Source organism: Streptomyces sp. NPDC017202 (assembly GCF_044331705.1).
Classification (GTDB): domain Bacteria; phylum Actinomycetota; class Actinomycetes; order Streptomycetales; family Streptomycetaceae; genus Streptomyces.
Genome location: NZ_JBIRNP010000005.1, coordinates 170057 through 285399, shown reverse-complemented (window position 1 = coordinate 285399; position 115343 = coordinate 170057). Strand labels below are relative to the sequence as shown.

Sequence of the window (115343 nt, the reverse complement as noted above, 5' to 3'; positions counted from 1 at the left end):
GCCCTGGCCGGGGCCTGGGAGCGCGCCGGCCGTCTCGCCCTGGTCGGCATGGGCGTGGAACCGGGCCTGTCGGACGTCTTCGCCCGGTACGCGGCCGATCGGCTCTTCGACGAGATCGACGAGATCGGCGTCCGCGACGGCGCGAACCTCACCGTCGAGGGCTACGACTTCGCGCCCTCCTTCAGCATCTGGACCACCATCGAGGAGTGCCTCAACCCGCCCGTCGTCTACGAGAAGGACCGCGGCTGGTTCACCACGGCACCCTTCAGCGAGCCGGAGGTCTTCGACTTCCCCGCGGGCATCGGCCCCGTGGAGTGCGTGAACGTCGAGCACGAGGAGGTGCTCCTCGTGCCCCGCTGGGTGGACGCGCGCCGCGTGACCTTCAAGTACGGCCTCGGCGACGACTTCATCGCCAAGCTCAGGACCCTCCACGAGCTGGGGCTCGACTCGACCGGGAAGGTCACCGTCCCCGGCGCCGACGGGCCGGTCCAGGTCTCCCCGCGGGACGTGGTGGCCGCGTGCCTGCCCGACCCGGCCACGCTGGGCGACCGGATGAAGGGCAAGACCTGCGCGGGCACCTGGGTGAAGGGGACGAAGGACGGTGCCGCGCGCGAGGTGTACCTGTACCACGTCGTCGACAACGAATGGACGATGCGCGAGTACGGCTCCCAGGCCGTCGTCTGGCAGACCGCCGTCAACCCGGTGATCGCCCTCGAACTGATCGCCGACGGCAGGTGGAGGGCGAGCGGCGTCCTCGGCCCCGAGGCACTGCCGCCCGAGCCCTTCCTCGACCTGCTCGGTGAGTACGGGGCTCCGTGGGGACTGCGCGAGGAGAACTGAGCCGCCCGGCCCGGCACCGCCGCGGTGCGGCGCCCGGACGGGCACCGCCGGCCGGAGAACCGGAGCGGCACGTCCCGCTCCCGTTCTCCGGCCCCGGGTCCCCGGCCCGAGCGCACCGCCCGGACAGGGCTAGACGCGGTCCTGGAAGACGCAGTTCCACACGTGCGTGCCCGCGACGCCGCCGTCGGCGCGCACCGCTTCCAGCGTGTAGAAGTGCGTGGTCCCCCGCGCGGCCGTGGTGTCCGTGTAGGCACGGGTCTCGGCCGGCAGCAGCCCCGCGTGCAGCGGCTCGTACGCCTCCGTGGCCGCGTTCCACCGGCTGATCCGGTAGCCCACCACGTCGTCGCACTCGGCCGTCCGGTCGCACCGCCAGTTGATGGACGGCCCGTCCTCGGCGGGTCCACCGATCACGGTGCCGTAACCCATGCCGCCGAGGTCCCAGTCCCGGACGACCGTCACGGACGGCCGCAGGTCCAGTTCGGTGGCCTGGACGACCGTGGCCTTCGGGTCGCTCGGGAGCAGCGCGTTGCCCCAGAGGTCCTTGGCGACGACCGCGTACACGTACGTCTCGCCGTCCGGCAGGTCGCCGCAGAGGACGGCGAGCGGGTCGCTCGTGCCCTCCCGGCAGGAGGTGGGGCCGAGCCACTTGACCGTGCCGTCGGCCTGCCGGGCGCCGGTCCAGACCGCGTAGCGCTCGACGTCGTCCTCGTTCGAGGCCGCCCAGCTCACCAGCACGCCGTCGGCGCGCGGGGTGGCCCGCACGCCGGTGACCGGGCCGGGCGCGACGCGGTCCCCGGTGCGGACGACGAGGGGGGCGGACAGCGCCGACTCGTTCCCGGCCGGGTCCACCGCCGCGACCGCGTACGTCACGTACGTGCCCTCGGGCATGTCCAGGTCGTGGCAGGTGCCGCCGGTGCTGGTCTCGTCGCTCTCCTCGTCGGCGCAGGTCACGCGGGTGAGCACGGCCGGGTCGAGGGTCGTGCCGGGCGAGCGGTAGACGTGGTACGTCCCGCCGTTGTCGAAGTCCTCGTAGAAGCCGTCGGGCTGCTTCCAGTACACGTCGGTGTAGTCGGCGCGGACGACGGAGCCGAGGGAGACCGGAGAGGACTTCGGCGGCGTCCGGTCGACGCCGTCGCCGGTGACGGCGGCGTACGCCGACGGGTTGCCGAACGTGTCGAGGGCGCGGACCCGGTAGTACCGGGCGGTGTTCACGGGTGCGCCGGTGCGGTACGACGTCGTGGTCGTCGTGCCCAGCGACTCGAACGGACCGGTGGCCGCGGAGGCGGCGTACACCTCGTACGTCGCCGCGTCGGCGACCCCCTGCCAGGCGAGAGTGGCCCACCACGCGTCGCCCACGACCGAGAGGCCGGTCGGCGCCGCCGGGCCCGTGCGGTCCACGGTGACCGCGGTGACGTCGAGGCTCCCGGCCGACTCGCGGCCCGCCCTGTCGACGGCGCGGACCTCGTAGAGGAAGGTCTGACCCGTGGCGGGCGTCGCGTCCGTGAAGGACGGGGAGGTGAGCGGGGAGGTGCCGCTGACCTTCGCCCACTGGGTGGTGCCCAGCCGGCGGTAGACGCGGTAACCGGCGAGGTCCATCTCCTTGTTCGCGGTCCAGCGCAGGGTGATGCGCGCGGTGCCCTCCCGGTTGTAAACGGCGGTGAGGCCGGCCGGCGCGAGCGGCTTGACGGTGTCGACGGCTGCCTCGGTGCGCGGGGCGTAGGTGAACCCGGCGAGGGCGAGGCCGGTCCAGGCGACGTAGTCCACACGCAGGGTGTGCTTGCCGGCCGGGACGGTCAGGTCCACGGTCCTGCGGGCGGTGGTGGAGACGTTCTTCCACAGGTCGATCTTCCGCACGCCGTCGACGTAGACCCGCATGCCGTCCTGCGTGGCGGCGGAGAGCCGGAAGGGGCCGCCGGAGCCGAAGTCCCGGGTCAGGGACCAGCGGACGGAGAAGTTGTCCTTGGGCAGGGTGACGCCGGCCGGGTCGCCGTACCCGTAGTTCTCACTGACGGCCGCGTCGCAGGCGGTCAGCTTCGGCGTGCCGCTGAAGGTGGAGTTGCCGAAGTACTGCACCTTCCAGACGGCAGGGGCGCAGGTGACGGCCGCGAGGGCCGGCGTGGCGGTGATCAGGCCGCCGGTGGCGGCGAGGGCGGCTGTCGCGGCGAGCGCGGTCAGCCGGATACGAGTCGACACAGAGGGTGGGGCCCTTTCCGGACCGAGGAGGGACAGAGGAAACAGGTGACGCCCGTGTGACCCACGAGACGAGGGCAGGGTTGCCCTGCCCACCAGGGTTCGTACCCGCGGCCTTCGGCAGGCCTCGACGCGTACCGCGTCCGCGTGCTTTTCGAACCCGGCCTCAGCCGGGGAAGCCGTCGCGCAGGATCTGCCTGGCCACCCGGGTCCGGGCGTCGGCGAGTTCGGCGTCGATCCGCCGGGCACGGTCTTCACCGACCACGACGGCCGGAGCCACGCTCCCCATGGCGAGGAGGCAGGCGCGCCGCAGATGGGTCGGCGGATGCGTCGCGTCGACACGGTGCCCGCGCCGGGCGCCGACGCGGCGCAGACGTTCGTACTCCGACTCGGGTACGGACGCCATGCTCGTGACGAGCCGGTCCCACAAGCCGTGCGCGCGGTCGTCGGCCCCCTGGGTCCGGCGGCCGCCCCGTGCCTGCAGGCTGACTTCCCGGCGCAGGACGGTCGCCGCGGAATCGGATGTCAGGAGCCGGTCCATGAGTTGCACGGCCGCCTCGGTCGACGCGGCGCGGCCGGCCAGGCGGTCGGCGAGGTACTCGGCACGCTGCGTGGCGCGCGACGTGAGGCGGTCGAGCGTGAGCATCGCGCCCCGAACCAGCAGCCACGGTACGAAGCACACGACGCTGACGAGGAACTGCACGGGGCTGGGGCGGTGAGCGGGGGCGAGGTAATAGGCCCAGGCGGCAAGCGAGCGGTGTGCGCTCGCGACGAGCATTCCGTGCCGTACGTCCCCGTTGCCGAAGTGGCCCAGCTCGTGGCCGAGCAGTGCGATCCGCTGCGGAGGAGTGAGGACCTCCCACAGCGGCAGTCCCAGGGTCAGCAGCCGTCGACCGCGCGGCCCGTACGTCGTCACACCGGCGTTGATGTCCGCGTCGACCGCCACCGTGTCCACTCCGCGCGTGCCGACGACTTCCGCGACGTCGTCGATCAGGGAGAAGAGTTCGGGCGCGTCGGCGCGGTGCAGCACCGGTCCGTCCTGGGGCAGCTTGCCGAGCCGGGGCCGCAGGGACCAGGCGAGAGCCAGGAGGAGCAGCCCGCCCGCCATCGGGACTCCGCCCCACCCGGAAACGATCCACCGGATTCCCAGGGCGGTGACCAGCAGCGTCACACTGTGAACGAGGACGGCGCAGACACAGGCGAGGACGGCGGCGACGTCCCGTCGCGCACGCGGCTCACCACCTGACGCCATGTCGGCCGCCAGGCGCGCGCCGTACCGGTGGGCCGCTGCCTGCCGGGTCCGCGCCGGCGAACCGTGCTCGGCCTCCGGCTTCTGCGGGTCCACGTTCCAGTCACAGGCGGCGCACCACACGGTGAAGCGGGCGTCCCCCCGTATGTCGCTTCCGCACCGAGGACAGACCTGTACCGTCTCGTCCGCCGTGATCCCCACCCCTGTGGCCTTCCTTCGCCGAGGCCCTTCCCCAAAGGCCTCCTGTGCATGACACGGCGTAGTGGATCACGCCGCTGACCAGGTGTAAAGGCGCACCGGGCGCCGTCCGGCGCCGCGCCCGGCAGCGCCCGGCCTCCGGTCACCAGCGGGGGACCGGCGGCGTCTCCGGTGCGTGCTGCCGCCAGGCCCCGGCGAGGCGGACCGGGCGGGGGCGGCGACGGCGCGCACGGTGGCGATCCTGCCGTCGGCGACGTCGAACGTCACGGCGCCGACGACCTGGGTACCGGCCTACGTACGGCAGGTGCCGGTCGCGTCGGGACGGGGGGTCGCGGTGGGCGCGTAGTGCCGGGAGAAGATCGCTGCGACCAGGTCGCGGCGGCTGCGGACCCCGGTCTTGTCGAACACGGCCTTCAGGTGGTCCTGCACGGTGTGCGGCGACAGCCGCAGCCGCCGGCCGATCTCCTGGGTGGAGTAGCCGTGGAAGACGAGTTCGGCCACCGCGCACTCGCGTGGGGAGAGGCCGTAGGCGCGGACGAGGAAGGCCGCCCGTCCCAGCGGATCGGCGGGCTCCATCGCGACGGCGACGCACGCGCCGAGGTCCTCGTCCAGCGCCCAGGCGTGCAACTGGACGGTCTCCCGGCTGCGCGCTCGGGCCCATGAGGTCACGGACCGCGACGCCTCGCCCGCGCGGGCGGCGGCCCGGACGGAGGCGGCCACCGCGTAGACGGCGATGGGCAGACCGTGGCCGCCGTTCCCCGACTCAAGTTCGCCGAGCCAGTGGTCGGCGGTGGGCGAGGTGAAGACCGGCTCGTAGCCGGCGTCCAGCATGACCAGTCCCGGGGCGGTGGGGTGGGAGGCCGCCCGAGCGCTCTCCTGGACGAGCAGGTGCCGCAGCACCCGTCCCAGCGGTTCGGCGAGTGAGCCGGCCGCTTCGAGTTCCGCCTCGTCGAACGGGGGGAGGTCGGCGCTGCGCCCCAGCACGAGGGCGCCCCAGCTCCCGTGCCGGTCGCGCAGCACCACCCGTAACTCGTCCCGCTGCCCCAGGGGCTGGCAGATGTCGCGGTAGCGCGGACTGGTCCGCGGGTCGCCCTTCACCTCGCGGCTGAGCAGGCCGACCGGTGCGGGCCGGCGGGCGAGGTCCGGGATGTGGTTCACGTCCCCCTCGCGGTACTCGATGTCCAGCATCCGCGGCATCAGCGCGATCGGCACGCCCCGCCGGTAGTTCCCCCCGGTGCTGATCAGCGTCAGCGGGTCGAGCGTGACGCCCGCCCACACCTCGCAGGGGAAATCCGGGAGCATCGCCTCCGTCACCCGGTCGAAGAAAGCCCGCACGTCCCGCGCACCCGCGGCCGCTCGCAACGTGTTCCGGTGAATACGAGCGGACCGACCCCCGTCATGGCTCATGGGACGGAGCGTAACGCCGGACACCGGATCGGGGGCAGTCGCAGGAGAGGAACACAAGAGGAAGAGGAGCGCGCGCAGGCCCCCGGATTTCCGGGATCGGCCCGATCCGGCGGCGCTGCCGGCCTTGTCGGGCCGAACGCCGCTCATGGGGCACCGCCTCCGCCGCACACCGACCGCACAACAGTCCGGGAGGACGCATCACCCGCGACGGTCCCGCACAGATCGTCCGGGACATCACCTCCGCCTGTCCGCTGCGCTGCGCTGCGTGCACTGCCACTCCGAATCCGGACGGCGTCCGGCGCGACAGCGCGACCTCGACGGGATGCTGCGGGTCGCCGACGGGCCCATCGCGCCCGGACCCGACAGCATCGCCCTGGCGGGCGGTGAACCCCTCCTGGCCAAGGGGGTGTTCGAAGTGGCGGAACGGCTGGCGCGAGCCGGCATCGAGGTCATCCTCTGCACCGGCGGCTGGTCGCTGGAGCCGTGGATGACCGAGCCCGCCGCCCGCCTGTTCTTCCGGGGCAGCGTCAGCGTCGACGGCGGCACCCCCGAGGCCCACGACCGGCTCCGCGGCCGGGCCCGCCTGCGTCCACCACCGGCACGCCCTGCGGGGCGGACGGCGTCTCGCCCCGGACGAGACCGGAACGGCCGTGGTCCCCGACCACGCCACCGGACTCAGCGGCGTCCTCGCCTTCCACCTGCGCCTCCGCCACGGCGGACCACGCCTGTGGCAGCCCGGTGTGCTCACCGGTCACTCCCCGGCGGCCGCCCCCCCCTGACCGGTCGTCCCGGCCGGCACCCCTGACCCCGTGGCGCCGCGGGCCGGTCCGCCGCACCACGGTCGCCCCCCCCGCACCCGCGGTACGAAGGAGGGAGGTGAACACCATGGAGAACGAAACGCAGTTCCGTGTGGACGCCCTGCAGATGCTGGAGGAGGAAGCCGACCTCGGCCTGTTCCCGTGCACGGTGACGACGACGCGTGACCTCAACACCGTCCGAGATCCCCGATGACCCCGCTCCGCCCGCCGCACCCGGCGGGCGGACCGGAGCGCCGTCCCACCCCACGGCTGCGGGAGCCGGTCGGCGAAGGGCCCGGCGCCTGCCACGGAGGCCTGGAGCCACACCGCACAGGGGGAACCGCGGCGGAGAACAATGCTCCTGACGCACCGTCGGGACATTCGGTCGAGGCGCGCGTCGGGCCGTAGGATCGGGTGCCCTTGGGGGTGGGACTGTGGTCAGACGGAGTTCGGGCACGCCGACGCTGGAAGAGGTGGCCGCCCTGGCCGGAGTGGGCCGGGGCACGGTCTCCCGGGTCATCAACGACGCGGCGGGTGTCAAGGAGTCCACGCGCCGTGCCGTGCGGCGCGCCATCGACGAACTGGGCTACGTGCCCAACCTGGCGGCGCGTTCACTGGCCGGGCGGCGTACGGACGCCGTCGCGCTGGTGATGACGAACACGGACTGGCGGTTGTTCGGGGAGCCGTTCTTCTCCGAGGTCGTGCGGGCGGTCGGGGACGCCCTGTCCGATACGGCGGTGCAGCTGCTGCTCACCCTGGTCCGCACGGACGCCGACCGGAAGCGGTTCGTGGAGTACGCGCGCGGCGGCCGGGTCGACGGGGTGCTGCTGATGTCCGTGCCGGCCGAGGACCGGCTGCCGGACATGCTCGCCGACGCCGGGCTGCCCACGGTGCTGCTGGGCCGGCGCTCGGGCGACGAGCGGATGACGTACGTGGACGCGGACAACGTCGGCGGGGCGCGTACGGCGGTCCGTCACCTGGTGGCCGGCGGCCGGAGGGCCGTCGCGGCCATCACCGGCCCGCCCGACATGTACGTCGCCCGGTGCCGGCTGCGCGGCTACCAGGAGGCTCTGGCCGAGGCCGGGCTCGGCCACGGGCCGGCCCTGGTGGCCCAGGGCGACTTCACCGAGGCCAGCGGGCGCCGGGCGATGGCCCGGCTCATCGAGCGGCACCCGGAGGTCGACGCCGTCTTCGCCGCCTCGGACGCCATGGCGGCCGGGGCGCTGGACGCCCTGCGTGCGGCGGGGCGCCGGGTGCCGCAGGACGTGGCGGTGATCGGCTTCGACGACTTCGAGCTGGCCGAGCAGACGGATCCACCGCTGACGACCGTCCGCCAGCCGCTGGAGGAGATCGGGCGGACGATGGTGCGGCTGCTGCTGGAGGAGATCGAGCAGCCGGAAGTGGCCTGGCGTCATGTGATCCTGCGGACGCGGCTGGTGACGCGCGAGTCGGCGTGAGTTCGCCACGGGCACGCTGAAGCGACCGGCGACCGGCGACCGGCGATCAGCGACCGGCGATCAGCGGCTGGCGATCAGCGACCGGCGTGCACGGGCCGCGGGGGCACGGGTCCGCGCCCACGGGCCGAGGCCGCTCACCGGCCATGGCGGCGAAACTTTCGGGAGCGCTCCCAACTGCCGGGCATGTGACAGGCGTTGACCGCCCACCTCTTTGCCCGCCGCTGACCTGTGGCTTCGAAATCTGTTCGACGCATTCGGTTCCCGAGGGTTGTCAGGGAGGCGGGCGGCTCCTAATCTCCCACCCGAACCACTGGATGGGAGCGCTCCCAGTCATGGCGGGCCGGGCGCGCCCCCGATGTCCTGTGCGCTCCCTCCGGTTGTCCCTCCCAGAGAGGCCCCCACATGCGACCGTTACCGCACCGCTCCGGAACCGCGCGCGGCCTGCTCGGCGCGCTGCTCACCGCTCTCGCCACCGTCGCGGCCCTCCTGGCCGTCGCGCCGGCGGCGCAGGCGGACACCCTGGTCTGCGAGCAGTTCGGCTCGACCACGATCCAGGGCCGCTACGTGGTCCAGAACAACCGCTGGGGCACCAGCGCCCCCCAGTGCGTCACCGCCACCGACACCGGCTTCCGGCTGACCCAGGCCGACGGATCCGTGCCCACCAGCGGTGCCCCGAAGTCGTACCCGTCGCTCTTCAACGGCTGCCACTACACCAACTGTTCGCCTGGGACCAACCTCCCGGCGCAGCTCAGCGGCATCGCCGCCGCCCCCAGCAGCATCTCGTACGGCTATGTCGGCGACGCCGTGTACAACGCGTCGTACGACATCTGGCTGGACCCCACACCCAGGACCGACGGGGTGAACAAGACCGAGATCATGATCTGGCTCAACAAGGTCGGCCCGATCCAGCCGATCGGCGCCCAGGTGGGCACCACCACCGTGGCCGGGCGCACCTGGCAGGTGTGGACGGGCAGCAACGGGTCCAACGACGTGATCTCCTTCGTCGCCCCGTCGGCGATCGCCGGCTGGAGCTTCGACGTCATGGACTTCGTACGGGAGACCGTCCGCCGCGGAATGGCCCAGAACAACTGGTACCTGACGAGCGTTCAGGCCGGGTTCGAGCCGTGGCAGAACGGCGCCGGGCTCGCGGTGAACTCCTTCTCCTCCGCCGTGAACCTCGGTACCCCCGGCGACCCGGGAAACCCCGGTGACCCGGCGACGGCCTGCAAGGTGACGTACGCGACGAACGTCTGGACCGGTGGCTTCACCGCCGACGTCACCGTCACCAACACGGGTTCGGCTCCGGTCGACCCCTGGAAACTGGCCTTCACCCTGCCCTCCGGGCAGCGGATCACCAACGCCTGGAACGCCACCGTCACCCCGTCCACGGGGGCGGTGACGGCGACCGCCCTCGCCCACAACGCGCGGATCGCGCCCGGCGCCGGACAGACCTTCGGCTTCCAGGGCACCTACAGCGGCTCGTTCGCCCAGCCGGCCGGGTTCAGCCTCAACGGCACCGCCTGCGCGTGAACTGACCCCCGCCTGCCGCCCGCTGTCGCGATCCGACGCCGGCCGTGCCCGCCCGCGGAACCCGCCCCCCCACCTCCCCGTGCCGAGCCGGGGGCGGGCCCCGGGACGACCGTTGCCGCTCCTTCGCCGCTCCTTCGCTTTTCCGGCCTCACCCGGAAAGGCCCACGCCGAACGACGCGCTGTCACCCGGCGGCACCACCTCGTTCGGCTTCACCGCCGACAGCCCCACGGGCACGCCCGCCACCCCGTGCACCGGCTCATGACGCACGACCCCCGCGTACTTCCGAGGAGGGCACGATGAACCGTCCGACCGGATCCGGCGCCACCCGCCCCCGTCCGGCCCGCCGACGCCCCGGCCGTGCCCGCCCACGTCGGCACCGTGCCGGTCCGGGCACACCGCCCGCCTGATCCACGCACCCCCCCCAGATCCCCCCGCCCGTCCGGCGCTTTCCTCCCCGGACGGGCGGGGGCTCCACCACCGGACGGTGAACCGCGAAGGAGAGAAGCGCGACCGGAAGACGACCCCCACACAGGCACAGGAGACACCATGGCTCGACGCAACAACCGACTCGTCCCGCTGGCGGCCGCCGTACTGGCGACGCTGCTCGGCGGACTCGGTCTGGCCCTGCTGGGCCAGGGCGACGCGCAGGCGCACGGCGTCACGATGACCCCCGGATCGAGGACCTACCTCTGCTACCTGGACGCCAGGACCAGCACCGGTTCCCTGGACCCGACCAACCCGGCCTGCCGGGCCGCGTTCAACGAGAGCGGCGCGACCGCGCTGTACAACTGGTTCGCCGTGCTCGACTCCAACGCCGGTGGCCGCGGCCCCGGTTACGTCCCCGACGGCAAGCTGTGCAGCGCCGGCGACAAGTCGCCGTACAACTTCACCGGCTACAACGCCGCCCGCTCCGACTGGCCCCGCACGCACCTCACCTCCGGGAGGACGATCCAGGTCAAGCACAGCAACTGGGCCGCGCACCCGGGGTCCTTCCGGGTGTACCTGTCCAAGCCCGGCTACTCGCCCGCCACCGAACTGGGCTGGGACGACCTGGAGCTGATCCAGACGGTCACCGACCCGCCGCAGACGGGCTCGCCGGGCACCGACGGCGGCCACTACTACTGGGACCTGAACCTGCCCTCGGGCCGCTCCGGTGACGCGGTGATGTTCATCCAGTGGGTGCGCTCGGACAGCCAGGAGAACTTCTTCTCCTGCTCGGACATCGTCTTCGACGGCGGCAACGGCGAGGTGACCGGCATCCGGGGCTCGGGCAGCACCCCGACCCCGACTCCCACACCGACTCCGACTCCCACACCGACTTCCACCCCGACCACGACCCCGACCACGACCCCGACTCCCACCCCGACCCCGACGCCGTCCGACCCGCACGCCGGGTGCATGGCCGTGTACAGCGTCACCAACTCCTGGAGCGGCGGCTTCCAGGGCTCGGTCGAGGTCATGAACCACGGCACGGCGGCCCGCGACGGCTGGGCCGTGAAGTGGACGCCCGGCGCGGGCACCAGGATCAGCAGTGTCTGGAACGGCGCGCTGAGCAACGGACCCGACGGCACGGTCACGGTCGGAAACCTCGACTACAACCGGACCCTCCCGCCGGACGGCAGCGTCACCTTCGGGTTCACCGCGACATCGACCGGCAACAACTTCCCGGTCGGCTCGATCGGCTGCGTCAACCCGTAGGGCCGCTCGTCCGGATCGGGCCGCTCGTCCGGATCGGGCCGGGCTCGCGGGGTCTGCCCGGTCCGGCCCGATCCGGACGGGACACCCCGGCCGTCGGCCGGGGGGGGGGGGGGGGGGGGCCCCCCCGCGGGGGGGGGGGCCCCCCCCCGCCCCCGCCCGGGGGGGGGGGCCCCCCCCGCCCCCCCCCGGGGGGGGGCGCGCCCCGGGGGGGGGGGGGGGGGGACCCCCCTATCGGGAGGGCACCCCCCGGCCGGCGGCGGGGGGGGCGCGGGGCCCCCCCGCGGGGGGCCCCCCCCGCCGCCCTGCGTCCGGACGCGGTGCCGGTCCGCCCGCGAAGCCCCGTGCGGCGGGGCCCTCCGGGTACGGTCCGTGGGTCCTCGAACCCGGTGCGACGCGCGGGACGGCGGGAGAACGGGGATGCTGGTGGCGTGAGCACGAACCCGTGACCTGCTGGAACGGGATGGTGAGCGTCGTGGTGGTGAACGAGGAAACCCCGCGCGAAGCTGCTGTCGCGTGCGTCGATCCGTTAGGAGATCCGTTTCTGCGGACGCGTTTCGTCCCGCCCGCGAGACCCGGCACGTTCCTGCCCCGCGAGCGGCTGGCCAGGCACCTGGACCAGGCATCGGCGACACCGCTGACGATGGTCAACGGATCCGCCGGCGCCGGCAAGACCCTGCTGGTGGCGGAGTGGGCCGCACAGCTGTCGCAGCCGGTCGCCTGGCTCACCCTGGACCGGGTGGTCCAGGGGCCGGGGGTGTTCTGGGCACATCTGCTCCAGGCACTGCGCACCGCCGGTGTGCCGCTGCCCGTCGAGATCGGTTCCCCCGCCGACGCGAACCGGGTGAACCACACGTTGCCGACCCGGCTCGCCGCGGAGCTCGGCAGCCGCGACCGCCCCGTGGTCGTGGTGCTCGACGAGTACGACCGGGTGACCGCCCCGGAGATCTCGCAGCAGCTGGATTTCGTCCTGCACCACGCCGGGCCGGGACTGCGTCTGATCCTGGTCACCCGCACCGAGCCGCTGCTCCCGCTGCACCGCTACCGGACGGCCGGGGAGATGACCGAGATCCGCGGCGCCGAACTGGCCTTCACGCCCGAGGAGACGGTCGCGCTGCTGGAACTGCACGGGCTGGACCTGTCCGTCGAGGCGGCGGGGACGCTGGTGGACCGTACCGGGGGATGGGCGGCGGGCCTCCGGCTGTGCGCCCTGGCCGCGCAGCACAGCCCGGACCCGGAGCTCTACCTGAAGGAGTTCGAGGCGGGGCACAGCACGATCGCCGACTTCCTGCTGGCCGAGGTGCTCAAGCGGCAGACGTCCCAGACGCAGGACCTCCTGCTGCGCGTCAGCGTCCTGGACCGCTTCCGCGCCGACCTGGTGAACGCCCTGACCGAGCGCGGCGACGCCGAGCCCATCCTCGCCGGACTCCATCGCGAGAACGCGTTCGTCGAGCACCTCGGGCACGGCTGGTACCGCCTGCATCCGCTGTTCCGGGAGATCCTCCGGGCCCATCTGCGGGAGCGTTCTCCCGGCCTGGAGCCGGAACTGCACCGACGGGCCGCGCGGTGGCTGCGGCACTCGGGTTCTCTCGCGGAGATGCTCGCCCACGGCGCCGCCGCGGGGGACCGGGAGTTCACCTCCCGTGCCCTCGTCGACGATCTGGCGATCGGGCGGCTCTTCACCGGCCTGCGCGCCGACGACCTGGCCGAACTGTTCGCCGACGGGGAACCCGGGGCGGCGAGCCCCGCGACGGACCTCGTCCGCGCGGCCCGTGACCTGTCCCGGTACGACCTCGACCGGGGACTGGCCCACCTCCGGCACGCCGGGGAACAGCCGGCCGCCGACGCGTGCGAGCCGCCGGCCGCCCGGCTGAGCCGCGCCCTGCTGGAGGTGTTCGCGGCCCGGCTGGCGGGCTGCCCGGACCGGGCCGAGCAGGCCGCGGAAGAGGCCCGGGAACTGCTGCGGGAGATCCCCTCCCACCTGCTGGACCGGCACCCGGAACTCCCCGCACTGCTGCTGACCCACCTGGGCTCGACGCGGCTGTGGGCCGGGCGTTTCACGGAGGCACGGGCCGCCCTCACCACGGCGGCCCGCAGTCCCGGCGGCGCCGCCACGGCGCTCCCGCGCAAGGAGTCCCTGGAACACCTCGCGCTCATCGACCACCTCGACGGGTGGCCCGGCAGGGCGGAACGCAAGGTCGTCGCGGCGATGACCGAGTCGGAGCGGTTCGGCCTGCCCCAGCCGGCCGGCCCGGAACTCGGGCGGCTGGTCCTGGCCGCGGTGGCCGTCGACCGCGACGACCTGGGCCGGGCCCGCGCCCTGCTCGACCAGCCGTCCGACCCGGTGGCGCGGGACCCGGTGGCCGCCGCGGTCCGGTCCATCGCGGCGGCTCGTCTGTTCCTGGCCCGGGGCCGGACGCACGCCGCCCTGGCGGCCACGGACCCGGCCCTGGCCACCGATGCGGCCTCGCCCTGGGCGAGGAGCCACGCCGCCCTGATCGCGTCGGCCGTCCATCTGGCCGAGGGCCGCCCGGACGCGGCCGCCGAGGTGCTGGAGCCGTTGGCCGACGAGCAGCCGGCGTGCGCCGTGGGCGCCGCGCGGGCCCGCCTCGCCGCGGGTGACCGGCGCGCGGCCCTGCACCTCCTCGACGCCGTCCCGGCCCGCGGGTCCGCCGGCCCGGCGGTGACCGTCCGCGCCACTCTGGTGCGGGCACAGGCCGCGCACATGGCGGGCGATGTCGCCGCCGCCCGCCGGCTGGTCGCCCGGACGCTCGTGGAGGCCCGGCGCGAGAAGCTGCGAAGGCCGTTCCTGGAAGCCGGACCCTGGATCGGACCCCTCCTGGCCACGGCACCCCTGCGGGGACTGGCCGCGGGCTGGCTCGTGCCGGGACCCGCACCGGACGGCGATCCGAGCCCCTCCGCGACGGAGCCGGCACCGGTGCTGGTGGAGCAGCTGAGCGGACGTGAGCGTGACGTGCTGCGGCGGCTCGCCCAGATGATGTCGACCGAGGACATCGCCGCCGATCTGTTCGTGTCGGTGAACACGGTGAAGACCCACCTCAAGAGCGCCTACCGGAAGCTGTCGGTGAGCCGGCGCGGCGACGCCGTGCGGCGGGCGCGCGAGCTGCGGCTGCTGTGACCGCCCCGGTCCCCGGTGAGGTGGCCGCCCGGCGGTGCTCCGGGTTCCGAGGCCGGGCCCCGCGGCGGGCGGCGGCCGTGCCGGCCTCGCCCGTGGCGGCCTCGGGAGCCGCCGCGCCGGCCTCGGGAGCCGTGCCGGCCTCGCCCGTGGTGGGTGAGGCGCCCGTCGGGTATCCGTGGTGCGATGGCAGCGGCGGCGTGCTTGCCGGCCGCCGTCCGGGTGCCGGTTCCGGTGCCGGGCCGACTCGGTGAGGTGGACACCGTGAGACATCGGCGTGTTCCGACCGTCCTGTGGACGGCCCGGTTCCTGATGGTGCCGGACACCTCCGTGACGAACGTCTCCGTCGGCATCGGTTCCTGCGCCTCGGCCCGGCTCGCCGGCTCGGAGGCGGCCGTCCCGGCGACCGGGGGCGTCACCCCGGCGGACTTCCCGGTCACCCGGCACCCGTCCGTCGGCGACGGCGTCGTCCGGGACGGAGGCGGACCGGCACCGACGACGACGCGGCCGGGGCGGCGCTCGGGCCCGCGACGGAGGCCGTGATGTCCCGGACCGGGCACGCCGCGACCCGGGCGGCTGAACGCCGGGCGCACGCCGACTACACCGGCGGCGTCTACGGATCGATGCTCGCGGCCTCGGTCGTGATCGGTGCCGGCACCCTGGGCTCGTTCCCGCGCCTCGAACTGGTGCTGCTGTTGCTGCTCACGGGTCTGGTGTTCTGGGTCGCGCACGTGCACGCCCAGTTGTTCGGCGCGCGGCTGGCGCAGCAACGCCTTAACCGCCGGGTCGTGCTGCACGTGTGCCGGGACGAGTGGCCGATCGTCAAGGCCGCCGTCCCGCCCGCCGTCGCGGTGGCGGTCAGCCCGTTGCTGGGTCTGGACACGTCGGGCACCCTGTGGCTGGCGCTCGCCGTCGCCGTGGCCGGTCAGGTGGGCTGGTCGATGGCCGCCGCCCGCCGGGCCGGAGCGGCCTGGCGTCAGGTGGCGGGCACCGCCGCGGTCAACCTGGTGCTCGGCCTGCTGATCGTCTCCTTCAAACTGATCCTGACCCACTGACCCACTGACGCCGACCGCCGACCGCCGACCGCCGACCGCCGACCCCCGACCGCCGGCTCGTGGCGCGGCGGGTCACCTGCGCAGGGTGAGGCCGGCGGGCGCACGAGGGCGGAGCATCGGAACGGTGGATGCGGTCGGCCTGGTGGACGTCACCTGCGGGAGAGCACCCCATGCAGTACGAGATCCGCGTCGAAGGGCACATGTCCGAGACGCTGACCAGCGCTTTTCCCGAGCTGGAGCACGTGGTGATCTCCGGCCAGACGGTGCTGTACGGGCCCCTCGTGGACGAGGCCCACCTGTACGGCCTGCTGGCCCGCTTCCAGTCGCTGGGGCTGCACGTGGTGGAGCTGCGGCGACTGCCGGAGTGACCCGCCCGGGCCCGCCGGCGTCGCGATCCGCAAGAGGACCGCTCGGCGCCGCCGGAATCCTCCCGCGGTGGCCCGCACCGAGCGGGCCGCTGCCGCGGTCACCCGCCGGGGTGATCCGGCACCCCTCGGGTGCGCGGGACGCCGGCCCGGTGCGGCACCCCACACCGGGCCGGCCGGCGGTCCGGCCGACGGCGAGACGGTGTCACGAGGAGGAACCATGACCGAATCGCATGGCGCGGTGCCGCCGACCGGAGCGCGGTCTCCTGTCGGCGAGCCGGTTCCGGACCGCGCGGAGGACCCCGCCGACCTGCTGGCCCGGCTCGGCGGCTCGTGGACCTGGCTGCTGGGGTCGGCGCTGGCGACCCTCGTGCCGGGCGTGCTGGCGCTGGCCTGGCCGGACGCCACCCTGCACGTGCTGGCGGTGATCATCGGGTTGTACCTGCTGGTGACCGGCGTGTTCCGGTTCGTCTCCGTCTTCGCCCGGCGCGAGCCCGGCGAACGGCTGTCCGGGCTGCTCGTCGCGGTGCTGTACGTGCTGGCCGGGGTGCTGTGCCTGCGGCACCCCCTGCAGACGATCACCGCGCTCTCGCTGATCGTCGGGATCAGCTGGCTCGTCACCGGCATGCTGACCGTCTACACGGCCCTCGCCGTCAGAGGCCTGCCCCACCGCGCCTTCCTCCTGGGTGCGGGGGCCCTCGGCATCGTCGCCGGCATCGTCGTGCTGGCCCTGCCCACCGAGTCGGTCCTCGCCCTCACACGGCTCCTCGGGCTGTGGCTGCTCCTGCTCGGTCTGGTCGAGCTGGGCATCGCCTTCGCCTGGCGGGCCGCACTGCGCAGGGCATGAGTCGTGTCCCCGGCCGACCCCACACGCCCCGGCATGAGGTCCCTCGCCCGACGGCCCCGGTCCTCGGCCCGGTCCTGGTGCTCATGGCCGTCCTGGCGGTGCTCGCGGCCGCCGTCGAACCGGCCCCGGCCGCTCCGGCGGGCGGACCGGGCCGGGCAGGCCCGTGAGTGATGTCCAGGAAGGCCGACGCGGCACCACGCCGGAGACACACGGTGGAGCGGATCACGGCGGCCCTGCGCGCCGGGCCCGCGGCCCGGCTGCTGCCCATGCTGTCGGCGCTCAACCTCGTGGAGGGCGCCGTCAGACTGGCCGCGCAGGCCTTCCTCACGGCGCTGCCGCTGCTGATGACCGTGGCGGCCTTCGCACCGGACGGCGTGCAGGACCTGCTCGCCGACTCCCTCTCGGCCGTCCTGGGCGCACCCGGCGACACCCTCGACGAGGTGCGCCGCACCTTCCAGGCCCCCGAGAGCGCGACGCGTGACTCCGTCGGAGCCGCGGGCGTCGTGCTGACGCTCGTCTCCGCCACGGCCTTCAGCCGCGCGTTGCAGGCGGTGTGCGAACGCTGCTGGCACCTGCCCAGATCACCGATACGGGTCGCGGCCTGGCGCTGGCTGCTCTGGCTCGTCGTCTGGCTCGCCGTCCTCCTCGTCCAGGCACCCCTGCGCGACGGCTTCGGCACCGGGGTGGTGTCCGGGCTGGTGCTGTCGATGACGTCCGCGACGCTCATGTGGTGGTGGTCCCAGCATCTGCTGCTGAGCGGTCGGACCGGCTGGCTGAGCCTGCTGCCCGGCGCGGTGCTCGCCGCCGCGGGGACCGTGCTGCTGAGCCGGATCGCCGGACTGCTCATGCCCACGGTCATGCGGCGCAGCCTGCGCGAGTTCGGCCCCCTCGGCCCGGTCTTCACCTTCCTGTCCTGGCTGATCGCCGTCTTCCTGGTGGCCGTCGCGGGACTGGCCCTCGGACAGTGGATCGCGGCCTCCGCCCGGTACCGCACCGCCGTCGCCTCCCGCCGACCGGACGGCGACCGGTGAACACGCGGGCGGGGACGAGCTCACCCGTCCCGGGTGAGGCCCTTCGCCTCCGGTGCGCGCACGCTGAGGACAGCAGGAACCGGCAGTCGGGCGTCCCGCCCGGAACGGAGCACCGAAAATGGGCACACAGACCTACCTCGCCTACGACTATCCGCTGCTGAGCATGTTCTGGACCATGCTGTGGTTCTTCCTGTGGATCATGTGGTTCATCCTGCTCTTCCGGATCATCGGCGACATCTTCCGCGACGACACCCTGAGCGGATGGGGCAAGACCGGCTGGCTCGTGTTCGTCGTCGTCCTTCCCTTCCTCGGCGTGTTCGTCTACGTCATCGCCCGCGGCAAGAGCATGGGGCAGCGGGAGATCACGCACGCCCGCAAGCAACAGGAAGTCTTCGACGCCTATGTCCGTGAGACCGCGGGCGGCCCCAGCCGGGCCGACGAACTGAACCGGCTGTCGGAGATCCGTGCCCGTGGCGACATCTCCGACGAGGAGTTCCAGCGGGCCAAGGAACTCGTCCTGAGCGACCACGGCGCGTCGGCTTCCCGCGATCGCGGCACCGCGTCCCGTCACTGAGCACGGCCGACGAAACGAGGCAGAGATGACCGCCACACACACTCCCCGCGCACACACGGCGAAGTACGAGTGGGCCGCGGGGCTGATGGTCTTCGCCGCCGTCATGCTCGCACTCGTGGGCATCCTCGACGTCTTCCGCGGCATCATGGCGATCGCCGAGGACGACGTCTTCCTCACCACACGCAACTACGTCTTCGAGTTCGACCTCACCGGCTGGGGCTGGATCCATCTCGCCCTGGGAGCGGTCGCCGTCGTCGTCAGCGTCGGCCTGTTCCAGGCGGCGACATGGGCGCGAGTCGCCGGCGTCGTCATCGCCGGACTCGTCGTCATCGCCAACTTCCTGTCCCTGCCGTACTACCCGGTGTGGTCGATCGTCATGATCGCGATGTCGGGGTTCGTCATCTGGGCCCTGTGCGTCGCCCGGAAGGAGGACTTCACCGACCCCTTCGACACCATGCCGCCCGGCGACCGGTGAGCCGCCCGTCCGGTGCCGCCCGAGCAGGCAGTGACCAGCGTCGCCGTACGTCCCTCCTCGACGGGCGAACATTGCGCGGCACTAGAGGGTCTTTCGTTTGGATCATGCCGGGCTCGCGGGGCCTGGTGCCGCCCCTCGCCGCGTTGTCGTCGGTTGCCAGGGCTCCGCCATGGCGCCCTCCTCCGCCTTGCGATGCACGGCACCAGGCCCCGCTCCTTGATCCGACCTGATCCAAACGAAAGACCCTAGCTCCAGGGATCAAGGGCGTGCTTGCCCCGGGTCCGGCCCGCTTCGAGGTGCCGCAGCACCGCCGGCCCCTCGGCCAGGGGATGAACCCGGGGGTTCCCCGGCGGGTAGACGCCCCGGGCGATGAGCGCCGTGAGTTCGGCGAGCAACGATCGGTAGAGGGACGGGGCCGCGGCCGCGAGTGCGCCGATGTGCAGGCCCTTGAGCTGGACCTGGTGGGTGAGAACACCAGGTCGTGCGTGCTTCGGACGCCCTCGGTCAGTTGGGCCTGACTTCCGGCGGGGACGGAAGCGTCCGGCCCAGGCGTACGAGCGGGGACAGGGCCATCAGCACGGGAGACAGCAGCATGCCCGCCGCCGTCACCAGGAGACCGGTGCGCAGTCCCCACTCCTCCGCGAGGAATCCGCCGAGGAGGGAACCGAACGGCGTCAGCCCCATGCCGGCGAACGTGATCGTCGCCGCCGCACGGCCCTGCATCCCGTCCGGGGTGACGGCCTGCCGGACGGCCATCACCGTGACGTTCACCAACTGGCCCCCGGCCCCGAACACGAAGCCGACCGCGAGGAGCACGGCAACCGTCACCGCGAAGGAGCCGTGCAGCGCGGGCACGCACAGGAACGCGCCGTCGCCGAGGGCCGCCGCGGTCACGAGCACCGCACCATGGCCGAACCGGTCCGGCAGGCGGGCGGCCAGCAGCGAGCCCAGGAGCGCACCCGGCCCCGCCGCGGCGAGCGCGAGCCCCACGACGGTCCCCGACAGGTGCAGTTCCCTGGGCAGGAAGAGCAGGTAGACGGTCATCGTCGCCGCGAAGCAGAACTGGAAGGCGGCCGAGGCCAGGCACACGGTCCGCAGCGAGGGGTCGCCGACGACGAAACGCAGGCCCTCACGAATCCGCAGCCAGACCCGGGGAGGACGTTCCGGGCGTTCCGGAACCGACTCGGTCCGACGGACGCGTCGGACCGACAGGAACGACAGCGCGAAGAACAGCGTGCCGCAGGCCACGGCGACCGGCGCCGACAGGAGCACGCTTGCCTCATGCGGAGCGGCCTTCCTGCGTGCCGCGGGCGGCGCACGCGGTGGTCCGAGGCGGAGACCGTCACCGCGTTTCGCGCAGGCGCAGGAGGTAGGCCGCGGTCAGCGCGACGGCGTTGTCCCCGTCCTGCGACAGCTCCACGAGCGCCCGTGCCGCCGTGGCCCCCGGGATGTCCGCCAGCGCCTGGGTCAGCCGTACGCGCGCGTCGGTGGAGGTGCGGGCGAGGCGGTCGACGAGTCCGGTGGCGATCCGCTCCGTCGTCGCGGTGTCGCCCGCCGCCAGCACGCTCAGCGCGTCGGCCGCGTCGGTGTCGTTCCTTCCCCGCACGATCATGTCGATGAGCGTCGGAACCGCATCGGTCACGCCACGCGTCCCGAGGGCCAGGGCCGCGTGGCCGCGGACCACGACATCGGGGTGCGTGAGGGCGTCCCGCAGCCGGGCGGCGGCCTCACCACCGGTCATCTCGGCGAGGCACCGAACGGCGCGTTCCCGCACCGCGGCCACCGGTGAGCCGAGACCGTCCGCCAGCAGTGCGGTGGCGCCGTCGCCGTCGCCGTCGCCGTCGCCGTCGCCCGAGCGCGCCAGCGCCCAGCGGAGGGCTCCGGCGACGTTCGGCTCGGTCTCGCTCAGAGCCGCCTCGACCAGGGCCTCCACCGGCACCGGGACCCCGTCGACCGAGGAAAGGGCCGCGCGCTGACGTGTGTTGGCGCTCGATGACCCCAACGCCTGCAGAAAGGCGACGGCTTGGAGGACGTCCTCCCAGCCGACCGGTTCCGCGGCGTCGATCCGGCGGAGCCGCGTGAGCAACTCGGTCTCGGCCGCGATGCGTTCGCGCGTCCGGCGGATGAGGTCGCCGACGAGCGCCGAGGGCGTGAAGCCGGGGTCGTCGAGCGCGCGTCCGATCTCCCGCAGCGGCAGCCCCAGCGAACGCAGGCTCTCGATGTGGAAGATCCGCCGGATGTCCTCACCGGAGTACTCCCGGTAGCCCGAACCCGTACGGCCCGACGGCCGGATCAGGCCGAGCGACTCGTAATGCCTGAGCATGCGGGCGCTGACCCCGGACCGTCGCGCCACCTCACCGATCAACACCTCCTATCGTCCCTCCGGGCCCGACCCGCCGAGGGCCACGACACGCTTCGCCTCCTCGACCGCGTACGCGAATCCGGCGTCCGGGTCGCGCAGCAGCCGTTCGGTGGCGAGCGCGTGCGTGCGCACCCGCGGATCAGGGGCCGTCATCGCGGCGCGCAGAGCCGGCAGGACGACGTCACCCAGCTCCACCAGCGCCCGGCTCAGGCTCCGTTGCGTCTCCCGGTCGCCGCGCCCGAGCTGCGTCGCCAGCGACGCGGCCAATCCGGACTCCTCACCTGGCGGCACGAGGACGACCGCTGCCCGCCAGGCGCTCCGCGCCACCTCGTCGTCGGCGTCGGACAGGAGCGCACCGGTGATCGCCGGCCACGCCTGCCGGTCCCCGATCTTGGAGAGCGTGTGCAGCGCCTGGCTCCGTGCCTGCGCACGCTCCGAGCGGACCTCGCGGAGCAGCCCGGGAAGCGTCACCGACACCGGGTGGCGGGTGAGCGCCCAGGTCAGCATGTCGCGGACGAAGAACTCGGGCTCGATCGCGCACCGTTCCAGCAGCCTGCCGACGAAACGCGGATCCGGCGCCGTACCGACCGCCAGAGCCGCCCGCAGCCGTACGGACGAACGGCCGTCCGCCAGGCCCCGGAGTGCTCCTGCCTCATCCGCGTCCTGTCTCGTCGTGGTCATCGCAACCACCTCCTCGGCACGCAGTGAAGGCCTTGTCACCGTGTCAAGGTCAAGCAAGGTCGGGGCCGAAGGTGCCGACCGGACATGCGTGGGGGCCGGGTCGTGGCACGACCCGGCCCCCACGCGAGCGTTCACCTCAGTGGTGCGTGCAGTCCCAGTGCCCCTTCACCCAGTGGTGGTCCCAGTGGCCGGGGACGTAGACCCACTGGTAGGAGTAGTGGTGCTTCCAGTGGCCCTTGTGCCACGTGCCGTGCTTGTCGTAGTGGCCCTTCTGCCAGGTCTTGTGATCGACCTGCTTCTTCTCCCAGTGGCCCTTGACCCACGTCTTCTCCCAGTGGCCCTGCTTCCACTCGCACTTGTCGTGGTGGTCCGCGGTGACCGTGGTGACGGCGGACGTGGGCGCGGGGGCCGCGGCGGCGGTGCCGGATGTGCCGAGCGCGGCGCCTCCGGCCAGCAGTCCCGTCGCGGCGGCTCCGGCCAGCAGGCGGCGGACTCGCATGGATGCGGTCATCGACATATCTCCTTCGACAGGTCGCGGGACGAGCACGTCGAGGATCCGCCCCGCTCGGGCCGGCCGGTCACGCGGGTGGCGCGGCCGGGTCGTCGGGAGGGGCGCTGCCTTTCGCCTCGCCGTGCCGGACATGAGGGATTCGAAGCCGCCGGCGTGACGGATGAGGAGACGGGGCGGAAATTTCGAAGCCGCGGGGAACGATCATGTCCGCGACGGGGTGACGGCGCCGTCACGCCGCCCCCGCCGCCGGGGTGGCCGCGTCGTCACACAAGGTGAAGTGCCGTGCTCGGGGTCTTTGAACCGGTGCCCGACACCGTGCACGGCGTGATCGAGCCGGAACCGTGACCACGACACCCCTGGCCGGGCGCGCCGAGCCGGCTCCCGCACCCTCCCGCTTTTCCCTTCATGGTCTCACTCTCGTGCCACCGCCGCACTGCGGCGGGTGCCGACCGGTGCCAGAGTCGGACCGGGGGACGGCGGGACACGGCAGCCGAGAGCACGAAGCGCGAGGAGAACAGGGCTTGCTGCACGGAACCGACCCTTGACGCCATCGGCCGGATCGCCCAGGACCGGCCCCGCCGACCGCCGGAGGCCGGAGGCCGTACCGGGCACCTGGCCGGGCACCGTGCCGTGCGCTTCGCGCTGGCCGCGAGCATCGCCGCGGCCGCCCTGTTCGGCGGCGTCGCCGCATGGCAGTACTCCCGGGCCGACGACGCCCGCGACCGGGCCGCCCGCGCGGACACGGCCGGCCGAGCGCTCACCGAGGTCGTGACCGCGCCCGACGCCACCCTCCACTCCGGATCGCTGACCGGTGGGGGCGCGGCAGCCGTCGTCGTGTCCCGCTCCGAGGCGCGGGCGGTCTTCGCCGCCCAGGACCTTCCGGCGCTGACGGGAGACAAGGTCTACGAACTCTGGTACGCCGCCGAAGCGGGCGACCTGCGTCCCGCCGGCCTTCTGCCGGGCACCGCGGAGCAGGCCTCCCGCGTTCTGCGGGGCCCGCCGGCCGGTGTCGTGGCCGTCGGCATCACGATCGAACCCGCCGGCGGCTCCCGACAGCCCACCACCGACCCCCTCGCCGTCATCCCCATCACCACCTGAACGACGGCCCCCGCCGCTCGTCCCGGGGCGAGCCCCGTCCCGAGGAGGCGTCCACCGCGCCCGGGACGCCGCGCCCGGGAGCCGAGGTCCGCGCAGACCGTCGCTGTCTCCGGTGGGCTGCCCGCGAACCGGGCACGAAGTGCGGTGTGTTGGCGAAACCTTTGTGTAGCCTGCGGGAGCGTCGACCGGCTTCACGGTCGACCTACCAGGGGAGGGTCATGTACGGCGGAACACATGTCGGGCGAAGAAGGCGAAGAAGCGGCTGGGCGGCGGCGTGCGGGGCGGTGGCCCTCGTGTTGTCGACGGCGACGGGAGCCCATGCCGAGGGGCGCGGTGACGTCCGCGTGGTGTCGACCGTCGTCAACGGCGGGGCCGACGTCACGGTGGGTACGGCGCAGAGGGTGACTTTTCCGATCGCCATCACCGTCAGGGACAACTCGGGGGTGAAGGGACTCACCCGCGTCAGCACGTTCAACCGTTCGAACCTCTACGGTTTCTTCAGCTGGATGGGGACGACGTGCAAGAAGAAGTCCTCGACGACGTCGGTGTGCACGGCGACCATGATGGCGGATCCGGCCTGGATCGCGGCCAGTGACGACATCGACTCCAACAGGATCGCCGGGCTCTGGACGGTGAACGCCACCGTCAAGGCGAACGACGGGGACTACCGGATCTCCGATTCCATCGCCGCGTACAAGGTGAAGCGGGCCTCGAAGCTGACGACGGACGCGGCCCCCGAGCCGGTCGCCAAGGGCGCGAAGCTCACGATCACCGGCAAGCTGTCGCGGGCGAACTGGGAGACCCTGAAGTACCAGGGGTTCGCCGGACAGGACGTGAAGCTCCAGTACCGGAAGGCCGGCGCCGCCCACTACAGCACGGTCAAGACCGTGAGGACGGGTGGCTCCGGACAGCTCAGCACCAAGGTGACCGTCACCTCGGCGGGCAGCTGGCGCTGGTACTTCCCCGGCACGACCACGACCGCCCGGATCGTGTCGGCCGGCGATGCGGTGGCGCTCAGGTAGCCACCGCGTGAGGAACCCCGGTTCATTCCCGTGCGGTGGAACGCCGCACGCGATGCACCGGGGTTCCGACGATTCGGCCTACCTGGCCTTCAGGTGCGCGTCCAGGCGCGCCAGCAGCGGCACCGCGGCCGCGAGCGTTTCCCGCTCGTCGGAGCTGAGGACTTCGGTGATCGCGGCCCCGAGCCAGTCCGCGCGCCTTCGGCGCTCCTCGTTCAGACGGTCGCTTCCCGCCGGTGTGATGTGGAGCAGGAACTTGCGCTTGTCACTGGGGTGGGACTCGGCGTGCACGAGGCCCCGACCGAGGAGTTCCTTCACCGCCTTGGCGGCCGACTGGTGGCTGACGCCCCGCTGTTGTGCGACATCGGCCGTGGTCAGCGGGCCGTTGCGGTCCAGGTAGCCGAGGACGGCCGCCTCGCCGGGCGGCATCCTGTCGGCGGTGCGCACGGTGCGGACGAGTTGTCCGATGGTCAGGCGCAGTTCTTCGGCCAGCTGGTCGTCGTCCATGACGCCAGCCTACCCGCCCTTGCCAACCAAGTTGTACAACTTGGGTGTGCGGCTCGGTGGGGCGTGCGGGGATTTCTCGCAGTCGGGGTGTGCACGCGAGGTGCACGGTCGGCCACCTCGTCGACGACGGCGCCCTCCACCGCCCCGGCGACGCCTGCTGCGCGCCCGACGCCCCCGTACGCGCCCTGCTGCCGCCGACCGGCGGCCCCCGGACCCAGCTCGGCGAAGCCGCCGACCGCGTCATCCAGATCCGCGAACTCGTGCTCGGCGACCTCGGACAGCACTCCACCGCCACCATCGTGGGGGAGGAGGGCCTGACCGGGACCCCGATCGACCGTCTCGCGCTTGGTGCCACCGTCCGGCGGTGAACCCCGCGACCGGCGGTGAACCCCGCGAAGCGACGACCACCGCGCCGCGGCCGTATCGGCGGCACCGCCGACCGCACCGCCGGTCCGGGTGCGCGTGCCGTCGCCGACCTGCCGACCGCCGCGCGGTCTCACCCGCCCGCCCCCGGGCGACTGTCGTCGGAGTGCCCCCGTGCCGCCGCCCCCGCCGGTGCCTGGGGGCAGCGGACGTCGGCCAGGGTGGTGGCGAGGGACTGCCAGACGTGGGCTGCCAGGTCGAGGTTCTTCGACTCCGTCGCCTGCCGGCCGAGCCGTTGCAGGACCGCTATGCCCTCGTCGACGCGGCCCGCCAGGATCATCAGCCGGCCGTCGAGGACCGACAGCCGTACCCGGTCGCGGTAGGACAGGCGCAGGTCCTCCTCGGACAGCAGGGCGTGGCTGAGGGCGCGGGCGTCGTCCAGCCGGCCCTTGTGGAAGGCGAGATGGGCCTGAAGCGCCCGGAGTTCCTGTATCTGCAGGGGAGTGCCGATCAGGCCGAGGACACCCGCGGCCTCGCCCAGCCAGCGCTCGGCGGCGGCCACCCGGGGCGGTGACATCTGCAGGGCGGCGGCGGTGGCGGCGGCCCGCAGACGGGTCCACAGGATCAGGTCGTCCTTGCACGGGAGCAGGTCCAGGGCTGTTTCCAGCCTGGCCCGGGCGGCCGCGTGGTCGCCCTGGCGGTTGCTGACCATCGCGGCCGTCCACAGCGCCTCGGCCGCCAGGGCCGGCGTGGCCTCGGGCAGCAGGTCCCGCTCCAGCTCCTCGACGTGCCGTCCGGCCGCCTCGAGCCGGCCGAGTTCCGTCTCGATGCTGATCAGCACCATCACGGCGGCCATGGTGTCGGCCACTGACAGCCCCTCGGCGCGGGCGATGGACAGCGCCTCCACGGCCGCCGGTTCCGCTGCCCGCATGTCCCCCAGGGCACGGGTGCAGCGGGCGTACTGGACCAGTGACCGCGTCCGGAGGTCCGCGGCCTCCAACAGGTCGCTCAACTCGATGAGCTCCAGCAGCTGCACACGCTCCCGCTCGCAGTCCCCGTCCCGGCCGGCGGCGCGGCTCAGCAGCCACAGGGCCTGCCAGCGGGCGGCGGGATCGTCGCCGGTGTCCTCCTCGACCGCGCGGCTCAGGGCCGCGGTGTCGTCCATGCCGCGCGGCGCCGACGTCACGGCGGCCAGCACCGCGGTCAGGGACCTGCCGTCCGAAGGTCCGGTCAGCGCGGACGCGTCGACGCCGAGACGCTGGGCGAGATAGGTCACGGCGCGTTCGGTGGGGCGTCGTTCACCCGACTCCAGGCGTGAGAGGTAGCCCGTCGACAGGCCCTCGCCGACCAGGTTGGCCTGGCTCATGCCCCGTTCGAGCCGGAGTCTCCTCAGCCGACGGCCGAAATGCGGCTGTTCGAGCATCTCTCCCCTCTGGTCCGTTGGTGCGGCCGACGGGGCTTTCGTCCCGGACCGCCCGCTCGTGCGGATGGAGTTGTCAACACTCTAGGAAGCGCCCGGAGGGTGGGCAAGTCGTTTTGTGCATGTCAATCTCGCTGCTCAGCGCAGTCGCCGGCCCTCCGGCGCCCGACCCTTCGGTAGATGGTCACACGTGACCAAAACGCGCCATGTGCAAGGGAGTTGACAGGTTGTGCGGTTCGCTTGGCAAACCTTGTCAAGGCGGTTGCCACCCCCTTAATCTCGAACGTGCCGTCCTGATGCGATTCCCCTACTCGTCTCGTGGAGGTAATTCGTGCTGCGTCACGCCCGACCCGGCCCGTCGCGAAGGCCGGTCGCCCGGCTGGTCGTGGTCGCCGGTCCCGCGACTGCCGCGGGAACCGTGACCGACCCGGCGTACCAGGCGTCCGCGCCCCTGTCTGCCGGGGGCCCCGGCGCCGCGGGTCCGGCCCCGCCCCCTGTGCGCGACGGCCTTCCCGCAGGGCCGGGCGGCGAGATCGAATGGCCCTGACAACGTTATCCAGGTGTCGGCCCTCCCGGTGCCGGTGCCTCTGCTCCTGATCCGCCCCGGAAGTCCGGCGCCCGCCGCCGGCCGCTCCGGGGCGACGCGGAACACCCGGCTCACGGCCACCGACGCGGTGGCACGCGCCGTCACGGGGCGCCCGCCGACACCCAGGCACCGGCGCACCCGGTCAGTTCCGCGACAGCGACCCTTCCCAGCCCCCCCCACGCGCAGGAAGAAGGACGGTACGTCCGTGGCGACCACGAGTTTCCCCGACGCTTCGCCCCGCAACCAGAACCGAGCCGCCCGAACGGCTCCAGGCACCCACCGCGGCATCACCGGGAGCGGCAAACCGCGTGATGACGCGTCATCGGACTTCTGCACGGCCCACGCGTCCCCCGGTGACCTGGTCGTCAGGGCAGCGGATTCCGAATTCGCCCGCCAATTCGGACTGAACGCCGGCGAGATACGCGGATCGGGTCTTCTCGACCTTCTCCGCACGCCCGTTCCCGCGCGGCTGCGGGAACAGTTCGCCGCGCTTTCCTCGGGCCGGCGAAGGCGATTCACGGAAAGGGTCACCGGTCGCGACGGCGCCGGCCGCACCTTTTCCGCACAGGTCACCGTGACCGCCGTCAACAGGCCTTCAGGTGAAGTCGCCACTCTCCTCGTCCTTTTGCACCGTACGGGGGGCACGCGGCGGCCGGAGAAGGACCGTGAGCCGGTGCCCTCCGGCGGACCTGTGCTCAGCGCCCTCGACGCGCAGGTCCTCGAAGGAGTGGCCAGTGGTGAGTCCACGGCGCAGCTTGCCTCCCGTCTCTATCTGAGCCGTCAGGGAATCGAGTACCGCGTCGGGCAGATGCTGCGCAGGTTCGACGCACCCAACCGCCCGGCCCTGGTGGCGCGTGCGCACGCGCTCGGGATGTTCGCCGTCGGTCAATGGCCGCCGCGTGTCCTGCCGGAACGCGTGAAGTAGGCAGGAACTCCCGCCGCGCTCGCCGAGCGGCGGCCGGGGCGGTGCCCACCGCCCCGGCCGCCGTCGCCCGGGCACGGCCCCCGCCGTGCCGGACGCCGGTCCCGGCGGCCGCGCGTGTCCGCCTCATGCCGCCGAGGGCTGCCACGCCTCCTGGAAGCGCCGGCGGGCGCGGAAGAGGCGGGAGCGGACGGTGCCCACGGGCAGGGAGAGGACCTCGGCCATCTCCTCCTCGTTGAGTCCGTAGGCACGCAGGGTGAGGACCTGCCGGTGCGCCCGCGACAGGCGTTCCAGTACGTCGCTGATGTGCACCGCGTCCAGCGGGTTCGTCTCCTGCCGCGACTCCAGGTGCGAGCAGGTCCGTTCCTCGCCGCTGCGCTTGGCCACGCGGATCGCCTCGCGGATCGTCACCGAGCGCACCCAGCCGTAGAACGCCGCCGGCTCACGCAGGGTGCCCAGGCCGCGGTAGACGGCGAGCAGCGCCTCCTGCGCGGCGTCGGCGCCGTCGTCGTGGGTGATGGAACGGCAGATGCGCGCGACATAGGGCGTGATGGCGTTCAACAGGTGGTTCATGGCGTGCTCGTCGCCCGCCTGGGCGCGGGGGAGCAGGGTCAGGGGGGAGGGGAGTTCGCTCACGGCGGTCATGTCGGGGTGGGGCTCCTTACGGCGCCGGGTCGGCGGGTGGGTGAGCGCAGGGGACGGTGCTCAGCCCGTGGCCGGGCGGGCGGGCTCGGTCCGCGCCGCGTCCGCCCGGCCGATCAGGTCGAGGAGGCCGTTCCGTACGTCGTCGCGGAACGCCCGCATGAAGGACGGGCTGAAGCAGGCGGTGTGGTGCGGGAACTCGATGGCGAGCCGGCCCTCGAAGGAGACCACGCACGCCATGACGGGACTGCGTCCCGCCTGCGGGAAGTACTGCTCGCGGGCCGGCGCCAGGCGGACGTCGACGGCCTCCAGCCCACTCGGCAGCCGCGGGCCCGGGACCACGCCCATGTTGGTGACGATCACCGTGGCGAGTTGCAGCGTGGGGTTCCGGGGGATCTCCGGCGTGATGCGCATCTCGTGGAAGTGGTCACCGCGCGAGATGAAGTCGCCCAGCCGGGCGTGCACGGTACGTGCCAGGTCCAGGGGGTCCGGGGTCCCGGACACCTCGAGGGTCTGCAGGTGGGTGGTGACCGCGGGCACCATGTCGGACGCGGGCAGCGGCGGGGAGAGCCGGGAGCGCAGGTCGACGGGGGAGAGGCAGCCGAGCGTGCGGGCGCCGTCGCCGTCCAGCCGCCGCCTGGCCGTGGCCAGCAGTGTCGCGGCGATCAGCGCGTGCACCGAGACGCCGCCCGCGCGTGCCGTCCGGCGCAGGCGCGCGGTGAGTTCCGTGTCCAGGGTCAGCCGGCAGACCTCGATGTGCCCTTCCCCGGTCGTTCCTTCCCCGGTCGTGCCTTCACCGGCCGCCCGGCCGGTCGTGGACGGCCGCCGCACGTCGTACGGCACCAGTTCGACCGGGTGCCGCCTCGCCTCCTCGACACGGCCGTCGAGGTACTTGGCCGTGTCGGCGTCGTCGGCCGGGGGCAGCAGCCGGCTGACGGGCTGCGGCCACCGGGGCGTGGCGGACGCCGCGGCATCGCCGTCCCGTCCCCCTTCGACCAGCGTCCGGTAGCGGTCCCACAGCGCGTTGAGCAGCGCGATACCGCTGTGGCCGTCCGTGACGGTGTGGTCGACCACCAGGACGAACAGGTGGCTCCCGCCGTCCGGCGCGCTGACCAGGACGGCGCGGCTCAGCGGCCCCCCGACGGGCAGGGGGTCGTTCAGTTCCGCCGCGTAGGCCTCGTCCTCGGCGCCGGTACGGGTGACCAGGCGGGGCCGCTCGTCCTCGTCGAGCAGGCGCAGCACGTGGCCCGTGCCCTCCTCGACGATGCGGGAGCGCAGCGTCGGGTTCGCCTGCGTCATCGCGTCGAACGCGGCCGACAGCGCCCCGACGTCGACGGGTCCGCGCAGGGAGCAGGACAGCACGGCCCTGCTCCTCTGGCCCACGTAGAGCGACTCAACCGGACACAGCGCACGGTGCATGCCGTCAGCCTTCTTTCCGTCGTTCATCTCGTGTGTCCACATCGTTCGTTTCCCGTGTCCACGGCCCGGGAGCGGCCTGTCACCGCCGGCTGTCCGCGGGAATCGGGGTCCCCCTGTCCGAGGGAATCGGGGTCCTCCGAGAGTGCACCGGGAAGCGCGGTGGAATCCACACGGGAACGCGATGCACGGCGAAGTCGCGTGTTTTCCCTAAAAGTTGAGTCGGCCGGCGGACTCCCTCGCACCGCGGTCATTAGGGAAACACCTGAATCGAGGCCCGGGGACCGGTCTCGGCTTGACCCGGCCGGGCCCGGTATCCCACCGTGAGGTCCAGTGAAACCGGGGCCGGGCGACGCGACACCCGTTCCCCCGCCCTTGGTGTGCGACCTCCCTTTTCCGCCCCGTGAGCCCGCCCGGCGCGCATCCGCACGCGAGGGCGGCACGGAGCGGTGGCCGCACCCGTCCGATCCGGCCGGGCCCTCGTCCGTCCGGGACATTACGGCTTGTCACGTGAGGGTTGTGCTATGTCACTGCAGGAGGACGACCGCCGACCGCTGTCCGGGGCCCAGGAGGGCCTCTGGTACGCCGGGCGGCTCGCGCCGGACAGCGCCGCGTACAACACCGCGGAAGCGGTGGAGATCCACGGGCCCCTGGACACCGGCCTGTTCGAGGCCGCGCTGCGGCGCACCGTCGGCGAGGCCGACACCTTCGCCCTGCGTTTCGTGGACACCGACGACGGCCCGCGCTGCCGACGCGCCCCGGACGCGGCCGACTGGAGTCTGCACCGGATCGACGTCAGCGGCGCCGAGGACCCCGAGGACGCCGCCTGGTCCTGCATCCGCACCGACCTGGCCACCCCCGTGGACACGGAGAAGGGCCCGCTGTTCTCGCACACCCTGCTGACCCTGGCCCCCGACCGCTTCATCTGGCTGCTGAGGGCCCATCACCTCCTGCTCGACGGCTACAGCTACAAGCTCCTCGGGCGGCGCCTGGCCCAGACGTACAACGCCCTGGCCGAAGGGCGCGAGCCCGACCCCTCCGGGTTCGAGCCGGTGAGCCGGCTCCGGGCGGAGGAGGAGGCCTACCGGGCTTCCGAGCGGTACGTCCGCGACCGGACCCACTGGGCGGGGCGCCTGGCCGGGCTGCCGGAGCCCGCCCGGCTCACCTCCCGGACGGCCGCCCCCACCGCCCCCTTCCTGCGCCGCACCGCCGAGCTGGAGCCCGCCGAGGCCGCCGCCCTCGACACGGCGGCGGCCCGCCTGGGCGTCTCGCGCACCGACCTGCTGACCGCCGCCACCACCGTGTACCTGCACCGGATGACCGGCGCGGGGGACCTGGTGCTCGGTCTGGCGACGATGAGCCGGCTCGGCAGCGCCGCCCTGCGCACCCCCGGCACCGCCTCCGACGTCCTTCCGCTGCGGGTGGCGGCCGCCCCCGGCACGCCCGTCGCGGAGCTGGTGCGCGCGGTCGCGGACGAACTGAAGGCCCTGCGCCGGCACCAGCAGTACCGCGGCGAGTTCCTGCGCCGCGACCTGGGCCTGCTGGGCACCGGACGCCGCCTGTACGGACCGGTCCTGAACATCGTCCCGTTCGACGAGTCGCCGGTCTTCGGCGGCCGGCCCACCACCTGGCACCACCTGTCCGGCGGCGCCGTCGACGACCTCCAGATCTCCGTACGGCCCGGGGCGCGGACCGGCGGCATGTGGCTCGCCTTCGACGCCAACCCCGCCCTGTACGAGGAGGACGAACTCGCCCTGCACCGCGACCGGTTCCTCACGGTGCTGCGCCGGCTGGCCGAGGCCGCGCCGGCCACGCCGCTGCGGGACCTGGACGTCCTGCTGCCGGGCGAGCACCCCCGCGACACCCCCGTACGCACGTACCCCGTCGAGCGCACCCTGACGGAACTGTTCGAGGAGCAGGCGGCGCGCGTGCCCGGGCGGACCGCCGTCACCTGCGGGGACGAACACCTCACGTACGCCGAGCTGAACGCCGAGGCCAACCGCCTGGCCCGGCTGCTGGCCGAACGCGGCGCGGGCCCCGGCCGGGTGGTGGCGCTGGCCCTGGAGCGCGGCCCCCGGCTGCTGCCGGCGCTGCTGGCCGTCCTCAAGACGGGCGCGGCCCACCTCCCCCTGGACCCCGGCCATCCGGCCGAGCGGCTGCGACTGGTCGTCGAGGACACGGCGCCCGTCGCCCTCGTCACCGAGCACGCCCACGCCCACCTGGCCGGGGACACGGTGCCCGCCGTCCTCCTGGACGACCCGGAGATCGCGGCCGACCTCGCCCGCCGGTCCGCCACCGACCTCACCGACGCCGACCGGCACGGGCGGACGAGCCCGTCCGACATCGCCTACGTCATCCACACCTCCGGCTCCACCGGCCGCCCCAAGGGCGTGCCCGTGCCGCACGCCAACGTCGTGCGGCTGTTCGCCGCCGCGGCCGAGCACTTCGACTTCGGCGCGGACGACGTGTGGACGCTGTTCCACTCCTACGCCTTCGACTTCTCGGTCTGGGAGATGTGGGGCGCCCTGCTGCACGGCGGCCGGCTCGTCGTCGTCCCGTACGCCGTCAGCCGCTCGCCGAAGGACTTCCTGGAACTGCTGCACCGGGAGGGCGTGACCGTCCTCAACCAGACGCCGTCCGCGTTCGAGCAGCTGATCGACGCCGACCGCGAACGCGACGGTGACGCCGGGGCGTTGCGGTACGTCGTCTTCGGCGGCGAGGCCCTCCGCCCGGCGGCCCTGCGCCCCTGGGCCGACCGGCACGGCCTGGACCGCCCGGCGCTGGTGAACATGTACGGCATCACCGAGACCACCGTGCACGTCACCCACCACCGCCTCACCCGGGCCGACCTGGACGACCCGCGCCGCGCCCACGTCATCGGCACCCCGCTCGCCGATCTGCGCGTCCACCTGCTGGACCCCGAGGGCCGCCCGGTGCCGCCCGGCGCGACCGGCGAGATGTACGTCTCCGGCGCCGGCGTGGCCGCCGGGTACCTGAACCGGCCCGAGCTGACCGCCGAACGCTTCCTCGACGACCCCCACGGCCCGCCCGGTACCCGCATGTACCGCTCCGGCGACCTGGCGCGGCGCCGCCCCGACGGCACCCTCGACTACCTCGGCCGGGCCGACGCGCAGGTGCAGCTGAGGGGCTTCCGCGTCGAGCCGGGCGAGATCGAGGCGGTCCTCGCCGCCCACCCGCGCGTCGCCCGGGCCGCCGTCGTGGTCCGCCGCGCCGACAACGGCGCCCACCAGCTCGTCGCTTACACGGTGGCGGCGGGCGACGCACCGGCGAGCCCCGCCGAACTGCGCGCCCACGCCGCCGCCCGCCTGCCCGAGTACATGGTCCCGGCCGCCTGCGTCCCCCTGGACACCCTGCCGCTCACCGCCAACGGCAAACTCGACGTGCAGGCGCTGCCCGCCCCGGACTTCACCACCGAGGCGTCCGGCACCCGCCCCGGGACACCGCAGCAGAACGTCGTCTGCGCGCTGTTCGAGGACGTCCTCAAGCTGCCCCGGGGGACCGTGGGCATCGACGTGAACTTCTTCGACCTCGGCGGCGACTCCCTGCTCGCCACCCGCCTGCTGGCCCGCATACGGCACGAGACGGGCGCCGAGATCCCCATCACGGCCCTGTTCGAGACACCGACACCGGCCGCCCTCGCCCACCGGCTGGCCGCGCGGCCGGACGCTGTTCCGCCGCGGCCCGCCCTCGGCGGTGCCGCACGCCCGGAGCGGGTACCGCTGTCCTTCGCCCAGGAACGCATGTGGTTCCTCAACCGGCTCGACGACGGCGCGGCCACCTACAACATCCCGCTCCTCGTCCCGCTGGACGCCGACCTCGACACCGAGGCGCTCCAGGCGGCCCTCGGCGACCTGACCGACCGCCACGAGAGCCTGCGCACGGTGGTCGCCGAGCACGACGGAGTGCCGTACCAGCGGATCGTGCCGCCCGGCGAGCTGCGGCCGCCGCTGCACCGCGTCGACTGCCCCGCCGCCGAGACCGCCACCCACGTCACCGCCGCGCTGCGGCACCGCTTCGACCTGACCGCGCAGAGCCCGCTGGCCGCCTGGCTGCTGGGCACCGGCACCGACCGGACCCTGCTGCTCGTGCTGCACCACAGCGCGGCCGACGGCTGGTCGCTGCGGCCCTTCGCCGACGACCTCGGCACCGCGTACGCCGCCCGCCGCGCGGGCCGGGAGCCCCGGTGGACCCCGCTGCCGGTGCAGTACGCCGACTACGCGCTGTGGCAGCGTGCCCTGCTGGCGCCCGAACCGGACGGGACGGGCCGGCTGGAACGGCTCACCGCCCACTGGCGCACCGCGCTGGACGGGGCGCCCGAGGAGTGCACCCTCCCCGCCGACCGCCCGCGTCCCGCCGCACCGCGCGGCGGCGGCGCGCACGTCGGGACCGTCGTGGACGCCGCCGTGCACCGCGACCTGCTGAGCCTGGCCGACCGTGAGAACACCAGCCTGTTCATGGTGCTGCACGCCGCCGTCAGCGCCCTGCTCACGCGCTGCGGCGCCGGCGAGGACATCGTCCTCGGCACCCCGGTCGCCGGCCGCACCGAACCCGCCCTCGACCACCTCGTCGGCCTGATCACCAACACCCTGGTCCTGCGGGCCGACACCTCCGGCGACCCCGCCTTCCGCGACCTCCTCGCCCGGCTGCGCACGGCCGACCTGGCCGCCCTCGACCACCAGGACCTGCCCTTCGACCGGCTGGTCGACGAACTCAACCCGCCCCGCAGGGCCGGCCGGCACCCCCTCTTCCAGGTGATGCTGGCCCTGCAGAACAACGAACCCGCCGTACTCGAACTGGACGGCCGGCGGACCGAGTTGCGACCGACCGCCACCGGCACCGCGAAGTTCGACCTCTTCGTGGACGTCCTGGAACGCCGCACCTCCGACGGGGCCGCCGACGGCCTCGCCCTGCACGTCGAGTACGCCACGGAGCTCTACGACGCCGGTACGGCCGAGGCGTTCGCCCACGCCCTGCACGACGTCCTGCGCACGGTGTGCGCCGACCCCGGGGTCCGCGTCGGACGACTGCCGGCGATCCCCGACCGCACCCCCGCCCCGGCCGCGGCCGACACCGCGGAGCTGGAGGAGACGGCACGGGCCGTGCCCGGCATCCGCGACGCCCACGCCCTCACCGGCGCGGACGGTGAGCCGCCGTGCCTGTACGTGGTGCCCGGACGGGCGGACGCCGCGGACCGCGTCGAGGACGCCCTGGACCGCGCGGGCCACGGCACGGTCCGCGTCACGGCGGTCAACGCGCTGCCCCTCGACGCCGACGGCGCCGTCGACACCGGGGCGCTGCGTGCCCTGCCCGTCGTCGACCGCACCGCGGCCGAGGCCTGGCGGGAACGGCTGGCCCGCCTCCCCGCCGTCACCGCCGTCGAGGTGGCGGCCGAGAACATCCCCGAGGAGCTCGGACGCCGCCACGCCGGCCTGCCCGACCGCACGGCGGGACCCGCCCCGGCCGCGAGCACCGAGAGCACCGTCACGACCCCCCTCGTCCCGGCGCTCAGCGAGGGCCCCGCGCTGTCCGAGCCGTCCGTGTCCGGCTGGGCGCAGGCCCTGCGACGCGCCGCCGAGCTGGACCGGGGCGACATCGTCCACGTCCACCCCGACGGCAGCGAACACCGGCGCAGCTACGCCTCCCTGATCCCGGAAGCCTCACGGGTACTGGCCGGTCTGCGCCGGGCGGGCCTGCGCCCCGGCGACCGGGTCGTCCTCCAGTGCGACGTGAGCGAGGACTTCCTCGCCGCGCTGTGGGGCTGCGTCCTCGGCGGCTTCGTCGCCGTCCCGCTGACCGTCCCCGCCTCCTACGACACCCCCTCGGCGGCGCTCACGAAGCTGGAGGGCATCTGGCGGATGCTGGGCCGGCCCTGGATCGTGTGCTCCGCCGGCCGCGAGGCCGGGCTGCGTGACGTGGCCGCCCGGCAGGCGTGGTCCGGGCTGCGGCTGACCACCGCCGACGCCCTGCGCGAGGCACCGGAGGACCACGACTGGCACCCCGCCCGGCCCGACGACCTCATCCTGATGCTGATGACGTCCGGCAGCACCGGTCTGCCCAAGGCGGTGCGCCTCACCCACCGCAACGTGCTGACCCGCTCCGCGGCCACCGAGCAGATGAACGGGCTGGACGCCACCGACGTCTCGCTGAACTGGATCCCGCTGGACCACGTCACCGGCGTGGTGATGTTCCACCTGCGGGACGTCTACCTCGGCTGCCGCCAGATCCACGCCCCCACCTCCTGGATCCTCCAGGACCCGCTGCGCTGGATGGATCTGGCCGACCGGCACCGGGTCACCGTCACCTGGGCGCCCAACTTCGCCTTCGGACTCCTCGCCGAGGAGTCCCACCGCTTCACGGACCGCACCTGGGACCTGTCGCCGATGCGGCTGGTGATGAACGCCGGCGAGGTCGTCGTGGCCGCCGCCGCCCGCCGGTTCCTGCACGCGCTGAAACCCTTCGGCCTGCCGCAGGACGTGATGCACCCCGGCTGGGGCATGTCCGAGACCTGCTCGGTGGTCACCGACGCCGTCCTGCCCGGCGAACCCGCCGGGAACGAGGGCACGTTCGTCAGCTGCGGACGTCCCTACCCCGGCTTCGCCATGCGGATCGTCGACGAACAGGGCAGAGTCCTCGGCGAGGGCGAGGCGGGCCGGTTCCAGGTCCGCGGCACCTCGGTGACCGGCGGCTACCACGACAACCCGGCGGCCAACGCCGAGGCGTTCACCGAGGACGGCTGGTTCGACACCGGAGACCTGGCGTTCCTGCGCGAGGGCGAGCTGTACATCACCGGCCGCGCCAAGGACGTCATCATCGTCAACGGCGTCAACCACTACAGCCACGAGATCGAGGCCTGCGTCGAGGAACTGCCCCACGTGGAACGCAGTTTCACCGCCGCGGTCGCGGTGCGCTCCGATCCCTCCTCGCCCACCGACGAACTGGCCCTCTTCTTCCACCTCGCCTCCGGGACCCCCGACGCCCCCGACGCCTCCGACGCCGGCACGGCGGCGGCCCTGCGGGAGATCGCCGGCAAGGTCACCCGGGAGATCGGCGTCAGCCCCGCCTTCCTCGTCCCGGTCGAACCGCACGACATCCCCAAGACCGAGATCGGCAAGATCCAGCGCACCAGGCTGCGCAAGAGCTTCGAGGCGGGCGCCTTCGACGACGAGGTCCGCAGGGCGCAGCTGCTGCTGGGCACCGCCGCCACCGTGCCCGACTGGTTCCTGCGGCCGGTGTGGCAGCGGGCGGAACGCCCCGGCGCACGCGCGACCCCCGCCGGCCGGCACACCCTCGTGCTGACCGGCTCCGACCCCCGGACCCAGCGGCTCGCCGACCGGCTCGCCGACGCCCTGCGCTCCGGCGGCGGCCTGTGCACGGTGGTCGGCGACGGACCGGCCTACGCCCGGCTCGACACGGCCCGCCACCGCGTCCGGCCCACCGAGGAAGCCGACTACACCGAGCTGCTGCGGCAGCTGGAGCGCGACGGACGCCCGGTCGACGCCGTCCTGCACCTCGACGGCCTGCACCTCGACGACCCGCGCGGCGCCGGAGCGCCGGAGCAGGCGCCGTACGACACGACCGGTACGGAGCGGTTGCTCGCGCTCGCCCGCGCCCTCGCCGCCCGGCCCGGCCGGCCGCGCCCCGTCGACCTGGTCCACGTCTCGACAGGCGCCCAGGCCGTGCGTCCCGAGGACCACCCCTGCCCGACGCACGCCATGGCGGGCGCCCTGCTCCGCTCGCTGGGCGAGGAGTTCGGCTGGCTGCGCGGAGCCCACCTCGACCTCGCGCCGGACGCCGACCCGCTGCCCGTCCTGCTGGCCGAGTCGACGGTCGCCGCGGACGGCGCGGAGGTGGCGTACCGCGACGGCCGCCGGCACGTACGCCGCCTCGCCCCCTTGCCCGACACGCCGTCCCGCGACCGGGCGCCCGCGCCCGACGGCTTCACCCTGATCACCGGAGGGCTCGGCGGCGTCGGCGCCGAGGTCGCGGCCCACCTGCTGCGCACGCCCGGTACGCGGCTGCTGATCGTGGGCCGCACCCCGCAGTCCGAACTGGACCTCCAGGGGGCCGAACCGGCCCGCGGGGAGGTCCTGCGGCGGCTGCGCGAACTGGGCGAGGTCCGCTACGCCCGCGCCGACGTCACCGACGAGCACCAGGTGCGGGCCGCGCTGGACGCGGCCACCGAGGCCTGGGGCGTGCCGCTCGCATCGGTCCTGCACCTGGCCGGAACCCTGGTCGAACGTCCCGTGGACGACCTCGACGCGGCCACCTGGCGCCGGGCCCTGGCGGCGAAGGCGCGCGGCGCGTGGGTCCTGCACCGCCTCACCGCCGACCACCCGGCCGTCTCCCTCACCACGTTCTCCTCCGTCAACGGCTACTTCGGCGGTGCCATGAACGCCGCCTACGCCGCCGCCAACGCCTACCTGGACGCCCTCGCCCAGCACCGCCGCAGCCTCGGCCTGCCCGCCCGGTCCCTGGCCTGGAGCATGTGGCGCGAGCACGGCATGAGCCGCGGCTACCGGCTCACCGCGCTCACCGAGGCCCGCGGCTACCGGCTGCTCGACGCCCCCGCCGCGCTGCGCTCGTTCGATCTCGCCCGGACCCTGGACGAGCCGCACCTGCTGATCGGCGCCGACCGCACCGCTCCCTGGGTCCGCAGCCACGTGGCGGCCCCGGTCCGTCAGGTGCGGCGCCCGGCCGCGCGCGTCGGCCTGGAGGACGGCACCGACCTGGGCGCCCTGTACCGCGCGGCGGCGGGCAGCGCCCGCGCGGCCGGCCTGGGCGACGACTGGACGCTGCGCTCCGCGGGCACCACCGGACACCGCGACCAGGCGGACCCGGGAGAGGGGCTGCGGCGGCTGGAGAGCCGGCTCGCCGAGGTGTGGTGCGGCGTACTGGGCCGCGACCGGGTGGGGCGGGACGAGAACTTCTTCGACCTGGGCGGCAACTCCCTGCTCCTCGTCACCGCCCAGAGCGCCGTGAACAGCGCCTTCGACGCCGACCTCTCCGTCGTCGACCTGTTCGCGCACCCCACCGTGCGGGACCTGGCCCGCCACCTGTCGAAGCGCGCCGGCACCGGCACCGGGACGGCCGCGGAGCCGTCGCCACCGTCCGGCTCCGGCTCCGACTCCGGCTCCGACTTCGGCTCCGACTCCGCGTCCGCGTCCGAGACCGCGGGACAGCGGGCCGCCGCCCCCACCGCACCACGGTCCTCCGGGACCGCCCCCAGCGGCCTGGACCGCGCCAAGGAACAAGCACAGCGCCAACGTGCGGCCCGCGCGCGCCGCACCGCACGGCAAGGGAAGGACCGAGGCCATGCCTGAGACCACCGAACCGTACGAACAGCAGATCCCCGCCGTCGCCGTCATCGGCATGGCCGGCCGTTTCCCCGGCGCCGCCGACCTCGACACCTTCTGGGACAACCTCGCGGTGGGCCGGGAGTCGGTACGGCCCGTCCCCGACGAGGAGTTCCTCGCCGCGGGCGGCGACCCGCGCGACCTCGACGACCCCTCACTCGTGCGCATGGCCTCCGTCGTCGAGGACATGGACCGCTTCGACTCCGGCTTCTTCGGCTACAGCCCCGCCGAGGCCGCCGTGGTCGACCCGCAGCAACGACTGCTGCTGGAGACGGCCTACCACGCCCTGGAGGACGCCGGCTGCCTCGGCGGCGACCGCACGGGCGACGCGTTCGGCGTGTACGCGGGCGGCGGCGACAGCCGCTACTACCCCGCCCACGTGTACCCGCGCCACGCCGGGCAGCCCGGCTCGGTGGCGCTCGTGCACGCGGCCACCGCCAACTCCCTCGGCACCCTCGCCACCCGCGTCTCCTACGAACTGGGCCTCACCGGCCCGAGCGTGTCGCTCCAGACGGCCTGCTCCACCGCGCTGGTCGCCGTGCACACCGCCTGCCAGGACCTGCTCGACCACCGCTGCGACACCGCGCTGGCCGCCGCCGTCTCCCTCAACCCCTCGGCCGCGCTGGGCTACCGCCACGTGCCCGACGGCCCCTTCTCGCCCGACGGCCACTGCCGCGCCTTCGCCGCGGACGCCGCCGGCACCTCCTCCGGCGACGGCGTGGGAGCCGTCGTGCTCAAGCGCCTGGAGGACGCCCTCGCCGACGGCGACCGCATCCGCGCCGTCATCCGCGGCAGCGCCGTCAACAACGACGGCCGCCGCAAGGTCGGCTTCAGCGCGCCCAGTGCCGCCGGGCAGACCGAGGTCGTCCTCGCGGCGCAGGCCGACGCGGAGGTCGACGCCGGCACCATCGGCCTGGTCGAGGCGCACGGTACCGCCACCCGGCTCGGCGACCCGATCGAGGTGGCCGCGCTGACCGAGGCGTTCCGGCAGAGCACGGAGCGGACCGGGTTCTGCGCCCTGGGCTCGGTGAAGACCAACATCGGCCACCTGGGCGCCGCCGCCGGCATCGCCGGGCTCATCAAGGCGGTCCTGGCCCTGGAACACCGGCAGATCCCGCCGAGCCTGCACTTCGACCGGCCCAACCCGCTCATCGACTTCGCCTCCGGCCCCTTCCGCGTGCCCACCGCCCTGGAGGACTGGCCCGCGGGCGACCAGCCCCGCCGGGCCGCCGTCAGCGCCTTCGGGATCGGCGGCACCAACGCCCACGTCATCCTGGAGGAGGCCCCGCCCACCGCTCCGGCAGCACCGGACGGCGTCCGCCCGCCCGCGGACGGACACCGCCTGGTGCTGCCGCTGTCCGCGCGGACCGCCGGCGCCCTGCGCGGCCAGGCCGAAGCCCTCGCCCGGCACCTGGAGCTGCGGCCCGAACTGCGCCTGGACGACATCGCGCACTCCCTGCGCGCCGACCGGCCCGCACTGCGCCACCGCCTCACCGTCACGGCGGCCGGCCGCGAGGAGGCCCTCGACGCCCTGCGCACCGCCGCACCGGGCACCGTGCCGCCGTCCGACGAGCCCGCCCGCGTGGCGTTCCTGCTGCCGGGCGGCGGCACCCAGTACCCCGGTATGGGAGCGGAGCTGTACCGCGACCACGGCGTCTACCGCGACACCGTCGACGAGTGCGCCCGCATCCTGCGGCCCGCACTCGGCGCCGACCTGCGCACCACCCTGTTCGAGCAGCGGCAGCCCGACGACACCGCCGCGTTCCTCGGCCTCGTGGTGACCGAGTACGCCCTGGCCCGCACCCTCATGGAACAGGGCGTGCGCCCGGACGCCCTCATCGGCCACTCGCTCGGCGAGTACACGGCGGCCTGCCTGGCCGGGGTCGTCGACCTGGAGGACATGCTGCCCCTGGTCACCGAACGCATCCGGCTCATCGCCTCCGCGGGCGGCGCCACCGTCGGCGTGGCCGCCCCGGCCGAGGACGTCCGGCCCCTGCTCGACGACGAGCTGTCCCTGGCCGCGGCCAACGGCCCGGGCGCCTGCACCGTCGCCGGACACCTCGGCCCCATCGCCCGCTTCGAGGCCGAGCTCACCCGCCGGGGCATCCCGTTCCGCCGCCTGCGCATCCCCGTCGCCGCGCACTCCCACGTCCTGGACCCGGTCCTGCCGGCCTTCGAGGCCCACCTGCGCCAGGTCACGCTGCGCCCGCCGCGGATCCCGTACGTCACCAACGTCACCGGCACCTGGATCACCGACGCGCAGGCCACCTCCGTGCGGCACTGGCTCGACCACACCAGGAACACCGTGCGGTTCGCCGACGGCATCACCGCCCTGTGGGACCGCCTGCACCCCGTCCTGGTGGAGATCGGGCCGGGGGACACCCTGACCAAGCTGGCCACCGGCAGGCTCGCCGACGAGACGCCCGTGACGGTGACCACCATGCGGCACGCCAAGGCCGAGGCCTCCGACGGATTCGTCCTCGCCGAAGCCCTGGGCCGGCTCTGGAGCGCGGGCGTGGACACCGCGCTCCCGCCGGCGCCGGACACCGCCCGACGGGTCCCGCTGCCCCCGTACGCCTTCGAACGCCACCGCCACTGGATCGACGCCCCCGGCGCCCGCACGCACCCCGACGCGCCCGGCACCCCGGCCGCGGCGGAAGCGGCCCCGGCCCTCGCCCCCCGCCCCCGGCTGACCACCGAGCACGTGCCGCCGCGCTCCGACCGCGAACAGGCGGTGACCCGGCTGTGGGAGGAGGCCCTCGGCATCGGCGGCATCGGCGTGCACGACAACTTCTTCGACCTCGGCGGCGACTCGATGCGCGCCGTGCTGCTGGCGGGCCGCCTCCGCCAGGCCGGCGTCCTCGACGTACCGGCGGCCGAGCTGCTGGCCGCGCCCACGGTGGCCGGGATCCTCGCCGCGTCCGACGAGGCCGCGTCCGACGAGGGGGACCCGGACGCGCGGGGGACCGCCTCCACCGCGCTCGGCCCGCTGCTGCCGCTGCGCGCGGAGGGCACCGCCACCCCCCTGTTCTGCCTCCACCCCGGCGCGGGCGTGTCCTGGCGCTACACGGGCCTGCTGCCCCACCTCGGCGGCGACCAGCCCGTGTACGGCATCCAGGCGGTCGGCCTCGACGGCACCAGGCCGCCCGCACCGGACGCCACCGCCATGATCGACGCCTACCTGGACCTGGTACGGCAGGTGCAGCCGCACGGCCCGTACCGGCTGCTGGGCTGGTCCTACGGCGGTTTCGTCGCCCACGCCATGGCCTGCGCGCTCCAGGAGAGCGGCGAGCGGGTCGAACTCCTCGCCATGCTCGACGCACCGCAGCCGCACGGCACCACGTACGACCCCGGGGCGGCGGAACGCCAGGTGGCGGCGCTGCTGTCGCGGGTGACCGGACTGCCCGCCGGACCGGGGGCCGCGCCACCCGACGTCGACACCGTCCTGGACCGTATCGACGCGGGCCTCGCGGCCGACCCGTCCAGTTCGCCCGTCACCCGTGCCGAAGCGGCCGCCATCGCCGCCGTCATGCGCAACAACCTGCGCCTCGCCCCGCAGTTCGCGCCCGGTGTCTTCCACGGTGACGTGCTGTTCTTCAGCGCGGCCAGGGAGGAGCCCACCGACTTCCCGGCGGACCTGGCGGTGCTGCCCGGCAAGGCCGACAGCTGGCGGCCCCACGTCGACGGCACCCTCCACGACCACCGGGTGCCGTGCGGCCACTACGAGATGACCGAGCCCGAGCCGATCGCCCGCATCGGCGAGGCGGTCGCCAAGGCCCTGCGCGGACTCCAGGCGTGAGCCGCAGGACGGCGTCCACCCCCGTTCCCGACCCCCACCGAGTACGCCCCGACCGTTCAGGAGATGCCGCGTGACCGCGACCCAGGACCTCTACGAGCTCGGCGACGCGCCCGAGATCGGCACCGCCCCCGAGAAGATGTACGCCTCGCTCATCCGCCGCGAGCGCTACGGCCGGCCCGTCGACGCCTTCCGCACCGAGGTGGTCGACGTCCCGCCCGTCGGCCGCGGCCAGGTCCTGGTCAAGGTGATGGCGGCCGGCATCAACTACAACAACGTGTGGGCGGCGCTGGGCTCGCCGCTCGACGTGATCACCGCACGGCAGAAGGCGGGCGCCACCGAGGACTTCCACATCGGCGGCTCCGACCTGTCCGGGATCGTGTGGGCGGTCGGCGAGGACGTGCGCGGGGTGAAGCTCGGCGACGAGGTCGTCGTCCTCGCCAGCCGGTGGGACGAGAAGGCCGAGGACATCCGCCTCGGCGGCGATCCCGCCTTCTCCACCAGCCAGCGGGTGTGGGGCTACGAGGAGAACTACGGCTCCTTCGCCCAGTTCGCGGTCGTCGACGACTACATGTGCCACCCCAAGCCGGCCCGGCTGTCCTGGGCGGAAGCGGCCTGCTACATGGCCACCGCCGCCACCGCCTACCGCCAGCTCTTCGGCTGGGAACCGCACACGGTGCGCCCGGGCGACCCGGTGCTGATCTGGGGCGGCGCCGGCGGACTGGGCTGCATCGCCATCCAGCTGGTCCGGCACGTCGGCGGCATCCCGGTCGCCGTCGTCTCCAGCGAGGAACGCGGCGAGTTCTGCCTCAAGCTGGGCGCCAAGGGGTGGATCGACCGGCGGGAGTTCGACCACTGGGGCCGGCTGCCCGACACCTCCGACGAGGCCGCGACGGCCCGCTGGCTGACCGGCGCCCGCGCCTTCGGCCGGCGCTTCTGGGAGGTGCTCGGCGAGCGCCGCAGCCCGCGCATCGTGCTGGAGCACTCGGGCGCCGACACCATTCCCACGTCCATGTACCTGTGCGACAACGGCGGCATGGTCGTCATCTGCGGCGGCACCACCGGCTACAACGGTGACGTGGACCTGCGCTTCCTGTGGATGCGGCAGAAGCGGCTCCAGGGCTCGCACGTCGCCGGCGCCCGCGAGGCACGGGAGATCACCCGGCTGATCGACCAGGGAGTGGTCGACCCCTGCCTGTCACGGACCTTCGCCTTCGACGAGATCGGCCTGGCCCACCAGCTCATCCACGACAACCGCCACCCCGCGGGGAACATGGCGGTGCTGGTGAACGCCCGGGTGTGACGGGCCCGGCGGCCGGCCCGGCCGCCGCGGAGTGGAACCCGTCCCGCGGGCCCGGGGTGATTCGCCTCGGGCACGCGGGGTACTCGCGGCCGGGTACGACGCACGCGCTATCGCGGGAGGTACCCCATGGGCAAGCTGGGCGACATGGCGAAGAAGGCCAAGGAAATGGCCAAGGGCCACCCGGACCAGGCCGACAAGGGAGTGACGAGCGCCGAGCGGATGGCCGACGAGCGGACGGGGAACAAGTACGACGCCCAGACCGACAAGGCCGCCGACGCGGCACGTCGTACCTACCGGGACAGCGGTCCGACGGAGCGCTGACCCTCCTGTTCGGCTGTCGGCCCCCGGCGCACCACGCCGGGGGCCGGCAGCGTGCGGCCGTCCTGCGATCGCGTGCTCGGCCCGGGGCGCCGACCCTGTTCTCCCGAAGCTACGGCGAAGTGACAAGTGAAGTGACAAGTCCGGTGCGCACTGCTGTCGACGCTGTGCCCTGTGCGGGAGAGGGAGATCGCCGGTGAACCACCCGGCCGGGCCCTTGACGGTTTCGGGCTTCTCGAGGATCTCCGACACGGGTGTACCCCGAGGACGTGCGATGGGCACAACGGCTTGCGCGAGGCGCCGGAGGGTCAGTCCTGGGACGGGGTGTCGGTGTCGGTTTCGGCGAGGACGTCCTTCAGGAGGATGGCGGCGGTCATGGCGTTGGGCCGTCCGGCGTAGAAGGCCAGGTGCGTGACGGCCTCCACCAGCTCCTCCCCGGTGAGTCCGTTCTTCAGCGCGGTTCGCAGGTGGAAGCCGATCTGGTCGGTGCGGTACAGCGCCACCAGGGCGGTCACGGTGACCAGGCTGCGATCCCGCTTGGACAGGCCAGGACGCTCCCAGACGTCGCCGAAGAGAACGTCGTCGGTCAGCTCGGCCAGCTTCGGCGTGACGTCGCCGACGAGCTGCTGCGCTGCGGACTGCTGCGGTGTCATGCTCCTGCTCATGTGTGGTGCGGTGGGGATGAAGGGGGGAGTGCTCTGCGGGCCCGGGTCATTGGGCGGTGTAGCCGCCGTCGACGGGCAGGGCGATGCCGGTGACGTAGCTTGCGCCGGGGCTGCACAGCCACAGGACGGCCTGGGCGATCTCGTCGGCGGTGCCGAGCCGGTGGATGGCCTGGCCCGTTTCGGCCTGGTCGCGGTCGAGTTCTCCGCCGTCGACCATGGCGTCGACCATGGGGGTGCTGATGGTGCCGGGGCAGACGGCGTTGACGCGCACACCGCGCGGCCCGTATTCGAGGGCGGCGCTCTTGGTCAGGCCGATGACGCCGTGCTTGGAGGCGTGGTAGGCGGCGCGGCCGGGGTTGCCGACGAGGCCGCCGAGGGAGGAGCAGTTGACGACTGAACCGCTGCCCTGGGCGCGCATGTGGCGCAGTTCGTGTTTCATGCTCGCCCAGATGCCGCGCAGGTTGATGCCCTGGACGCGGTCGAACTGCTCGGCGCTCTCGTCGGCGGCGTCGGTGGGCGGAGGCATGATTCCGGCGTTGTTGTAGGCCATGTCGAGCCGTCCGAAGGTCTCCACCGTGCGGTCGACGGCGGCGGCGACCTGGTCCTCGTCGGTGACGTCGCAGACCAGGGCGAGGGCCTGGTGGCCCGCGTCGGTGAGCTCCTTCGCCGCATGGTTCACGGCTGTCTCGTCGATGTCGGCGAGGGTGACGGCGGCGCCCGCTTCGGCGAAGGCGCGGGCGGCGGCCAGGCCCATGCCGGAGGAAGCGCCGGTGACGAAGGCGACCTGGCCGGTGAAGTCGTAGGTGGGGTTCATGGGGGGACTCCTCACGTGGGATTTCGACGCCGGGGTGGGGTGGGGAGGCAGGTGGTTCAGGTGGTCCGGCCGCCGTCGACGACGAGGGCGGTGCCGGTGACGAAGGCGGTCTTGTCGTGGAAGTCGTGGGTGGTGGTCACGCTGTCCCCCCATCGAGAGGCGGGCCGTGGACGACGGGTCCGGAGGTGGGTCAGTGCCGTGAGGGCACCCGCGCGGTGGTGTCGTCGTGTGCGGGGGCCGGGGCGGTGCGCCGGGCCACGATCCGGGCTCGTCGGGTGCCGCTGAGGGCGAGGGCCATGAGCGGCAGGAGGGTGAGCGTGGCGAAGAAGGCACCGACCAGGGCCGGCCCGGTCAGGCCGAGCGAGGTGTTCAGGGCTCGGCCTGCGAGGGCGGATCCGGCGGCGATGCCGGTGTTGTAGGCGGAGGTGGTCAGCGCCGAGGTGAGGGTAGGGGCGTCGCCGGCGGCGCGGACGGCGAAAGAGGTGACGACGGGGTTGACCGTGAACCCGGCCAGGGCCATGAGGAAGACCAGGGCGACGGCCGTGACGGGGCCGGTCGACAGGGGGATCAGCAGGAGCAGGGCCAGGGCGGTGACCGCGGCGGCGGTGATGGCGGTTGCCATGGGGCGGTGGTCGCCGAGCCGGCCGCCGATGGCGGTGCCGCCGAGAGCACCGAGTCCGAAGACGATCAGGACCAGCGGGACGGCCCCGGCCGGGATGCCGGCGCGGCCGGTGAGCAGCGGGGTGATGTAGGTGTAGGTCGCCAGGACTCCGCCCATGATCAGCACCGCGGCGGCGAGCGCCGGCCACAGCCGGCCCTGCCGCAGCGCACCGATCTCGGCGCGTACGGAAATCTGGCCCCGCTGCTCCATCTGGGGGATGAAGCGTCCGACGGACGCGGCGGCCAGGGCTGCCAGGACGGCCAGGGCCCAGAAGGGGCCGCGCCAGCCGGTGTACTGGCCGACGTAGGAGCCGATCGGTACACCGATGACGTTCGCCAGGGTCAGGCCGCCCATCATGACGCCGACCGCGCGGGTGGAGTCACCAGGACCCGCGGCGGCGGTGGCGATGACGAATCCGACGGCCCAGAACGCGCCGGTGGCCAGGGCTGTGACGACGCGGGCAGTGAGGATGACGGTGAAGGAGCTGCTCAGCGCCGCGACGACGTGGCCGAGGGCGAAGACGGCCAGGGCGCCGGTCAGGGTGTGGCGCTGTGGCAGGCGCAGGGTGGCCAGAGCCATGGCCGGCCCACCGATGATCATGCCGATGGCGAAGGCCGTGATCAGCAGGCCGGCGTGGGAGACACCGACGCCGAGGTCGGAGGCGATCTCGGGAAGCAGTCCGGCGATGACGAATTCGGTGGTCCCCATCAGGAACGTGCCGGCGGCGAGCACCCACACGACAAAGGGCAGCTTGCCGGAAGTGGTCCTGGAGGCGGTGGGCATGCGGGTGGTCCTTGTTCGACGGGATGGGAGGCCGGGAGGGGCCTGCAGCAGTGCGGGGCCGGTCAGCGGGTGGCTTCGACGGTCGTCCTGGAGGCGGTGGCCAGCCGGTCGATGTCACGGTCGTCGGCGAGGTGGCCGAGGATGACGATGCCGTCGGCGTGGGGGACATCGCGGTAGTAGAGGACCAGCTGGCCCCAGGGTGCGTAGTAGCCGAGGTCGCCGGCCTTGGGGGCGGCTCCCTCGGGGGCACCGGAGGTGGACAGCCGTCGAGGAAGATCGACGGTCTTCTCGGCCTGGTGGAAGTCCTTCAGGTCCAGGGTGAGCGGGAGGAGGGCCGCGAAGTCGTTGGCGGCCGCGCTGTCGTTGAGGGTCGCGGCGACCGGGCTGCCGTCGATCGTGAGGCGAATGTCCATGGTCGTGGCCTTCCCGGACGTCGTGGTGGAGGTGGGGGCCGACGGCGTCCGCAGCCCTGCCGAGGCCGCCGAGCCGGTTGACGGCGCGGAGGACGAGGACGTCCCACCGGCGCAGGCCGTCACGGCCAGCAGCACGGCGGCGGCCGGGGCAGCGCGGAGCGGAGTCCGTCGGGGAGGGAGGATCTTCGGGTCGTCCAGGGTCTCGAAGCGGACGTCGCCGGGGGCGTGGATCACTGCTCCGCGCATCAGGGGGGTCCTCCTTGTGCTGAGGCCGGGGTACGGGTGTATCGCCGGCCGCCGAGTGCAGGGGCGGACCGGTCAGACGGTGAATGCCGCCCGGCACCGGACGTGGGCTGTCCGCCGGCCCGACTGCACGACCGGGCGGAAAGCACCACGTCATCCAGGTAACCCCCGTCCGGCGCGGTCAGCGAGGCACCAACAAGGGGTGTACCGGCAGTACATCGCTCCGCCGCCGGGCAGGCCGTACCGTCGAAGGCATGGACAACCGTGCGGAGGTCCGTGAGTTCCCCACCTCGCGGCGAGCCAAGATCACCCCCGAGCAGGCCGGACTGCCCGCAGGTCCCCGGCGACGCGTGCCCGGTCTGCGCAGGAGCGAGGTCGCCGCCCTGGCCGACATGAGCGTCGAGTACTACGCCAAACTCGAACGCGGCAACCTCACCGGCGTGTCCCCTGCCGTCCTCGAAGCCCTCGCCCGCACGCTCCGGCTCGACGACGCCGAACGCGCCCACCTGCTGAACCCACGTCGCCCACACAGCCACGCCGGAAGGGCTCGACACCGTGGCCCGCGAGGGCAAGCACGGCGGCCGGCTCCTCGGCGCCGGAATCGGGGAAAGGACCGGGCCGGCCGGAACCCTTTCGGTTCCGGCCGGCCCGGTCCTCGCGGTGCGCCCGGCGCCGAGGCGCCCGCGCGTCCTCACCCTCGCAGCAGCTTCTTGATGATCTTCCCCGCGGGATTGCGCGGCACCTGCTCGATGAACTCCACGCGTCGCGGCCGCTTGTACGGCGCGAGCAGCCCCTTCACGTGCGCCAGCAGCTCCGCCGGGCCCGCGTCCGCGCCCGGCTCCAGGACGACGTACGCCAGGGGCACCTCGCCGTAGTCCTCGTCCGGCATCCCGACGACCGCGGTGTCCCGCACCGCGGGGTGGGTCATCAGGGCACGCTCGATCTCCGAGGGGTAGACGTTCTGACCTGCGCGGATGATGACGTCCTTCGTGCGGTCCACGAGGCTGACGCGGCCCTGCCCGTCCACGAACCCCAGGTCGCCGGTCCTGATCCAGCCGTCGAGGGTGATCTCGCGGGTGGCCTCCGGATCGTTCCAGTAGCCCTGCATGAGGCCGGGCCCGCGCACGACGATCTCGCCGATCTCGCCGCACGGCAGATCCCGGCCGCCCTCGTCCACCGCGCGCGCCGACATGCCCGGCACGACCCGCCCGCACGGGATGCGGGCGGTCACGTCCCCGGGAGCGGGGTGCTCGTCGGGGCCGAGGGTCACGAACGGGCCGCCCACCTCGGTCATGCCGTACACCTGCCGGAAACCGCAGCCGAGCCGCTGGACGGCGTCGGCGTACACGTCGAGCGGCATCGGGGCGGCGCCGTACAGGATCTCCCGGACGGAGGACAGGTCGGTGCTGCGGGACGCCTTGGCCTGCAGCATGAAGCGCAGCATCTGCGGCACCATCCACAGGTGGGTGGCGCGGTGCCTCTCCACCGCGGAGAGCGCCCGCTGCGGGGTGAAACCGGGCATCAGCACGATCGTGGCGCCGGCCGCCATGTAGGTCAGGGACACCACCATGCTGCCGTGGTAGAGCGGACAGCAGTTGACCATGACGATGTCGTCGGTGGGCCGGGCCATGACCAGCCAGCCCAGGGCGATGGCCCGGAAGGACCCGCTGTCGACGGTGACGCCCTTGGCCTGCCCGGTGGTCGCCGAGGTGTGCAGTACGGCGATCGGGTCGGTGTCGGCCACGGCGGGCAGGGCCCGCTCGGCGGCCAGGGTGCCCAGCGCCGCGAAGGCGGGCTTGTCGAAGGCCATCCGTATCCGCACCGATCCCGGCAGCTCGGTGTGCCGGTCCAGCAGTTCGGACTCGCCGAGGACGGCCACCGCCCCGACGCGTTCGACGATGCCGGTGACCTCGGGCACGGCCAGGCTGTGGTTCAGCGGCACGAACAGCGCGCCGAGCCGGGCGAGCGCGAAGTACGTCTCCAGGACCTCGACGCGGTCCTTGGAGAGCACGGCGACCCGGTCACCGCGTTCGATGCCCAGTTCGGCCAGCCCGCGCGCCAGTTCGGCCGTCCGGTCGTGGAACTCGGCCCAGGTGACGCTCCGTTGCTCGTCCACCAGCGCCGTCCGGTCGGGAAAGCACTGGCGGTTGCGCTCCAGCAGCTGTGTCAGCCACATCACGCACCGCCGGTGGCACCGCCGGTGGCACCGGCGGCGGAGTGCTCGGAGACGAAGCGCTCGTAGTCGCCGATCGTGCGCAGCTTCTCCATGTCCTCCGCGGTGATCTCCACGCCGAGCCGCTGCTCGACGAGCAGGACGAGACGCACCAGGTCCCCGGAGTCGATGCCGCTGGCCGCGAGGTCGACGTCGTCGCCCACCGTGTCCGCGTACTCGGTCGTGCCGGTGAGTTCGACCAGCAACTCCCTGATGGTGCTCATGGTTTCCCCTTTCGCCCCGGCGTGCCGGCCGCCGTGCGGATCTCGACTGTCACCCCCTCAAGAGGCGGAATCGGCCGGTCCCACTCCCCGGACCCGCTCGTGAGCTTTGTCACGCGCCCGAACGGCGTGCGGCAGGGATAGCCGACGCCTGCGCCCGGCCTCTTACCGCAACGAAGAGACGTGTTCCGGCACGACGGAGACGGAGAGGGAGTGATGCGAGTGCCCAGGCAGCCGGTACCGGTCCGGGCCGCGGTGCCCGAGACCCCGGGAGCCTCGCCCGCGGGCCCGACAGCGGCGTCCGCGGGCCGGGGAGCCGCACCGGCGGACCAGGACGAGCTGCTCGCGCACTTCGACGCCCTCATCGCCGACGGCGAGACGATCGAACCGCGCGACTGGATGCCCGACGGGTACCGCCGCATGCTGATCCGCCAGATCGCCCAGCACGCCCACTCCGAGATCATCGGCATGCAGCCCGAAGGCGCCTGGCTCACCCGGGCCCCGTCCCTGCACCGCAAGTCGGTCCTCATCGCCAAGGTCCAGGACGAGGCCGGCCACGGCCTGTACCTGTACTCGGCCGCCGAGACGCTGGGCGTGGACCGCGCCGACCTGCTGGAGGCCCTGCACCGGGGACAGCAGCGGGCCTCCGCCACGTTCAACCACCCCGCGCTGACCTGGGCGGACACCGGGGCCATCGCCTGGCTGACGGACGGCGCCGCCGTCATCAACCAGGCGCCCCTGTGCCGCACGTCCTACGGGCCGTACGCCCGGGCGATGCGCCGCGTCTGCCAGGAGGAGGCCTTCCACGTGCGGCAGGGCTACGACCTGATGCGCGCGCTGTGCGAGGGGACGCCGGAGCAGAAGGAGATGGCGCAGGACGCGGTGAACCGCTGGTGGCTGCCGGCCGTCGCGCTGATGTTCGGTCCGCCCGACACCGAGGCCGGCGGTGCCGACGCGCGGACGGCCGCGCTGGGGGCCGCGGTCTCCCGCCGCGCGATGGCCTGGGGCATCAAGCGCCACACCAACGACGAACTGCGCCAGCGCTTCGTCGACACGTGCGTCCCGCAGGCCGAACGCCTCGGCCTGACGCTGCCCGACCCGGCGATCCGCTGGAACGACGAGCGCGGCCACTACGACTTCACCCCGATCGACTGGGACACCTACCGCGAGGCGCTGGGCGACGACACGCACTGGGCGCGGCAGCGGATCGCGCACCGGACCGCCGCGCACGACGACGGCGCCTGGGTGCGGGAGGCGGCCGCCGCGTACGCCGCCCGCACGGAGGCGGAGGCGGAAACAGAAGCAGAAGCGGAAGCGGGCACCGGCGCGTCGCCGGCCGGAGCGCCCGCCGGAGAGCGGACGGGGAGCGGCGGCACGGACGAGGCGCCGTCCGGCGCCGCCGCCCCGCAGCGGACGGAGGAGCACGCATGACCCGCGACCGGGAGGGCGCACCGGCGTCCTGGGAGGTCTTCCTGCGAACCCGCCGGGGCCTGGCGCACCAGCACGCGGGATCGGTGCGCGCGGCCGACCCGGACGCGGCGCTGGCGCTGGCCCGTGACCTCTACGCCCGCCGCGGCGACCCGCTGTCGCTGTGGGTGGTCCGCTCGGACGCCGTGCACACGGCCTCCCCGGACGAACGCGACCCCTACTTCGCCGCCGCCCGCCACAAGCCGTACCGGTACCCCGAGCACTTCGCACCGCTGACCGAGAAAGGGCCCGATGGTGACCACGCCGAGTGACACGCGCGCGGAACCGGCTGCGGAGACCGCCGCGGCCGGTGCCGCTCCGGCGGCGGCCGACGGCACCTCCTCCGCCCCTGAAGCCCCCACCGACGCAGATCTCGCCCTGCACCTGCTGCGCCTCGGCGACGACGCCCTCGTCCTCGGGCAACGCCTGTGCCAGTGGATCACGCGCGCACCGACCGTCGAGGAGGACCTGGCGCTGTCCAACATCGCCCTGGACCTGATCGGTCACGCCCGCACCCTGCTCACCCGCAGCGGACAGCTCGACGGGACCGGCCGCACCGAGGACGACCTCGCCTTCACCCGCTCGGAGCGCCAGTTCACCAACGCCCTGCTCACCGAGCTGCCCAACGACGACTTCGCGGTGACCGTGGCCCGGCAGCTGGCCTACACGCACTACGCGGTCCTCCACTACGAGGCGCTGGCGGGCTGCGCCGACGCCGAACTGGCCGCCTTCGGGGCCCGGGCCGCCAAGGAGGTCGCCTTCCACCGGCTGCACGCGGACCGCTGGACCCTGCGGCTGGGACGCGGCACCCCGCAGAGCACCCGCCGCATGCAACGGGGCCTCGAGCGGCTGTGGCCGTACACCGCTGAACTCTTCGACGAGGACGACGTGGTCCGACGCCTGGCCGCCGCCGGCACGGTGCCCTCACCGGCACGCCTGCGCGGCGCGTGGGAACGGCGCGTCACCGACGTCGTCACCGGCGCGGGACTCACCGTGCCCACGGCCCCCTGGTCGGCCAGGGGCGGCCGCTCCGGCCTGCACACCGAGCAGTTCGGCCCGCTCATCGCCGAACTCCAGTCGGTGCACCGGCAGTTCCCCGGAGGCACCTGGTGAACGGCCCGGCACCGACCACGACCCCCTCCCCGCTGCACGAGGTGCGCGAACGGGTGGAGGCCATCCCGGACCCGGAGCTGCCGGTGATCGGCCTGGGCGACCTCGGTGTGGTGGCCTCGGTCGCCCCGGGCGCCGACGGAGTCCTGGAGGTGGAGATCACGCCCACCTACCTGGGCTGCCCCGCACTTCCGGCGATCACCTCCGCGGTACGGGAGGTGTTGACCGCCTGCGGCCACCCCGACGGCCGCGTACGACAGGTCCTGTCCCCGCCCTGGACGACGGACCGCATCACCCCCGAGGGACGGCGCAGGCTCACCGCGAACGGCATCGCCCCGCCGGTGTCCCCGGCCCCCGCCGGACCGGTCCCGGTCGAGCTGGGCGCGGTGCCCTGCCCGCACTGCGGTTCGCGGGCCACCCGGCCGCACCTGCCCTTCGGACCGTCCCGGTGCCAGTCGGTGATGTGGTGCACGGCGTGCCGCGAACCCTTCCCCCACCTGACCGCGCTGTGAGGCCGACCGTGAACACCGCCACCCCGCCCACCGCCCACCGCGAGGCGCCCGACGGCCGTGACGAGGACCGGGACCAGGGCCAGGGCCAGGGTCAGAACCGGGACCGGGACCAGCACCGGGGCACCCGCCCGCGCACCGGCTGGCACCGCCTGGAGGTCACCGAGGTGCGCCGTCTCACCGCCGACGCCGTGGCCGTCGGCCTGGACGTACCGGCCGCGCTGCGCGAGGTGTTCGCCCACCGGCCCGGCCAGCACGTCGTCGTCCGCCATCATCGCGCCGACGGCGAACTGCGCCGCAGCTATTCGGTGTGCCCGCCGCCCCACGACCCCCGGGCGCTCCGCCTGGTCGTCAAACGGGGCGGACCCGACGGCTTCGGCGCCCACGCCACCAGCCGTCTCGCACCCGGTGACCGCCTCGAACTCTCCCCGCCCACCGGCGATTTCGCCCTGCCCGACCTGCCCGGCGCCCATCACGTCCTCCTCGCCGGCGGCTCGGGCATCACCCCGCTCGCCGCCATGGCCGCCCACGCGCTGCGCCACGACCCGGCCTGCCGCGTCTCCCTCGTCCACTCCGTCCCCACCTCCGCGGACGCCCTGCTGGCCGACGAACTCGCCGAACTCAAGGACGTGTTCCTCGACCGGTTCACCGTCCTGTACGTCCTCACCCGCGAGGACCGCGGCCACGGCGACGGCCCGTCCGGCGCACGGATCGACGCCGGGAGCCTCGCCCGTCTGCTCGCGGCGACGGACGCCCGGCCCGGCCCGGACACCGTGTTCGCCCTGTGCGGTCCGCCCGGTCTGGTCGGCACCGCGCGGCAGGTCCTGGCGGACCGGGGAGCCGACCCGGCCCTCGTCCGCTGGGAGCTGTTCACGGCGCCCGGCACGTCACGGCGAACACCGGACACGGCCGCACCCGTCCGCACGGCCGCACCCGTCCGCACGGCAGCGGCGGTCCCGGGCGCGGGGGAGACCCGCGTCACCGCCCTGCTCGACGGGCGCCGGCGCGTCACCACCGTCCTGCCGCAGGACACGGCGATCCTCGACGCGCTGCTGCGGGCGGACCCCGACGTGCCGTACGCCTGCCGCGAAGGCGTGTGCGGCAGCTGCCGCGCGAAGGTCCTGTCCGGCCGGGTGGCGGCGGAGGGCCAGTACGCCCTGGACCGGAACGACCGCGCCGCCGGCTACACGCTCGTCTGCCGGGCACGGCCGACCACCCCCGAGGTCACCCTCGACTTCGACGCATGAACCGCACCGGCGGGCAGGCCGCCGTGCCACCACGCCCCACCACGACGCCGTACGACCACCGAGCGAAGGAGAACCACGTTGACCACCACCGCCCGCCACGAGGGGAAGACCGCCCTGGTCACCGGAGGCAGCCGGGGCATCGGCAGAGCCGTCAGCCGCCGCCTCGCCCGCGAGGGCGCGCTGGTCGCGGTCCACTACGGTCACGACCCGGCCGCCGCCGAACGGACGGTCAAGGAGATCGAGGCCGACGGCGGCCGCGCCTTCCCCGTGCACGCCGAACTCGGGGTGCCCGGTGACGCCGACACCCTGTGGTCGGCCTTCGACCAGGCCCTGGCCGACCGGGCCCAGGCCGGGCAGGACGCGCCGACCGGGCTCGACATCCTCGTCAACAACGCGGGCATCACCGTCCCGCGTCCCCTCACCGACGTCACCGAGGCCGACTTCGACCGGGTCTTCGCGATCAACACCAAGGCGCCGTTCTTCATCATCCAGCGCGGCCTGGAGCGGCTGCGCGACGGCGGCAGGATCGTGAACATCTCCTCCGTGGCGACCCGCGTCGCCTTCCCCGCGATCGTCTCGTACACCATGACCAAGGCCGCCCTCGACTACCTCACCCTCTCCCTCGCCCAGGAGCTGGGCCCCCGCGGCATCACGGTCAACGCCGTGGCGCCCGGCTACACCGAGACCGAGATCAACCCCACGCTCGGCATCCCGGAGATCCGCCGCCGGTACTCCGAGGCCTCCGTGTTCGGCCGGCTCGGCGACCCGGCGGACATCGCCGACGTCGTCTCCTTCGTCACGAGCGACGACGCCCGCTGGGTGACCGGTCAGTGGATCGACGCCTCCGGCGGTGCCCACCTCGGCGTGTGACACCACGGCCCGGCACCCCCAGCCCGGTGTCCCCCTCGCCGACGGGTCCACCACCCCGGCCGTCCGTCGGCCGCCCCTCCAGGAGTTGCGATGAACGACAGCACGTCCGCGCTCGCCGAGCCGGTGACGGACGACTCCCCGACCCAGCCCTTCCCGGGCGCGAGCCCCTACGACACGTACGTCCACGCGTCCGTCCTCAACTCGCTGCAGCACCCGCTCACCGAAGCCCCGGACGAGATGGCCTTCCTCGTCACCACCCAGGTGATGGAGCTGTGGTTCACCCTGATCGTGCACGAGTGGCGCACCGCACGCGTGGCCCTCGCCAAGGACGACCTGCGCGCGGCCACGGACGCCCTGGTGCGCAGCCGCCGGGCGCTGACCGCCCTCAACGGCGCCTGGGCACCCATCGCCGCGCTGACCCCCGCCCAGTTCAACGGCTTCCGGGCCGCGTTCGGCCGGGCTTCCGGCTTCCAGTCGGCGATGTACCGGCACATGGAGTTCCTCCTCGGCGACAAGTCCGCCGGGATGCTGCGCGCCCACCAGGGCGACCCGGCCGTCCACGAGGCACTCGGGGACACCTACCGCGAACCGTCCCTGTACGACGAGGTGCTCGCCTTCCTGCACCGGCAGGGCCTGCCCGTGCCGCGGAGCGTCCGCGAGCGGGACGTCACCCGCCCGTACGCCTCCGACCCCGCGGTGACGCAGGTCTGGCGGCACGTCTACGCGGGACCGCAGCACCACCCCCACCTCGCGCTGGGCGAACTGCTCACCGACATCGCCGAACTGGTCACCCGCTGGCGGTTCGAGCACGTCCTGGTGGTGCGCCGCGCCATGGGCTCGAAGCCGGGCAGCGCGGGCTCCGCCGGCCTGGCCTGGCTGGAGAAGCGCGCGGCCCGCCCGGTCTTCCCCGAACTGTGGGAGGTGCGCGGTGACGTCTAGGATCATCTCCGCCTTCGCGGCCGAGGAGGAGGAACGGGTCCTCAGCCTGAAGCCGGTGCTGGCACCGGTGCACGGCCGCTACGGCGACCACCCGCACCAGTCCTACGACGCCTGGCCCGCCGACGATCCCGACGCGCCGCTGGTCGTCCTGCTGCACGGCGGCTACTGGCGCTACGACCGGATGCACCTCACCCCCTTCGCGGCCCACCTCGCCCAGCAGGGCTTCCACGTCCTGCTCCCCGGCTTCCGCCGCTCCGGCGGTGCGGGCGGCTGCCCCGAGACCTTCGACGACGTCGCCCGGATCGTGGACACCCTGCCCCAGGGACGGCCCTACGTCCTGGCCGGCCACTGCTCCGGCGGCCACCTGGCCCTGTGGTGCGCCGCCCGCGGGCTGCTGCCCGCCGGCTCCCGCTGGCACACGCGCACCCTGCCCACGAGCGTGCTCGCCCTCGCACCGATCACCGACCTCACCGCCACCCGGCGCGACGACCTCAGCAACGGAGCCGCCCTGCAACTCCTGGGCGGCGAGGAGACGTTCGACCGCTGGCTGCCCGAGGTCGACCCGCTGACCCTGCTGCGCGGGGCCGGCACGACCGGGGTGCCCACCGTGCTGCTGCACGGCGCCGTCGACGAGGAGGTCCCGCTCACGCAGTTCAGCGACTACGCGGCCGTCCACCGCGACCTGAGGACGGTCGTCCTGCCCGGCACCGGCCACTACACCCTCATCGAACCGGGGGCACCCGGCGCCCGCGCGGTCGCCGACACCCTGCGGGAGATGGCGGCCGCGTTCCCCCCGCGGCCCTCCGACCGGGCGGACGAGGAGGCCGCACCCCGATGACCACCGCACCCCCGGCCCCGACCGCCCTGCGCGAACTGGCCGCACAGCGCGACGCGGACGACCCTCTGGCCTCCCTCCGCACGCGGTTCCTGCTCCCGGCGGACGTCGTCTACCTCGACGGCAACTCCCTCGGCCCGCTGCCCGCCGCCGTCCCGCCGGTGCTCTCCGACGTGGTGACCCGCCAGTGGGGCACCGACCTGATCGGCTCCTGGAACGCCAACGGCTGGTGGGAGGCGCCCCTGCGGGTGGGCGACGCCGTCGGCGCGCTCATCGGGGCCGCGCCGGGGCAGACGGTCGCGGGCGACTCCACCAGCGTGCAGTTGTTCACCGCGCTCGAGGCCGCCGCCACGCTCCGCCCGGACCGGCCCCTGCTGGTCACCGACCCCGGACACTTCCCGACCGACCGCTACCTGGCCGACGCGGTCGCCCGCCGCCGGCACCTCGAGGTGTGCCGGGTCCCCCCGGCCGACCTGCCGGAGTTCCTCGGGACCGACGGCGCCCGGGTCGCCGTCGTCAGCTACTCGCCCGTCGACTTCCGCACCGGCGAACTGCACGACATGCGGGCGCTGACCCGGGCCGCCCACGAGGCCGGCGCCCTCGCGCTGTGGGACCTGTGCCACGCGGCCGGAGCCCTGCCCCTCGACGTCGACGCCCTCGGCGTGGACCTGGCCGTCGGCTGCGGCTACAAGTTCCTCTCCGGCGGCCCCGGCGCACCCGCCTTCCTGTACGTGGCACGCCGCCACCACGCGTCGCTCGAGACGCCGCTGCCCGGCTGGACCGGTCACGCCGACCCGTTCGGTCTGGGCAGGGACTACACCCCCGCCCCGGGCATCGCCCGCGCCCGCATCGGCACCCCGCCGATCCTGTCCCTGCTCGCCCTCGAAGCGGCCCTCACCGCCTTCGACGGCGTCGACATGACCGAGGTCCGCCGCAAGAGCCTGTCGCTGACGGGCTTCTTCCTGCGCTGCGCGGAGGAACTCCTCACGCCCGAGGGCTTCACCCCCGTCACCCCGGCCGAGCCCGGCCGCCGCGGCAGCCAGGTCACCCTGCGCCACCCCCACGCCCACGGGCTGACCCTCGCCCTCGCCCGCCGCGGGGTGATCGCCGACATGCGCGCGCCCGACCTTCTCCGCTTCGGCGTCAACGCCCTCTACACCACCCACCAGGACCTGCTCACGGCCGCGACATGCCTGCGCGACATCGCCCACGAGGCCGCCTACGACCCGACGCCGCCGGCCGCGGGGCCGGTCACCTGAGGACTCCGGCCGCACCGGGCGCGGTGCGGCACCGGGAGCCGCGACGGCGCGCCCACGGACGCACGTCTCGATCGACCGCTGCGGAAGCGGACCGACCAAGATATTTTGAGAATCCCCGACGTGGTAAGGAGCCGTTGGCGTTAGGATCCGAATAGCTGCGTTGACGCGGGGGATGCATGCGAACGAGCATGCGGCTAAACGCGGCCGGGGGAGGACTTCATGACGCCGCAGCAGATCATCGAGCGACTCAAGGGGATCAAGGACTGGCAGCTCACCCCACAGCAGTGGGACACCGTGGGCGATGTCCTGGACAGTCTCGAGGCCGTGCTCGCCGAAGAGGACGACATCAAGACCATCCACGTCCTCGCCCGGCTCGAACCGTTGGAGCGGGCAGGCGCGGCCCGCCGGGCGCAGGCCCGGTTGGGTGCGGGGCGGACCCCGATCCCGCCGCACCAGCGGGAACAGCGGAACCACCTGATCGAACGGCTGACCGTCGACGTGCGCAGTCCGGCGGACCGGTCCCGGGACGGCCGGGAGGATCGAGGAACGCCCGCATGAGGGACCGTTTCCGGCCGTCTGTGTGCGACACGGCCGAGTAGAGACGTTCCTCGGAAAAACCACTGTGCTGTCTTCACCCCTCCTTTCTTCCGGAATCCCGGGAAGTGGGCTACGCGGCGTGAGCGGAATCACCAAGTCGGCTTTGCTCGTGATGGCATTCGCGCCGACTGATTCGGAAATCGAAAACAATTCGCGAGAGTATCTCGCATCCCTGTGGCGGGCATGTCGTTCGCTGGGCATGACCGAGCCGATTCCAGGGGTCTCGGCTCCCGCGGATCGCATCGATTTCGGCTTGGCCCGCTCGGCCACCTCGGAATTGACCCTGCTGGCGGCCGCGGAGCGGACGGCGGGCGACTCCCTCTACTCCGCCTTCGCCTTCGCCGACCATGACGTCGTCGGTGTCGTCGCCCTGCTCGCGCCCAACGACACGACGAGGGACCTCACCCAGTGGAGCGACCTCGACGCCGAGTGGAACGCGGCGGTGGCGGCCGCGCACGGGCCGGCACCGTCGTGGGGGATGCTCGGCGAGTTCCGGGTGTTCGAGGCTCTCTACGACCGCGGGCTCGGCCTCGGGGACCGCGACATGTGCGACCTCGTACACCGGCACGCGCCCCGGCCGGGAAGTGAAGCCTGGTGGACCGGCTTCGACCGCACCGAGCAAGGGTTCGCCGTGTGGCGGTCCGACACCACCGGCGCACCGGAAGCCGTGACCGACCTCTACGTCCTCGCACCGGCCCGCCAGGAGGCCGCCCTCGACGAGTGGGCCTGGGCCGTCGAGGGCCGGCACGGACTGAGACCCCTCGCCCGCTATCTGCTCCAGCTCTCGAAGATCCGCTACCAGCACCTGAGGTACGAGGCTTCGGGCGCATCGAACACGCCGCTCGACGAGAGCGACGAGCGAACGACGCGACTCCTGCGGGAGCTGGAGTACACGACGCGGCATCCCGTGCCTCTGGAGCGCGTCCTGAAGGCGTCGGCTCTCGTGGACGAGGCGCAGTTCCGTCCCCAGGGGCTGCTGTGGACGATCACCCGGCAGCGCCAGCTGAGCCGCAGCCTCTCCCTCGCCGTCGCCAACATGCGCCTGCACACACCCGACACGCGACGGCGCGGCAAAGGAACCTCCTGGACCGTGACGGATCTCGCCGAGGGCGAATGGCTCATCAGGCAGGTGGAGGATGACCGCTTGCACCTGGAGGCCGTGCGTGAGCGGGCGGAAGGCGTCCGTACCGCGGTCTCGGCGCTCGTCGAGCGCGAACTGGCACGTCACCGAGGGTGGCTGACGCTCATTCAGACATCCGTCCTGGGTGCTGTCCTCACCGCGCTGACGGCGGTGCAGGCGATGCAGTACGAGGTGCCGATGCGCAAAGCGCTCCAGTCTCCGGTCATCGCCGCCGTGTCCGCGCTCGCCCTCGCCCTGCCCCTGGCCGTGCTGCGCCTGGCGGGCGCCTCGCCGGCGACACGGCGGTACAGGTGGCTCGACTCGGGCGCCGCGGGACTGTTCGGCGCCGCCCTGGGGTGGCTTGCCGCCACCGGCTGGGGGATCAGCGGGGGAGGGGAGCCGCCCACCGCCGCGTGGACGATCTCCGCCGCCCTCCTGACCGGTCTGACCACGTTCCTCGGGACGTACGTCCTGACCCGGCGGAGCTAGTGCCGCGGCAGGCGACGTCTGCCCGTCGAGGAGCGGCGTCCGGTACGTGTTCTCGGCGTGCCGGCCGGAAGTCCTCGTACGGGACGTACTCGGGCTTCCGTCCGGTGCGGCGAGTGGGGGTCCCCCCTCCGGGGGAGCGTGCCGGGCGTCGCGACGGGGCGAACGTCGCCTGCCGCGGCACTAGATCTCCCGCCTTCCCCATCCGCCCGCGGCACCGCCCGACCGGACACCGCGGTCCCGGAGCCCCGAACCCGACGGAACCACCGAGGAGCCTCCGTATGTCCCAGTCCAACGGACACCACCCGCAGGACCCCAGCTCCACGATCAGGGCCTTCGTCGAGGCACTGGACGTCGAGGATCTGATCATGAGGTTCGACGTCGACTTCGACGCCCCGATGCGTCAGGCGGACGCCACCGGCATGCTGCGACTGGCTCGAGCGCACGCCAAGAACCCGGCGGCGGGCACGCGGGGCATCGCCCGCCGGGTCGGTGCCCACTGGTGCGAGATCGTCCAGGCCGACGTCGACTACGAGTTGCTCTCGGCGCTGCAACTGATCGAGGAATCGCAGCCGGACGCGGAACGGCTGATGGCACGGCACACCGACGGCACCCTGGACCCCGCCGACGTCTTCCCCCACTACGCCCTCGCGCGTTGGTACGACGGAGTCGGCCGGATCCGCTACCGCCTGGGCAGCTACACCGCCTCCCGCCGTGTCTTCGAAACGGCGGTGCAGGTGGCCGAGAGGGCCCGGTTGTGGTGGGCCCTGCCCGACCTGCTCAGCAACTACACCCGCGCGGAGTTCGAGGAACGCGCCCAGGCCGCGCGGGAGAAGGACGGCGGCACAAAGGTCGACGAGTTCGTCCCGCCGATGCAGGAGATGCACGACCGGATCCTGGGGCAGGCGGACGAGCACGGTGTCGACACCGAAGCCGTTCCCGACGAGTCGACCCCCCTGAGGCACCGGGAGTTCCTGCGCGGCTACTCCAACGCCCTGCACAACCTCGCCACCGCACTGCGGCAGGCCGGTGACATCCAGCGGTCGCTGCGGGTCACCGCACGCTCCAAGGCCATCTCCGAGGGCCTGGACGACACCTACCGGGTGTCACAGTCGCTCATGAACCAGGCTTTCTGCGGCGACCGCCCCCGGGAGCGCTTCGAGGCCCTGCGGGACATCGGGCGCGGCACGGGGGAACGCGAACGGCCGGGGTGGGAGCGCGGCCGGCGGATCGCCCGCCAGAACCTCGCGAAGCTCGGCGGTGGCCGCCACGGTCTGGCCGAGCTGGGACGGCTTCTGGACGAGTTGGAGGACGACGCGGCCGGTAAGGGCCGCCGCGCCGGGCTCGACGTCGACTTCTACGCGTACACCGTGCGCGCCTACCGGGAAACGGCCGCCGCCCTTCCTGCGTCCGACCGTCCGGGCGATGTCCTGGACCGCCGGCTGGCGATGGCGGAGTCGGTGCGCGAAGCGATCGCCCTGCCCGTGTACAAACGCGCCTACGCCGAGCACGTGAGGCCCGCGTATCTGCGCGCCATCGGCAAGGAGGTGTCCCGGGACGTCCACCGGCAGGAGGACCTGGAGAGGATCGTGTCCCTGGTGGAGGAGTCCTCGGGCCGGGAGCTCCTGGACCTGCTCGCCTCGTCCCGCCCGCCGGTCCTGGACCGCCCCGCCCACCCGCTGCCCACCCGTGCCGAGACCGACCAGACAGCGGAAACCGGCGAGACCGAGAGGACCGGGGAGACCGAGAGGACCGGGGGGACCGAGGAGCGCACGTGGGGAAGCCGTCTGCCGGCCCTGCGGGCCCAGGCCCCCGACCCGGAGACGATGAGGGAGATGAGGGAGATGCTCGTCGAGCGGGCGCAGCAGTACGAGGACCACTTCCTCCACCACCCGCTGACGTCGGCGACGCACGACGAGGACATCGCTCACCAGTTGGTGCAGTACACCCTCAACCATCAGGGCTCCTGTGTCGTGCGGTACTTCCGGTTCGGCACGTCCGACGCGGTGCTGGACGGCGAGGAGACGCCCGCGCCCGACTCCCTCGGCATCATGGTCTGCCGGGACGGGGTGATGACGCTGCTGCCTCCCCTTCCCTACGCGGAAGTGACCGATCTCGCGCGACAGGTCTTCACAGACCTTCGCGATCCGGATTTCCCGGCGCCGAAGGAGGAGACCTGTCGGCGCATGTGGAACCTTCTCGTCGGTCCGGTCTGGGAGAGTGCCAACCGCGGCGGCCCGCTGACCCACCTCACCCTGATCCCGACCGACGACATTTTCGCGATCCCCCTGCACGTCGCCACCGAGCCGGACGACAACCGGCCGCTCGCCGCCCGGGTCCCGCTTTCGCACTCGGTGAGCGTCGCCGCCTTCGTCACCCGTGGTCGGCATCTGCTCAAGAAGCAGCTCATGGAGGACGACGACGACCTCGCGGCACTGCTGTCGACCGACGACCAGGCGACGGGCGAGGAGATCGTGGAAGCCGGCTGGCACCCCGCCCATGTCCATGTGGCCGGCAAGGTGGGTGAGGTCCGGGGCGCCTTCGACGCGGACTGGGACGGACTCGAGCAACTCGTCTCGGTCAAGCCGGAGTTCTTCGTGTACGCCGGCCACGGTCTGTACGTCGACGAGCCCGAGGTGTCGGGTCCGCTGATCTATCTGGGAAAGACGGACATGCTGTCCCAGTTCGACCTCGCTCTGCGCGTCAGCCTGCCGAGGAACAAGCTCACCGTGCTGGGCGCCTGCCTGGCCGGACAGGGCATGCGCTCCGACGGCGGTGACGTTCTGGGGTTCATGCGTTCTCTGATCATCAGCGGTGCCGGCGCCATCGGCGTGCCCTTGTGGTCGGTGCACAACTCGGCGATGGTCTCGACGGTGGGTGCGCTGCTGCGCGGGAGCCGGGAGGTTCTGGGGTCGTCGTCCACCGGGGTCTTCGACGTGGTCCAGGTGTTGCACGACCACTACCGGGAGAGCATGGAGACGTTCACGTCGGTGGAGGCACGAGTCGATCGTCTTCCTCTCGCTCTGTACCTATGACCAGCCTGCGTCGGGCGCCGCCTCAGCGGTCCGGACGGGGGCGCGCAGACACAGGAGAAACCATGAGTGCTCACGAGCGGGCCGCCAGGAGACAGGCGGCACTCGCGGATTACGAGGCGCTGCGTGAGCGTCGCCCGGAACTCTTCCTGAATCCGCCCGGCGCCGCCTTCACGATTCTCCTCGACCGTGCCGAGCAGGACCGGGCGTCCGACGAGGTGTCACGGGCGGCGGCAGCGGCCGGACTGCCCGACAGCGTCGGGGACATCGGCGTCGTCTACCGCGACGCCTATTTCTCCCTCGTACGTGACGCCGTGCGGTTCGCGGACGGCAGGCTGGGCACGTACGTCCGCATCCTGCCCGCGTCCGCGTCCGGGGGAGCCGCGGTGCTCCCCCTCCTCGCCGACGGACGCGTCGTCCTGCTGCGCCACTTCCGCCACGCGGACCGCGACTGGCACTGCGAGATCCCCCGCGGATTCGGGGATCCGGGCGAGGACGGCTCCGGTACGGCCGCCCGGGAACTCCAGGAGGAACTGGGCGTCCACATCGGGAATCTCACGTATCTCGGAGAGATGTCCTCCGACACCGGCCTCCGTGTGGGAACGGACCACCTGTACCTCGCGCACATCGACGCGGCGCAGCTGGCGGACGGTCCCGCCCGGGGGGCCAGGGCCGAGGGGATCGACGGCTACGAGGCCGTGTCGCAGGGCGAGTTCCGCTCCATGGTCGCCGGTCGTCGGATCTCCGACGCCTACACCCTGTCCGCGTACGCGCTGGCCATGGCCCAGGGACTGCTGAAGGCGGACGAGGACTGAAGCACGGCATCGGGGCTTCGGCGCGGTCGCGCGATGTCCGGTTCGTGATCACGTCGGCAAGGGGGCATGACCGGTCTGGCCGTGCCCCCTTTCCCGGGGGGAGCACCGATTCCTAGAATGTCATGTACATGACTCTCAGAGGAGGCGCCTTGTCAGGGCTGACACGCTCGGGAACGGCAATGATCATCGCCCTTGCCTCGCTCCACGGCGCTGTCCCCGCCGACGCGTCACCGGCTCCTCCCGCGGTGGCGTCGTTGTCCCCGCACACGGTCGACGCCTCCCTGCCGGGCGCGGCCTTCGCCGTCGCGGGGGACGTCGAAGGAGACGGCCGTCAGGAAATCGTGGCCACGGGGTTCGGCCGCTTCCAGGCCGTTCCGGGAGGCCCGCCGATCCCTCCGGCGGCCGGTGCCCTCGCCGTCTACCGGCAGAGCGGACGAGACCTCGGCACCTGGTCGAAGCGGCTGGTGTTCGACACCGACGCCGCGATCCCCTTCCCCAACGAACCGGCAGTGGCCGACGTCGACCGCGACGGAGACCGTGACATCGTGGTCCCGGGCGGGTTCATCGGCTGCACCACTCCGTGCGGATCCCTCACCTGGTGGGAACACCGTGCCGACGGAGTCTGGAAGCGCCACGACATCGTGACGCCGGGCAGCTCCCCCCTCTTCTACCACCGCGCCGTCCTCGTGGACTTCGACGAGGACGGCCGCAAGGATCTGGTGACCGTCGGCGAGTCCTTGCAGCCCGTCACCAGGATCGAGGGCCGGCCTCCGGCCAACGCCTGGATCCAGGTGTTCCGGGGCGTCGACGGGCCCGAACGCTTCAGCCGGGAGCCGGTCGACCTCGCGGCCGGCGGCGGTGCCCTCCCCGTCGTGGCGGACGTCGACTCCGACGGTGATCTCGACGTGGCCTCCGCGCAGTACTTCGAGCCGGGAGCCGCGTTCATGTGGCTGGAGCGCACCACGGCGCCGGACACGGACCGCCCGTTCGGCAGCTTCACGCCGCACGTCATCGACACCACGCAGGGCAGAGCGATCCAGCTGCGGCCCGTGCGGAACCTGTACGGCGACGGCCGTACCGTCTGGGTCGGCTCCAATCACACCAACACCGTCTTCCCGCCGGGCTCGACCGACCCGACCTCCCAGGTGGTCGCGTTCTCGGTGCCGGCCGACCCGCGTTCCCGGTGGGGCACGACCCCCCTGTCGACGGGCATCGTCTCGCGCGGCCGGGCAGGTCAAGCCGCGCCCGGCGTGTTCGGCAGCGGTGACCTGGACGGGGACCGTGACATCGACCTGCTGGTCTCCGGTGACGGTGACGACCGGCTGTTCTGGCTGGAGCAGAAGGACGACCACACCTTCGACACCCGTGTTCTCGCCACCGCCGCCGGTCAGGCGGGAGGCGCCGTGGTCACCGATCTCGACCGCAGCCGGCCCCCGCGCAACGAGGCCGTCTTCACCGTGTTCGAGTCCGACAGCGTCGTGGTCTGGTCCCGAAGCTGAGTTCCGTGCCCGCCGTCCCCACGGGCACGGCGGGCACGGAACCGCGGGCGGATCACCGTCGCCGGGCCGGTGACCGGGCGGGCGGCCACGAGGCTTTCCCCGGCCGCCCGCCCGGCGGCGTACTCATCCTGCCGGTGTGCTCCGAACCGTCACGGCCGCTCCGCGTTCAGCCGGCACGGTCGTCGCCGAACTGCCGCCGTCGTGCGCCGGAGCGTTCAGGGCTTCGCGGAGTACACGACACCGGCCAGGTTCTGGGCCGCGGAACCCCACACCTGGTCGTACAGGGAGGAGTCGACGCCGAGCGTGTGGAGCAGCCAGGCGGTCGTGACGCCGTAGGTCAGTTTCAGCTGGGCGGCGCGGGTGATGGTCCCGCTGTCACAGCCGATGCCGGAGCTGTCCTCGAATCCGCAGTGGAACCCACCGGTGATGACGCGCAGCTGAGTGGCGGACGGCTTGGCGTCGTACATCTTCTGCTGGTTGCCCGCCACGCCGGCGATGCTGTCGGCGCTGCCACCGACGTACTGGACGGGGATGCTCAGCGTGCCGGAGGCGCTGACGGCCGAGGGGTTGGTCTCCGCCGCAGCCAGGGTGGAGACGGACTTGACGGCCGCGTTCCGGCTCGCGGCGAGCAAGGCCGCGCCACCGCCCATGGAGTGCCCCGAGACGGCGAGCCGGCCGGTGCTGACCGCACCCGCGAACCGTGAGCCGGTGGTGCTGTTCTGGGTGGTGAGCCAGGTGAGCGCCGCGTTCAGATCGTCGGCGAACGCCGAGTGGCTGGGGAGGAGACCGCCCTGGGACTTGGGCGCGACGGTGATGACGCCCCAGGAGGCGTAGTGCTTGAGCAGGCTCTCGTACTGGGTGATGGCCTGGAAGAAGCCGTGTCCGAAGGCGAGGCCGGGGTGGGCGCCGGCGGCGACCGGCGCGTTCGCCCCGGCCGTCGTGCCGGGGTACCAGACACGTGCGCTGAACGAGCGGCCCGAGGCGGAGACGGTGAGATCGGTGTAGGCGACGGGGAACGACCCCGTGGTGGAGGGGTCCGCGGCCCGGACCGGGGCCGCCGCCTCCGACGCGTGGGCGGCCGGTGCGAGGGAGAGGGCGGCTGCCGCGCACAGCAGCAGCGCGGTCAAGGACCGCAGGAGTGTACGGAACACGAGATCACCTTTTCTGTGGGGAGGAAACAGTGATTTCCGGTGGTACGTCTCCGTGGTGTCCGGGGGTTCTGGGGTTCTGGAGCCTTGGGACCCTGGGGCTCCGGGGCCGGACCCACTCCACCGCGGGCACACCCGTGAGCCCGCGGTGTACGGGGGAAAGCTCACCGAGCTGAGAATCGCGCCGGACCCGGAGCGAACCCGGCCGGACCGGGACTGGTCCGTACCCGCCGACGGGGCGCGATGCGAACAGCTGGGCGGCTCTGGATCGGCTGGTCGCGAGGGGGCGCGAGGGGGCGCGGCGGGTCCCGCCCCCCGCGGCCACCGGTCGCCGGGACGCCCACGCCCGAAGCGCGGGGTGAAACCGCGCAGCGTGCGGCCGGCCGGAGGGCCACGGCGGCCGAGCGGGCCGGGCCGGCGGCCGGCCGGTACGCCGCGCCCGGCAGGGGGACGACGCTCTCGCGGCCGGTTTTCGTCATCGGTCGTCTCGCGCTTGGAACTCGGCGAGCAGCGGGATGACGAGACGTTCGAGATTCTCGCGCCGGACCTGAGGGTCGACTCCGGTGAGCTGCACGGGGCTGTTCGGTGTCGGGACGTGCGCGAGGAGCGCCAGGTGCGGCAGGAGCACCACAAGGAGCGACAGCAGCGCGTCCAGGTCGGCGTCCTTGCGCAGGTCCCCAGCGCTGACGGCGCGTTCCAGGAGAGGGCGGAGACCGGCCAGGTACATGGCGTTCACGGGTTGTCTGACCGCGTCGCGAACCGCCGGGTCCATCTCCATGTTGGTGGCGGCGGCCACCCCGCGCTCCAGCGGCTGCCCGGCGAAGTACTCGAGCCAGGCCTCCAGCGCGTCGACGAGATGCGTGGCGAAGGCACCGGTCCCGTCGTAGCCGTCGAGCCAGGGCCGCATGTGCGCGTAGACGCGCAGCGAGGTCTGCTCGGCCACATAGGAGAAAAGGTCCAGCTTTCCGGAGAAGTACTGGAACAGGGAACCCTTGGCGACCCCGGCTTCGCGGGCGATGACGTTCAGGCTGCCCGTGGAGTAGCCGTGGGTGCCGAACTCGTCCATCGCCGCGACCAGGACCCGCTCGCGGCGGGCGGGCGACAGCCGGGTCCAGGTGGGAGTGGGCATGGACACTCCTTCATCTGACCGGACGGTCATGCCTTCATGTGACCGGACGGTCATGTGACCGCCCGGTCATGGTGAAGGTGCCCCTCGCCCCAAGTCAACGGCCCTGACAGGTATGGCTGTTACTGACTTCGGCCCGTCCGGGTGACGTCGCACCGCCGAGGACCGGTCCCGCCCCCGCCGTGAAGCCGTCGCGGGGCGGGATCGGCCGGGACGGGTGCGGTCTTGCCGCACATGCGCTTTCGCGGAGACGGCCACCTGCGGCGATCGGCCTGGGATCACCGCTCCAGGGGCGGTGACCTGGACGCGAGTGCCCTGGCGGTCGACGTCTCGTTCCCTGTTCCCGACAGACCCGAACCGGCGGCTTCGGCCGCCGACGCCGCCACCCGGCTGCCTTCACCGGGCCGGTCGGCTGTTTGGCCACCGCTGCTCTTCACGGGTGGGGCGGGGCACGTGGACGGCGAGGACGGCGATGCCGTCGTCCACACCGGTGCCGAAGGTGTCGAGCAGGTCGCGGACCGCGCCGATGGTGTCCGAGGCGGTGGTGGGGGCGAGTGCGCGGCCGAAGTCGTCGTGGAGGACGCCGTCGGGTGGGCCGCCGTCAGGGCCGAGGCCGCGGCCGGCGCCGCGGCCTCGTGATCCACTTTGCACACCGTCGCGCCCCCTGTCCGCCCTCTGGCGCCGTACCGGCGAACCTCGACCGCATGGGCGCCACGAGTCCACGCACGCCCCGCCTTCAGGGGCGTCGCGCACGGACCTCCCCGTGCAGGAGGCGTCACAGCAGCCGTCGGATGTCGCCGCGGACCCGGTAGAAGCCGCCTGCCGCCGTGTGCAGGGCGTCCACGACGTAGCGCGCTCCGGGCTCCCGTATCGCGCGCGGGAACTGGACGTTCAGTGCCGGGTCGTACCCCTCGGACACCACGTGCACCCGGACGCGCCCCGCCTCGCTGACGCACTCCACGACGACCGCCCCCGCCGGGGCCCGGGTGACGGTGGCCACCGCGCCCGCGGCCGTGGCCGGCTCGTAGGTCGGCAGGGCCGCGGCGAGCTTGACGTCCCGCGCCACCGGCACCGTGCCCTGCTGCGCCGCGGAGACGGCCGCCTCGCTCGCGTCCACGCACACCAGCGAACCGTCCGTGGTCACCAGGTACAGCCGCTCGTCGCGGTACTGCATCGACAGCGCGGAACCGCCGCCGGTGCCGAGCTTCCACAGGCGTGTGCCGTCCTGGTCGAAGCAGTAGACGGACGAGGCCGCGTCGCCCGCGAAGACGAACTGCCCGCCGGGTGAGGTGGCGCACGAGTACACCGCGCTGTCGCACGCGTACGTGGCCTCGATCGCGCCGGTCCGCTTCGACAGCCGCTGGACCACCTTGTGGGCGGTGCCCGCGTACACGACGTCGTCCTCCTGCCAGCCGAACAGGACACCGCCCCGCGTGGACGTGTGCCACAGTTCCCGGCCGCCGTCCGGCGCGTAGGCCGTGACGCCCCGGTGGTGGCCGTGGTAGACGGCCTGGTCGTCGGCGCGGACCATCCAGGCGTGCTCGCCCTGGCTGCGGCGGGACCACTGGTGCTCGTCCTCGTGGTCGATGACGGTGAGCCGGCCCTCGCGGTCGGAGACGTCCAGGACGCCCTCGTGGATGTCGAGCCAGAAGATGTCGACGTCCGCCGCGATGTCGTAGGCGGCGAAGGGCAGTTTGGAGGACAGGTCGTACACCTTGCCGTCGTCACAGCCGGCATAGATCCAGAAGTCGTCGGCCACCAGGCACTTCACGCCGTCCGGCAGGCTGAAACGGGCCAGCGTGTTGCCGTCGTGGTCCAGGGTGTACACGTCGCCCGCCTGGTTGCCGACCCAGCAGCTCTCGCCGTCGATGTGGATGCCGAACGCCGAGGAGCCGGTGGCGAACCGCCACAGCACGGGGGCGACGGCGCGCGCGGTGGACGGGGCCGAGACCACCTGACGCCGGGTCACCGCGCGCGGGGCACGCTGCCCCGGAACGGCCGGGGCGTACCCCCTGCGGACCTTCTCGCCGACCTTCTTCGCGGCCGCGGCGCGCGCTTTCTCCGCCGTGGGGAACGTCGTCGTCTGAGTCTGTCCGCCGGCGCCGATCCGCCCGTAGCGCACCGTCACCACCTGCCCGTCGACGGTCACTTCGTAGAACTTGTGCGCACCGTCACCCTCCTGCGACAACTCCAGATACGTCGTCGACCCCGCGGACCCGGCAGACATGGCACACCCCTCCCCACAGCGGACCCCTGGCCTTTCCAGCGGGTCCCACTGCTCACACCGTAGGAGGAGCCACTGACAATCGCCCCGCCCACTGACAATCGCCCCGCGTCGACGCCCCGGCAGGCGCTCCCCATGTGCTTGACGCGCGCCGTTCCGCCGTGGGTCACTCTCCACACCGGGGACTCCACCGCGGACAGGCAGCGACTTCGGCTCGGGGCCCCGGGAAGCACCGGCTGACACGCCGGCTTTCGACCCTGCACACGTCCCTACCCATGAAACGGCAGCCCTGTGGACATCGTTGACCTCGCCGCACTGGGTGAGTCCTTCACCCGCGATCCCTATCCCGTGTACGCCGACTTACGGGCCCGGGGCGCGGTGCACCGCATCCGGATGCCGGAAGGGGGCGCGGAGGCCTGGCTCGTCGTCGGGTACGAGGCCGGGCGTGCCGCACTCGCGGACCCCCGGCTCTCGAAGGACTGGAGCAGGGCGTCCCCCTCCTTGCCGCTGGGAGCCATCTCTGCCGGCCCGCACATGCTCAGGGCCGACCCGCCGGACCACACGCGGCTGCGCAAGCTGGTCGCCCGGCAGTTCACCGCGCGCCGGGTGGAGGAACTCGCCCCGAGCATCCGGAAGACCACCGACGCGCTGCTGGACCGGATGCTCGCCGCCCCCGACGGACGCGCCGACCTCGTCGAGGCGCTGTCCTTCCCGTTGCCGATGTCCGTGATCTGCGAACTCCTCGGCGTACCGGACCTGGACCGCGAATCCTTCAGGACCTGGTCGAACGACGCCCTCAGCGCCACCGATCCCGAAGAACGCAGGGCAGCGGCAACCGCGATGGCGCGATACATGGCGGAGCTGGTGGAGGACAAGCGGAAACAGCCCGGCGACGACCTCATGAGCGCGCTGATCCACGGCTCCGACGAGGACGGGGACCGGCTGTCCCGCGAGGAACTCCAGGGCATGGCCTGGCTCCTGCTCGTGGCCGGCCACGAGACCACGGTGAACCTCATCTCCAACGGCGTCCTCGCCCTGCTGACCCACCCGCGGCAACTGGCCGCCCTGCGCGCGGACCTCTCCTCCGTCGACGCCGCCGTCGAGGAGATGCTCCGCTACGAGGGTCCTGTGGAGACTCCCACGTTCCGCTTCACCACCGAGCCGGTGACGATCGGCGGCACGGTCGTCCCGGGCGGCGGCGAACTCGTCCTGATCGCCATGGCCGACGCCAACCGCGACCCCGCCCGCTTCCCCTCACCCGACCGCTTCGACATCTCCCGCGACGCCCGCGGCCACCTGGCGTTCGGCCACGGCATCCACTACTGCCTGGGAGCTCCGCTGGCCCGCCTGGAAGCGCGGATCGCGGTCAGGTCGCTGCTGGAACGCTGCCCCGACCTGACCCTGGACATCCACCCGGCGGCGATCATCTGGCGACCGGGAATGTTGATCCGCGGCCCGCGAAGCCTGCCGGTACGCGTCACCGGGTGACCGGTGAGCGGCAACGCCGCTGACGGGGAAGGCGAACACGCTCCACGACGACGGAAGGACGCGCCACTCCTGGCCGCCCGGGCCCTCCCGCGTCCGCTCCGCCCGGGGACGTCGTGCCGCGGGGTCCCCCCCCCGGCACGGCCGTACCGTCTTCGGCGTGTCCGAGGCCCGGTGTCCATCGTGTCCAGCCGCCGCGAGGGCGCGGGGGTGTGGTCGTTCCCCGGTGGTGCGGGACGCGTCGCGGCAGTCCGGTGCCGGGTGGTACGACGCCTGGCCGGTCCACCGGCCGCCCCGGCATCGCGGCCTCCGGCGGCGCCGATTTCGTGCCGGTGATCCGGGGTGCCGCGAGCGACACCCCGCAGGGCAGGGTTTCCGCACGGCACCGTGACCAAGTGAACCTTCAACCATTGGGTTCGCTGGGTGATTTTGCACATGTTTCCCACGTCTGGAAGCATCGGTAGCAGCAGAACCATATGGAAAGCTGCGCGACCACCCCGCAGCGCATCACACCCTTCACGGCAGCGCCGACGCCTTTCCCGGACGCCGTTCCGCCTGTCCCTCGGAGACCCCGCGTCTCAGACACCACTGCCACCATCCGAACGGCCAGGAGGCGGATCATGGCCACGGCGGAACTCGTTTCCGAACGAGAATCGGACTATCTGTCGCAACTGACGATGGCCGCGGCACGCTACGAGAACCGGAACGAACAACGGCAGCGCAACCAGAACGTTCTCGAAACCCGCGGCGTGCTCTACGCCGACGCCCCCGAGCGGGTCGAGAAGCGGCTGGCACGGCTCGGCGCCGACTGGGCGATGGCCCGGGCGATCGAACAGACACCGACCGAGCCCGCCAGCAGCGCGGGAAGCACCCTGCGACTGCCCCCGGAGGCCTTCACCAGCGAGCTGCTGGGGCTCGAGCGCCTGATCGGGCGCAACAACCTCGCCCCGGTGGCGTTCCTGGAAGAGGGCTTCCAGGCGTCCCGCCCGGTCGGCCGGGTCACCATCACCGGACCGGGCGGCGGACACGGCACCGGCTTCATGGTGTCCCCCTCCCTGCTGCTCACCAACAACCACGTGCTGCGCGACGTGGCGGACGCGGACCGCAGCAAGGTCGCGTTCTCCCTGCAGGACGACATCGACGGCAACCCGCTGACACCGGCGGTCTTCGAACTGGAGCCGCAACGCTTCTTCGTGACCGACCGCGCGCTGGACTACAGCCTGGTCGCGGTGGCCCCGCGCGGCACCAGGGGCGAGGAACTGTCCTCGTTCGGCCGGCTGATGCTCAGCGAGGCGCAGGGCAAGGCGGTGATCGGGGAGTTCGTCAACATCATCCAGCACCCGCGGGGCGAGCCGAAGCAGATCGCGCTGCGGGAGAACCAGATCGTCGACGTGCTGGAGCGGTTCCTGCACTACGAGTCCGACACCCGGGAGGGCTCGTCGGGGTCTCCCGTCTTCAACGACCAGTGGGAGGTCGTCGCCCTGCACCACTCGGCCGTTCCGAAGACCGACGACCAGGGCCGGCCCCTGAGTGTCGACGGCTCGGTGTGGCGCCCGGACATGGGTGACCAGCAACTGGCGTGGCGGGCCAACGAGGGCGTGCGGATCAGCCGGGTGCTGAGCGCGCTGCACGAGGTCACCCTGACCGGTGAGGCGGCCCGGCTGCGGGACGAGGTGTTCACCGCCGGACTCACGCCGTCCCCCGTGGAGAGCGCGCCTCCGGTGCCCCTGCCCCTGCCCACGGCGGACGGTGGCGCCTCCCCGGTGGGCACCGACGGGTCACGGGCCCAGGCGCACACGACGGCGCAGGAACAGACGCAGGGCCTGCCGTCGCCGGTGGCCGACGGGGCCGTGCGGTTCACCGTCCCCCTGCGGATCACCGTCGACTTCGGCACCATGCCGGCCTCGTCGGCGTCATCTGCCACGTCGGCGGGCCTTCTCGCCGCCCTGCCGATGCCGACGCCGACGCCGACGACAGCGCCGCAGCCCCCGGCCGGGCGGACGGACGCCGTGTCGGCGGTCGAGAAGGACGTCGACGCCGCGCTGTTCAACCACCGGCTCGCGCGGGAGCGTCCGTACTACGACCGGACCGCCGACGCGGCGGCACGCGAGGCGTACTACGCGAGCGTGGACACCGGCGACGGCGACGCGCTGCGCCGTGCGCTCACCGCGCTGCTGGAGGAGACCCACACCCCGCGGCCCCGCTACAAGCCGATGCGACTGGTCTACCCCTGGGTCGACCTGCACAAGGACGGCCGGCTGCGCAGCATCTACTCGGGCAAGGACTTCTCCCCCGAGGAGCTGATACGGGCCGACGCGGCCGTCGCCGAGGCACGGCTGGCCAGGGTGCGGGAACTGCTGCTCCAGGAGAGCACGGCGGGTCCGGCCGAGTTCGAGGCGGAGTTCGACGCACTGGAGGCGTCGATGCCGTTCAACTGCGAGCACGTGGTGCCGCAGTCGTGGTTCGCCAAGCAGGAGCCCATGCGGGGCGACCTGCACCACCTGTTCGCGTGCGAGGTCGGCTGCAACAGCTTCCGCGGCAACTTCCCGTACTTCGACTTCCCCGACTTCGAGGAGGCGGTCCGGGACGACTGCGGGATGCGCGAGGGCGTGGGATTCGAGCCGGAGAACGGCAAAGGAGCGGTCTCCCGGGCAACCATGTACTTCCTGCTCCGGTATCCGGGACAGGTCGGCGACGTTGCGCGCGAGTTCCCCGAGGACCGGCTGCCCGTACTGCTGAAGTGGCACGAGAGGGAACCGGTCACCGAGTACGAACTGCACCGCAACGCGGCCGTCGCGGAACTCCAGGGCAACCGGAATCCGCTGATAGACCATCCGGAGTGGGCCCGCGAGATCGACTTCTCCGGCGTCTGGCCCTGAGGGATCCGGCGCCGTGGCGGACAAAACCTGAACAGCCGAGAGGGCCGAGAGGGCCGAGAGGGCTGTGAAGGCCGTGAAGGCGCCGAGACGGGCGTACGCGTCGCACGAAGCACGGAGGCGAAGGGCCGGACCGAGGTGCCCGGCAGAGAGTCGACAGCACTGCCTCGCGCAGCACGTGGACGATCCCCCGCAGGGCAGCTCGGTCGTCCACCGGCAGCCGTCCCGGAGACCTGCGGCGACGCGGCGGACGAGGAGGCAGCGGCGGGGCTACCGGCCCCGCCGGTCATCAGGCAGGTTCCAACGGCCATCAGGCACAAGACCGTCCGACGCCCGCGGAAGTCTGCCGCCGGCCCAGGTCGCGGCCAAGCCCCTCACCAAGCTCATCCTGGAACGATCAGTCAGGGGGTGGTGCGGCCGGCGATGTCTCCGCCGGGGTCGTCGGCCAGCGCGATCACGGCTGTGACGCGTTTGCCGACCGGTTCCCGGCGTACTTCGTAGGCCTGGCTGACGGCGAGGGTGATCTCCAGGCCGTGGCGGCCCACGCGCCGGGGGTCGGTGGCGGCGACGTCCGGCAGGGCCGGGTCGCTGTCCCACACCGACACCCGCACCGCGCCGTCGCTGATCTGCAGATCGAGCATGACGGGACCGGGCGCGTACTTCACCGCGTTGGTGACCAGCTCGCTGACGACCAACTGCGTCATGCCCATCGCCCGCTCGGAGACCGGCAGCCCGTGCACGGCCTGCACCTCGGTCAGGAAGGCGGTCGCCAGACGCCGGGCCGCCCCGATACAGGAAGGGGCGCCGTCGTAGGCGGCAGACGCGGACAGCGAATGGTTGTCCCCCGTTTTCTGTCCCTCGTCTCCTGTGGCCTGCTCCATACGCCCGCCCCGTCTCGCGTGATCGTCACACGAACTTCACGTTGTGTCCGCGAAGCATCGCACGGCCCCCCTCCCGGCGGCCCCGCCGCAGGCGCTTTCGGCCTGACCTGACACGATTGACACCGTGCTGGGACATTCGGTTGCGTGGACAGCGGCCTTGCAGTGGTGAGTGCCTGTCACGGACCGGACCGGACCGGACCGGACCGGACCTGACCTGACCGGGCAGGGCGGCTTTGCCCCGCACACGGTCGTCGACTTCCGCGATGTCATCTTCATGGACCGGACTCCGGCGGCATCAACGTTCTCGTCACCGCGAACAACACCGCCCGGCCCCGCAGCGAATGGCCGCGCCTGGCCCACGCCCCCACCTCTGCCCTGCTCGACGCCTCCGACGCGCCGGCGCGGCACGGGAGCCACGGCCTCCGGCCGACGCACAGCGCAGCCGGCTGAGCGCGTCCCGATCCCCGTGGCCAAGGAATTACCAGGATCGGCCCGGCTCTTGGGTGCCTGCGCTCCCTTCGTGTCCTTCCGGGTCCGGCACGCGGGCTCGGCGGCTGCCCCAAGGCGTGCCCTCGGGCGGAACGACCCCGCGCGTTGCTGTGCCGATGGCCCGGCGGTACCAGTCGTCGCCGTCGGTGGTGTCAGGAAGGTGCGGACACAGACCGGTGTCGCTGCTGATGCCGAGTGGAGGTGCGACCGCGTACTCCTCGTCGGCAATCGCGATCATCAACGCAACTTCGCCCTTGCGTACTTCGGCATGCACGATGTCGCCGTCGGGCCCTCCCTGTCCGGCTGTACCTCGATCTCGGTGACCATGCTTCCCCGGCTGCGCGAGCACGGTCCGGCGGGAGCCGCGTCCTGCGCCGGCCGCGTTCGGCCTCTGCCGGAGTGAGCGGCAGCCCGATCATGATCCCGATTCCCGTACCGGTATAGTAATGACGGTATAGTTATTGGTTGCGGAGAGAGGTGCCCCATGATCGAGATCTTGAACCCCACCCTGCTGGCCCGGGCAAGAGACACAGGCGCCCTCGTCGCCGACATCCTGCACACGCTGAAGAGCCGCGCCGTGATCGGCACGAACCTGCTGGACATCGACCGGTGGGCCAAGGCTATGATCGTCGAGGCGGAGGCCACGTCCTGTTACGTCGACTACGAGCCGTCCTTCGGACGCGGACCGTTCGGCCATTACATCTGCACGGCTGTCAACGACGCCGTGCTCCACGGACGGCCGCACGACTACACACTCGCCGACGGCGATCTGCTGACACTCGATCTCGCCGTCTCCCGGGGTGGAGTCGCAGCGGACGCCGCCGTCAGCTTCATCGTGGGCGACGCGAAGCACCCGGAGAGCGTCGCGATGATCAGCGCGACCGAACGCGCGCTGGCCGCGGGGATCGCCGCCGCCGGGCCCGGGGCTCGCATCGGCGACATCTCCCACGCCATCGGTACGGTGCTCAGCGAGGCGGGTTATCCGATCAACACCGAGTTCGGAGGCCACGGCATCGGATCGACGATGCACCAAGACCCGCACGTTTCGAACACCGGGCGGCCTGGCCGTGGGTACAGACTGCGCCCGGGGCTGCTGCTGGCACTGGAGCCGTGGGTCATGGCGGACACCGCTCGACTCGTCACCGATACCGACGGGTGGACGCTCCGAAGTGCGACAGGCTGCCGGACAGCACACAGCGAGCACACGATCGCCATCACCGACGACGGAGCCGAAATCCTCACTCTGCCCGGACAAGCCCATCCGTGAGGCCGGATTGTTCCGCAGGTGCCGTACCGGGCCGACGTCCTGGGAGGCCTGCTCGCCGGGCCGGTGACGCCCGGACCGGACCGTGCCGGGCCCGGCACGACGGGCTCGGTCAGGATCGCGTGAAGATCCACTCGTGGTTGTTCTGGCCTTCCGGGGCGCAGGGCCAGATGATCAGGTCGCGCGTCTGGTCGTCGGGTCCGTAGGAGTCCAGGCACTGGTTGTTGCTGGCGGCGTTGCGTATCCAGAACGTTCCGTCGGACTGCTTGTCCAGCCACCACAGCTGGTTGTCGTTCGTCGTGCCGTCGCAGGGGAACTCCGTGACCTTGGTGGCCCCTCCGACGCCTTGGTAGCCGGGCAGGTCCAAGCACATGCTGTCCATGACGTTGCGTATCTGGAAGAGCGGTACCCCGCCGGGGCCGGCCTTGTCGTAGCGCTTCTCGACGTTCCACAGCTGGTTGTCGTCCGTGTTGCTGTTGCAGGTGGCATGCGTCACCGGCCCGTCCGGTCGGCCGCTGGTGAAGCCGGGGACATCGACGCAGGTGCGGTTGGTGTGGTTCTTGATCAGCACTTTGGTCAGGACGTTCGGCAGATTGCTCGGCGCCTTCCTCACGACGGCCGTCGTTCCCCGGCTCGGCGAAGGGCTGGGCTTCGCGGCGGGCGTGGCGGGTGCGGCGGGCGCCGCGGGCCTGTCCGCAGTCGGCGTCGCGGACGCCTTCTCCTTCGCGTCCTTCTCCTCCCTCTCGGTCCGGGCGGGGGAGGGGGACTGGATGGCGAAGACGCCGACCGGGTCTTTGGCCGTGTCCAGGACGGTGTCGTAGCCCGCGGTGTCGGCTGCCTTCTTCTCCTCGTCCTTGTCGTTCGCCGTGATCAGCAGCGGCACGGCGATCAGAAGCGCTCCCACTACGGCGGCACCGGCGAGCACGGGCTTACGGGGGCGGCCGGCCCCGCTCTGGCTGGAGCCGGTCGCGCCACCGTCATCCACGGCGGTCGCGACGGTCCTGCGCTGCCCCTTGGCCGCCGCGGCGGACAGGCCCTGCGCGCCGTTCACCTTGTCGGCGCCTGCGCCCTCGCCACCGGCGGCAGCGCCCTTCTCGTCCTCGTCGGCCTTCACGTCGCCGCTCGCGGTCTTGGCGGCCGTCGCCTCGGCGCTGGCGGTGCCCCGAGGCTTTTCTCCGGTGGATGCCTCCCCGGTGTCCCCTGCGGTACCCGTCCGCCCCACGGCTGCGGCACCGGCGTTCGGTCCGCCCGTGAAACCGGTGGGCGGGGCCCCTTCGTCAGGGTCGGCCCCCTTCTCCGCTTCGGTCGCCGCGGTCCTTCCCGCAGCGGCGCTTTCCGGCGCTGAGGCAGTCGAGGGCTTCCCTGCGCCGCTGAGGAGTACCTCGACGGCGTCGGGCGACGCAGCTGCCCGCTCGGAGGCAGTGGGCTCGCTGGACGCCTGCTGCTGGTCGGACATGTGCTCTCCCTACCTTTCTTCTCGGGCTCGGCCGGAAAGCGCGTGTGGATCGCCGGACGGCGCCGGGTGTCGACGGCACCTGTGAAGAGGGAGAAGACGCCCTTCTTGACGCCGGCGATCGAGCGACGTGCTGACCGGGACGGCGCTTCCCAGGCGGGGCGGGCTCGACCGGCCTGTGTGAAGAGGAATCACGGCTGGGAAAAGCTTAGTTGATGGTGCATGGAGTGATGTCGCCGCCGTCACGCGCCAGGAGGCGGCTCACCGGACGGAGCCGCTCAGCCCGACGGGCCCTACTCGGCCAGGACTGCCTCACTCCGGGAGGAGACCGGACGCGGGCAAGGCTCAGTTCCTGTGGACCGGCTCGGGAGGGCGTATCTTCCCGGGTGATCGATCGACTGGTACCGCGTGGGCCCGAGTTGCCGCACTGGTCGGGAGGCGCGCCCGTGCTCGGCGTGGTGGACATCGCCATGAGCGACGGCTGCCGCGCATCAGCCGACTCCTGGGGCGACTTGCCGCGCGATCGCCGGCGCCGCAGGATGCGCACTCCCGTCCCGGCCGTAGGTGACGGAGCGCCCGGTTCGCGGAAGGCCCCGCAGGGGATCGGCAACGCCGAGGACCGCGACCACGCACTCCGGGCGGGCGCCGCGTTCGAGAAGACCTACGGCGCGAAATTTCCCGAGGCCGTCGAGAAGATCACCGACGACGTGAACGAACTGCCGGCGTTCTACGACTTCCCCGCCGAGCACTGGATCCGTCCGCGCACCACGAATCCCATCGAGTTCACCTTCGCCGCTGTCCGCCTGCACACGAACGTCAGGTGACGGTGCCGGTCGCAGCGCTCGACGAGGGGCTGTGGCCAAGGGGGGGGCGGCATGTTGACGTCCACCTGAACGCCCTGTCCCACGGCCCGACACGAGGTACAGTCCGGATGTGCGTTGATCTCCCGGGCGGCGGCCCTGTGCAGCCGCAGACGGTGCAGGGCGCCTCTCGGACAAGGGATGCCCAGCAGGCACACCTGTCGTCACCTCAGCGGAGATCCCCACCATGACTGCTCAGCAGCCCCTCACCTACGACGTGCTCGTCGAACTCGCCACCGCCGATCCAGCCGTCGTCGGCCTCGTCCTCAAAGGCTCCCGAGCCCACGACGGCATGATCACCCAGCACTCCGACCACGATCTGTACGTGGTCATCGCCGATGACGTCACGACCGGTCTCACCCGGTTGGCGGGCCACCGCACCGCGAGCTCGACCTCGTCATCGTCTCTCTCACCGAGTTCCGTGCAGCCGGGACGCCCGGTTCCGAACGCTACGCCCTCGCCCGGGCCCAGGTCGTGCTCGACCGGCTCGACGGGGGCATCGCCCGGATCCTCGCCGACAAGGCACGCCTGGATGCCGATGAGGCGTTCCGGGACGCCGGCGGCTGGCTCGACGCCTACGCCAACTCGCTCTACCGCTCCGTCAAGAACCACCGGGACGGCCAGGCTCTCGCCGCTCGCCTGGACGCCACCGACAGCATCCGGCCCCTGCTCGAACTGCTCTTCGCTCTCGACCGTCGCCCCCGCCCCTGCAACAAGTACCTGGAGTGGGAGCTTGACCGGCATCCGCTTCCGGGCTGGGACACCGACGTGTTGCTCCGTGCCGTGGACCGCATCTCGGCAACAGGCGACGTATCCCTGCAGCGGCACCTCTTCACCCTTGTCGAGACGGCGGCCCGAGAGGCCGGACACGGCGGGGTACTGGACGCATGGGGCGAGGACCTGGACCTCATGCGGCCGCAGTGAGGAGACACCTGCACCTCGTCGCGTGGAAACGCCGACGTCCGGGATGCCGAGCGGCCGAGCCGGGAACAGCCGGTCAGGCCGGGACAGTTGCACCAACCGGGGGGCCGGCGCCGCACGCGCGGGGAACACGGAGATCGCAAGATCGTCCGCCCCGCCAGGATCCGGGCCCCGGGATCGCGGTACGTCCGCCGCGCACTCGGACCACGACGTATTTCTGCAGGAGGACTGTTTCATGACCGACCGACCCTTGACCCTCATGGCAGTACACGCCCACCCCGACGACGAGGCCACCGGGACCGGAGGGGTCCTCGCGCGGTACGCGGCGGAGGGCATCCGCACGGTTCTCGTGACGTGTACCGACGGTGGTTGCGGTGACGGACCGGGGGGTGTCAAGCCGGGCGATCCCGGGCACGATCCGGCGGGAGTCGCCTTGACGCGCCGTCGAGAACTCGAGGCGAGCTGTGAGGTCCTGAAGGTCAGCGAGCTGGAGACGCTGGACTACGCCGACTCCGGGATGATGGGCTGGCCGAGCAACGACACCCCCGGATCCTTCTGGCAGACCCCCGTGCGGGAAGGCGCGGCCCGACTCGCGGAACTCATGGAGCACTACCGACCTGATGTGGTCGTCACCTACGATGAGAACGGCTTCTACGGTCACCCCGACCACATCCAGGCCCACCGCATCACGATGGCTGCGCTGGAGATGACCGCGCTGACACCGAAGGTGTACTGGACCACGATGCCCCGCTCGATGATGCGGCGGTTCGGCGAGATCATGCGCGAGTTCCATCCGGACATGCCGGAGCCGGATCCCGCCGAGGCCGCCGCGATGGCCGAGATCGGCCTCCCCGACGACGAGATCACCACGTGGGTGGACACCACCGCGTTCAGCGGTCAGAAGTTCGACGCGCTGGCCGCGCACGCCAGCCAGGGGGAGAACATCTTCTTCCTCAGGATGGGCAAGGAGAGGTTCGGCGAGTTGATGGGCACGGAGACCTTCGTCCGTGTCCAGGACGCCACCGGCGCGGCCGTTCCCGAGAACGATCTCTTCGCCGGACTGCGCTGATGCGCCTGTCGGACCGGCCCGGGAAAGCGCGTCGGCCGCGCGGCGCGAGGGAGCGGGCCACGCACCCGGAGGCTTGTCCGGGCGAGTTCCGCTCCGGCAGCCCGCGCCCAGGCCCTCGCCGCCGGCTTCGACGCGTGCCCGCACTGCCGGCCCGACACCGCGATCGCCCCCGAACCACCTGACAACCGCACAGGTGGGAGACCCAGGGTGACGTTCCTCCAGGCGATGCGTCCGGGTTGACGCGGATCCGAGGCAGGGGGACCCACCTCGGGCCTCTCGTTTGGATCAGGCCGGGCTCGCGGGACCTGGCACCGCCCCTCGCCGCGTTGTCGTCGGTTGCCATGGCTCCGCCATGGCGCCCTCCTCCGCCTTGCGATGAACGGCACCAGGTCCCGCTCCCTGATCCGGCCGATCCAAACGAAAGACCCTAGGGGTGGAACGGAGGAAGGCACGGTTTCCAGTGATCACGAGGTGCCGAGTCCCTGATCACCACAACGTGAGACCGTGCCTGTCCGCTCACCTCCGCCTGTCCCCGGCGGTCTGGGCCGGTTCGCCGACGCGCCACCGGCTTCGCACGGCGAAGAAACGACGGGCGTCAGCCCTTCGACCCACCGGCGCCGGTTCCGGCGCCGGTCCCCGCTGCCGCCGGGCCAGGGCAGCGGAGAGGAAGGATGCTGCCGGTCAGGCGTCGATGATGACGGGGATGATGAGGGGCTTGCGGCGATAGGTGCGGAAGGCCCAGTTCGCCACGGCGCGCGCGATGAGCTGTTCCAGCTGGTGCGCGTCGCCGACGCCTTCCTTGGCCGCGGCCGCCAGGGTCTTCTCGATGACGGGGATGACCGGGTCGAAGGTGGTGTCGTCGTGCACGAAGCCGCGGGCCAGGAAGTCGGGAGTCTCGGCAAGGGCACCCGTGTCGGCATCGACGATGGCCACCACGGTCACCACGCCTTCCTCCGCGAGGGTGACGCGGTCCTTCAGGGACGCCTCGGTGGCGCCGCCGACCTCCATGCCGTCCACGTAGATGTTGCCCGCGGGCACCTTGCCGGTGATCGACGCGCGCCCGTCCACGAGGTCGACGACGACGCCGTCCTCGGCGATGACCACCCGCTCGGGATCGACCCCCGTACGGATGGCCAGGTCGGCGTTGGCCTGCAGATGGCGCCATTCGCCGTGCACGGGCATGACGTTGCGGGGCTTGACGATGTTGTAGCAGTACACGAGTTCACCGGCGCTGGCGTGCCCGGAGACGTGCACCTTGGCGTTGCCCTTGTGGACGACATGGGCGCCCCACCGGGTCAGCCCGTTGATCACCCGGTAGATGGCGTTCTCGTTGCCGGGGATCAGGGAACTGGCGAGCAGGACGGTGTCCCCCTTGCCGATGCGGATCACATGGTCGCGGTTGGCCATCCGGGACAGAGCCGCCATCGGCTCGCCCTGGGACCCGGTGCACACCAGGGTGATCTTGTGGTCGGGGAGTTTCTCCAGTTCCTTGGTGCTCACGACCAGGCCGCTGGGAACCTTCAGGTATCCGAGGTCGCGGGCGATGCCCATGTTGCGGACCATGGAGCGGCCCACGAAGGCGACCTTGCGGCCGTGCTGGTGGGCGGCGTCCAGGACCTGCTGGATGCGGTGCACATGGCTGGCGAAACTGGAGACGATCACCCGGCGCGGTGCGGTACGCATCACCTGCTCGATCGCAGGGTTCAGGTCGCGCTCGGAGGTGGTGAAGCCAGGGACCTCGGCATTGGTGGAGTCGGTGAGGAAGAGGTCGACGCCTTCCTCACCCAGGCGGGCGAAAGCGCGCAGGTCGGTGATGCGGTCGTCCAGCGGGAACTGGTCCATCTTGAAGTCACCCGTGTGCAGCACCAGCCCGGCCTCGGTGCGGATCGCGACCGCGAGACTGTCCGGGATGGAGTGGTTGACCGCCACGAATTCGCAGTCGAAGGGGCCGAAGCCGCGCCGGTCGCCCTCCCGCACCCGCACCGCGCGCGGCCGGATTCCGTGCTCCTTGAGCTTGGCCTCCAGGAACGCCAGTGTCAGCTTCGAGCCCACGACAGGGATGTCGCGCCGCTCGCGCAGCAGGTACGGCACGCCACCGATGTGGTCCTCGTGGCCGTGGGTGAGCACCACGGCCACGATGTCGTCCAGACGATCACGGATCGAGGTGAAGTCCGGCAGGATCACGTCCACGCCGGGCTGGGTCTCTTCGGGGAACAGCACGCCGCAGTCGACGATGAGCAGCTTGCCGGCGTGCTCGAAGACGGTCATGTTGCGGCCGATCTCACCCAGACCGCCAAGGGCGACGACCCTCAGCCCTCCTTCGGGCAGGGGAGGGGCAGTTTTCAGTTCGGGATGCGGATGACTCATGTTCCGACGTTACCGGAGAGACTGCCGAGGTGATCAACTGAGCCGCTTTCCACCTCGTGCCGATGGGTGGTGAAGGACGAGGGCGGCCTCCAGGAGGTCGGTGATGCGGCCGGTGCCGCAGCGGGGTTTCGGCAGCGGGAGCCGGCTTTCCGAGGTGGCCATGACCTGCTCGCCGACTCAGCGGATCTTGGCGTGGGTGGTGTGGTTGCCCTCGCTCTGCAGCAGAGTGCCGCCCGGGGTTGTCACAACCCTGATCCTCTGACGGGTCTTGCCGTCACGGCGGATGGGCGTGGCCGTCGCCGGACGGGGCGTCCGCCGCCGACGGCGCGGCCCTCAGTGACACGCGAACGACTTGTTCGCCGTGCTGGAGCTCAGCGCGCACGTCATGCCCCTGACCGCCCCGGCCGCGTCGTGGAAGGTGAGGTTCCAGGTTCCGCCGCTGTCGGCCAGTTCCGCGTAGCCGAAGACGCCCTGACCCCCTGGGGTCTGCTCCTGCGTGATCGACTGGTGGACGGCCTGCGCCGGTGTGCCGATCATCTTCCCCACGACCTTGGTGTCGTCCGGTCCGTCGTCCAGCGGTCCGCCCGATGAGCCCACGGTGAGCTGGGGAGGACGTCGGGTGCCGAAGTCGAGCATCTGGTACAGGTGGATGTGGCCCGAGAGCACCAGTCGTACGTTGTCGGCCAGTTGGTGCAGGCCGGTGCGGGCGACGGCCGCGTCGAGCACGTGCGTCACCCATTCCACGTTCTGCGGCTGCGTACCGGCCGCCTTCACCATCCACAGCGGCTTGTGCGTGAACAGGAAGTAGTCGTTGCCCGGATGCTGCTGTGCTGCTTGGTTCACGGCCTCGAACTGCCTGGCGAAGATTCCGGCCTGTGCGGTGCCTCCCGTGTCGCCGGGGTCGGCGAAGGAGGAGTCCACCGAGACCAGGTTCAGGGTGCCGGCCCTGATCGGCGTGGTGGCACTGTAGACGCTGCACGAGCCGTTGGCGCGGAGGTCGTCGGAGAGGTAACGGAACCAGGCGCCTCCCGCACCGCCCTGCTGCGCCGCGTTGCAGTCCTCGTGGTTGCCGCGGGTCAGCGCGACGGGCGCCGTGGCCAGCAAGGGCTCGGCGGGCCTGAAGAAGTCGGCGACCACGCAGTTCCAGCCGGCACGGTCGGTGGTCGTGGTGCAGCCGGGGTTGGCCGCCTTGTCGTTCTCCCTGGCCGGGTCGTCCCGGTAGAGGTAGTCACCGACGTGCACCACGAGATCCGGCCGCGTGCCGGCGGCGCCGGCCGCGATCCTCGGAAAGGGCCAGCCGTTCTGGTGGTCCGCGCAGTTCTGCACGGGGCCCGTCGCAGGGACCGCGCAACCGGTGTCGCCGATGACGACGACCCTGCGCGGACGCGTGGTCGACGTCCAGTCGGGCAGCGGGAGCTGCCGGTTCGCCGGGTGCACCGTGGCCGCCTGGACGGAGGACTGCTCGAGTACGGCGTTCGAGGCGGTGAGGGGCACCGCCAGTTCGCACACGGTCGTCGGGAACTGGGATCCCATCGGTGTGCTCACCCGGGTCATGGGGAACGGGTTCCTGGTCGCGCCCAGGGTGTAGCGGACCGCTGGACACGTCAGGCTGCTGTCGGTGGACACATAGCGGATCCGCGTGCCCTGTCCGGTGAGCTGCGTCCAGGCCCATGCCTCGCCGTTGGCCGCTCCGGGCGGTGGCGGCGACGTTGCGGGAGGCCGCGGGCCGGAACCACCTGCCGGGGTCCGTGCGGGTGCGGCGCCGGCAGCCACGCCTGTGGCCAGCACACCGACCGCGGTGAGGACGATGATGCGACGAAGCATGGGACAGTTCCTCCGGTCGGGTGTCCAGGACACCGACGTTCCCCGGTGCCGGGGCCCACTGGAATGCTGATCCATGTCGCCGCGCCGTGCCGCGCCGGTGAGGCGAACGGCTGACGGCTGCCGGGGGGGGAGGGGAAGCACGGGCACCCTGGACGAGCCTTCGCGACCGCGGTCCGAAAGGCGACGGCGTTCACATCGCCCTGTTCGGCATCGCCCGGTTGCACCACCTCTCCCTTACGGGACGACTCCCGCCCCCCTCAGGGGACGACTTCCGCCCCGTACGCTCAGTCGATACAGAACTCGTTGCCCTCGATGTCCAGCATCGGGATGCACGCGTCATTGCCGTCGTACAGCGTGCGCACGTGTACCGCGCCGAGCGGGACCAGTCGTGCGCGTTCGGCCTCGAGCGCGGCGAGGCGCTCTTCACCCACGAGTCCGGTGCCGACCCGCACGTCGAGATGCAGCCGATTCTTGGCGGCCTTCCCCTCGGGGACGCGCTGGAAGTACAGGCGCGGGCCCACCCCTGAGGGATCGATGCAGGCGAACCACGAATCCCGCTGCTCAGGCGGCTGCGAACGCGTGAAATCATCCCAAGTGGCAAACCCCTCCGGTGGCGGCGGTACGACGTACCCCAACACCTCGCACCAGAAACGAGCGAGACGCTCGGGTTCCGCGCAGTCAAAGGTGACTTGGAACTTCTTGATCGCTGACATCGGGGCACCGTACCAGGGGTGCTCTGCCGCTCATTTCCCCTGGCGGATCCGCTCGCAGCCCCCGTTGCGACCTGGGCGACTTGGACACCGAGTGACCGGGCCGGACAGTTCATGAGAACGATGTGATCCTGACGGCAAAGCCCACCGGCGGCCTCCAGGATCCGGTCCTGACCAGCCACCCTCATGCCGAAGACCGGTTACGGGACGACCTTCGACGGTCCGTCGGGAAACGACCGTTCTCGTCGCGGCCGTCGGCGAAAGGCTGTGACCACTCATGCGGCGCGCTGCATGCACACCAGTCGATCCCGCGCGTCCCATGACTCGGTGACGACGAAGCCGAACCGTTCGTACAGGGCGATGGCCCCGGTCCGCCATTCCCACACCGAGAGCCGCACGGTGTCCACACCGTTTTCCGCAGCGTGCGCCAGCGCGGCGCCGAGCAGGGCGGACGCGATGCCCCGGCCGCGGAACTCAGGGTCCGTCCAGAGTCTCTTGATCTCCGACTCTCCGCCGGACGGACGGGTCACCACCAGGCAGCCCACAGGGGCGTCGCCCATGAGGGCCACCAGCACGACCTCGTGACCGAACGCGCTCCGCGGATCGCGGATCTCCGCCCGGTAGCGGTCCGGCAGCCCGTCCACATCGGCAACCGGTTCGCCCTTCTCGGCCTGCGTCCGCAGATGGTAGGCCGCCAGCAACGCGGCCAGGCCCTCCTCGACCAGAGGGGTCTGGTCCGGCCACCGGGCAACGGCAACCTCGCGATGATCGGTCATGACGCCAGCATCACACGGCACGGACCGCGTTCCACAGAATCTCCTGGCACCGCTTCCGGCACACGTGTCCACCACACCTGGTGCGTCACCACCGAACCCTCCACGACTCTGGTCAAGCCGCAGGATGAACCGTTCCGGGTTCGGCAGGAGCGCGAAACATCGGTGTGACGTCACGCCGGACGAGTCGACGGGGTCGCGTCCTCAGGGCCGGCGCTTGCTCGGTTCTTCCTTGCAGGTGATCTCGTCACGCGGCGTGTAGTGCGTGCGGAACGGCTCCCGCTTCACTTCCCGGCCGGCGTCGCTGAAGACCCGCTCGACGGTGACGTCGAAGCCCTCGAGCGGGGTCTGCGGCACGCACTTCTCAGCGGTGCTCACCTTCTTCGCCGACTGCCGCACGTTGGTGCGCGGCCCCTTGACGGACGTGATCTCGTCGTACTTCTTCGTGCCGAGGAAGGTGACGGTCACTGAGGTGTCGGTGGACTCGGCCTGGATGTAGACGGCCTTGCCGGAGTCGTTGGTGAACCTCAGGTCGAGGCTGCCCCAGGCGACCGTCGCCTCGCGGCCCTCGGGGTAGCGCTCGATGTAGAAGGAGTGGGCGCCGTGCTCGACGGGCTTGACGCCGGCGAAGAACATCGCGTTGAAGACGGTCGTGGCCACCGCGGAGACACCGCCGCCGGGCGCCTTGGCGTACTGGTCGTCGAGGATCATGATGCCCTCGACGAAGCCGTTGGCCTCGGTGCGCTCGCCGACGGTCCGGTTGAAGCTCCAGGTCTCGTTCGGCATGACGACGGAACCGTTGAGGAGTTCCACGGCCCGCCCGATGTTCGTCGTGCGGTAGGCGGCCGGTTCGAAGTTGACGGTGAAGGAGGACATCTTCTCGGTCAGCCCCAGACGTGCCGCGTTCTCACGGGTGACCTCCGGCTGGATCTGCCGCGCGGCCACCTTGCCGGTGCGGGCGCCCCCCGACTCGGTGAGCAGGGGCAGGACGGCCTTGCTCAGGGCCTTGTCGGTGACCTCTGTGCCCCGTCTGGCGTCGGCGACCACCACGACCTCGTCGCCCTCGAGCCCCAGCCGCGCGTTCCGCGGTGTGGTGGGGAGGCCGTTCAGGACGCCGGCCACCGCGGGGGCGGCACGCAGACCCTTGCTGTCGAGTTCCGGGGTGAGTCTGCCGGCGTCGTCCGGCCGCATCGTCAGGTACCGGCCCAGCACGGTCGGGGTGATCGTCAACCGCTTGCCGCCCGCGGTGAGCGTGACCGGTGCCGACATCGCCGGCTGCGCGAACTCGCGCACCGCCCGTCGCACCTCTTCCGCCGTGACTCTCGGCTCGGTCTCACGCGCGGGCAGCACCGTGACCGAGTCGGCCGCGCCGCGCAGGAAGGGGGTGCGCAGAGTGTCGATCGCGGCGTCCACGTCCAGCGCGTACCCGGTGCGCGGGGCGGTCTGCTCGACACGGCCCTCGGCGAAGGAGACGGCGCCGTCACGGACCTTCTCGTCGAGAGTCCCCGCCAGCTTCCCGAGGGCGGTACGGGCCTTGTCCCCGTCGACCCGCACGACCGGCTCGAGCTCACCGCCCGAGTGGAACAGCCCGCCGATCACGCTGACCGGATCGGTGCCGGCGGAAGCCGCCCGGTCGAGGGTCTCCCGGATGTCGAAGGTGAACCCCGCCTGCCGCGGATCGACCGCGCCCCTGCGGTCGCCGACCCGCACGGCCAGCTCCCGCGGGCCGGCCGCCACCAGGTGCCGCTCCAGCTTCCGGGCGGCTTCCTCGTGGGTCAGGCCCCCGATATCCACACCGCGCACCGTCGTGCCGGCCTCGATCTCACCGCCGGTGAGCAGCAGCGCGGCGAGATACAGGCCGCCTATGCCGACGGTCAGCGCCCCGCCCGCCAGGGCGACGGGCGGGAGAGAGGCTGTCCAAGGGGCGGAGGGTATTCGGAGACGCATGGGTTTCCTGAACGATCGACGAAACGTGCGCCAGGTGCCGCGGCACCTGGCGCGAGAGCAGTCGGCCAGGCTACGCACAACCGGAGCCAAAGCGTATATCTCAGGTCACACCGGTCTTTCTGGATCAATGACCCGAGTGAGGAGAGCGACGGCACCCGGCATGCCCAGCGCCCGGATCGCCCGGTGGGAGTACCTGCCCCGGAAGCCGGAAGCCGGAAGCCGGAAGCCGGGAACCGGGCGTCGGCCCGGGCGCCTTCGGCCGGGGCGACGCGAGGGACTGCCCCGTCCTACCAGATCAGGCACCAGTAAGAGCCGTAGTGGCCGGTGCCGATACGGCCGCCTTGCGGAACCAGGCTCGGGTCCGGCCGCCCCACGGCCGCCATCGAGCACGCCGGGTCACCGACCACCCCCGCCACGGTCATCCGCCGAGCGGCGGCCACTGCCGCGGTGGACGTGTACCACGTGGTGGTTGCCGGCTTGACGCCGCCGCGCGTCGGTGCCGGTGTCACCGGCCCGGGCGGGGGAGCCGTGGCGGAGGGAGACGGTGCGGGAGTCGACGGCCTCGGCGGCCGTACCGGTGCCGGTGTCGTCACGGGGCGCGGGGGCCGGGCCGAGGATGTGGGCGTCGCGGGCCGGGTGTGCGCCGGGGTCGCTTTCCGCGTCCGGCCGGCGGACGCGTGCGCCGTCGCCGTCGCCGTCGCCGTCGCTCTCGCCGTCGTCCGGTGGGACGTCGGCTGGTGGGACGTCGGCTGGTGGGCGGACGGCTGCCGCTGCCCGGTTTCCTCCGCCGATGCCGACCGCTCCTCCGCCGGTGCCGACCGCTCCTGGGCCGGTGCCGACCGCTCCTGGGCCGGTCCGGCCGGACGGGTACGGTCCGCCCCCGTCGGCCCGGGCGAGCGTGGGCCCGCGGACGTCGCCCCGGTCGAGCGTGACTCCGACGGCGTCGGCGGCGGCGTGCTCGGTGCCTTCGGCTTGGGCGTCCAGGTCGGCAGGGGGTTCAGCGTCGGCAGTGACACGTCGGCCGAGGACGAGGGCTCCGGACGAGGCGTGTCGCCGTCCTGCGTCACCAGGGCCCACACGCCGACACCGCCGAGGGCGAGGACGACGGCGCCGCCCGCGATCCACGGAGCCCGTCGGGGCGTGCGTCGGTGACGGTTCATGGTTCTTACTGTCCTATGGGTCCGGGCGGGACGCTCGTCGCCCGGTGGGATGCGGGGGCCGAACCGCCTACGGAGGGTTTCCGGGTGGGGGCGGTGGTGCGCGGGCCGGGCCTTTGGCGGTGGGGCGGCCGTCGATCGGGTACGGCCGGAGCAGGATCCCGCGTGACTCACCGCGGAGGAAACGGTCGAGCCCGTCGGGTGTCCCGAAGGCGGTGGCCGGCCGGGCCTGCCGACGTCGTCCTCCGCGTCTGAAGGCCGCAGGCTGTTGCCGCAGGGCGACGATCCGCCGGTCATGACCGAGCGTTCCGGCGGGACCCTCGGCGACTCGACGAGAACCGGGCGGGCGAGCAGGGTGGTCCGGCGACATAAGGGCGAACCTTCACACTGTTCACATGCGACACGGATTTCACGGTGTTCTCGACACCGTGACGCACGCTTCCTGTGGCAGCAGTCCGGAACACGGTCCGGCATCGGTCGGCGGAGCCGGGCGGGCGCGGTGCTCCGGAAGTCGGCCCCCGGCCCCCGCGGGTCGACGTCCGGAGCGCCCCGTCAGTACTGCCGGGCGCGGTAGAGTCCACGGCCGGTCCGGCGGATGCGGGAGCTCCCGACGAGCCGGTCGAGAGTGCTCCGGACCGCGTTGATGCTTCCGCTGTCGCCGTTGCGGCCCAGCGCAGCCGCGACGTCCCGAGCGCGCACGTCGGCGTCGCCGACGCTCGCGAAGTACTCCAGGATCTGCTCGGTGAGCCGACCGTAGTTCCGCTGCTGCTCCTCCCCGGTGCGGGGCGCGCGGGAGGCGCGCTGCGCCGCTCCCCGTCGGTGCTTCGGCTGCCGGGCACGCGACTCCGTCCGGGACCCGCCTCCTCGGAGGGGGCGTCGGTCCGCGCCGTCGCGGCTTCGGTGGTCGGAGGGCGTTCGGAGTCCGGGGCGACAGCGGCGACGGCGACAGCGGCGACGGGGTCCGTGGTGGCTCTACCGGACCGCGATCGAGGAGTTCGGCCGCGGCCGCGTGGTCGTGGAGGTCGCACGCACCCATCTGCTCTACGGCGAGTGGCTGCGCCGGAACCGGCGTCCCTCCCTGGCCCGCGAGCACCTTCGCGCGGCCTACGAGATGTTCGACGGCATGCGGGCCGACGCCTTCGCCGAGCGGGCCCGCCGTGAGCTGATCGCCACCGGCGAGCACGTCCGGACGCGGGTGACCGACCTGACCGCCGACCTGACCCCCCAGGAGTCGCAGATCGCGGCCCTCGCCGCCGACGGCATGACGAACGTGAAGATCGGTGGGGAGCTGTTCATCAGCACGCACACCGTGGACCGTGGAGTGGCACCTGCGGAAGGTGTCCACGAAGCTCGGGATCAACTCGCGCCGCGCGCTGCCCGAGGCCTTCGCGAGCGTTCCGGCCCTGGACACCGCCCTGGACACCAGGGAACGCCGCGACGGTGAGACCCGGCCGGGCCGCGGCGGAAGACCGTCGCGGTCCCCCCCGCACCTCCAGGCCGCGGTGAGCACTGCCGCGGATCCAGGGCGGAGCCGTGGCCCCGGCGCGGCTCGATCCTCGCCGGAGCGCCGGAGCGCCGGAGCGCCGGAGCGCCGGAGCGCCGGAGCGCCGGAGCGCCGGAGTACCGGAGTACCGGAGCGCCGGAGCGCCGGAGCGCCGGAGCGCCGGAGTACCGGAGCGCCGGAGTACCGGAGCGCCGGAGCCTGGACGGCGGCCGTCGCTCCGGCGGCCCGGAGGGGGCCGGGCCACGGGCACCGGCCTCCCGTGCCCGCCGACCGGAAGAACACTCCGGAAAGTCTTGTCCGTATTCTCTGGAATTCTTCGGCCCCTTTGTCGCGGATTCCGGCCGGCGCTCCCCGGATGATTTTCCACCATCGGTACGGTGATTCTTGAAGGGAATGGGATTCTTTTCGGTGAGGCCTTCCTTGTTCGCTTCTTTCGGTGCGCCTCGATCAACTCCGTTACATTCCCGGAAATGTGGGGGCGGTGGCGTCGAGGGCCGCGGATGTCCGTTCTTCGGCCCCTCTCCCGCCCCCGCTCCAGGACTTCGCGCGGCCGGGCCGAGGCCGGGCCGAGGCCGGGCGGGTGGCCGGTTCCGGGCTTTCGGCGGGCGTCCTGGAGGTGGTGCTCCGGGGGCGGACCGGAAAGGAATCCTGCCTCGTCCGTGTCCCTCGCGGCGCCCCGGTCCCAGGCGTGCCGATTCGGGACTCGGGCCGGTCCGCCGACGCGGGTGCCGTCGACTCGATCGCGGACTCCCGTGACGGCGGATAGCGGACAGATGGTGACGGATAACGGACGGCTGACGGCAAGTGGCCGGCAACTGTCACCGATGAAAAGGAAATTGACGATGTGACGGCCGATGCGGAGCGGCATCTTCCGGACCGAGTCGTTCCGGGGCAATACCCTGCGAGGGCTTCGACCGGTTCGAGCGGGCGATCTTCTGGCGGGGCGCGCGGTACGCCGAGCGGCCGAGGGGTCGGACGTCCCGCCGAGTCCGCCGCGACCCCGCACGAGACGCCGTGCGGGCCGCGGCCCGGGGGGTGTCGTCCTCGACGGCACCCTGGTCGCCACCGGACGGGCCGCCGCCGTCCATGCGATCGGGGTGGCCGGGAACACAAGAGGGGAAACCCTGACAAGTCAATTTGCGTGAATGTGGTACGCCGGGTGACGCGTCTTCGTCCGGAGTCTCCCGTTCCGTCACGTGCGGCCGTGAATCGACACCGGCGACTATGCGAACGGGCCCGCCAAAGTCAAGTGTTGACATGCCCTCCGTTGGTAAATGACGATCTCAGCCATGTCACGAGAACCTCGGAATTCGCGTGACCGCACGACGACATGACCAGGTGACCGACCGCCACTTTCCCGGACCCCCCGGAACCTCGACCGGGGATTCCTCCGCTTCACGGCATCACGCGTGATGCCGTTCTTCACTGCGCCCGGGTCCCACCCCGACAGGAAGGCCAGGTCTTACCGGTGCAGCACGCCCCCCACCCCGCTCAGCCCGCTCCTGCGGCGAGCCCCGCCTCCTTCGCCCAGCAACGCCTGTGGTTCCTGGCCCAGCTCCCCGGCGCGAGCGTCGCCTACAACGAGACCATCGCCTTCACGCTCACCGGTCCGCTCGACCGGCACGCCCTGAAAGCGGCTTTCGACGCGCTGACGGTGCGTCACGCCACCTTACGGACCCGCCTGGTGGCGGAGGCGGGCGGCGTCAGTCAGCACATCGACCCGCCGGGCGCCGGTTTCGCGCTCACCCTCGAGGACCTCAGCGCCGAGGCCGACCCGCAGGAGGGCGTGCGGCTACGCCAACTGCGCGAAGCGAAGGAGGCGTTCGATCTGGAGCGCGGACCGCTCGGGCGCGGCCGCCTGCTGACGCTCGGCCCCCGGCACCACGTGCTGCTTCTGACGTTCCACCACAGCATCTACGACGGTGCGTCGATGAACGTGATGATGCGAGAGGTCACCGAGCTCTACACGGCATCGCTCACCGGCGCCCCCGACCCCCTGCCCGCACTCCCGTCCCAGTACGCCGACCACGCGCGCGCCCAGCGCGAAGCCGTCCTCGGCGGCGCTCTCGCGGACCAGGAAGAGTACTGGAAACAGGCCCTGCGGGACGCGCCGGGCGCGCTCGAACTGCCCGTCGAGGGTCCGCGGCCGGCCGAACAGGACTACGACGGCGGGCGCGTCGAGTTCACCCTCGACCCCCGCACCACCGCCGCTCTGCGCGGCCTGGCGCGCCGGCACGGCGCCACCCTGTTCGTCACCGTCCTGACCGGCTGGGCCGTGCTGCTGTCCCGCCTGTCCGGGCAGGAGGACATCGTTGTCGGGAGCCCGGTCGCCGGCCGTCGCGGACCCGGCGCCTCCGCTCTCATCGGATTCCTCGTCAACTCCCTGCCGCTGCGCATCGACCTGTCCGGCGCGCCCACCGTGTCCGAGGCGCTGAAGCGCACCCGCACCGTCGTGCGCGACGCCCTCGACCACCAGGACCTGCCCTTCGAGCGCATCGTCGAACTGGTCAACCCCCCGCGCAGCGCCTCCCGCACCCCCCTGTTCCAGACCATGCTGGCGTGGGTGCCCGACCGGCGGGACCTGCTGCGGCTGCCCGGCATCGAGGCCGAACCGCTCCCGATCGCCCACGCCCCGGCCAAGTTCGACCTCGCCCTGTCGGCGACCGAGTCGCAGGGCGGGATCACCGGACACCTGGACTACGCCACGGCGCTCGTCGACCACGCCACCGCCCGGCGCTGGGCGGCCCACCTGCGCCATCTGCTCACCGACCTGGCCCGGCACCCCGAGCGCGACGTCGGGGACCTGGAGCTGATGGAGCCCGACGAGCGGCTCCGGCTGATCCGGGAGGGCGACGCCACGGCCCCCGCCCCCTCCGATCCCACGACCCTCGCCCCCTTCGATCCCACAGCCCCCGCCCCCTCCGGTCCCACGACCCTCGCCCCCTCCGATCCCACAGCCCCCGGCTCCTCCGCCCCCGAGGCTCCCGCCCCCTCCGACCCGACGGCGGCCGCCCTGCGCACCGCCGACGGGATCACCTCCCTCTTCGAGGCCAGGGCCCGCCGGCACCCCACCCTGACCGCGGTCGTCGACGGGGACGGCACCCTGGACCACGCCACGCTCGACCAGCGCGCCAACCGGCTCGCCCACGCCCTCGCCGCCCGGTCCGTCCGCCCCGGAGACGTCGTGGGGCTGCACGCGCGCCGCACCCGCGACCTGGCCGTCGGCATCCTCGGCATCCTCAAGACGGGCGCCGCCTATCTCCCCCTCGACCCTCAGCAGCCCCGCGAACGCCTCGCCGGGATCGTCGCGGACGCGGCCTGCCCCCTCGTGCTCAGCGACCACGCGGCGGAGGACCGCCCCGGGGACTGGCTGGACCTCGCCGCCGTGGAGGCCGAGGGGACGACCGGGGAGCACCCGCCGGCCGACGCCGGCCGGGCCCCGGACCGGACCGCCTACGTCATCTTCACCTCCGGATCCACGGGACGGCCCAAGGGCGTCGCCGTGGAACACCGCAGCGTCCTCAACCTGTTCGCGGTCTGGCACGAGCGCATGGGCACAGCGCCCGGAGACGCCGGTTCAGCCTGGTCCAGCATCGGCTTCGACGCCTCGATCCACGAACTGCTGCTGCCCCTGACCACCGGCGGGGTCCTGCACATCGTCCCCGAGGAACTGCGCGGCGACCCGGACGCCCTGATGGCGTGGATGCGCACCCACCGCATCGTCCAGGCGTTCCTGCCGCCCGCCTACGTCAAGTGGATCGACGAGGACCCCGCCGAACGCCTGCGCGGCCTGTCGCTGCGCACCCTGCTGACCGGCGTCGAGTCCCTCACCGAGGCCGCCCTGCACCGCATGACGCAGCACCTGCCCGGCCTGCGGATCTGCTTCGGCTACGGTCCCACCGAGGCGACCCTGTACAGCACCGCCTACTACGACCCGCGCCCGCTGGAACGGCCGTGCCCCATCGGCCGCCCGCTGCCCGGAACCCGCTTCCACCTGCTCGACAGCCGCATGCGGCCGGTTCCGCCGGGGGTGGTGGGGGAGGTCTACCTCGGCGGCGCGTCCCTGGCCTGCGGCTACCTCGGCCGCCCCGACCTGACCGGGGAACGCTTCGTGCCGGACCCGTTCGTGCCCGGTGAACGCCTCTACCGCACGGGCGACCTCGCCCGCCGGGACCAGGACGGCCAGGCCCACTACGCGGGGCGCGCCGACGACCAGATCAAGCTGCGCGGCTTCCGCATCGAACCGGCCGAGGTCGAGGCCGCGCTCATGGCCCTGCCCGGTGTGCGCGAGGCCGTGGTCCTGTCCGACCGTGACGCGGCCGGACAGCCCCGGCTGGTCGCCGGGATCGGCGGAAGGAGCGCGCCCGACCGCCCCGCCGACGACCGGCGCACCGCGCTCGCCCGCCGGCTGCCCGACTACATGATCCCCGCCGTCGTGCTCGAACTGGACTCCCTGCCGCTGAACCGCAGCGGCAAGGTCGACCGGGCCGAACTCCTGCGGCTCGTGCACGAACGGACCTCCGACCAGGTCAACACCGCGAGCCCCCGCGACCACGTCGAACACGCCCTGTACCGCATATGGCGGGACATCCTGGTCCACCCCGGCATCGGCGTCGGCGACAACTTCTTCGACATCGGCGGCACCTCGCTGTCGGCCATCAAGATGGCCCACCGGGTCACCGAGGCCTTCGGCCGCCCGCTGCCCGTCGCGGAGGTCATGCTGCGGCCCACCATCGAATCGCTCGGCGCCCTGCTGCGAGAGGAGGGCGAGCACCGCGCCCCCGGCAGCCTCGTCGAGTTCCGCCGCGGTACCGCGAGCCGGGTGGTGTGCGTCCACCCCGCCGGCGGCACCGCCTTCTGCTACCTGCCCCTGGCCGCCTTCCTGCCCCCGCGGGCCGGGCTCTACGGCATCCAGTCGCCCGGAGTGAACCCCGGGGAGGACGTCCTGCCGACCGTGGAGGCCATGGCCGAGGAGTACCTGCGCCTCCTCGAACCCCTCGGCGAGGGCCCCCTCGTCCTCACCGGACTGTCCTACGGAGGCCTCGTCGCCCACGAGATGGGACGCCTGCTCGGCAGGGCCGGACGCCGGGACGTGAGCGTCGTCCTGCTCGACACCCAGGCCACCGACGACGCCTCCGCCCGGGCGGAGATCACGGCCGTCGACGCCGCCGAGTTCCGCGACAAGCTCGTACGGTTCAACGGGATGTACCCCGGTATCGACGACGCGCAGGTCGAACGCTACTTCCGGATCTACAACCACAACCGGCTGACCGCCCGGGACCACCTGCCCGCCGTCTCACCGGCCCGCCTGGTGCTCGCCCAGGCCGTGCCCGGCGGCACCGACACCCCCTTCCACGCCGAGGTGCGCGACTTCTGGCGGCGCCGCGCCGAGGGCGACTTCCGCGTCGAGACGATGGAGTGCGACCACTGGGAGGTCCTCGAGGGCGACCGGGCCGCCCGCGTCGGCGCGCTGCTCGCCGCCGAACTGGCCCACCACGACACCAGGCACGCCGACGCCCGACCCCTGACCACGTCCACGCGGGAGGCGTGATGAACCAGCCCGTACCCCCCGGCCCGCTCGCCGCCGCCGTCCTGGCCCAGGCCCGCCGCACACCCCGCGCCGTGGCCGTCGAGGACGGCGCCCGGGTGCTCGACTACGCCGAACTCGACCTGCTCAGCGGCCGGGTGGCCGCACGGCTGCGGGCCCTGGGCATCCGCCCCGGACACGCCGTCGCCGTCGCCCTGCCCCGCTCCTGGCAACTGGTCTGCGTCCTGCTCGGCATCCGCCGCGCCGGAGCCACCGTCGTCCCCCTGGACCGGCTCAGCCCGCCCGACCGCCGGCGCCACATCCTCCGGGACAGCGCCGCCGTGGCGGTGGTCCGTGAGGAGCCGCGCGCACCCGACGACGTCTCCGCCGAGACGCTCCTCGCCCCGCACGAACCGGCCCCCCGCACCCACCCGGCCGAGAGCGCCGCCGCGCGCGACGACGACGGCACCGCCTTCGTCTTCTACACCTCCGGCAGCACCGGCCGCCCCAAGGGCGTCGAGGTCACCGACGACGGCGTGCTGCGCCTCGCCGAACCCGGCTACATCGACCTGCGCCCCGGCGCCCGCTACGCCTGCCTGTCCAACCCCGCCTTCGACGCCCTCAGCTTCGAGGTCTGGACCCCGCTGCTGACCGGAGGCGCCTGCGTCGTCCTCGACGACACCCGGGTGCACAGCCCGCACCGGCTCGCCGACGCACTGCGCGCCCGCCGCATCGACACGCTGTTCATCACCGCCGCCCTGTTCGACGCGGTCGTGGAGAAGGTGCCCGGCTGCTTCGCCGGCGCCGCCCAGGTCCTGATCGGCGGTGAACGGCTCAACGCACCCCTGGTACGCCGCTGGTACGAGGCCAACCCCTCCTCCCGCACCGTCCTGCACAACGTCTACGGGCCGACGGAGGCGACGACGTTCGCCCTGTGCCACCCCGTCCCGCGCGACCTCACCGGCGACGAGATACCCATCGGTACCGCACTGCCCGGCACCGGCGTCCTGCTGCGGACCGACGACGGACGCACCGCCGGGCCCGGCGAGGTGGCCGAACTCTGGCTGTCCGGGCCGGCCCTGGCCCGCGGCTACCGCAACCTGCCCGAGCAGACCGGACACGCCTTCGTCCGGCTGCCGGGCGACGACGGCACCCCACGCCGCTGGTACCGCACCGGCGACCTCGTCCGCCGGGACGCCGACGGCCGGGTGACCTACGTCGGCCGGGCCGACCGGCAGGTCAAGGTGCGCGGCTTCCGCATCGAACCCGGCGAGGTCGAACGGCAGCTGCTGGCCCACCCCGCGGTCCGCCGGGCCCATGTGTGCACCCGGCGCGACGGCGCGGACCGCAACGAGCTGGTGGCCTTCCTCGTCCTGGGCGACGAACCCTCCCACGACCTCTCCCACGACGCCTACGAGCGCCACCTCACCGCATCCCTGCCGGTGTACATGCGCCCGCACCACACCCACCTCGTGACCGAACTCCCGCTGACCGCCAACGGCAAGGTCGACCAGGCAGCCCTGCTGCGGGACGCCGGCACCCCCTGGCGGGGCAGCCGCGCCGGAGCGGCCCGCGTCACCGCCGGACAGCGGCCCGTACTGGAGATCGCCGAGGAGATCCTCGACGTCACCGGCCTGCGCCCCGACGACCGCTGGATCCCCAGCGGCGGCGACTCCCTGAAGGCGCTGCGGTTCCGCTTCGAGATCCTCGGCCGCTTCGGCGCCGACCTCCCCCAGGACCTGGTGCTGCGCGCCGACTTCGCCGCCCTGGCCGACGCCGTCCACGCCCCCGGCGCCGCGGCGGACGGCCACCCGCCCGTACCCGCCGGCGGGACCGGGCCCGACGCACCGGCCACCAGCGAGCAGGAACGCCTCTGGCTGCTGCACCAGCGCGACCCCGCGGACCGCTCCTACGACGTCCCCCTCGTCTTCCGGACCGAGGGCCCCGTCGACACGGCCGCGCTGCGCTGCGCGCTCCGCACGCTGGTCGAGCGGCACCCGGCCCTGCGCACCCGGCTGGTCCCCACCCCCGACGGCCTGCTCCAGCGCACCGAAGCGCCCTACGACCCCTGGCAGCGGCCGGAGACCGCTCCCGGGGAATCCTGGCAGCGGACCGCCGACCGCTTCTTCGCCCACCGCTTCGACCTCGCCGACCCGCGCATGCTGCGCGCGGGATGGGTGCAGCGGCCCGACGGCGGCCTCCTGCTGTTCCACCTGCACCACGTGGCCGTGGACGGCTGGTCCCTCAACCTCCTCCTCCGCGACCTCACCGACGCCTGCCGAGGCATCGCCCCCCACTCCGAACCCGCCACCACCCCGGCCGACTTCGCCCGCTGGCAGGACACCTGGCACGCCACCGAGGCCTACGCACGCCGCCGCACGGAGCTGCTCGCCTGCTACGACCGCACGCCGCGGCCCTCGCCCCCGCTGCCCGCCCCCGCGGGACCCGGCCGGCCGCGGGCCGGACTGCTGCGCACCTCCCTGGACCTGGTCCGCCGCACCGCGCTGGACCGGCGGGCCGCACAGCTCGGCCTGACCAGGTTCCAGCTCCTGGTCTCCGCGTTCACCGCGAGCGTGCACGGCGTCACCGGGCAGGACCGCCCGCTGATCGCCGCACCCGTGGCGAACCGGCCCCGCCCCGAATTCGCCGACACCGTCGGCATGTTCGCCAACACCGTGCTCCTCGACCTGGCCACGACCCCGGACGACTCCCTGACGGCCCACCTCACCGCGCACGCCGACACCGTCCGCACCGTCCTCGCCGCGGACGACGTCGCGCTCGCCGACGTCCTCACCGGCCCCGCCCTGCGCGAACGCACCCCGCTGTTCGACTACCTGTTCGTCCTGGAGAACACCCGGTTCTCCACGCTCCGCCTCGACGGCTGCGAGACACGGCCGCTGTGGCCCGAACCCCTGGGCGCCAAGTGCGCGCTGACGCTCTCCGTGGTCGAGCACGAGGCCGGCTTCGACTGCCTGTGGGAGTACCGCGACGACCTCGGCGCCGAGCGCGCCGAGGCGGCGGCCCGCCTCTTCCGCCAAGCCCTGGACCACCTGGTCGCGGACGACGGCACCACCCTGCGCGAACTGGTCGCCCCCTACCGGCACTCCCTGCCCGACAACGGCCGCGGCGGCACACCGCGGCCCGACTTCACCACTGTCGCCGAGGGCTTCGCCCGGCAGGCGGCCCGCACCCCCGGAGCACCCGCCGTCCGCTCCGGCGAAGTGAGCCTCACCTACGCCGAACTCGACGCCCAGGCCGACGAGCTGGCCGCCGCCCTGCGCACACGGGTCCCGTCCGACCCCGCCGCGCCGGCGTCCGTCGCGCTCTACCTCCAGCCGTCCGCCGAGCACGTCGTGGCCCTCCTGGCCGCAGCCCGCCTCAACGTCACCGTCGTCCCCCTCGACCCCGCCTACCCGCCGGCCCTGCTGCGCCACGTGCTCGACCAGGCCGACCCCGTGTGCGTCCTGGCCGCCCCCGGGGACCTCGACGCGCTCGACGCCCTCGCACCGCCGTCCCTTCCCAGACACCCGCTCACCCTGGCCAGGAACCCGCAGGCCGCGCCCGTGCCCCACCGGCACCCGGCGCTGCGCCCCCTCTACACCCTGTTCACCTCCGGCTCCACCGGCACCCCCAAGGGCGTCCAGGTCCCCGACGCCACCCTGTGCAACCTGCTCACCTGGCAGCGCACCGAGGGCGGCCTCGCCCGCCCCGCCGTCACCCAGCAGTTCTCCATGCTCTCCTTCGACGTCTCCTTCCAGGAGATCCTCACCACCCTGTGCTCCGGCGGGCTGCTGCGGCTCGTGGAACCCGCCTGGAGGCAGGACGTACCGGCGCTGCTGGAACAACTGGAGACCGGGGGAGCGGAGCGGATCTTCCTGCCGTACGTGGCCCTGCAGCTGCTCGCCGAACACGGCGTGCGTACCGGGCGCTTCCCGTCCCGCCTCCGTGAGGTCGTCACCGCGGGCGAGCAGCTGGTGTGCACCGACGCCATCCGACGCTGGTTCGCCGGGCTGCCCGGCGCGCGCCTGTTCAACCACTACGGGCCGACCGAGACCCACGTCGTCACCGGCCTGTGCCTCGAGGGCGACCCGGCCCACTGGCCCGAGCGGCCCGCCATCGGCCGGCCCGTGTCCCACGCGGTGCTGCGCGTGGTCGACGAGGGCGGCCTGCCCGTGCCACCGGGCGTCACCGGCGAGCTGCTCGTCGGCGGTCCGATGGCCGGACGCTGCTACCTGGGCGACGCCGCCGCGCACGAGGACCGGTTCCTCGACGACCCGGAACTCGGCACCCTCTACCGCACCGGGGACCGGGCCCGCTTCGACGCCCGGGGCCTGCTGCACCACGCCGGCCGCGACGACGGCCAGGTCAAGCTCGGCGGGCACCGGCTGGAGCTGGGGCAGGTCGAGGCCGCGCTGCTGCGGTACCCCGGCGTGACCAACGCGATCGCGGCGGTGCAGGACGGCCGGCTGGTGGCGGCCCTGCAGTGCCGGGGCGAGGACCCCGACCCCGCGGACCTGGCGGGCCACCTGGCCGGCCTGCTGCCCGCCCACGTACGCGTCACCCGCTTCCGCCGCCTGACCGACGTGCCGCGCACCCCCAGCGGCAAGGCGGACCGCCGGGCGGCGCTCACCGCCCCGGGCCACGACCTGCGGCCACCGGCCGGCGCGACCGCCTCCCTCACCCCGCTGGAACGGCGGCTGACCGACCTGTTCGAACAGGCCACCGGCCGGACGACCGCCGTGGACCAGCGGTTCTTCGACGCGGGCGCCACCAGCCTGGACCTGATGCGCTTCCAGCTGCGGTGCGCGGGGGAGGGGGACCTCCCGTTCGGCGTGCCCGACCTGTTCGAGCACGTCACCCCACGCGCCCTGGCGCGATTCCTCGACGGCCGGGACCGGCCCGGGCGGCCGGCGCCGCGAACGCCGGAGGGACGGACACCTCAGCCACGTACGCCGGAGCGGCGCACCGACGATCCCGTGGCCGTCGTCGGCATGGCCGTCCGACTGCCCGGCGCCCCCGACCTCGCCTCCTTCTGGGACCTGGTCACCTCCGGCCGGCGCGGCATCGAGCACTTCCCCGCGGCCGCCGGCCGCGTCGGCGCCCGCAGCCAGCTGCGCGGCCCCCTCGCCTTCGACCCCGGCCGCTTCACGATCAGCCCGCAGGAGGCGCGGCTGATGGACCCCCAGCAGCGGCACCTGCTGATGAACTGCGTCGAGGCCCTCGCGCACGCCGGGCTCGGCGACCCGGGGACACAGCGGATCGGGCTCGTGGCCTCCTGCGGGGAGAACACCTACTTCCAGCGCATGCTGCGCGAGGGCGACCCCGACGCGCTGCCCGACGGCTTCCGGCTGGCCCTGCACCACGAGAAGGACTTCCTCGCCACCAAGGCCGCCTACCACCTCGGCCTCACCGGTCCCGCGCTGACGGTCCAGTCCGCCTGCTCCAGCTCGCTCGTGGGGGTGCACGTCGCGGCGGGCATGCTGCGGGAGGACGACGCCGACGTGATGCTCGTCGGCGGTGTCCTCGTCGACACCGAACTGACCGACGGCTACACCTACCGGCCGCAGCACATCTTCTCGCCCGACGGGCACTGCCGTCCCTTCGACGCCGAGGCGCAGGGCACCGTCGGAGGCAGCGGCGCCGCCGTGGTCGTCCTCAAGCGGCTCTCCGCCGCCCGCCGCGACGGCGACACCGTCTACGCGGTCGTCACGGGTTCGGGCGTCAACAACGACGGCGGCGACAAACTCGGCTACAGCGCCCCCTCCCGGGCCGGGCAGCGGGAGGCGATCCGGACGGCGCTCGCCCGCAGTGGACGCGAGGGCACCGACGTGGGATACGTCGAGGCACACGGCACCGCCACCCGGCTCGGGGACCCGGTCGAGGCCGCCGCGCTCCGGGAGGCCTACGGCCTGGCGGACGACGCACGCCTGGCACTCTCCTCCGTGAAGAGCCAGATCGGCCATCTGGGCGCCGCCGCGGGCCTCGTCGGCCTCGTCCGCGCCGTGCTCGCCGTGCACCACGGTGTCCTGCCGCCCACGGTCGGCTTCGGCCGGCTCAACCCCGAGATCGCCGACGGCCCGTTCCGCGTCCCCGCGACGGCCGAGACCTGGCCGCACGACACGCCGAGAGTGGCCGCGGTGAGCAGCTTCGGCATCGGCGGGACCAACGCCCACCTGCTCCTGGAACACCCGCGGCCCGCGGCCGCCACCGGCCCCGCCCCGGACGAGGCGGTGCCCTGCCTGGTGCTGTCCGGCAGCTCCGTGGCCGCGGTCCGCCAGGACGCACGGCGCATCGCCGCCCACCTGAGGACGCACCCGCGGGACTACCCGCGAGTGCTGCGCCACCTCCAGGCGGGCCGGCCGGCGCTGAGCCGGCGCGCGGCGGCGGTCTGCCCGGACGCGGCCTCCGCCGTCGCCTGGCTCGACTCCGCCTTCGCCGTCACCACGCCGGACCCGCGCGACCGGCTCCCGGCCCAGGAACGCGACCCGCACACCCTCGCCCGGGCCTGGACGGACGGGCACCTCCTCGGCCCGTCCGGCACCTCCGCCCCCGCGCCCTGGAACTTCCCGCCGCCCGCCTTCGACACCGCGGACCACGACTTCCCGCGCGCGTCCGCCACCGCGCAGACCATGCAGACCGGGGAGACCGCGCAGACCGGCCGGCCGGCCGACGCCACCCCGCGGCGGCTGCCCGCCGAACAGTGGCTGCACCAGCCGGTGTGGACACGGCTGCGCCGCGCCCGCACCGGCGCCCCCCGCTCCCCGCGCACCGCCGTGGTGGTCACCGGGACCGGGGCCGACACCGCGTCGTGGCGGTTCCTGGAGCGGCACTACGCACGCGTGGTGACCGTACGCACCGGTCAGGACCTCACCCGCCTCGCCGACGACCACTACGCGGCCGACCCGGCCGACCCCGGCCAGCTCGCCGCCCTGCTCGACCGCCTCGCCCCGCGGACCGGCGCCGGCACCGACTGGCTGCACGCACTGCCCCTGACCCTCGGCACCGGCCTCGACGAGCACACCGTGGAGGCGGCCCGGTGGGCCTGCCTCGACACCGTCGCGGTACTCGCCCGCGCCCTCGCCGACCTCCCGGAGGCGCACCGGCCGCGCGTCTGGCTGCTGTCCCACGGGGCACAGCCGGCCGGCGGCACCGTCGACACCCCCGCGGCCGGACTGCTCGCCGCGGCTCTCGAAGTCCCGCGACAGGAACTGGGGGTGGCGACGCGCTGGGCCGACCTGCCCGCACCGGACCCCGCGCGATGGGCGGCCCACCTGCCCGACCTGCTGCTCGACGACACGCTCCCCGCGTCCGCGACCGCCCTGCGCGACGGCTTCTGGTGGCACCGCACCGTCCAGCCCGTCACCGTCCCCGGCACCCCTCCGGGCGTGCCGCGCTCCGGGACCGGCGGCACCCACCTGGTACTCGGCGGCACCGGCGGAATCGGCGGCACCCTGGCCGCGCGGCTGCTGGAGCACCCCGGCAACCGGGTCGTGCTGCTGTCCCGCGGGAGCGGCCTCCCGGCCGCGCTGCACCCCCATCGGGACCGCGTCACGCACGTCGCGGCGGACCTCGCCGCGGACGACCTGCCCGCCCTCGCGGACCGGCTCGCCCCGCACCTCGGGAAACTCGCCGGGATCGTGCACGCCGTCGGCACCGCCGACGGCCGGCTCCTCGCCCGCCGCGACGCCGCGACCGCCCGCCGCACCACCGCGGCCAAACTGCGCGGGGCCCTGCTCGTCGAGCTGCTCGTCGCCGCACACCGCCCCGGCTACGCCGCCTACTGCTCGTCGATGGCGGCCCGGTACGGGGGAGTGGGACAGTTCGACTACGCCGCGGCCAACGCCTGCCTGGACGCCTGCGCCCACTACTCGCCCCCCGGTGGCAGTGACGCCACCGTACGCCTGAGCATCGGCTGGGACGCCTGGCGCGAGGTGGGCATGGCGCAGCGCGCCCCGGTCGCCGGCACCCGCCACCAGGACCACCTCGCGGTGGCGCTGACCCCCGACGACGGCGCGGCGGTGTTCGAGCGGGCCCTGCACCTGCAACTGCCCCACCTGCTGGTCAGCACCACGCCCCTGGAGCGGGCACACCACTTCTACGAACCGGCCGTCACACCGGGAACAGCCCCCGCGGCGGCAGCGCACGGCGACCCCGAGGCCGAACTCACCCGGTTCCTGACCGGCCTGCTCGGCGTGGACGCCCTCGACCCGCAGGACGCGCTGTACGACCTGGGCGCCGACTCGCTGACCCTGCTCGAACTGCTCGACGAGGTCAAACGCCGCTACGGCACCGACGTCGAACTGTCCCGGCTCGGACCCCGGGTGAGCCTCGCCGAGATCCTCCGCCACCTGGGCGCGGGCACGCCGGCGTCCGCCGCGGTGGACGTCGAGGTGTGGCAGCGCGGCACCGGCCGGGACGTACTGTGCCTGCTCCATCCGATCGGCGGTGACGTCCAGGCCTACCGCCCGCTCGTCGCCGCCCTCCCCGAGGAGCTGACGGTCTGCCTGATCGCCGACCCGAGACTGCGCGACCCCGGCCTGCCCGCCCGCTCCATCGCCGACCGCGCCGCCCACTACCTGGAGGCCGTGCGCGCCGCGTTCCCGGAACCGGACCGCGGGCTGCGACTGGCCGGCTGGTCGTTCGGGGCCTGGACCGCCCTGTCGATGGCGGCGCTCGCCGAGGCGGCCGGCCGGCCCGTCGACTCCGTCTTCCTGCTCGACCCGCCACCGCCCGGCGCCGGCGACCGGCTCGCCGCCTACGACGAACGGCAGATCGACGCCGTGTTCGCGCGCGAGCTGACCGGCAACGGCGGCGGTGCGCTGACCCGTTCCGGCCGCGCCTACGCCGAACGCCTCGCCGACTGCTGCCGCGCCAACCTCGCGGTCATGGCCGGGCACCGGCCGCCCCGCCTCGAGACGACGCCCGCCACCGTGTGGCTCGCCGAACGACCCGTCGAGGACGGCGCCCTCGCCCCGGAGCCGACCCCCGCGGGCGCGTGGACCGCCCACCTGCCCGCACCGTTCGCCCTCCACCACGTCGACGCCACGCACTACGGACTCGTCGCCGAGCCCCACGTGCGGGCCGTCGCCGCCGCCCTCGCGGCCGCCCCGGCCGCCGCCGGCGCCACCCCGCTCCGGCCCGCCGGACACCCCTGAGGAGGACACCGTGCAGCACCCGTACACCCGCCTGCCCGCGCGGTCCTTCTGGCGCACCGCCGTCGCCGAACCCGACCCGCTGGACATCACCGACCTGTGGACGCCGAAGTTCGCCGTCGGCCAGGACGACCCCGTCGTCACCGCCGGCTCCTGCTTCGCCGCACACATCGGACGCGCCCTGCTGGAGCAGGGCATGCACTGGTACGACGCCGAGCCCCCGCCGCCGGGCCTGACCCGTGCGGAGCAGTCGGCACGCGGCTACCGCCGTTTCTCCTTCCGCACGGGCAACATCTACTCCGCAGCCGCGCTGCGCCAGTGGGTGGCCTGGGCGCTCGGCGAGGAGAGACCTCCCGAAGAGGTCTGGGAGCACGACGGGACCTTCCACGACCCCTACCGGCCCGCCGTCGAACCGGACGGCTTCGCCTCCCCCGACGAACTGCTGCGCTCGCGCGAGGTCACCCTCGCCGCCGTCCGCACCGCCCTGACCCGGGCCGACGTCCTCGTCTTCACCCTCGGGCTGACCGAGGCCTGGCACGACGAGGCGACGGACACGGTGCTGCCGATGTGCCCCGGCACCGTGCGCGGCACCTTCGACCCCGCCCGGCACGTCCTGCACCAGCACACGGTGGCGCGCGTGCACCGGGACCTGACGCGCACGCTGGACCTGGCCCACCGGGTCAACCCCCGCCTGCGCACCGTCCTGACCGTCTCCCCGGTGCCGCTCACGGCCACCGCGACCGGCCGCCACGCCCTGGTGGCCACCACGCACTCCAAGTCCGTACTGCGCGCAGCCGCCGGCCAACTCGCGGACGAGGACGACCGCGTCGACTACTTCCCGTCGTACGAGATCGTCACCGGCTTCCCCTACCGGGCGGCCTTCTACGAGCCCAACCTGCGCGCCGTCACCCCCCGCGGGGTGAGCTTCGTGATGCGTCACTTCTTCACGGCCCTCCGGGGCCGGCCCGACCCCGCGCACCCGACCACCCCTGTCACCGGCGGAGAGGACCACTGGTGTGACGACGCCGTCCTCGACTACTACAACCCGCGCCCGGTTCCTCCTGCTGGGTGACTCCCACGCGGACTGCATCGGGCGCGCGGCCCGGGCCGCCGGCCTGCCGTTCGCGGGCGGCCCCGTGGGATCCGGACGCGACTTCCTCGGCCCGTTCTGCGACACCGACGGCACCGGGATCGCCTTCCGCGCGGACGGCGCCCAGCAGCTGTACCGGGAGTTCCTCGACACGCTCGGCGCGCCCACGCTCGCCGAGCTGACGGTGCCCCTGGTGTGCACCTTCGGGCTGAGCGCCCACACCGTCGCCACCCGGCAGAACTGGGACGTCCACCGCGACCGGCACGGCGACGTCCCGGACCGGTTCCTGCACAGCCGGCTCTTCGCCGGCCTGGTCACGGCGACCGTCCGGGGCGCGCTGGCCTTCTACGAGCACACCGCCGCGCTGGGGCTGCGGGTCCTCGCCCCGCTGCCGCCCCAGCGCGTCCCCGAGATGTCCGACCCCCGCGTCTTCTTCGCCGCGCAGGACGTCATCGCCGCCGAACTCGCGGCGCGCGGCGTCGAGACCGTGGACCTGCGCCCCCGCGTCACCGACGATTACGGCCGCCAGCGCCCCGTCTTCTGCCGGCAGGACGACACGATCCACGGCAACGACGCCTTCGGCCGCCTCGTCGTCGCCGAACTCCTCGACCGGGGCCTGTGACCACCGGCCCGTCCCTCACCCCCCGCCCGACCCACCCACAGCCACGGAGGCTCCTCATGGAGGACTACGCACTGAAGGCCGTCGAACGGCTCTCCACCCGCCCCGCCGAGCCCTACGACACCCTCTCCGTCACCCCGATCACCCCGGTGCTGGGCGCCGAGGTCACCGGCCTCGACCTGTCCCGGGAGCTGACACCCCGGCAGGAGAAGGAACTCAAGCACGCCTTCCACACCCACCACGTCCTGGTCTTCCGCGACCAGGACATCACCCCGGAGCAGCACAAGCGGTTCGCAGGCGTCTTCGGCGAACTGCACCCCGTCGCCCTCGCACCCGAGGGATCCGACCCCCACATCCTGGAGATCAAGGCGACCAAGGAGTCGAAGGCCGTCGCCGGCAACGGCTGGCACGCCGACGGCACCGCCGACGCCGCACCGTCCCTCGGCTCGGCGCTGTACCTCACCACCGTGCCCGCGGGCGGCAGCGGCGGCGACACCCTGTTCGCCAACATGCACCTCGCCTACGAACTGCTCTCGCCCGCCATGCGCGACTTCCTCGACGGCCTGACCGCCCTCCACGACGGGGCCCTGCCCTGGACCGCCGCCGGGCAGACCCCGCCGCCCGAGTACGACGTGCCGCGCACCGAGCACCCCGTCGTCGTACGGCACCCGGAGAACGGCCGCAGACTGCTGTTCGTCAACGCGCCCTACACCTCGCACATCACCCAGCTCTCCCGCGCCGAGAGCGACGCCCTGCTCGGGCTGCTGTACGCCCACACGGCCGGCACCCCGCTGCTGCACTGCCGGGTGCGCTGGCAGGAGCGGACCCTGGTGCTGTGGGACAACCGCAGCGTCCAGCACCACGCCGTGTGGGACTACTTCCCGCACACCCGCGAGGGCCGCCGCGTGGCGGTCAACGGCACCCGCCTCCAGGCCTGAACGGGCATCCGGCCGAAGAGGAGACGCCCCATGACCCCCACCACGGGAACCCCGGCCGCAGGTCTCGAGGCGTTCCTCACCGCGCTGCGCGCCCCGGCCGCCGGTGCCCCCGACGAGGACGGGGCCGCGGTTCCGTCCTGGCTGTGGCAGGTGGCCACCGTCCTGCACGAGCACCTGCCCCCGGCCGCCGGCGACGAGTGGGCGGCCCGGCTGCGCGCGCTCCTCGCCGCGGCACCCGGGCCCGGCCTGGGCGCCGTGCACCTCTGGCACGCCGACACGGTGCTCCCGCTCCTGGCCGCGGCACGCGCCGGGGACGACGCCGTGTTCGCCGCCCTGCGCGACCTGCACCGGGCGGCGGCGAACGACGGAACGGCCGGCGACGGAGAGTGGAGAGCGGCACTGCACCCGGCGCTGCTGCTCCTGTACGACGCCGCCTACGACCGGACAGGCGCCCATGCCGAGGCCCACAGGGGTGCCCGCGACTACGCGCTGGCGAACGGCTTCCCCCCGGCCGAGGCCGAGGAGTACGGCCACACCTACGCGCGGCTGAGCAGCGACGCCAACGCGCGGGCCTGCGCCGAGGCCCATGCGGCAGTGCTCGCGGACGCCGTGGCACGGGCGTTCGCCGCGGACAGCCCCGAGGCGTACGCGGACACGTTTCCCGGCGCCCAGGTGCGGGCCGCCCTTCGAGTGACGGCTGTGACGGCTGTGACGGGGGCGGCGCGGGGAGAGGCGTCCGCGTCCGCGCACCTGGCGGAGGGACTGCTCCGCGCCCTGCGGGCCGCGCGACCGCGACACCCTACGGAACCCGGTCCCGGTCCCGGTCCCGGTCGTACAGGTCACGGGACCCGCGCGGAGAGGGCGTGAGCGCCGGGCCGTCGCCCGCGGTGCACGGGCCGCCGGCTGGCCCGCCCGCACCCCGGCCGTACGGCGACGGCCCCGGCTCACCGCGCGCTCGTGGCGGCCGGATCCTGCTTCAGCAGCGCGGTGGCCAGGGACAGCAGTTCTCCGAAGCCTTCCACACCGGAGAATCCACCGCCCACGAAGGTGACCGTCAGAAGCCTGCGGCGCTCGGGACCGCGCGGCAGCGCGGCCGCCCGGTCGAAAGAGGTCAGCAGGTAGTCGCGGATCGCGACGGCCTCCTCTTCTCTCGTGCCCACAAGACAGACAGACGGGATCCGCGTTCTGTGACACCCGGACCCCGGGCGGTCCGCACCACGTGCCGCACGCCGGAGGCGGAGTTCGGCGGGTCAGCGTCGCGGGCGCGCGTCGATCGTCACGGCGACCGGGCCGGGAGCCGCTTCGGTGTGCGGGGTGCCGATGGTGTTGTGTGCCAGGGCCTGCGCCACGGCGTGTGCCTTGGCCACGGCGCGGTCGGCGACGGGGCCGGCGTACATCCGCCCCACGGTCGCGGTCCACAGCAGCAGCCAGCGATCGAAGTGCTCCTGGCGCAACGGGGCGTTCGCGTGCAGGGACCGGTGCGGCCGCAGGGCGTTCCCGCGGTACACACCGGGGGAGAGCAGGGAACTTTCCCAGAAGTCGGTCATGATCCGGAGGTGACCGGGCCAGTCGATGCTCACCGCTCGGGTGAAGAGCGGGCCGATGAGGGGGTCGGCAACCACCTGGCCGTAGAAGGCGTGCACCAGGGAACCGATGTCCTCGCGGGTGCGGATGTCGTCGGGTGCGGGTGCGGGTGCGGGTGCGGGTGCGGGTGCCGGGCCGGGGTACGGCTGTTCGGCATCGGTCATGACCGTCCTCCGAAGACGATCGCGGCGCCGGTGAGCGCCGCGAGCTTGAGCACTTCGCCGACGACGTACAGCACGTGCAGGCGGGAGGGAGGAGGCGTCCGGCCGGCGATGATCTGCAGGGCGCGCACGTCCAACCACGGACGGAGCACCAGCATCTGCGCGGCGAGGACGACGGCTGCGGGCAACAGGACGAGCACCGCGGCACCGTGCGCCGCCGCCGCGGCCGTGGCGCACACCAGCAGGACCGCCTCCAGACGGGTGAGTGCCCGGAAGACCAGGCGTCCCACGGACAGTCCGAGCGGCAGGGTGACCCCCGGGGCGCGGAACTTCAGGGGTGTCTCGAGGAACGAGACGGCACCCACGGCGCCGATCCAGACGCAGCACAGGCCGGCCGCCACGAGAGCGGTGTTCATGCGGGTTCCTCTCCGGGCGGGCAGCGCGGCCGCTGCCCGCCCGTGCGACGGTGCCTACTTGCTGAGCCAGAGGTCGGGGCCGAAGACCTCGTAGTGGATGTTGGCGGGGTGCAGGCCCTTGCCGAGGAGGTCACCCCGGACGGCCCGCATGAAGGGCAGGGGGCCGCAGAGGTAGGCGGTGGCGTCCTCGGACAGGGTGAGGCCGCTGAGGTCGGCCCGGCCGTCACGGACGTGGGGGAGGGCAGACTCTCCGGCCCCGGTCTCGTACCACAGGTGCAGCGAGGCGCCGGGAATGCGGGAGGCGAGTTCGCCGTGCTCGGCCCGGTGGGCGTGGTGGGCGGGCGAGCGGTCCGCGTGGACGACGGTCACCCGGCGGGAGGAGGAGGCGCGGGCCAGGTGGTCGAGCATCGAGATCATGGGAGTGATGCCGATGCCGGCGGAGGCGAGCACGATCGGGCCGTCGCCGTCGGGGAGGACCAGGTCGCCGAAGGGGAGGGAGACCCTCAGGACGTCGCCGACCCGGGCGTGGGTGTGGAGCCAGGTGGAGACCTCGCCGTCGGGCGCCGAACCGTCGGCGGCGCGCTCCCGCTTGACGGTGATGCGCCAGGTCTTGCGGTCGGGAGCGGTGGAGAGGCTGTACTGGCGTATCTGCCGTGCGCCGTCGGGGAGTTCCACCTGGACGCTGACGTACTGCCCGGGCAGGAAGGGCCTGGTGGGCAGGCTGTCCGGGCGCCGCAGGACGAAGGAGGCGGAGTCGGCGGACTCCTCAGTGCGTTCGGCGATCTCCATCTCCTGCCAGACGTCGCCGTCGTCGACCTGCGCCTCGGCGTACAGCCGCGCCTCCATCGCGATGAGGGCGTTGGCCATCAGCCAGTAGACCTCGTCCCAGGCGGCGGCCACCTCGGGGGTGACGGCGTCGCCGAGCACCTCGGCGACGGCGCCGAGGAGGTGGCGGCCGACGAGCGTGTACTGGTCGGAAGTGATGCCCAGCGACGCGTGCTTGTGGGCGATGCGGCCGAGGATCGCGTCCGGGCGCTCACCGGGGTGTTCCACCAGGACGGTGGCGAAGGCCGCGACGGCGCCGGCGAGGGCCTCGCGCTGGGCGCCGCTGGCCTGGTTGGCGCGGTTGAACAGGCTCCGCAGCAGTTCCGGGCGCTCCTCGAACATGCGGCGGTAGAACAGCTCGGTGATGGTGGTCAGATGAGCGCCCACGGCCGGGAGGGTGGCCCGGACGATCGGGGTCGACTGCGCGGAGAGCATGAGAAGCTCCTATCTCACATCTTAGATGCCAATTAAAGGGAGGAGTCGACCGGGGCCGACGGTGTGAAACACGGCCAGGCGGTGTGACACGGTTTTCAGTCGCGCGGGCCACCGAGGGACAGGAGGACGGGCCCGGTGGGGGAGGTGACGAGATCGTTCACGACGAGCTGGTCCAGCGAGGTGTAGAAGGCCTCCTGCGCGTCGCGCAGGGCCCGCCGCAGCCGGCATCCCCCGGCCAGCGGACAGGGGACGTCACCCTCGCAGGCGACCGCCTCGCGGTCCCCCTCCAGGGCCCGTACCAGGCGTCCCACACCCGTGTGCCGGCCCGTCCCGGTCAGGGTCAGGCCGCCGTTGCGTCCCCGGCGGGCCTCGACCACCCCGAGGTGCTGCAGGTGCGCGATCGCCTTCGCCGTGTGGGTGTACGGCACCCGCATGGTCTCGGCGATCTCCCGGGTGGTCAGCAGTTCGCCGTCGCCGACGACGGCGAGGCGCATCACCGCCCTCAGGGCCAGATCCGTGTACTTGGTCAGTCGCACAACCGCATCGTAGCTAACTTGCTTTCTGGATTCATATTTACGGTGTGTGGTGTGCGTCTCTCCTCGGCCCCCTCCTGCCCCTCCCCGGGCGTCCGCGGGCGTCCGCGGGCGGAGGTGTCGGCGAAGGTGTCATAGGAGCGCTTCCTGTCCGGTCCGTACGGTGAGGCGCACCGGCTGCCGCAGGGGGGAGCCGAGCCGGTCGCCCACGAGGTCCGCCGCCCGCACCGGGGCCTGTCGGCAGCGGTGTGATCCGACCCCTTCTCGCTGACGGCGCGCGTCCAGGATGTCCCGCGGCGGACGCCGGGCCGACCCGTTGCCGAGTGTGCGGCCGAGTGCGGCGGTCCGCGCGCGCGACGACTTCAGCGGTGGGTCCGGGGACGGGGTTTCCCTTCGCCGCCCGCCCGTTGAGGTTTTGTCGCCGTCCGGACTCGTCTTCTCGACGGCGCTCCCGATTTCTTGCCGCCGAGCTGCCACCGGACGCAGAAGGCGCTCGCCGACGGCTGCGTCCCGGGCGACTACGCCCCGGCCGGACCGGTAATGCCCTGACCGGCGTCGTGCGGCTTCGCGAAGGGGGTGAAGTGGGCGGGTGGATGGTCGATGGGCAGGTCGGGGCGCCAGGCGGTGAGGATCTGGGCGCTGCACTCGAAGAGTCCCGGCGGCAGCGCGTCCAGCGGCCACCACCCCCAGTCGCCGACCCGCTCGCCCGGCTGGTCGGCGGGCTCGCCGCGCCACCGCGTGACGAGCGCGCCGAACGTGATGCGGACGACGCCGCCGACCTGGTCCAGGAGCATGCCCAGCAGGCGCACGTCGGCCGGGTCCGCGTGCAGGCCGGTCTCCTCGGCCAGTTCGCGCACGACCGTCTCCTGAAGCGACTCGCCCGGCTCCACCGTGCCGCCGGGCAGCTCGACGGTCCCCCGCTGGTGGCGGCCGAGCAGCAGACCGCGCTCTCCCACCAGCACCGCGCCGACCCCGGCCGCCGCGTGCGCGACGGGCGGCCGGGCCGTACGGGGACGGGAGGTG

The 115343-nt window shown here is 73.0% G+C and carries 81 protein-coding genes and 5 pseudogenes (2 of these 86 running past the window's edge); 51 read left to right on the top strand and 35 right to left on the bottom strand.

Going from position 1 to position 115343, the window contains the following annotated elements:
- Positions 1-840: the 3' portion of a saccharopine dehydrogenase family protein gene (locus ACH4N1_RS13810; protein WP_398097027.1), read on the top strand. 384 nt of this gene lie to the left of the window's left edge; the window shows 840 of its 1224 coding nt (coding positions 385-1224); its start codon lies beyond the left edge, outside the window; its stop codon occupies positions 838-840.
- 129 nt (positions 841-969) lie between these two features.
- Here the strand turns inward: ACH4N1_RS13810 and ACH4N1_RS13805 are convergent, their stop codons facing one another.
- The 3 genes from ACH4N1_RS13805 to ACH4N1_RS13795 all read right to left on the bottom strand — a co-directional run bounded on the left by ACH4N1_RS13805 (position 970) and on the right by ACH4N1_RS13795 (position 5812).
- On the bottom strand, positions 970-3033 hold the full coding sequence (locus tag ACH4N1_RS13805) for a PA14 domain-containing protein (RefSeq protein ID WP_398097025.1): 2064 nt from the start codon (positions 3031-3033) through the stop codon (positions 970-972).
- A gap of 163 nt (positions 3034-3196) precedes the next feature.
- Complete coding sequence (locus ACH4N1_RS13800; RefSeq protein ID WP_398097023.1) at positions 3197-4375, bottom strand: M48 family metalloprotease; 1179 nt, start codon at positions 4373-4375, stop codon at positions 3197-3199.
- A gap of 393 nt (positions 4376-4768) precedes the next feature.
- Positions 4769-5812, bottom strand: coding sequence for a helix-turn-helix transcriptional regulator (locus ACH4N1_RS13795; RefSeq protein WP_398097021.1), 1044 nt, complete (start codon positions 5810-5812; stop codon positions 4769-4771).
- A 70-nt stretch (positions 5813-5882) separates the two neighbouring features.
- Here ACH4N1_RS13795 and ACH4N1_RS13790 point away from each other — a divergent pair, with 70 nt between their 5' ends.
- The 13 genes from ACH4N1_RS13790 to ACH4N1_RS13730 all read left to right on the top strand — a co-directional run bounded on the left by ACH4N1_RS13790 (position 5883) and on the right by ACH4N1_RS13730 (position 18847).
- Positions 5883-6689: a radical SAM protein gene (locus ACH4N1_RS13790; RefSeq protein WP_398097019.1), complete on the top strand. Its 807-nt coding sequence runs from the start codon at positions 5883-5885 to the stop codon at positions 6687-6689.
- Positions 6690-6769: 80 nt separating this feature from the next.
- A complete protein-coding gene (locus ACH4N1_RS13785) occupies positions 6770-6895 on the top strand; it encodes a hypothetical protein (protein ID WP_398097017.1) in 126 nt (41 codons plus the stop codon).
- Positions 6896-7115: 220 nt separating this feature from the next.
- Positions 7116-8138: a LacI family DNA-binding transcriptional regulator gene (locus tag ACH4N1_RS13780; RefSeq protein ID WP_398097015.1), complete on the top strand. Its 1023-nt coding sequence runs from the start codon at positions 7116-7118 to the stop codon at positions 8136-8138.
- Between the two features lie 402 nt (positions 8139-8540).
- A complete protein-coding gene (locus tag ACH4N1_RS13775) occupies positions 8541-9668 on the top strand; it encodes a cellulose binding domain-containing protein (RefSeq protein WP_398097014.1) in 1128 nt (375 codons plus the stop codon).
- A 547-nt stretch (positions 9669-10215) separates the two neighbouring features.
- The gene (locus ACH4N1_RS13770) at positions 10216-11367 is read left to right on the top strand and encodes a lytic polysaccharide monooxygenase (protein ID WP_398097011.1); all 1152 of its coding nucleotides are present in this window, start codon (positions 10216-10218) and stop codon (positions 11365-11367) included.
- Between the two features lie 460 nt (positions 11368-11827).
- Positions 11828-14503, top strand: coding sequence for a LuxR C-terminal-related transcriptional regulator (locus tag ACH4N1_RS13765; protein ID WP_398097124.1), 2676 nt, complete (start codon positions 11828-11830; stop codon positions 14501-14503).
- 261 nt (positions 14504-14764) lie between these two features.
- The gene (locus ACH4N1_RS13760; RefSeq protein WP_398097009.1) at positions 14765-15043 is read left to right on the top strand and encodes a hypothetical protein; all 279 of its coding nucleotides are present in this window, start codon (positions 14765-14767) and stop codon (positions 15041-15043) included.
- Complete coding sequence (locus ACH4N1_RS13755; RefSeq protein ID WP_398097007.1) at positions 15043-15555, top strand: hypothetical protein; 513 nt, start codon at positions 15043-15045, stop codon at positions 15553-15555. Before ACH4N1_RS13760 ends, ACH4N1_RS13755 begins: the two co-directional genes overlap by 1 nt.
- Before the next feature lie 170 nt (positions 15556-15725).
- Entirely contained in the window at positions 15726-15923 is a 198-nt protein-coding gene (locus tag ACH4N1_RS13750; RefSeq protein ID WP_392245243.1) for a hypothetical protein, read from the top strand.
- A gap of 217 nt (positions 15924-16140) precedes the next feature.
- On the top strand, positions 16141-16767 hold the full coding sequence (locus ACH4N1_RS13745) for an HdeD family acid-resistance protein (protein WP_398097006.1): 627 nt from the start codon (positions 16141-16143) through the stop codon (positions 16765-16767).
- Positions 16768-16979: 212 nt separating this feature from the next.
- Positions 16980-17798 (top strand): YhjD/YihY/BrkB family envelope integrity protein, encoded by an 819-nt coding sequence (locus tag ACH4N1_RS13740; protein WP_398097004.1) that lies wholly within the window; start codon positions 16980-16982, stop codon positions 17796-17798.
- Between the two features lie 118 nt (positions 17799-17916).
- Positions 17917-18372: an SHOCT domain-containing protein gene (locus ACH4N1_RS13735; protein ID WP_398097002.1), complete on the top strand. Its 456-nt coding sequence runs from the start codon at positions 17917-17919 to the stop codon at positions 18370-18372.
- Positions 18373-18397: 25 nt separating this feature from the next.
- A complete protein-coding gene (locus ACH4N1_RS13730; RefSeq protein WP_398097001.1) occupies positions 18398-18847 on the top strand; it encodes a hypothetical protein in 450 nt (149 codons plus the stop codon).
- Between the two features lie 504 nt (positions 18848-19351).
- On the opposite strand, the pseudogene ACH4N1_RS13725 reads toward ACH4N1_RS13730, so the two are convergent.
- From ACH4N1_RS13725 to ACH4N1_RS13710, 4 genes and pseudogenes are all read right to left on the bottom strand, one after another.
- Positions 19352-20116 (bottom strand): annotated as a pseudogene (locus ACH4N1_RS13725) (MFS transporter); the annotation flags it as partial.
- A 73-nt stretch (positions 20117-20189) separates the two neighbouring features.
- A complete protein-coding gene (locus ACH4N1_RS13720; protein ID WP_398097000.1) occupies positions 20190-21215 on the bottom strand; it encodes a HEAT repeat domain-containing protein in 1026 nt (341 codons plus the stop codon).
- 3 nt (positions 21216-21218) lie between these two features.
- Positions 21219-21890: a HEAT repeat domain-containing protein gene (locus ACH4N1_RS13715; protein ID WP_398096998.1), complete on the bottom strand. Its 672-nt coding sequence runs from the start codon at positions 21888-21890 to the stop codon at positions 21219-21221.
- 136 nt (positions 21891-22026) lie between these two features.
- Positions 22027-22401 (bottom strand): hypothetical protein, encoded by a 375-nt coding sequence (locus tag ACH4N1_RS13710; RefSeq protein WP_398096996.1) that lies wholly within the window; start codon positions 22399-22401, stop codon positions 22027-22029.
- Between the two features lie 630 nt (positions 22402-23031).
- On the opposite strand from ACH4N1_RS13710, the gene ACH4N1_RS13705 reads away from it, so the two are divergent.
- Entirely contained in the window at positions 23032-23499 is a 468-nt protein-coding gene (locus tag ACH4N1_RS13705) for an anti-sigma factor (RefSeq protein ID WP_398096994.1), read from the top strand.
- A 218-nt stretch (positions 23500-23717) separates the two neighbouring features.
- Entirely contained in the window at positions 23718-24521 is an 804-nt protein-coding gene (locus ACH4N1_RS13700) for a hypothetical protein (protein ID WP_398096992.1), read from the top strand.
- 78 nt (positions 24522-24599) lie between these two features.
- On the opposite strand, the gene ACH4N1_RS13695 is transcribed toward ACH4N1_RS13700, so the two are convergent.
- The gene (locus ACH4N1_RS13695; protein ID WP_398096991.1) at positions 24600-25025 is read right to left on the bottom strand and encodes a MarR family winged helix-turn-helix transcriptional regulator; all 426 of its coding nucleotides are present in this window, start codon (positions 25023-25025) and stop codon (positions 24600-24602) included.
- Between the two features lie 89 nt (positions 25026-25114).
- Here ACH4N1_RS13695 and ACH4N1_RS13690 point away from each other — a divergent pair, with 89 nt between their 5' ends.
- On the top strand, positions 25115-25393 hold the full coding sequence (locus ACH4N1_RS13690) for a hypothetical protein (protein WP_398096989.1): 279 nt from the start codon (positions 25115-25117) through the stop codon (positions 25391-25393).
- A gap of 128 nt (positions 25394-25521) precedes the next feature.
- Here ACH4N1_RS13690 and ACH4N1_RS13685 read toward each other — a convergent pair whose 3' ends face one another.
- Positions 25522-26811 carry a helix-turn-helix domain-containing protein gene (locus ACH4N1_RS13685; RefSeq protein ID WP_398096987.1) on the bottom strand — a complete coding sequence of 430 codons (1290 nt, stop codon included), beginning with the start codon at positions 26809-26811 and terminating at the stop codon, positions 25522-25524.
- A gap of 788 nt (positions 26812-27599) precedes the next feature.
- Between ACH4N1_RS13685 and ACH4N1_RS13680 the strand changes: the two genes are divergently transcribed.
- Entirely contained in the window at positions 27600-28319 is a 720-nt protein-coding gene (locus tag ACH4N1_RS13680; protein ID WP_398096986.1) for a PAS domain-containing protein, read from the top strand.
- Positions 28320-28442: 123 nt separating this feature from the next.
- Here ACH4N1_RS13680 and ACH4N1_RS13675 read toward each other — a convergent pair whose 3' ends face one another.
- A complete protein-coding gene (locus ACH4N1_RS13675) occupies positions 28443-28961 on the bottom strand; it encodes an RNA polymerase sigma factor (protein WP_382795600.1) in 519 nt (172 codons plus the stop codon).
- A 60-nt stretch (positions 28962-29021) separates the two neighbouring features.
- Complete coding sequence (locus ACH4N1_RS13670) at positions 29022-30377, bottom strand: protein kinase (RefSeq protein WP_398096984.1); 1356 nt, start codon at positions 30375-30377, stop codon at positions 29022-29024.
- 521 nt (positions 30378-30898) lie between these two features.
- On the opposite strand from ACH4N1_RS13670, the gene ACH4N1_RS13665 reads away from it, so the two are divergent.
- The 4 genes from ACH4N1_RS13665 (at position 30899) to ACH4N1_RS13650 (ending at position 45168) form a co-directional block, all read left to right on the top strand.
- Complete coding sequence (locus ACH4N1_RS13665) at positions 30899-39715, top strand: amino acid adenylation domain-containing protein (protein WP_398096982.1); 8817 nt, start codon at positions 30899-30901, stop codon at positions 39713-39715.
- Complete coding sequence (locus ACH4N1_RS13660) at positions 39708-43547, top strand: type I polyketide synthase (RefSeq protein ID WP_398096981.1); 3840 nt, start codon at positions 39708-39710, stop codon at positions 43545-43547. The genes ACH4N1_RS13665 and ACH4N1_RS13660 overlap by 8 nt, the downstream gene beginning before the upstream one ends.
- Positions 43548-43617: 70 nt before the next feature.
- Positions 43618-44847, top strand: coding sequence for a crotonyl-CoA carboxylase/reductase (gene ccrA / locus ACH4N1_RS13655; RefSeq protein ID WP_398096980.1), 1230 nt, complete (start codon positions 43618-43620; stop codon positions 44845-44847).
- 126 nt (positions 44848-44973) lie between these two features.
- A complete protein-coding gene (locus ACH4N1_RS13650; RefSeq protein ID WP_366060308.1) occupies positions 44974-45168 on the top strand; it encodes an antitoxin in 195 nt (64 codons plus the stop codon).
- A gap of 305 nt (positions 45169-45473) precedes the next feature.
- Here the strand turns inward: ACH4N1_RS13650 and ACH4N1_RS13645 are convergent, their stop codons facing one another.
- The 4 genes from ACH4N1_RS13645 to ACH4N1_RS13630 form a co-directional block, all read right to left on the bottom strand.
- Positions 45474-45818, bottom strand: a complete 345-nt coding sequence (locus ACH4N1_RS13645; RefSeq protein WP_398097122.1) for a carboxymuconolactone decarboxylase family protein — start codon at positions 45816-45818, stop codon at positions 45474-45476.
- A 58-nt stretch (positions 45819-45876) separates the two neighbouring features.
- On the bottom strand, positions 45877-46644 hold the full coding sequence (locus ACH4N1_RS13640; RefSeq protein WP_398096978.1) for an SDR family NAD(P)-dependent oxidoreductase: 768 nt from the start codon (positions 46642-46644) through the stop codon (positions 45877-45879).
- A 190-nt stretch (positions 46645-46834) separates the two neighbouring features.
- Positions 46835-48088, bottom strand: coding sequence for an MFS transporter (locus ACH4N1_RS13635; RefSeq protein ID WP_398096977.1), 1254 nt, complete (start codon positions 48086-48088; stop codon positions 46835-46837).
- A 62-nt stretch (positions 48089-48150) separates the two neighbouring features.
- On the bottom strand, positions 48151-48624 hold the full coding sequence (locus ACH4N1_RS13630; RefSeq protein ID WP_398097121.1) for a cyclophilin-like fold protein: 474 nt from the start codon (positions 48622-48624) through the stop codon (positions 48151-48153).
- Between the two features lie 374 nt (positions 48625-48998).
- Between ACH4N1_RS13630 and ACH4N1_RS13625 the strand changes: the two are divergent.
- Positions 48999-49268, top strand: a pseudogene (locus ACH4N1_RS13625) (helix-turn-helix domain-containing protein); the annotation flags it as partial.
- Between the two features lie 167 nt (positions 49269-49435).
- On the opposite strand, the gene ACH4N1_RS13620 reads toward ACH4N1_RS13625, so the two are convergent.
- Positions 49436-50920 carry a class I adenylate-forming enzyme family protein gene (locus ACH4N1_RS13620; protein WP_398097120.1) on the bottom strand — a complete coding sequence of 495 codons (1485 nt, stop codon included), beginning with the start codon at positions 50918-50920 and terminating at the stop codon, positions 49436-49438.
- Entirely contained in the window at positions 50920-51180 is a 261-nt protein-coding gene (locus tag ACH4N1_RS13615; RefSeq protein ID WP_366061989.1) for an acyl carrier protein, read from the bottom strand. Before ACH4N1_RS13615 ends, ACH4N1_RS13620 begins: the two co-directional genes overlap by 1 nt.
- 336 nt (positions 51181-51516) lie before the next feature.
- On the opposite strand from ACH4N1_RS13615, the gene paaA reads away from it, so the two are divergent.
- The 14 genes from paaA to ACH4N1_RS13545 all read left to right on the top strand — a co-directional run bounded on the left by paaA (position 51517) and on the right by ACH4N1_RS13545 (position 66962).
- Positions 51517-52608, top strand: coding sequence for a 1,2-phenylacetyl-CoA epoxidase subunit PaaA (gene paaA, locus ACH4N1_RS13610; protein ID WP_398097119.1), 1092 nt, complete (start codon positions 51517-51519; stop codon positions 52606-52608).
- Positions 52605-52916: a 1,2-phenylacetyl-CoA epoxidase subunit B gene (locus ACH4N1_RS13605; protein ID WP_363092287.1), complete on the top strand. Its 312-nt coding sequence runs from the start codon at positions 52605-52607 to the stop codon at positions 52914-52916. The genes paaA and ACH4N1_RS13605 overlap by 4 nt, the downstream gene beginning before the upstream one ends.
- Positions 52900-53757 (top strand): 1,2-phenylacetyl-CoA epoxidase subunit PaaC, encoded by an 858-nt coding sequence (gene paaC / locus ACH4N1_RS13600; RefSeq protein WP_398097118.1) that lies wholly within the window; start codon positions 52900-52902, stop codon positions 53755-53757. Before ACH4N1_RS13605 ends, paaC begins: the two co-directional genes overlap by 17 nt.
- The gene (gene paaD, locus ACH4N1_RS13595) at positions 53751-54266 is read left to right on the top strand and encodes a 1,2-phenylacetyl-CoA epoxidase subunit PaaD (protein WP_398097116.1); all 516 of its coding nucleotides are present in this window, start codon (positions 53751-53753) and stop codon (positions 54264-54266) included. The genes paaC and paaD overlap by 7 nt, the downstream gene beginning before the upstream one ends.
- Positions 54267-54415: 149 nt before the next feature.
- Positions 54416-55510, top strand: a complete 1095-nt coding sequence (locus ACH4N1_RS13590; RefSeq protein WP_398097114.1) for a 2Fe-2S iron-sulfur cluster-binding protein — start codon at positions 54416-54418, stop codon at positions 55508-55510.
- 78 nt (positions 55511-55588) lie between these two features.
- Entirely contained in the window at positions 55589-56380 is a 792-nt protein-coding gene (locus ACH4N1_RS13585; RefSeq protein WP_398096975.1) for an SDR family oxidoreductase, read from the top strand.
- A gap of 90 nt (positions 56381-56470) precedes the next feature.
- Positions 56471-57319 (top strand): tryptophan 2,3-dioxygenase, encoded by an 849-nt coding sequence (locus ACH4N1_RS13580; protein WP_398096974.1) that lies wholly within the window; start codon positions 56471-56473, stop codon positions 57317-57319.
- On the top strand, positions 57309-58157 hold the full coding sequence (locus tag ACH4N1_RS13575) for an alpha/beta hydrolase family protein (RefSeq protein ID WP_398096972.1): 849 nt from the start codon (positions 57309-57311) through the stop codon (positions 58155-58157). The genes ACH4N1_RS13580 and ACH4N1_RS13575 overlap by 11 nt, the downstream gene beginning before the upstream one ends.
- On the top strand, positions 58154-59413 hold the full coding sequence (locus ACH4N1_RS13570; protein WP_398096971.1) for a kynureninase: 1260 nt from the start codon (positions 58154-58156) through the stop codon (positions 59411-59413). The genes ACH4N1_RS13575 and ACH4N1_RS13570 overlap by 4 nt, the downstream gene beginning before the upstream one ends.
- 219 nt (positions 59414-59632) lie before the next feature.
- The gene (locus ACH4N1_RS13565) at positions 59633-59971 is read left to right on the top strand and encodes a CATRA system-associated protein (RefSeq protein ID WP_398096969.1); all 339 of its coding nucleotides are present in this window, start codon (positions 59633-59635) and stop codon (positions 59969-59971) included.
- A gap of 151 nt (positions 59972-60122) precedes the next feature.
- Positions 60123-61619, top strand: coding sequence for a CATRA conflict system CASPASE/TPR repeat-associated protein (locus ACH4N1_RS13560; RefSeq protein WP_398096968.1), 1497 nt, complete (start codon positions 60123-60125; stop codon positions 61617-61619).
- Between the two features lie 278 nt (positions 61620-61897).
- Complete coding sequence (locus tag ACH4N1_RS13555; protein ID WP_398096966.1) at positions 61898-64651, top strand: CHAT domain-containing protein; 2754 nt, start codon at positions 61898-61900, stop codon at positions 64649-64651.
- 62 nt (positions 64652-64713) lie between these two features.
- On the top strand, positions 64714-65463 hold the full coding sequence (locus tag ACH4N1_RS13550) for an NUDIX hydrolase (RefSeq protein WP_398096964.1): 750 nt from the start codon (positions 64714-64716) through the stop codon (positions 65461-65463).
- 179 nt (positions 65464-65642) lie between these two features.
- A complete protein-coding gene (locus tag ACH4N1_RS13545) occupies positions 65643-66962 on the top strand; it encodes an FG-GAP repeat domain-containing protein (protein WP_398096963.1) in 1320 nt (439 codons plus the stop codon).
- A 215-nt stretch (positions 66963-67177) separates the two neighbouring features.
- On the opposite strand, the gene ACH4N1_RS13540 is transcribed toward ACH4N1_RS13545, so the two are convergent.
- The 4 genes from ACH4N1_RS13540 to ACH4N1_RS13525 all read right to left on the bottom strand — a co-directional run bounded on the left by ACH4N1_RS13540 (position 67178) and on the right by ACH4N1_RS13525 (position 71463).
- Entirely contained in the window at positions 67178-68113 is a 936-nt protein-coding gene (locus tag ACH4N1_RS13540; RefSeq protein WP_398096961.1) for an alpha/beta hydrolase family protein, read from the bottom strand.
- Between the two features lie 472 nt (positions 68114-68585).
- On the bottom strand, positions 68586-69239 hold the full coding sequence (locus ACH4N1_RS13535) for a TetR/AcrR family transcriptional regulator (RefSeq protein ID WP_398096960.1): 654 nt from the start codon (positions 69237-69239) through the stop codon (positions 68586-68588).
- Positions 69240-69632: 393 nt separating this feature from the next.
- Positions 69633-69887, bottom strand: a complete 255-nt coding sequence (locus ACH4N1_RS13530; RefSeq protein WP_398097132.1) for a hypothetical protein — start codon at positions 69885-69887, stop codon at positions 69633-69635.
- 124 nt (positions 69888-70011) lie between these two features.
- Positions 70012-71463: a WGR domain-containing protein gene (locus ACH4N1_RS13525; protein WP_398096958.1), complete on the bottom strand. Its 1452-nt coding sequence runs from the start codon at positions 71461-71463 to the stop codon at positions 70012-70014.
- Positions 71464-71751: 288 nt separating this feature from the next.
- Between ACH4N1_RS13525 and ACH4N1_RS13520 the strand changes: the two genes are divergently transcribed.
- Complete coding sequence (locus ACH4N1_RS13520; protein ID WP_398096957.1) at positions 71752-72948, top strand: cytochrome P450; 1197 nt, start codon at positions 71752-71754, stop codon at positions 72946-72948.
- Between the two features lie 617 nt (positions 72949-73565).
- Positions 73566-75824, top strand: a complete 2259-nt coding sequence (locus ACH4N1_RS13515) for an endonuclease (protein ID WP_398096955.1) — start codon at positions 73566-73568, stop codon at positions 75822-75824.
- A gap of 398 nt (positions 75825-76222) precedes the next feature.
- Here ACH4N1_RS13515 and ACH4N1_RS13510 read toward each other — a convergent pair whose 3' ends face one another.
- The gene (locus ACH4N1_RS13510) at positions 76223-76702 is read right to left on the bottom strand and encodes an ATP-binding protein (protein ID WP_398096953.1); all 480 of its coding nucleotides are present in this window, start codon (positions 76700-76702) and stop codon (positions 76223-76225) included.
- A gap of 973 nt (positions 76703-77675) precedes the next feature.
- Here ACH4N1_RS13510 and map point away from each other — a divergent pair.
- The gene (map, locus tag ACH4N1_RS13505) at positions 77676-78458 is read left to right on the top strand and encodes a type I methionyl aminopeptidase (RefSeq protein WP_398096952.1); all 783 of its coding nucleotides are present in this window, start codon (positions 77676-77678) and stop codon (positions 78456-78458) included.
- A 109-nt stretch (positions 78459-78567) separates the two neighbouring features.
- Here the strand turns inward: map and ACH4N1_RS13500 are convergent, their stop codons facing one another.
- Positions 78568-79677 carry an RICIN domain-containing protein gene (locus tag ACH4N1_RS13500; RefSeq protein WP_398096950.1) on the bottom strand — a complete coding sequence of 370 codons (1110 nt, stop codon included), beginning with the start codon at positions 79675-79677 and terminating at the stop codon, positions 78568-78570.
- A gap of 617 nt (positions 79678-80294) precedes the next feature.
- Between ACH4N1_RS13500 and ACH4N1_RS13495 the strand changes: the two genes are divergently transcribed.
- The 3 genes and pseudogenes from ACH4N1_RS13495 to ACH4N1_RS13485 all read left to right on the top strand — a co-directional run bounded on the left by ACH4N1_RS13495 (position 80295) and on the right by ACH4N1_RS13485 (position 82758).
- Positions 80295-80732, top strand: a complete 438-nt coding sequence (locus tag ACH4N1_RS13495; RefSeq protein WP_398096949.1) for a transposase — start codon at positions 80295-80297, stop codon at positions 80730-80732.
- A 223-nt stretch (positions 80733-80955) separates the two neighbouring features.
- A pseudogene (locus ACH4N1_RS13490) lies at positions 80956-81692 on the top strand (hypothetical protein).
- Positions 81693-81924: 232 nt separating this feature from the next.
- Positions 81925-82758 (top strand): PIG-L family deacetylase, encoded by an 834-nt coding sequence (locus ACH4N1_RS13485; protein WP_398096948.1) that lies wholly within the window; start codon positions 81925-81927, stop codon positions 82756-82758.
- Between the two features lie 681 nt (positions 82759-83439).
- On the opposite strand, the gene ACH4N1_RS13480 is transcribed toward ACH4N1_RS13485, so the two are convergent.
- The 5 genes from ACH4N1_RS13480 to ACH4N1_RS13460 form a co-directional block, all read right to left on the bottom strand.
- The gene (locus ACH4N1_RS13480; protein WP_398096947.1) at positions 83440-85125 is read right to left on the bottom strand and encodes a ribonuclease J; all 1686 of its coding nucleotides are present in this window, start codon (positions 85123-85125) and stop codon (positions 83440-83442) included.
- 333 nt (positions 85126-85458) lie between these two features.
- Positions 85459-86949 carry a metallophosphoesterase family protein gene (locus tag ACH4N1_RS13475; protein ID WP_398096945.1) on the bottom strand — a complete coding sequence of 497 codons (1491 nt, stop codon included), beginning with the start codon at positions 86947-86949 and terminating at the stop codon, positions 85459-85461.
- 284 nt (positions 86950-87233) lie between these two features.
- Positions 87234-87662, bottom strand: a complete 429-nt coding sequence (locus tag ACH4N1_RS13470) for a VOC family protein (protein WP_398096943.1) — start codon at positions 87660-87662, stop codon at positions 87234-87236.
- 272 nt (positions 87663-87934) lie between these two features.
- Entirely contained in the window at positions 87935-88435 is a 501-nt protein-coding gene (locus tag ACH4N1_RS13465) for a GNAT family N-acetyltransferase (protein ID WP_398096941.1), read from the bottom strand.
- A 201-nt stretch (positions 88436-88636) separates the two neighbouring features.
- The gene (locus ACH4N1_RS13460; protein WP_398096939.1) at positions 88637-90379 is read right to left on the bottom strand and encodes a VanW family protein; all 1743 of its coding nucleotides are present in this window, start codon (positions 90377-90379) and stop codon (positions 88637-88639) included.
- A gap of 528 nt (positions 90380-90907) precedes the next feature.
- Here ACH4N1_RS13460 and ACH4N1_RS13455 point away from each other — a divergent pair.
- A complete protein-coding gene (locus tag ACH4N1_RS13455) occupies positions 90908-91531 on the top strand; it encodes a hypothetical protein (protein ID WP_398096937.1) in 624 nt (207 codons plus the stop codon).
- Between the two features lie 557 nt (positions 91532-92088).
- Here ACH4N1_RS13455 and ACH4N1_RS13450 read toward each other — a convergent pair.
- Positions 92089-92292 (bottom strand): annotated as a pseudogene (locus ACH4N1_RS13450) (hypothetical protein); the annotation flags it as partial.
- Positions 92293-92551: 259 nt separating this feature from the next.
- On the opposite strand from ACH4N1_RS13450, the gene ACH4N1_RS13445 reads away from it, so the two are divergent.
- The 7 genes from ACH4N1_RS13445 to ACH4N1_RS13415 all read left to right on the top strand — a co-directional run bounded on the left by ACH4N1_RS13445 (position 92552) and on the right by ACH4N1_RS13415 (position 111233).
- Positions 92552-92980 (top strand): LuxR C-terminal-related transcriptional regulator, encoded by a 429-nt coding sequence (locus tag ACH4N1_RS13445; RefSeq protein WP_398096935.1) that lies wholly within the window; start codon positions 92552-92554, stop codon positions 92978-92980.
- Positions 92981-94508: 1528 nt separating this feature from the next.
- Positions 94509-98591: an amino acid adenylation domain-containing protein gene (locus tag ACH4N1_RS13440; RefSeq protein ID WP_398096933.1), complete on the top strand. Its 4083-nt coding sequence runs from the start codon at positions 94509-94511 to the stop codon at positions 98589-98591.
- Complete coding sequence (locus ACH4N1_RS13435) at positions 98591-107722, top strand: amino acid adenylation domain-containing protein (RefSeq protein ID WP_398096931.1); 9132 nt, start codon at positions 98591-98593, stop codon at positions 107720-107722. Before ACH4N1_RS13440 ends, ACH4N1_RS13435 begins: the two co-directional genes overlap by 1 nt.
- A 10-nt stretch (positions 107723-107732) precedes the next feature.
- Positions 107733-108791, top strand: a complete 1059-nt coding sequence (locus ACH4N1_RS13430) for a GSCFA domain-containing protein (RefSeq protein ID WP_398096929.1) — start codon at positions 107733-107735, stop codon at positions 108789-108791.
- A complete protein-coding gene (locus tag ACH4N1_RS13425) occupies positions 108736-109431 on the top strand; it encodes a hypothetical protein (RefSeq protein WP_398096927.1) in 696 nt (231 codons plus the stop codon). Before ACH4N1_RS13430 ends, ACH4N1_RS13425 begins: the two co-directional genes overlap by 56 nt.
- A gap of 56 nt (positions 109432-109487) precedes the next feature.
- Positions 109488-110366: a TauD/TfdA dioxygenase family protein gene (locus ACH4N1_RS13420; RefSeq protein WP_398096925.1), complete on the top strand. Its 879-nt coding sequence runs from the start codon at positions 109488-109490 to the stop codon at positions 110364-110366.
- 30 nt (positions 110367-110396) lie between these two features.
- Complete coding sequence (locus ACH4N1_RS13415) at positions 110397-111233, top strand: hypothetical protein (protein WP_398096923.1); 837 nt, start codon at positions 110397-110399, stop codon at positions 111231-111233.
- A gap of 98 nt (positions 111234-111331) precedes the next feature.
- Here the strand turns inward: ACH4N1_RS13415 and ACH4N1_RS13410 are convergent.
- From ACH4N1_RS13410 to ACH4N1_RS13385, 6 genes and pseudogenes are all read right to left on the bottom strand, one after another.
- A pseudogene (locus ACH4N1_RS13410) lies at positions 111332-111511 on the bottom strand (NAD(P)/FAD-dependent oxidoreductase); the annotation flags it as partial.
- A gap of 105 nt (positions 111512-111616) precedes the next feature.
- Positions 111617-112114: a group III truncated hemoglobin gene (locus ACH4N1_RS13405; protein WP_398096921.1), complete on the bottom strand. Its 498-nt coding sequence runs from the start codon at positions 112112-112114 to the stop codon at positions 111617-111619.
- Positions 112111-112527 carry a hypothetical protein gene (locus ACH4N1_RS13400; RefSeq protein WP_398096919.1) on the bottom strand — a complete coding sequence of 139 codons (417 nt, stop codon included), beginning with the start codon at positions 112525-112527 and terminating at the stop codon, positions 112111-112113. Before ACH4N1_RS13400 ends, ACH4N1_RS13405 begins: the two co-directional genes overlap by 4 nt.
- A gap of 54 nt (positions 112528-112581) precedes the next feature.
- Complete coding sequence (locus ACH4N1_RS13395; protein ID WP_398096917.1) at positions 112582-113787, bottom strand: globin domain-containing protein; 1206 nt, start codon at positions 113785-113787, stop codon at positions 112582-112584.
- 95 nt (positions 113788-113882) lie between these two features.
- Entirely contained in the window at positions 113883-114323 is a 441-nt protein-coding gene (locus ACH4N1_RS13390) for an RrF2 family transcriptional regulator (protein WP_398096915.1), read from the bottom strand.
- Between the two features lie 515 nt (positions 114324-114838).
- On the bottom strand, positions 114839-115343 hold the 3' end of the coding sequence (locus tag ACH4N1_RS13385; RefSeq protein ID WP_398096913.1) for a bifunctional class I SAM-dependent methyltransferase/NUDIX hydrolase. 716 nt of this gene lie beyond the right edge of the window; the window shows 505 of its 1221 coding nt (coding positions 717-1221); the start codon falls outside the window, past its right edge — the gene reads right to left on this strand; it ends in the stop codon at positions 114839-114841.

Excerpts from the sequence above, each read along its gene's own strand:
- ACH4N1_RS13790 (WP_398097019.1), top strand. The coding sequence starts at position 5,883 with ATGGGACGGAGCGTAACGCCGGACACCGGATCGGGGGCAGTCGCAGGA.
- ACH4N1_RS13785 (WP_398097017.1), top strand. The coding sequence starts at position 6,770 with ATGGAGAACGAAACGCAGTTCCGTGTGGACGCCCTGCAGATGCTGGAG.
- ACH4N1_RS13775 (WP_398097014.1), top strand. The coding sequence starts at position 8,541 with ATGCGACCGTTACCGCACCGCTCCGGAACCGCGCGCGGCCTGCTCGGC.
- ACH4N1_RS13770 (WP_398097011.1), top strand. The coding sequence starts at position 10,216 with ATGGCTCGACGCAACAACCGACTCGTCCCGCTGGCGGCCGCCGTACTG.
- ACH4N1_RS13765 (WP_398097124.1), top strand. The coding sequence starts at position 11,828 with ATGGTGAGCGTCGTGGTGGTGAACGAGGAAACCCCGCGCGAAGCTGCT.
- ACH4N1_RS13755 (WP_398097007.1), top strand. The coding sequence starts at position 15,043 with ATGTCCCGGACCGGGCACGCCGCGACCCGGGCGGCTGAACGCCGGGCG.
- ACH4N1_RS13750 (WP_392245243.1), top strand. The coding sequence starts at position 15,726 with ATGCAGTACGAGATCCGCGTCGAAGGGCACATGTCCGAGACGCTGACC.
- ACH4N1_RS13745 (WP_398097006.1), top strand. The coding sequence starts at position 16,141 with ATGACCGAATCGCATGGCGCGGTGCCGCCGACCGGAGCGCGGTCTCCT.
- ACH4N1_RS13735 (WP_398097002.1), top strand. The coding sequence starts at position 17,917 with ATGGGCACACAGACCTACCTCGCCTACGACTATCCGCTGCTGAGCATG.
- ACH4N1_RS13730 (WP_398097001.1), top strand. The coding sequence starts at position 18,398 with ATGACCGCCACACACACTCCCCGCGCACACACGGCGAAGTACGAGTGG.
- ACH4N1_RS13715 (WP_398096998.1), bottom strand. The coding sequence starts at position 21,890 with ATGACCACGACGAGACAGGACGCGGATGAGGCAGGAGCACTCCGGGGC.
- ACH4N1_RS13710 (WP_398096996.1), bottom strand. The coding sequence starts at position 22,401 with ATGACCGCATCCATGCGAGTCCGCCGCCTGCTGGCCGGAGCCGCCGCG.
- ACH4N1_RS13700 (WP_398096992.1), top strand. The coding sequence starts at position 23,718 with ATGTACGGCGGAACACATGTCGGGCGAAGAAGGCGAAGAAGCGGCTGG.
- ACH4N1_RS13695 (WP_398096991.1), bottom strand. The coding sequence starts at position 25,025 with ATGGACGACGACCAGCTGGCCGAAGAACTGCGCCTGACCATCGGACAA.
- ACH4N1_RS13685 (WP_398096987.1), bottom strand. The coding sequence starts at position 26,811 with ATGCTCGAACAGCCGCATTTCGGCCGTCGGCTGAGGAGACTCCGGCTC.
- ACH4N1_RS13675 (WP_382795600.1), bottom strand. The coding sequence starts at position 28,961 with ATGACCGCCGTGAGCGAACTCCCCTCCCCCCTGACCCTGCTCCCCCGC.
- ACH4N1_RS13670 (WP_398096984.1), bottom strand. The coding sequence starts at position 30,377 with ATGCACCGTGCGCTGTGTCCGGTTGAGTCGCTCTACGTGGGCCAGAGG.
- ACH4N1_RS13665 (WP_398096982.1), top strand. The coding sequence starts at position 30,899 with ATGTCACTGCAGGAGGACGACCGCCGACCGCTGTCCGGGGCCCAGGAG.
- ACH4N1_RS13660 (WP_398096981.1), top strand. The coding sequence starts at position 39,708 with ATGCCTGAGACCACCGAACCGTACGAACAGCAGATCCCCGCCGTCGCC.
- ACH4N1_RS13650 (WP_366060308.1), top strand. The coding sequence starts at position 44,974 with ATGGGCAAGCTGGGCGACATGGCGAAGAAGGCCAAGGAAATGGCCAAG.
- ACH4N1_RS13645 (WP_398097122.1), bottom strand. The coding sequence starts at position 45,818 with ATGACACCGCAGCAGTCCGCAGCGCAGCAGCTCGTCGGCGACGTCACG.
- ACH4N1_RS13640 (WP_398096978.1), bottom strand. The coding sequence starts at position 46,644 with ATGAACCCCACCTACGACTTCACCGGCCAGGTCGCCTTCGTCACCGGC.
- ACH4N1_RS13635 (WP_398096977.1), bottom strand. The coding sequence starts at position 48,088 with ATGCCCACCGCCTCCAGGACCACTTCCGGCAAGCTGCCCTTTGTCGTG.
- ACH4N1_RS13620 (WP_398097120.1), bottom strand. The coding sequence starts at position 50,920 with ATGTGGCTGACACAGCTGCTGGAGCGCAACCGCCAGTGCTTTCCCGAC.
- ACH4N1_RS13615 (WP_366061989.1), bottom strand. The coding sequence starts at position 51,180 with ATGAGCACCATCAGGGAGTTGCTGGTCGAACTCACCGGCACGACCGAG.
- ACH4N1_RS13605 (WP_363092287.1), top strand. The coding sequence starts at position 52,605 with ATGACCCGCGACCGGGAGGGCGCACCGGCGTCCTGGGAGGTCTTCCTG.
- ACH4N1_RS13580 (WP_398096974.1), top strand. The coding sequence starts at position 56,471 with ATGAACGACAGCACGTCCGCGCTCGCCGAGCCGGTGACGGACGACTCC.
- ACH4N1_RS13570 (WP_398096971.1), top strand. The coding sequence starts at position 58,154 with ATGACCACCGCACCCCCGGCCCCGACCGCCCTGCGCGAACTGGCCGCA.
- ACH4N1_RS13565 (WP_398096969.1), top strand. The coding sequence starts at position 59,633 with ATGACGCCGCAGCAGATCATCGAGCGACTCAAGGGGATCAAGGACTGG.
- ACH4N1_RS13560 (WP_398096968.1), top strand. The coding sequence starts at position 60,123 with ATGGCATTCGCGCCGACTGATTCGGAAATCGAAAACAATTCGCGAGAG.
- ACH4N1_RS13555 (WP_398096966.1), top strand. The coding sequence starts at position 61,898 with ATGTCCCAGTCCAACGGACACCACCCGCAGGACCCCAGCTCCACGATC.
- ACH4N1_RS13550 (WP_398096964.1), top strand. The coding sequence starts at position 64,714 with ATGAGTGCTCACGAGCGGGCCGCCAGGAGACAGGCGGCACTCGCGGAT.
- ACH4N1_RS13545 (WP_398096963.1), top strand. The coding sequence starts at position 65,643 with ATGATCATCGCCCTTGCCTCGCTCCACGGCGCTGTCCCCGCCGACGCG.
- ACH4N1_RS13535 (WP_398096960.1), bottom strand. The coding sequence starts at position 69,239 with ATGCCCACTCCCACCTGGACCCGGCTGTCGCCCGCCCGCCGCGAGCGG.
- ACH4N1_RS13525 (WP_398096958.1), bottom strand. The coding sequence starts at position 71,463 with ATGTCTGCCGGGTCCGCGGGGTCGACGACGTATCTGGAGTTGTCGCAG.
- ACH4N1_RS13515 (WP_398096955.1), top strand. The coding sequence starts at position 73,566 with ATGGCCACGGCGGAACTCGTTTCCGAACGAGAATCGGACTATCTGTCG.
- ACH4N1_RS13510 (WP_398096953.1), bottom strand. The coding sequence starts at position 76,702 with ATGGAGCAGGCCACAGGAGACGAGGGACAGAAAACGGGGGACAACCAT.
- map (WP_398096952.1), top strand. The coding sequence starts at position 77,676 with ATGATCGAGATCTTGAACCCCACCCTGCTGGCCCGGGCAAGAGACACA.
- ACH4N1_RS13485 (WP_398096948.1), top strand. The coding sequence starts at position 81,925 with ATGACCGACCGACCCTTGACCCTCATGGCAGTACACGCCCACCCCGAC.
- ACH4N1_RS13480 (WP_398096947.1), bottom strand. The coding sequence starts at position 85,125 with ATGAGTCATCCGCATCCCGAACTGAAAACTGCCCCTCCCCTGCCCGAA.
- ACH4N1_RS13475 (WP_398096945.1), bottom strand. The coding sequence starts at position 86,949 with ATGCTTCGTCGCATCATCGTCCTCACCGCGGTCGGTGTGCTGGCCACA.
- ACH4N1_RS13470 (WP_398096943.1), bottom strand. The coding sequence starts at position 87,662 with ATGTCAGCGATCAAGAAGTTCCAAGTCACCTTTGACTGCGCGGAACCC.
- ACH4N1_RS13465 (WP_398096941.1), bottom strand. The coding sequence starts at position 88,435 with ATGACCGATCATCGCGAGGTTGCCGTTGCCCGGTGGCCGGACCAGACC.
- ACH4N1_RS13460 (WP_398096939.1), bottom strand. The coding sequence starts at position 90,379 with ATGCGTCTCCGAATACCCTCCGCCCCTTGGACAGCCTCTCTCCCGCCC.
- ACH4N1_RS13435 (WP_398096931.1), top strand. The coding sequence starts at position 98,591 with ATGAACCAGCCCGTACCCCCCGGCCCGCTCGCCGCCGCCGTCCTGGCC.
- ACH4N1_RS13420 (WP_398096925.1), top strand. The coding sequence starts at position 109,488 with ATGGAGGACTACGCACTGAAGGCCGTCGAACGGCTCTCCACCCGCCCC.
- ACH4N1_RS13415 (WP_398096923.1), top strand. The coding sequence starts at position 110,397 with ATGACCCCCACCACGGGAACCCCGGCCGCAGGTCTCGAGGCGTTCCTC.
- ACH4N1_RS13405 (WP_398096921.1), bottom strand. The coding sequence starts at position 112,114 with ATGACCGATGCCGAACAGCCGTACCCCGGCCCGGCACCCGCACCCGCA.
- ACH4N1_RS13400 (WP_398096919.1), bottom strand. The coding sequence starts at position 112,527 with ATGAACACCGCTCTCGTGGCGGCCGGCCTGTGCTGCGTCTGGATCGGC.
- ACH4N1_RS13395 (WP_398096917.1), bottom strand. The coding sequence starts at position 113,787 with ATGCTCTCCGCGCAGTCGACCCCGATCGTCCGGGCCACCCTCCCGGCC.